The 113167-nt window shown below is 59.2% G+C and carries 106 protein-coding genes, 11 tRNA genes and 1 pseudogene (2 of these 118 only partly in view); 63 read left to right on the top strand and 55 right to left on the bottom strand.

All coding sequences use genetic code 11. The features are described 5' to 3' along the window. The 14 genes from B9Z50_RS08675 to B9Z50_RS08605 form a co-directional block, all read right to left on the bottom strand. Positions 1-581: the 5' portion of a flagellin gene (locus B9Z50_RS08675; protein WP_108363269.1), read on the bottom strand. 256 nt of this gene lie to the left of the window's left edge; only the first 581 of its 837 coding nucleotides appear in the window; the start codon lies at positions 579-581; its stop codon lies off the left edge, out of view. A gap of 172 nt (positions 582-753) precedes the next feature. Further along, positions 754-1128 (bottom strand): flagellar protein FlaG, encoded by a 375-nt coding sequence (locus B9Z50_RS08670; RefSeq protein WP_108363267.1) that lies wholly within the window; start codon positions 1126-1128, stop codon positions 754-756. 275 nt (positions 1129-1403) lie between these two features. Further along, positions 1404-2393, bottom strand: coding sequence for a hypothetical protein (locus tag B9Z50_RS08665; protein WP_108363265.1), 990 nt, complete (start codon positions 2391-2393; stop codon positions 1404-1406). Next, positions 2390-2875: a hypothetical protein gene (locus tag B9Z50_RS17565; RefSeq protein ID WP_158270650.1), complete on the bottom strand. Its 486-nt coding sequence runs from the start codon at positions 2873-2875 to the stop codon at positions 2390-2392. Before B9Z50_RS17565 ends, B9Z50_RS08665 begins: the two co-directional genes overlap by 4 nt. A gap of 19 nt (positions 2876-2894) precedes the next feature. Beyond that, positions 2895-3890 carry a hypothetical protein gene (locus B9Z50_RS08650; protein ID WP_108363259.1) on the bottom strand — a complete coding sequence of 332 codons (996 nt, stop codon included), beginning with the start codon at positions 3888-3890 and terminating at the stop codon, positions 2895-2897. After that, positions 3887-5047: a flagellar biosynthesis protein FlhB gene (gene flhB, locus B9Z50_RS08645; RefSeq protein WP_108363257.1), complete on the bottom strand. Its 1161-nt coding sequence runs from the start codon at positions 5045-5047 to the stop codon at positions 3887-3889. Before flhB ends, B9Z50_RS08650 begins: the two co-directional genes overlap by 4 nt. Continuing rightward, positions 5040-5816 (bottom strand): flagellar biosynthetic protein FliR, encoded by a 777-nt coding sequence (gene fliR, locus B9Z50_RS08640; RefSeq protein ID WP_108363255.1) that lies wholly within the window; start codon positions 5814-5816, stop codon positions 5040-5042. The genes flhB and fliR overlap by 8 nt, the downstream gene beginning before the upstream one ends. Before the next feature lie 19 nt (positions 5817-5835). Then, positions 5836-6105, bottom strand: coding sequence for a flagellar biosynthesis protein FliQ (fliQ, locus tag B9Z50_RS08635; protein ID WP_108363253.1), 270 nt, complete (start codon positions 6103-6105; stop codon positions 5836-5838). A gap of 12 nt (positions 6106-6117) precedes the next feature. Then, positions 6118-6867 carry a flagellar type III secretion system pore protein FliP gene (fliP, locus tag B9Z50_RS08630; protein ID WP_108363251.1) on the bottom strand — a complete coding sequence of 250 codons (750 nt, stop codon included), beginning with the start codon at positions 6865-6867 and terminating at the stop codon, positions 6118-6120. Beyond that, on the bottom strand, positions 6864-7175 hold the full coding sequence (gene fliO / locus B9Z50_RS08625; RefSeq protein WP_108363249.1) for a flagellar biosynthetic protein FliO: 312 nt from the start codon (positions 7173-7175) through the stop codon (positions 6864-6866). Before fliO ends, fliP begins: the two co-directional genes overlap by 4 nt. A 9-nt stretch (positions 7176-7184) precedes the next feature. After that, on the bottom strand, positions 7185-7493 hold the full coding sequence (gene fliN / locus B9Z50_RS08620; RefSeq protein ID WP_108363247.1) for a flagellar motor switch protein FliN: 309 nt from the start codon (positions 7491-7493) through the stop codon (positions 7185-7187). Between the two features lie 21 nt (positions 7494-7514). Beyond that, a complete protein-coding gene (gene fliM, locus B9Z50_RS08615; protein WP_233249812.1) occupies positions 7515-8513 on the bottom strand; it encodes a flagellar motor switch protein FliM in 999 nt (332 codons plus the stop codon). Positions 8514-8534: 21 nt separating this feature from the next. Continuing rightward, entirely contained in the window at positions 8535-9113 is a 579-nt protein-coding gene (fliL, locus tag B9Z50_RS08610) for a flagellar basal body-associated protein FliL (RefSeq protein WP_108363243.1), read from the bottom strand. A 23-nt stretch (positions 9114-9136) separates the two neighbouring features. Continuing rightward, positions 9137-10678 (bottom strand): flagellar hook-length control protein FliK, encoded by a 1542-nt coding sequence (locus B9Z50_RS08605; RefSeq protein WP_108363241.1) that lies wholly within the window; start codon positions 10676-10678, stop codon positions 9137-9139. 245 nt (positions 10679-10923) lie between these two features. Between B9Z50_RS08605 and flhA the strand changes: the two genes are divergently transcribed. The 7 genes from flhA (at position 10924) to fliS (ending at position 17767) form a co-directional block, all read left to right on the top strand. Beyond that, a complete protein-coding gene (flhA, locus tag B9Z50_RS08600; protein ID WP_108363239.1) occupies positions 10924-13041 on the top strand; it encodes a flagellar biosynthesis protein FlhA in 2118 nt (705 codons plus the stop codon). Between the two features lie 6 nt (positions 13042-13047). Next, on the top strand, positions 13048-14550 hold the full coding sequence (locus tag B9Z50_RS08595; protein WP_108363237.1) for a hypothetical protein: 1503 nt from the start codon (positions 13048-13050) through the stop codon (positions 14548-14550). Then, positions 14543-15367: a MinD/ParA family protein gene (locus B9Z50_RS08590; protein WP_108363235.1), complete on the top strand. Its 825-nt coding sequence runs from the start codon at positions 14543-14545 to the stop codon at positions 15365-15367. The genes B9Z50_RS08595 and B9Z50_RS08590 overlap by 8 nt, the downstream gene beginning before the upstream one ends. Positions 15368-15372: 5 nt before the next feature. After that, positions 15373-16083 (top strand): RNA polymerase sigma factor FliA, encoded by a 711-nt coding sequence (gene fliA / locus B9Z50_RS08585; protein ID WP_233249811.1) that lies wholly within the window; start codon positions 15373-15375, stop codon positions 16081-16083. 132 nt (positions 16084-16215) lie between these two features. Further along, the gene (locus B9Z50_RS08580; RefSeq protein ID WP_146183185.1) at positions 16216-16620 is read left to right on the top strand and encodes a hypothetical protein; all 405 of its coding nucleotides are present in this window, start codon (positions 16216-16218) and stop codon (positions 16618-16620) included. Between the two features lie 32 nt (positions 16621-16652). Continuing rightward, complete coding sequence (locus tag B9Z50_RS08575) at positions 16653-17252, top strand: hypothetical protein (RefSeq protein ID WP_108363231.1); 600 nt, start codon at positions 16653-16655, stop codon at positions 17250-17252. A gap of 92 nt (positions 17253-17344) precedes the next feature. Beyond that, a complete protein-coding gene (fliS, locus tag B9Z50_RS08570) occupies positions 17345-17767 on the top strand; it encodes a flagellar export chaperone FliS (protein WP_108363229.1) in 423 nt (140 codons plus the stop codon). Positions 17768-17795: 28 nt separating this feature from the next. Here fliS and B9Z50_RS08565 read toward each other — a convergent pair whose 3' ends face one another. The 4 genes from B9Z50_RS08565 to hemH form a co-directional block, all read right to left on the bottom strand. Then, positions 17796-18743, bottom strand: coding sequence for an ion transporter (locus B9Z50_RS08565; RefSeq protein WP_108363227.1), 948 nt, complete (start codon positions 18741-18743; stop codon positions 17796-17798). Between the two features lie 115 nt (positions 18744-18858). Then, positions 18859-18935: transfer RNA gene (locus tag B9Z50_RS08560), tRNA-Arg, on the bottom strand. A gap of 75 nt (positions 18936-19010) precedes the next feature. Then, a tRNA-Pro gene (locus tag B9Z50_RS08555) sits at positions 19011-19087 on the bottom strand. Between the two features lie 63 nt (positions 19088-19150). Further along, a complete protein-coding gene (hemH, locus tag B9Z50_RS08550) occupies positions 19151-20239 on the bottom strand; it encodes a ferrochelatase (protein ID WP_108363721.1) in 1089 nt (362 codons plus the stop codon). Positions 20240-20258: 19 nt separating this feature from the next. Here hemH and B9Z50_RS08545 point away from each other — a divergent pair, with 19 nt between their 5' ends. Together B9Z50_RS08545 and B9Z50_RS08540 are read left to right on the top strand one after the other, a co-directional pair. Further along, positions 20259-20966: an HAD family hydrolase gene (locus B9Z50_RS08545; RefSeq protein WP_108363225.1), complete on the top strand. Its 708-nt coding sequence runs from the start codon at positions 20259-20261 to the stop codon at positions 20964-20966. Positions 20967-21025: 59 nt separating this feature from the next. After that, complete coding sequence (locus B9Z50_RS08540; protein WP_108363223.1) at positions 21026-21676, top strand: glutathione S-transferase family protein; 651 nt, start codon at positions 21026-21028, stop codon at positions 21674-21676. Between the two features lie 24 nt (positions 21677-21700). Here B9Z50_RS08540 and hpnD read toward each other — a convergent pair whose 3' ends face one another. Together hpnD and B9Z50_RS08530 are read right to left on the bottom strand one after the other, a co-directional pair. Continuing rightward, complete coding sequence (gene hpnD / locus B9Z50_RS08535; protein WP_108363221.1) at positions 21701-22540, bottom strand: presqualene diphosphate synthase HpnD; 840 nt, start codon at positions 22538-22540, stop codon at positions 21701-21703. A 31-nt stretch (positions 22541-22571) separates the two neighbouring features. After that, entirely contained in the window at positions 22572-23648 is a 1077-nt protein-coding gene (locus B9Z50_RS08530; protein ID WP_233249810.1) for a squalene/phytoene synthase family protein, read from the bottom strand. Between the two features lie 85 nt (positions 23649-23733). Here B9Z50_RS08530 and B9Z50_RS08525 point away from each other — a divergent pair, with 85 nt between their 5' ends. The 10 genes from B9Z50_RS08525 to B9Z50_RS08480 all read left to right on the top strand — a co-directional run bounded on the left by B9Z50_RS08525 (position 23734) and on the right by B9Z50_RS08480 (position 34707). After that, entirely contained in the window at positions 23734-24891 is a 1158-nt protein-coding gene (locus B9Z50_RS08525) for an efflux RND transporter periplasmic adaptor subunit (protein WP_108363217.1), read from the top strand. A gap of 4 nt (positions 24892-24895) precedes the next feature. Further along, the gene (locus B9Z50_RS08520; protein ID WP_108363215.1) at positions 24896-28051 is read left to right on the top strand and encodes an efflux RND transporter permease subunit; all 3156 of its coding nucleotides are present in this window, start codon (positions 24896-24898) and stop codon (positions 28049-28051) included. A gap of 117 nt (positions 28052-28168) precedes the next feature. Then, positions 28169-28255 (top strand) — tRNA-Leu (locus B9Z50_RS08515). A 63-nt stretch (positions 28256-28318) separates the two neighbouring features. After that, positions 28319-29632, top strand: coding sequence for a trigger factor (gene tig / locus B9Z50_RS08510; protein WP_108363213.1), 1314 nt, complete (start codon positions 28319-28321; stop codon positions 29630-29632). 123 nt (positions 29633-29755) lie between these two features. Then, positions 29756-30364: an ATP-dependent Clp endopeptidase proteolytic subunit ClpP gene (gene clpP / locus B9Z50_RS08505; RefSeq protein ID WP_108363719.1), complete on the top strand. Its 609-nt coding sequence runs from the start codon at positions 29756-29758 to the stop codon at positions 30362-30364. 107 nt (positions 30365-30471) lie between these two features. Next, entirely contained in the window at positions 30472-31743 is a 1272-nt protein-coding gene (clpX, locus tag B9Z50_RS08500; protein WP_108363211.1) for an ATP-dependent Clp protease ATP-binding subunit ClpX, read from the top strand. A 97-nt stretch (positions 31744-31840) separates the two neighbouring features. Beyond that, on the top strand, positions 31841-34264 hold the full coding sequence (gene lon, locus B9Z50_RS08495) for an endopeptidase La (protein ID WP_108363209.1): 2424 nt from the start codon (positions 31841-31843) through the stop codon (positions 34262-34264). A gap of 99 nt (positions 34265-34363) precedes the next feature. Beyond that, positions 34364-34439 (top strand) — tRNA-Gly (locus B9Z50_RS08490). A 45-nt stretch (positions 34440-34484) separates the two neighbouring features. Beyond that, positions 34485-34560, top strand: a tRNA-Gly gene (locus B9Z50_RS08485). Positions 34561-34633: 73 nt separating this feature from the next. Beyond that, positions 34634-34707, top strand: a tRNA-Cys gene (locus tag B9Z50_RS08480). A 41-nt stretch (positions 34708-34748) separates the two neighbouring features. Here B9Z50_RS08480 and B9Z50_RS08475 read toward each other — a convergent pair. From B9Z50_RS08475 to B9Z50_RS08460, 4 genes are read right to left on the bottom strand one after another with little or no spacing between them, the layout of a single operon-like run. Continuing rightward, on the bottom strand, positions 34749-35030 hold the full coding sequence (locus B9Z50_RS08475; RefSeq protein ID WP_108363207.1) for a cupin domain-containing protein: 282 nt from the start codon (positions 35028-35030) through the stop codon (positions 34749-34751). A gap of 55 nt (positions 35031-35085) precedes the next feature. Continuing rightward, positions 35086-36264 carry a pyridoxal phosphate-dependent aminotransferase gene (locus B9Z50_RS08470; RefSeq protein ID WP_108363205.1) on the bottom strand — a complete coding sequence of 393 codons (1179 nt, stop codon included), beginning with the start codon at positions 36262-36264 and terminating at the stop codon, positions 35086-35088. Positions 36265-36298: 34 nt separating this feature from the next. Continuing rightward, a complete protein-coding gene (locus B9Z50_RS08465; RefSeq protein ID WP_108363717.1) occupies positions 36299-36748 on the bottom strand; it encodes an FKBP-type peptidyl-prolyl cis-trans isomerase in 450 nt (149 codons plus the stop codon). 54 nt (positions 36749-36802) lie between these two features. Then, a complete protein-coding gene (locus tag B9Z50_RS08460) occupies positions 36803-37738 on the bottom strand; it encodes a nitronate monooxygenase family protein (RefSeq protein WP_108363203.1) in 936 nt (311 codons plus the stop codon). A gap of 144 nt (positions 37739-37882) precedes the next feature. On the opposite strand from B9Z50_RS08460, the gene B9Z50_RS08455 reads away from it, so the two are divergent. The 6 genes from B9Z50_RS08455 (at position 37883) to B9Z50_RS08435 (ending at position 41456) form a co-directional block, all read left to right on the top strand. Continuing rightward, positions 37883-38515 carry a glutathione S-transferase family protein gene (locus B9Z50_RS08455; RefSeq protein ID WP_108363715.1) on the top strand — a complete coding sequence of 211 codons (633 nt, stop codon included), beginning with the start codon at positions 37883-37885 and terminating at the stop codon, positions 38513-38515. 176 nt (positions 38516-38691) lie between these two features. Further along, positions 38692-38862, top strand: coding sequence for a hypothetical protein (locus B9Z50_RS17745; RefSeq protein WP_194944765.1), 171 nt, complete (start codon positions 38692-38694; stop codon positions 38860-38862). Between the two features lie 116 nt (positions 38863-38978). Continuing rightward, a complete protein-coding gene (locus B9Z50_RS08450) occupies positions 38979-39371 on the top strand; it encodes an MAPEG family protein (RefSeq protein WP_108363201.1) in 393 nt (130 codons plus the stop codon). A gap of 39 nt (positions 39372-39410) precedes the next feature. Next, a tRNA-Leu gene (locus B9Z50_RS08445) sits at positions 39411-39503 on the top strand. A gap of 18 nt (positions 39504-39521) precedes the next feature. Next, a complete protein-coding gene (locus B9Z50_RS08440; protein ID WP_108363199.1) occupies positions 39522-40148 on the top strand; it encodes a DUF6806 family protein in 627 nt (208 codons plus the stop codon). A gap of 12 nt (positions 40149-40160) precedes the next feature. Then, on the top strand, positions 40161-41456 hold the full coding sequence (locus B9Z50_RS08435) for an MFS transporter (protein WP_108363197.1): 1296 nt from the start codon (positions 40161-40163) through the stop codon (positions 41454-41456). 83 nt (positions 41457-41539) lie between these two features. On the opposite strand, the gene murI is transcribed toward B9Z50_RS08435, so the two are convergent. The 3 genes from murI to B9Z50_RS08420 all read right to left on the bottom strand — a co-directional run bounded on the left by murI (position 41540) and on the right by B9Z50_RS08420 (position 44652). Continuing rightward, positions 41540-42394 (bottom strand): glutamate racemase, encoded by an 855-nt coding sequence (gene murI, locus B9Z50_RS08430; RefSeq protein WP_108363195.1) that lies wholly within the window; start codon positions 42392-42394, stop codon positions 41540-41542. Positions 42395-42470: 76 nt separating this feature from the next. Further along, entirely contained in the window at positions 42471-44024 is a 1554-nt protein-coding gene (locus B9Z50_RS08425; protein ID WP_108363193.1) for a fumarate hydratase, read from the bottom strand. Between the two features lie 22 nt (positions 44025-44046). Then, positions 44047-44652 carry a TIGR00645 family protein gene (locus B9Z50_RS08420; protein ID WP_108363191.1) on the bottom strand — a complete coding sequence of 202 codons (606 nt, stop codon included), beginning with the start codon at positions 44650-44652 and terminating at the stop codon, positions 44047-44049. A gap of 182 nt (positions 44653-44834) precedes the next feature. Here B9Z50_RS08420 and acs point away from each other — a divergent pair, with 182 nt between their 5' ends. The 5 genes and pseudogenes from acs to B9Z50_RS08395 all read left to right on the top strand — a co-directional run bounded on the left by acs (position 44835) and on the right by B9Z50_RS08395 (position 50241). After that, positions 44835-46796: an acetate--CoA ligase gene (gene acs, locus B9Z50_RS08415; RefSeq protein ID WP_108363189.1), complete on the top strand. Its 1962-nt coding sequence runs from the start codon at positions 44835-44837 to the stop codon at positions 46794-46796. 515 nt (positions 46797-47311) lie between these two features. After that, positions 47312-47974 carry a hypothetical protein gene (locus B9Z50_RS08410; protein ID WP_108363187.1) on the top strand — a complete coding sequence of 221 codons (663 nt, stop codon included), beginning with the start codon at positions 47312-47314 and terminating at the stop codon, positions 47972-47974. Next, the gene (locus B9Z50_RS08405; protein WP_108363185.1) at positions 47971-48756 is read left to right on the top strand and encodes a hypothetical protein; all 786 of its coding nucleotides are present in this window, start codon (positions 47971-47973) and stop codon (positions 48754-48756) included. The genes B9Z50_RS08410 and B9Z50_RS08405 overlap by 4 nt, the downstream gene beginning before the upstream one ends. Before the next feature lie 182 nt (positions 48757-48938). Next, a pseudogene (istA, locus tag B9Z50_RS08400) lies at positions 48939-49715 on the top strand (IS21 family transposase); the annotation flags it as partial. Positions 49716-49941: 226 nt separating this feature from the next. After that, the gene (locus tag B9Z50_RS08395; protein ID WP_108363183.1) at positions 49942-50241 is read left to right on the top strand and encodes a hypothetical protein; all 300 of its coding nucleotides are present in this window, start codon (positions 49942-49944) and stop codon (positions 50239-50241) included. A 169-nt stretch (positions 50242-50410) separates the two neighbouring features. Here B9Z50_RS08395 and B9Z50_RS08390 read toward each other — a convergent pair whose 3' ends face one another. Together B9Z50_RS08390 and B9Z50_RS08385 are read right to left on the bottom strand one after the other, a co-directional pair. Further along, complete coding sequence (locus B9Z50_RS08390; protein WP_108363181.1) at positions 50411-51394, bottom strand: tripartite tricarboxylate transporter substrate binding protein; 984 nt, start codon at positions 51392-51394, stop codon at positions 50411-50413. A 110-nt stretch (positions 51395-51504) separates the two neighbouring features. Continuing rightward, complete coding sequence (locus tag B9Z50_RS08385) at positions 51505-53331, bottom strand: gamma-glutamyltransferase family protein (RefSeq protein WP_108363179.1); 1827 nt, start codon at positions 53329-53331, stop codon at positions 51505-51507. Positions 53332-53575: 244 nt separating this feature from the next. Here B9Z50_RS08385 and B9Z50_RS08380 point away from each other — a divergent pair, with 244 nt between their 5' ends. Continuing rightward, positions 53576-53881 carry a HigA family addiction module antitoxin gene (locus B9Z50_RS08380; protein ID WP_108363177.1) on the top strand — a complete coding sequence of 102 codons (306 nt, stop codon included), beginning with the start codon at positions 53576-53578 and terminating at the stop codon, positions 53879-53881. On the opposite strand, the gene B9Z50_RS18160 is transcribed toward B9Z50_RS08380, so the two are convergent. After that, the gene (locus B9Z50_RS18160; RefSeq protein WP_108363175.1) at positions 53770-54270 is read right to left on the bottom strand and encodes a type II toxin-antitoxin system Phd/YefM family antitoxin; all 501 of its coding nucleotides are present in this window, start codon (positions 54268-54270) and stop codon (positions 53770-53772) included. The two genes, B9Z50_RS08380 and B9Z50_RS18160, sit on opposite strands and share 112 nt — an antisense overlap. Positions 54271-54613: 343 nt before the next feature. Then, positions 54614-55303, bottom strand: a complete 690-nt coding sequence (locus tag B9Z50_RS08370; RefSeq protein WP_108363173.1) for a TetR/AcrR family transcriptional regulator — start codon at positions 55301-55303, stop codon at positions 54614-54616. Between the two features lie 83 nt (positions 55304-55386). Here B9Z50_RS08370 and B9Z50_RS08365 point away from each other — a divergent pair, with 83 nt between their 5' ends. After that, positions 55387-56181 (top strand): hypothetical protein, encoded by a 795-nt coding sequence (locus tag B9Z50_RS08365; RefSeq protein WP_108363171.1) that lies wholly within the window; start codon positions 55387-55389, stop codon positions 56179-56181. Positions 56182-56249: 68 nt separating this feature from the next. Here B9Z50_RS08365 and B9Z50_RS08360 read toward each other — a convergent pair whose 3' ends face one another. Then, complete coding sequence (locus B9Z50_RS08360; RefSeq protein ID WP_108363169.1) at positions 56250-57008, bottom strand: 3-hydroxyacyl-CoA dehydrogenase; 759 nt, start codon at positions 57006-57008, stop codon at positions 56250-56252. Between the two features lie 245 nt (positions 57009-57253). Between B9Z50_RS08360 and B9Z50_RS18155 the strand changes: the two genes are divergently transcribed. Then, positions 57254-57487, top strand: coding sequence for a hypothetical protein (locus tag B9Z50_RS18155; protein WP_370463063.1), 234 nt, complete (start codon positions 57254-57256; stop codon positions 57485-57487). After that, positions 57488-58372 (top strand): cyclopropane fatty acyl phospholipid synthase, encoded by an 885-nt coding sequence (gene cfa / locus B9Z50_RS08355; RefSeq protein WP_370463062.1) that lies wholly within the window; start codon positions 57488-57490, stop codon positions 58370-58372. A 77-nt stretch (positions 58373-58449) separates the two neighbouring features. Here cfa and B9Z50_RS08350 read toward each other — a convergent pair whose 3' ends face one another. Beyond that, positions 58450-58578 carry a DUF3149 domain-containing protein gene (locus B9Z50_RS08350; RefSeq protein ID WP_108363167.1) on the bottom strand — a complete coding sequence of 43 codons (129 nt, stop codon included), beginning with the start codon at positions 58576-58578 and terminating at the stop codon, positions 58450-58452. A 136-nt stretch (positions 58579-58714) separates the two neighbouring features. Between B9Z50_RS08350 and B9Z50_RS08345 the strand changes: the two genes are divergently transcribed. The 3 genes from B9Z50_RS08345 to ahpF all read left to right on the top strand — a co-directional run bounded on the left by B9Z50_RS08345 (position 58715) and on the right by ahpF (position 61618). After that, positions 58715-59161: a DUF423 domain-containing protein gene (locus tag B9Z50_RS08345; protein ID WP_158270649.1), complete on the top strand. Its 447-nt coding sequence runs from the start codon at positions 58715-58717 to the stop codon at positions 59159-59161. A 128-nt stretch (positions 59162-59289) separates the two neighbouring features. After that, on the top strand, positions 59290-59856 hold the full coding sequence (ahpC, locus tag B9Z50_RS08340; RefSeq protein WP_108363713.1) for an alkyl hydroperoxide reductase subunit C: 567 nt from the start codon (positions 59290-59292) through the stop codon (positions 59854-59856). Between the two features lie 169 nt (positions 59857-60025). Next, complete coding sequence (gene ahpF, locus B9Z50_RS08335) at positions 60026-61618, top strand: alkyl hydroperoxide reductase subunit F (RefSeq protein ID WP_108363163.1); 1593 nt, start codon at positions 60026-60028, stop codon at positions 61616-61618. Between the two features lie 206 nt (positions 61619-61824). On the opposite strand, the gene B9Z50_RS08330 is transcribed toward ahpF, so the two are convergent. Then, positions 61825-62868 carry an extracellular solute-binding protein gene (locus tag B9Z50_RS08330; RefSeq protein WP_108363161.1) on the bottom strand — a complete coding sequence of 348 codons (1044 nt, stop codon included), beginning with the start codon at positions 62866-62868 and terminating at the stop codon, positions 61825-61827. Positions 62869-63034: 166 nt separating this feature from the next. Between B9Z50_RS08330 and B9Z50_RS08325 the strand changes: the two genes are divergently transcribed. Further along, complete coding sequence (locus B9Z50_RS08325) at positions 63035-63925, top strand: patatin-like phospholipase family protein (RefSeq protein ID WP_108363711.1); 891 nt, start codon at positions 63035-63037, stop codon at positions 63923-63925. 186 nt (positions 63926-64111) lie between these two features. Here the strand turns inward: B9Z50_RS08325 and phaP are convergent, their stop codons facing one another. Further along, the gene (gene phaP / locus B9Z50_RS08320; protein ID WP_108363159.1) at positions 64112-64645 is read right to left on the bottom strand and encodes a phasin family protein; all 534 of its coding nucleotides are present in this window, start codon (positions 64643-64645) and stop codon (positions 64112-64114) included. A gap of 186 nt (positions 64646-64831) precedes the next feature. Here phaP and B9Z50_RS08315 point away from each other — a divergent pair, with 186 nt between their 5' ends. The 11 genes from B9Z50_RS08315 to B9Z50_RS08265 all read left to right on the top strand — a co-directional run bounded on the left by B9Z50_RS08315 (position 64832) and on the right by B9Z50_RS08265 (position 76793). Then, positions 64832-65761, top strand: a complete 930-nt coding sequence (locus B9Z50_RS08315) for a histone deacetylase (RefSeq protein ID WP_108363157.1) — start codon at positions 64832-64834, stop codon at positions 65759-65761. Next, positions 65758-66198, top strand: a complete 441-nt coding sequence (locus tag B9Z50_RS08310) for a thioesterase family protein (RefSeq protein WP_108363155.1) — start codon at positions 65758-65760, stop codon at positions 66196-66198. The genes B9Z50_RS08315 and B9Z50_RS08310 overlap by 4 nt, the downstream gene beginning before the upstream one ends. Beyond that, positions 66195-66932 carry a nitroreductase gene (locus B9Z50_RS08305; RefSeq protein ID WP_108363153.1) on the top strand — a complete coding sequence of 246 codons (738 nt, stop codon included), beginning with the start codon at positions 66195-66197 and terminating at the stop codon, positions 66930-66932. The genes B9Z50_RS08310 and B9Z50_RS08305 overlap by 4 nt, the downstream gene beginning before the upstream one ends. A gap of 25 nt (positions 66933-66957) precedes the next feature. Beyond that, entirely contained in the window at positions 66958-68832 is a 1875-nt protein-coding gene (locus B9Z50_RS08300) for an ABC transporter permease (RefSeq protein ID WP_108363152.1), read from the top strand. Positions 68833-68992: 160 nt separating this feature from the next. Then, entirely contained in the window at positions 68993-69814 is an 822-nt protein-coding gene (locus tag B9Z50_RS08295; protein ID WP_108363709.1) for an ABC transporter ATP-binding protein, read from the top strand. Continuing rightward, positions 69801-70451 (top strand): ABC transporter ATP-binding protein, encoded by a 651-nt coding sequence (locus B9Z50_RS08290; protein WP_108363151.1) that lies wholly within the window; start codon positions 69801-69803, stop codon positions 70449-70451. Before B9Z50_RS08295 ends, B9Z50_RS08290 begins: the two co-directional genes overlap by 14 nt. Positions 70452-70528: 77 nt before the next feature. Continuing rightward, positions 70529-71713, top strand: coding sequence for a nicotinate phosphoribosyltransferase (pncB, locus tag B9Z50_RS08285; protein WP_108363150.1), 1185 nt, complete (start codon positions 70529-70531; stop codon positions 71711-71713). A 52-nt stretch (positions 71714-71765) separates the two neighbouring features. Further along, positions 71766-73187, top strand: a complete 1422-nt coding sequence (locus B9Z50_RS08280; RefSeq protein WP_108363149.1) for a sodium:proton antiporter — start codon at positions 71766-71768, stop codon at positions 73185-73187. A 2-nt stretch (positions 73188-73189) separates the two neighbouring features. Next, the gene (locus B9Z50_RS08275) at positions 73190-74176 is read left to right on the top strand and encodes a D-glycerate dehydrogenase (protein ID WP_108363707.1); all 987 of its coding nucleotides are present in this window, start codon (positions 73190-73192) and stop codon (positions 74174-74176) included. Next, a complete protein-coding gene (gene rmuC, locus B9Z50_RS08270; protein ID WP_108363148.1) occupies positions 74173-75603 on the top strand; it encodes a DNA recombination protein RmuC in 1431 nt (476 codons plus the stop codon). Before B9Z50_RS08275 ends, rmuC begins: the two co-directional genes overlap by 4 nt. Continuing rightward, complete coding sequence (locus tag B9Z50_RS08265; protein ID WP_108363147.1) at positions 75600-76793, top strand: MFS transporter; 1194 nt, start codon at positions 75600-75602, stop codon at positions 76791-76793. The genes rmuC and B9Z50_RS08265 overlap by 4 nt, the downstream gene beginning before the upstream one ends. Here B9Z50_RS08265 and B9Z50_RS08260 read toward each other — a convergent pair. The 4 genes from B9Z50_RS08260 to B9Z50_RS08245 all read right to left on the bottom strand — a co-directional run bounded on the left by B9Z50_RS08260 (position 76775) and on the right by B9Z50_RS08245 (position 79328). Next, positions 76775-77647, bottom strand: a complete 873-nt coding sequence (locus tag B9Z50_RS08260; RefSeq protein WP_108363146.1) for a TIGR00730 family Rossman fold protein — start codon at positions 77645-77647, stop codon at positions 76775-76777. The genes B9Z50_RS08265 and B9Z50_RS08260 overlap by 19 nt on opposite strands. A 125-nt stretch (positions 77648-77772) precedes the next feature. Beyond that, the gene (gene efp / locus B9Z50_RS08255) at positions 77773-78327 is read right to left on the bottom strand and encodes an elongation factor P (RefSeq protein ID WP_062404128.1); all 555 of its coding nucleotides are present in this window, start codon (positions 78325-78327) and stop codon (positions 77773-77775) included. Between the two features lie 96 nt (positions 78328-78423). Continuing rightward, a complete protein-coding gene (locus B9Z50_RS08250; RefSeq protein WP_108363145.1) occupies positions 78424-78858 on the bottom strand; it encodes a DUF6691 family protein in 435 nt (144 codons plus the stop codon). Beyond that, positions 78855-79328: a YeeE/YedE family protein gene (locus B9Z50_RS08245; RefSeq protein WP_108363144.1), complete on the bottom strand. Its 474-nt coding sequence runs from the start codon at positions 79326-79328 to the stop codon at positions 78855-78857. The genes B9Z50_RS08250 and B9Z50_RS08245 overlap by 4 nt, the downstream gene beginning before the upstream one ends. A gap of 444 nt (positions 79329-79772) precedes the next feature. Between B9Z50_RS08245 and B9Z50_RS08240 the strand changes: the two genes are divergently transcribed. Further along, positions 79773-80027 carry a hypothetical protein gene (locus B9Z50_RS08240; protein WP_199221693.1) on the top strand — a complete coding sequence of 85 codons (255 nt, stop codon included), beginning with the start codon at positions 79773-79775 and terminating at the stop codon, positions 80025-80027. Between the two features lie 341 nt (positions 80028-80368). Here B9Z50_RS08240 and earP read toward each other — a convergent pair whose 3' ends face one another. Continuing rightward, positions 80369-81439, bottom strand: a complete 1071-nt coding sequence (gene earP / locus B9Z50_RS08235; RefSeq protein WP_108363703.1) for an elongation factor P maturation arginine rhamnosyltransferase EarP — start codon at positions 81437-81439, stop codon at positions 80369-80371. Positions 81440-81479: 40 nt separating this feature from the next. Between earP and uvrC the strand changes: the two genes are divergently transcribed. From uvrC to B9Z50_RS08195, 8 genes are all read left to right on the top strand, one after another. Further along, positions 81480-83420 carry an excinuclease ABC subunit UvrC gene (uvrC, locus tag B9Z50_RS08230; RefSeq protein WP_108363143.1) on the top strand — a complete coding sequence of 647 codons (1941 nt, stop codon included), beginning with the start codon at positions 81480-81482 and terminating at the stop codon, positions 83418-83420. A gap of 53 nt (positions 83421-83473) precedes the next feature. After that, on the top strand, positions 83474-84043 hold the full coding sequence (gene pgsA, locus B9Z50_RS08225; RefSeq protein ID WP_108363701.1) for a CDP-diacylglycerol--glycerol-3-phosphate 3-phosphatidyltransferase: 570 nt from the start codon (positions 83474-83476) through the stop codon (positions 84041-84043). Then, entirely contained in the window at positions 84040-84948 is a 909-nt protein-coding gene (locus B9Z50_RS08220) for a DMT family transporter (RefSeq protein WP_108363142.1), read from the top strand. Before pgsA ends, B9Z50_RS08220 begins: the two co-directional genes overlap by 4 nt. Positions 84949-85028: 80 nt before the next feature. Next, complete coding sequence (locus B9Z50_RS08215; RefSeq protein ID WP_108363141.1) at positions 85029-86114, top strand: tartrate dehydrogenase; 1086 nt, start codon at positions 85029-85031, stop codon at positions 86112-86114. A gap of 228 nt (positions 86115-86342) precedes the next feature. Next, positions 86343-86615: an HU family DNA-binding protein gene (locus B9Z50_RS08210; RefSeq protein WP_108363140.1), complete on the top strand. Its 273-nt coding sequence runs from the start codon at positions 86343-86345 to the stop codon at positions 86613-86615. A gap of 14 nt (positions 86616-86629) precedes the next feature. Continuing rightward, positions 86630-86705 (top strand) — tRNA-Val (locus tag B9Z50_RS08205). Positions 86706-86766: 61 nt separating this feature from the next. Continuing rightward, on the top strand, positions 86767-88683 hold the full coding sequence (locus B9Z50_RS08200) for a SurA N-terminal domain-containing protein (RefSeq protein WP_108363139.1): 1917 nt from the start codon (positions 86767-86769) through the stop codon (positions 88681-88683). A gap of 56 nt (positions 88684-88739) precedes the next feature. After that, positions 88740-88815: transfer RNA gene (locus tag B9Z50_RS08195), tRNA-His, on the top strand. 117 nt (positions 88816-88932) lie between these two features. On the opposite strand, the gene mfd is transcribed toward B9Z50_RS08195, so the two are convergent. The 4 genes from mfd to B9Z50_RS08175 all read right to left on the bottom strand — a co-directional run bounded on the left by mfd (position 88933) and on the right by B9Z50_RS08175 (position 95440). After that, on the bottom strand, positions 88933-92424 hold the full coding sequence (gene mfd / locus B9Z50_RS08190) for a transcription-repair coupling factor (RefSeq protein WP_108363138.1): 3492 nt from the start codon (positions 92422-92424) through the stop codon (positions 88933-88935). 133 nt (positions 92425-92557) lie between these two features. Continuing rightward, complete coding sequence (locus B9Z50_RS08185) at positions 92558-93883, bottom strand: ATP-binding protein (RefSeq protein ID WP_108363699.1); 1326 nt, start codon at positions 93881-93883, stop codon at positions 92558-92560. Positions 93884-93936: 53 nt separating this feature from the next. After that, entirely contained in the window at positions 93937-94665 is a 729-nt protein-coding gene (gene ompR / locus B9Z50_RS08180; protein ID WP_108363137.1) for a two-component system response regulator OmpR, read from the bottom strand. A gap of 4 nt (positions 94666-94669) precedes the next feature. Then, positions 94670-95440 carry a 3-hydroxybutyrate dehydrogenase gene (locus B9Z50_RS08175; protein WP_108363136.1) on the bottom strand — a complete coding sequence of 257 codons (771 nt, stop codon included), beginning with the start codon at positions 95438-95440 and terminating at the stop codon, positions 94670-94672. A 206-nt stretch (positions 95441-95646) separates the two neighbouring features. Between B9Z50_RS08175 and B9Z50_RS08170 the strand changes: the two genes are divergently transcribed. The 3 genes from B9Z50_RS08170 to B9Z50_RS08160 all read left to right on the top strand — a co-directional run bounded on the left by B9Z50_RS08170 (position 95647) and on the right by B9Z50_RS08160 (position 98965). After that, complete coding sequence (locus B9Z50_RS08170) at positions 95647-96507, top strand: alpha/beta fold hydrolase (protein ID WP_233249825.1); 861 nt, start codon at positions 95647-95649, stop codon at positions 96505-96507. Between the two features lie 40 nt (positions 96508-96547). After that, the gene (locus tag B9Z50_RS08165; RefSeq protein ID WP_108363697.1) at positions 96548-98773 is read left to right on the top strand and encodes a bifunctional (p)ppGpp synthetase/guanosine-3',5'-bis(diphosphate) 3'-pyrophosphohydrolase; all 2226 of its coding nucleotides are present in this window, start codon (positions 96548-96550) and stop codon (positions 98771-98773) included. A gap of 115 nt (positions 98774-98888) precedes the next feature. Further along, positions 98889-98965: transfer RNA gene (locus B9Z50_RS08160), tRNA-Val, on the top strand. Between the two features lie 698 nt (positions 98966-99663). On the opposite strand, the gene B9Z50_RS08155 is transcribed toward B9Z50_RS08160, so the two are convergent. The 11 genes from B9Z50_RS08155 to B9Z50_RS08100 form a co-directional block, all read right to left on the bottom strand. Then, positions 99664-100038, bottom strand: a complete 375-nt coding sequence (locus tag B9Z50_RS08155; RefSeq protein ID WP_108363134.1) for a hypothetical protein — start codon at positions 100036-100038, stop codon at positions 99664-99666. 50 nt (positions 100039-100088) lie between these two features. Continuing rightward, positions 100089-103208, bottom strand: coding sequence for an efflux RND transporter permease subunit (locus B9Z50_RS08150; RefSeq protein WP_108363133.1), 3120 nt, complete (start codon positions 103206-103208; stop codon positions 100089-100091). Between the two features lie 12 nt (positions 103209-103220). Beyond that, the gene (locus B9Z50_RS08145; protein WP_108363132.1) at positions 103221-104351 is read right to left on the bottom strand and encodes an efflux RND transporter periplasmic adaptor subunit; all 1131 of its coding nucleotides are present in this window, start codon (positions 104349-104351) and stop codon (positions 103221-103223) included. 11 nt (positions 104352-104362) lie between these two features. Then, a complete protein-coding gene (locus tag B9Z50_RS08140) occupies positions 104363-104899 on the bottom strand; it encodes a hypothetical protein (protein WP_233249808.1) in 537 nt (178 codons plus the stop codon). A 32-nt stretch (positions 104900-104931) separates the two neighbouring features. Beyond that, entirely contained in the window at positions 104932-106212 is a 1281-nt protein-coding gene (locus tag B9Z50_RS08135; protein ID WP_108363130.1) for a TolC family protein, read from the bottom strand. 152 nt (positions 106213-106364) lie between these two features. Then, complete coding sequence (gene czcI / locus B9Z50_RS08130; protein ID WP_108363129.1) at positions 106365-106718, bottom strand: cation efflux protein, CzcI family; 354 nt, start codon at positions 106716-106718, stop codon at positions 106365-106367. Between the two features lie 317 nt (positions 106719-107035). After that, entirely contained in the window at positions 107036-107386 is a 351-nt protein-coding gene (locus B9Z50_RS08120) for a hypothetical protein (protein WP_108363127.1), read from the bottom strand. Beyond that, positions 107386-110202 (bottom strand): hypothetical protein, encoded by a 2817-nt coding sequence (locus B9Z50_RS08115; protein WP_108363126.1) that lies wholly within the window; start codon positions 110200-110202, stop codon positions 107386-107388. Before B9Z50_RS08115 ends, B9Z50_RS08120 begins: the two co-directional genes overlap by 1 nt. After that, on the bottom strand, positions 110199-110726 hold the full coding sequence (locus tag B9Z50_RS08110) for a hypothetical protein (RefSeq protein ID WP_108363125.1): 528 nt from the start codon (positions 110724-110726) through the stop codon (positions 110199-110201). The genes B9Z50_RS08115 and B9Z50_RS08110 overlap by 4 nt, the downstream gene beginning before the upstream one ends. Then, the gene (locus tag B9Z50_RS08105; RefSeq protein ID WP_108363124.1) at positions 110726-110995 is read right to left on the bottom strand and encodes an AlpA family transcriptional regulator; all 270 of its coding nucleotides are present in this window, start codon (positions 110993-110995) and stop codon (positions 110726-110728) included. The genes B9Z50_RS08110 and B9Z50_RS08105 overlap by 1 nt, the downstream gene beginning before the upstream one ends. Before the next feature lie 226 nt (positions 110996-111221). Next, positions 111222-112340: a site-specific integrase gene (locus tag B9Z50_RS08100; RefSeq protein ID WP_233249807.1), complete on the bottom strand. Its 1119-nt coding sequence runs from the start codon at positions 112338-112340 to the stop codon at positions 111222-111224. Between the two features lie 173 nt (positions 112341-112513). Here B9Z50_RS08100 and B9Z50_RS08095 point away from each other — a divergent pair. Together B9Z50_RS08095 and B9Z50_RS08090 are read left to right on the top strand one after the other, a co-directional pair. Further along, a tRNA-Val gene (locus B9Z50_RS08095) sits at positions 112514-112598 on the top strand. 161 nt (positions 112599-112759) lie between these two features. Beyond that, positions 112760-113167 carry the 5' end (the start) of a methyl-accepting chemotaxis protein gene (locus tag B9Z50_RS08090; protein WP_146183184.1) on the top strand. Its footprint extends 1527 nt past the window's final position, so only the first 408 of its 1935 coding nucleotides appear in the window; it begins with the start codon at positions 112760-112762; its stop codon lies beyond the right edge, outside the window.

The raw sequence follows: 113167 nt of genomic DNA, 5'->3' as shown, positions 1-113167 counted from the left end.
TTGCTTATCGTTGTGCCGGCAAAATCGGCTACTGAACCAGCACTTGCAGCGGTGGCAGCATCAATCACAGCTGTCATTCCACTTAGCGCAGTAATATCGCTAAATGTTACAGTGATGGTCTGACTTGAATTGGCACCCACTTGAAACGCAGCTGAGTTTGCAGAAGCATTAGCCACTTTGGTTGTGTTCCACTCTGTGTTGTTAGATATTCGTTGAATCTCCTTAGCCAGCTGCTGATATTCTGTTTTGATGGCGGTACGATCCTTGGTAGTGTTTGTATCGTTGATCGCTTGGACGCCCAATTCACGCATGCGCTGGAGCATGTTGGTCACCTCGGTGGTCGCGCCTTCTGCAACTTGAATCATCGAGATACCATCGTTAGCGTTGCGCACAGCTTGGTTCAGACCGCGAATTTGAGAAGTCATCTTGTTGCTAATGGCCAAACCTGCAGCATCGTCGGCAGCGCCGTTGATGCGTTTGCCGGTTGACAGCTGTTCCATTACTTTGCTCATGCTGCGGTTGTTCACAGTTGCAGCATTTTGTGCAACGATGGATTTCACGTTGGTGTTGATAACTGACATGGTCTAACTCCTTGAAGAGATTTATTTCAAAAGGTTGGCAGGAACCCGAAGGGAGTAGACCTGCCTGGTTTTCACAGAAAATCTGATTTGAATCTCTGTTACTGGATGATTCGGAAGCTGGGGAAAAAGCTTGAGCGCTGTTTGCAAACTTTTTGCAAGCATCAGCTCTTTTTCAAGACTTTTCATCCTGCATCAGGCCCCTGACGTTGTCCAGGTTCTGGGCCACACGCAAGGCCACTTCGTTGGGGATCTGGCGCACCACATCGCCGTCTTTGTTTTTGACCGTGAGCACGATCTTGTTGGCCACGTCGTCCACGCTGAAGCTCAGGTCGCGGCTGTTGCGCTGCATTTGTTGGTTCAGTTGTTCGCTGGTTTCTTCCATGGCGCGGCGGGTTTCTCGTGGGTCTGGTTTGGCCTCAACCGCTGGCTTGGGTGCTTCCACCGGCTGTGGCTTGGCGACCTCTGCTGCGCGGGTGGGCTGTGCAGCGGCCACGGCGGCAGGTGCCGCTGCCGGTGGCAGCTTGCTGGGGGTGATGTCGTTGCTCATGGTCTTGTCCTTTGACTCTGGCACCCCCGCTGACAGAACTGGCGCATGGCCACTTGATGGGGCCAATATGGGGGTATCGTGATCGTGATTCGGCAGCAGTGGCCGGGACTTGAGCGGTTTTTGCGAAAAAACGGCAAATATTTGCCGGTCGGTGCTCAAGCCTGCGATGGGGCTTGAACACTTGACCTGTTCATTCTTCCGAATGAGGGAGCTTTTTGAGGATTTGAGAGGATGAAAGCGATCAAATAGAGGTCATTGATCGCTTGGCCCTGGCTTTAGCGTGAGGCGGCCGGAGCTGATGGAGTTGGGGTGCCGGCAGGTGTTTCACCTGCGGGCCTAGCCGGATTGCTGCGTGGGAACTGAACCGGGCGATCGCGGCTGGCGTTGGCGCTGGCGTTGTTTTTCTGCAGGGTTTCGAGGTAGCGCTCTTTTTGCAGGGTGACCAGTGCTTCGACATCGCGGTTGAGTTTGTCGACGCCGCCCACAGCGCCTTTGAGCGCTTTGACTTCGTTGCCCAGACTTTGCACCGCACCGGCTTGGCTTTGCAGGCGGCTGTTGATGGCCTGTACCTGCTTGAGCAGGTTGTCACTGGAGGCGGCGACTTGTTTGGCTGTTTCTCCGGGGACGGTCTGGACCATGCTTTCGGATTTCTTCAGGGCGTCGTTGATGCGTGCTTCGAGCAGGCCTTGTGCCTTGACTTGTTCTGTCTGCAAGGCGGACAGGCTTTCGATGCTGCGGTTGACGATGTCCAGCGATTCGAGGCCGGCATTGAGGTCGACCACGCGTTTGCCCACGGCCATCATCATGGTATCGAGTTGGTTGATGCGGCTGTTGATGCGCACGCCCATGACCAGGAAGAAGATGAGGCAAAACAACATCAAGCCGCCTGTGGCGCCGAGCAGGATCAGGGCTTTTTTGTGGCCGACTTCGGTCAGGGCCTTGAATTCGCTGGTGGCTTTGTTCAAGTCGCTGCTGGCAGCGGCAGCGGCTTCGGCCGATTTGCTGGCAATGTCGGCCGAGTCGAGCACGACTTGGGCGAGTGATTGGTATTGATGGTAGGCGCGTTCGTCAACCGCCATGCCCAGGTGGGGGCGTGGTTCGGCTTGGGGTGTTGCTGCGCTGGGGGCCTGTGGTGGACTGGCGGCAGGGGGTGCGCTGACGGCCGGGTTGGCGTTGGCGCTGCTGGTGGCTTGGGCGGTGTTTTCATCGGCCCCGGGGGCGTCGACGAGGATGGGTTCGGTCGGGGTGAAGTCTTTGTCGCTCATGGTCGTTTTCCTCGGGCTGTGGGCGTCTTTTCCAGGCGCTGGAGTTGTTCTGCCAGTTGGGCGTTACGGGCTCTCAGCTGTTCGATCCGGGCTTTGATGGGGTTGTTTTGTTCCCAGATGGGCTCTGTCGGTGCAGAGGCTTGGACTGGGGTGCTGCTTTTGGGGCTTGTGCTGCGCGCTTTGGGCTTGGGCTTGGCGGCTTTGGCCGGTGCAGCTTTGGGCTTGGCGGTTTTGGCGGGGGCTTCTGACTGACGTGTCAGCGTGGCCTTGGCGCGCACGGTTTTGGCCGCTGGGCTGGGGGCCGCAGTGCGTTGGGCTTTAGAGGCCTTGATGGGGGCCACTTTTTGGATATTGGGGGGGGGCTCGCTGGGTTGCTCTGGTGCGCTGGCTTTGGGTGGGCCTTTGCGTTGGGCCACGTTGGAGCCCGCTGGCATGTTGACGGCGTGGGGCTTGTCGCTGCGGATGAGGGTCGATTTTTTCACGGCGTGTTCCTGTGCGGGGTCAGGGTAGCTTGACGGGAGCCACAGGGGAGGGTGGCGAGGCGGGTGGCGAGGCTGGGGCGCTGTCAGAGCCGGGTTGTGGCCATTCAATGGGCAGTGGCTTGGCCGCCAAGCTGGGGTCGTTGGGGGCTTTGCCAATGCCAAAAGCTTCCGGCTGGAGCCACAGCATGGTGGCGGTGGACAGGGTCAGTGCCGCCAGGACCCAGAGCAACAAACGGGTGTGGTTTTTGTCCCATTTGCCCAAGAGCTGGGTGCTTTTGGCGAGGGCTTGCTGGCCCTTTTCGTGAAAGGCTTGTACTTGTTGCTTGACCTGGCTCAGGCGTGGGAGGGGGCGTGGCGTGGCGGGAGCGGGGTCGGCGAAGTGCGCCGCGTCTTGGAGGCTGGGGTGGGGCGTATCTTCGGCCCAAGCTTGTCGGTTGATGCGTTTGAGCAGTTGTTGGACGGGCTGCAGGCGGCCATCGGTGCGGGCGATGTCGAGCGCGGCTTGGGCTTGTTCGGCGTTGGGGGCTTCGATTTCCCAGCGCAGGATTTTGCGGCCGAAGGCGGCGAGGTTGTTGTGGCTGGCGTTGGGGCCTGTCATGAGCAAGATGGCTCGGATGTTGGCCCCGGGGAAGTTCTGGATCAGGCGAGCCAGCAGCTGGATTTCGGCTTCGGGCATGGCTTGGGCGTCGTGCACGATCCAGATTTGCGCACGGCCTGTGCCTGTGGGGGTGCTGGTGGCTTGCTGCACCGATTGGCGGGCCAGGGCTTCGTTGAAGCGGGCGAGCAAGGCGTCGGTGTTGGTGGGGAAGTAGACCTCGATGCTGTGTTCCGGGGCCTCTTGGCGCAGGCGTTTGAGCAGCAGTCCGACGTAGTGGTCGAGCAGGGCTTCGTGCTCGCATTGCAGGCACAGGCTCAGGCCTTCGCGGGCGATGGCGTTGGTGCAGCCGTCAATGCGCATGCGGTCGGCCGAGCGGAAGACGAAGTCGCCGGATGCGGGACTGTGGGTGACGCTCATGCGGTGGCTCCTTGGGCTTGGACTTTCTTACCGTCAGGACTGAACAGCATGCTGGGGGGCACTTTCACTTGAGGCTTTGGGCGAGGCGGGTTCATGGGGGAGGCCGCTTCGAGGCTGAAGACGTAGGCGATGACTTGGGCCACGGCGTGGTAGAGGTCTTCGGGCACTTGGTGTTCGACTTCGGTGGTGAAGTAAATGGCGCGCGCCAGTGGGGCCGCTTCAAAAATATAAATGCCGTGGTTTTTGGCTTCGGCGCGGATGAGGGCGGCCATGTGGTCGGAGCCTTTGGCCACCATGATGGGCGCGCCGTCTCCGGTGGGGTCGTATTCGAGGGCGACGGCGAAGTGTTCGGGGTTGGTGATGACAACGTCGGCGTCTTTGATGCGGTCCATCATGCGCGAGTTGGCCATTTCGCGTTGACGACGGCGGATTTGCGCCTTGACTTCGGGGCTGCCTTCCATTTGTTTGAATTCGTCTTTGACCTCTTGCTTGGTCATGCGCATTTTTTTGGTGAAGTTGTGCTTTTGCCAAGGCACGTCGATCATGGCGATGATGGCCAGGCTGAGCGCGACCCAAAGACCCGATTGCAAGATCATGTTGCCGGCTGCGTTCAGTGCGGGCTCAAGCCCCATTTGGCCGATCTGGACCAGCGAGTCCATGTTGGTCAGCAGTGACCACCACAACACACCTGCGACCAGCATGAATTTGAGAATGGCTTTGCCCAGTTCGACCAGGGCGTGGGTGCCGAAGATGCGTTGGAGGCCACTCATGGGGTTGAGCTTGGAGCCCTTGGGCGCGACGGATTTGAGGGAAAACAGGTAGCCCCCGGTCATGCCGGAGGCAACGATGGCTGCCACCATGGTGAAGGCCACGATGGGCAGCACGAGCACGAAAGCGGCCAGCATTTGCTCGCCAAAGTGGGCGGGCAGCAGCAGGGGTTTTTCGATCAGTTGGCGGTCAAAGACAAAGCCTTGCGCGAACACGGTGGACAAGCGGCTGACGAGCCAGCTGCCCGAGAGCATGAGCACAACGAAAGAGCCGATGACGATGACGGCCGCCGGCAGATCGGTAGAGCGGGCAACTTGACCGTCTTCACGCGCTTTGTTGAGCTTTTGCGCCGTCGGTTCTTCGGTTTTGTCTTGTGCGCTGTCAGACACGGGGCGCTCCTATGACATCACGAACGACGGTAAAGCCTTGGACCCAGAGCCATTCAATGCGCCCGCCGATGCTGTCCAGCGAGATGATCAAGATGATGAGGCCCGCCATGATCATGGCGGGAAAGCCGACGGCAAAGATGTTGAGGCTGGGCGCAGCGCGGGTGACGACGCCCAGGCCCACGTTGATGAAAAGCAAAGACACCATCACGGGCAAGGCCATGAGCACGGCGCCCAAAAACATCATGGAGCTCCACTGCAGCACGCGGCCATAGACGGCTTGGTTGAGGATGTTGGTGCCAATGGGCAGGCTGTTGAAGGATTCCAGAATCAAGCCCAGCAAGATGGCATGGCCCCCGAATCCGACAAAGATGAGGGTGGACATGACGATGAGCAGCTGCGAGATGACGGGCACGTTGCCCATGTTGGGGTCGAGCATGTTGGCCATGGACAGGCCCATGGCGGCAGCGATGCTTTGACCGGCCACGATCACAGCGGCCACAACGACTTGCAAGATCAGGCCCATGGTGGCGCCGATCATGATTTGGTTGAACACTTCGACCAGGCCTTGTGCGGTGGTGGGGTCGATGACGGGCCAGTTGTGAAGGGGGTAGACGAGCCAGGTGAGCACCAGGGCCACCAGAATCCGCATGCGGGTGTTGAAAGCGCTGAGCGAAAAGATGGGCGAGGTGATCATGAGGGCCGAGATGCGCAGCATGGGCCACAGAAAGGTGTAGAACCTTTCGACGACATCGGCGGCCAGGAAGTTCATGAGGTCACCCGCTGGTAGTTCAGACGAACAGTGTCGGGATGCGCTCGAAGATGCTGCGCGTGAAGTCCACCAGGGTGACCAACATCCAGCTGCCAAACAGCAGCAGGGCCAAGGCCATGGCGATCAACTTGGGGATGAAGCTGAGCGTCATTTCGTTGATGGAGGTGGCGGCCTGGATGATGCCGATGAACAGGCCCACGGCCAGCGCAACCAGCAGCAAAGGGGCGCTGACCAGGGCGATGGTCCACAGGGCTTGGCGGCCCAGGTCGATGACGGTGGCGGTGTCCATGGGGCAGTTCCTTTAGGGCATGGCAAAGCTGCCAGCCAGCGAGCCCATGATCAGGCTCCAGCCGTCGACCAATACGAACAGCATGAGCTTGAAAGGCATGGAGATCATCATGGGCGAGAGCATCATCATGCCCATGGACATGAGGACGCTGGCGACGATGAGGTCGATGACCACAAAGGGGATGTAGATCAGAAAGCCGATGGTGAAGGCGCTTTTGAGTTCTGAAGTCAGAAAGGCCGGCACCAAGGTGGTGAAGGGCACGTCTTGCGGGCTGTTGAAGTTGGTGTTGCGGGCGATTTCCATGAACATGGCGATGTCGTCTTCGCGCGTTTGCAAGAGCATGAAGGCGCGGATGGGTTTTTCGGCGGCAGCCAGGGCTTTGTCAAAACTCAGCCCTTGGTTCATGTAGGGCAGCAAGGCGGTTTGATAGACCTCGGTGAGCACGGGTGACATGACAAACAAGGTCAGGAACAGCGACAGGCCGACGATGACCATGTTGGGGGGGGTCTGGCCCGTGCCCAAGGCTTGGCGCAGCAGAGACATGACGATGACAATGCGCACAAAGGCGGTCATCATGAGCAAGAGCGAGGGCAGCACCGACAGCGTGGTCATGAGCGCCAGCAGCTGCAGGGTCAGGCTGTACTGGGTGCCCCGAGCCGTGTTGGTGGCGGTGATGGCGGGCATGTCTTGCGCCTGAACCAGCAGGGGCAAGAGGCTGAGCACAACGGTCAAAATCAGCCCAAGGCTGAGGTGGCGCTTCATGGCGTGTGGGTCGCAGTGGGTTGGGTGGGAGGTGCCGCTTGCGCAGGCCAAGGGGACAGGGCGGTCATTTGATGGGCGGTGACGCCGATCAAGACGTCTTGACCGTCGACCTGGATGAGCACAATTTTTTGTCGTGGGCCGATGGACAGGCTTTCAATCGTTTGCAAGCGCTGGGCGTTCTTGCGCAAGAAGCTGTTGCCGTTTTGCATTTTACGCAGGCCCCACAGCACGGCCAGCAACAAGGCGATGACCAGCGCGAAGCTGAGCACATATTGCAGCCAGTCAGAAAAGCTCCACCCGGTGTTCATGGCGTTTCTTTACAGGTTGTCCAGGCGCTCGGAGGCGGGCACCACGCGGGTCAGGCGAATGCCGTAGCGGTCGTTGACAAGCACAACCTCGCCTTGCGCGACGACGGTGTTGTTGACCAGCAGGTCCAGGGGCTCGCCTGCGATGCGGTCGAGCTCGACCACGCTGCCCTGGGTCAAGCGCATGAGGTCGCGGATTTTGATTTGGGCACGGCCCACTTCAATAGAGAGCGTGACCGGGATGTTTTGCAACACGTCGGTGTGGATTTGCCCTTTGTCGACGGCTTCTGTCGGGGCTTCGTTGGGGGTCAGTTCGCTCATGGGCGCTCCTTGGTGTGGGGGTCAGGTCGGTGCGTTGGGGCTGATGGCGTTGACGATTTTGATCGCCACTTGGCCGCCCATGGCACCAACCTCGACGTCGTAGACCGGCATGTCCTGGACCATGACGCGGGCGAAGTCGGCTTTTTTGAAGGGCAGGATGTCGCCCGGTTGCATGTTTTGGAGCTGTTGCAGGGACACGCTGAGTTTGCCCAGCAGGATTTGCATTTCCAGCTCGGCGTCGTGCACCGCATCGCTCAGTTGTGCGCGCCAGACTTTGTCGGAGTCTTCGTTGCCGTCTCCCGTTTGCACGCGGCTGCGCAGCAAATCACGCACGGGCTTGAGGGCCACGTAGGGGATGACCATGTCGACAAATCCGGAGCCTTGTGAAGTGGCTTCGGATTCGAATCGGCTGAGGATGACTAGGTCGTTTTCGTCAACGATTTGGGCAAACTGGGGGTTGATTTCTGAGCTGATGTGCTCGAAGTCGACCGGGGTGAGCGGTGACCAGGCTTCTTTGAAGGAGCGGAAGAAAACCTGCAGGATGATTTTGATGATGCGGGTTTCGGTGGGCGTGAACAACCTGCCGGGGGGCAGTTGGCCCACGCCGCGGCCAAAACCGCCAAAGAAGCTGTCAAGGGAGCTGAAGACCACGGTGGGCTCGATCACGACCATGGCGTAGCCACGCAGGGGCGTCATGCGCACGATGTTGACCGACAGGGGGGCTTTGAGGTCCTTGAGGTAGTCACCAAACCGGACGATTTGGGTGCGTGTGGGGTTCATGCGCGGACTGGTGCGCAACACTTCGAGCATGCCCAGGCGAAACAGCCGGATGAAGCGCTCGTTGATCATGTCCAGCGAGGCGACGTTGACGCCCAGGCTGCTGTCTTCAGCGGCCAGGTCGTGCTTGCGCACTTGCACGTCCAGGTTGTAACCGGCACTCGCGCTGGCGCTGTCGTCGCTGAAACTGGCGGACAAGGCCGCCAGCTCTTCAGGGGACAAAAGGGATTGGGTATCGGCCATGGTCAAAGGGTCCGTCGGACTTTACTGCACCACAAAGCTGGTGAAATAAACCTCTTCGATACCGCCAAAATCTTCGAATTTTTCAAGCACGGCGTTCAGTTCTAGGCGGATCTTTTCGGCCAAGTTTTTGCGAAAGTCGGGTTGACCCAACTGGTCTTCGGTGGTTTGGCGCATGACGTCGAGCGCGGCTGAGCGCAGCGCGAATTCATGCTTTTTGACGTTTTTAAACACCCGCTCGTCGTAGTGGGTCATGATGGCCACCTGGACTTGAATCACTTTGCGCGAGTTGGTCAAGTTGGCGAGCATGTCTTTTTCGATTTCCAAGTAATGGTTTTCGAAGCGGGTGAGCTCGGGCGTGCCCTTGGTGACTTTTTTGGGGCCTGTATCGCTGGCCGGGTTTTGGGCGCCTGCAGCTTGTTCTTCCAAAGCCTTGAGTTGGGCCTCGGCTGCGGTTTCGTCTTTTTTGTCAAAAAAGCCGGTCACAAAGAGTGTGCCCACCACGGTGCCCACCAGGAGCAAGATGGCCACGACCGCGATCAAGATGATCTTGACAATGGGCGATTTCTTTTTGCCTTCAACTTCTGTGTCTTCTTCTGCCATGGTGTGTCCTCATTGGATTGCTGTCAGACCAGGACGTCCAGACCATCACTGGGGTCTTTGACGCTTGGTGCACGGGGTGTTTCGGCGGTACGTTCCGTGGCTTTGGCCTCTACTTGAGAGGTTTTGCCTTTGGGCGTGCCAGGTGTCGAGTCTCCGCCACTTTGTCCGGTTTGACCGTTACCTACATGGATGTTAGCAACATCCATGCCCATTTGCGACAAGGTTTCCCTGAGTTTGACCATGCCGTCTTGCAACAGATCGCGTGTGGTCGCATTCGGAGCGGTGAAGATGGCATCGAATTCGCCGCTGCGCATCCTCATTTCCACTTCAATGTGACCCAGTGTGGCCGGGCGCAGCTGGAGTTTAAGGTGCCATTGGCCTTTTTCCATTTCGGACAGGATGCGCTGGCCCACGGCTTGGCCCATTTTGTCGGCCAGGTTCTGGATGTTGTCACTGCGGGCCTGGGTGTCGGGCAGGTCTTGGGCGGGGCCTTTGGCGTTGGCCGTGTCGTTGCGGCTGGCGGCCTGCGCGTCCCAGCGGGAGGCAAAGTTGGCGTAAGCCGTGCCATGGGTGCCTGTGCTGCTGGAGCCGCTGACGCCGCCCTCAGTGCCCAGCAATTGCTGCAGCGTCTCGCCGCCCCAGTCTTCACCCAGGTCCAGCTCGCTGGTGCTGATGGTGGCTGGTGTTTGGGCTTTGGCGTTGTCCAGCAGCACGTTGTTCATGACGCCGCGTTGCATCCAGACGGCCGCTGGTGGGGCCATGCGCAGCATTTGGATGGGCAGGGCTTCTTCGGCGATGGCGCTGGCGCTGGTTTGAGGGGCGGCGTCAGTTTCTTCGGCCGTGGCCCAGAGGGCTTGTGCGCCGATCAGGGCGCTGCCCAGTAGGCCCGCAGACCCGTTGGTTGGCCCCGGCAAGGTGATGTTTGGGAGCTGGTTGGTTGGCACTGCTTGGGTTTGTAAGCCGAGCGCGGCTGAATTGAGTATGTTGGTGGTGGTACTGGGCAGGGAGCTGACTGGGGAGCTGACTGGGGAGCTGACTGGGGAGCTGACGGGGGAGCTGGCAAAGGCTGTGGACTTGGCCCCAAAGGCTTCCATCTTGCCCAGGGCTTGCACATCGCCTTCGACTTTGGGCTCGAGTGTGGGTGAGAGCGTTGCACCGCCTGAATGGTTGCCAAAGAGCCAGCTGACGGCCTGCTCGTCGAGACCTTGGGCGCGGGCGAATGCTTCGAGGCTTTGGGTATCTGGGGCTGAGTTGTCTTGGGTGATCACGTTCAGGTGGGGGCCAAGGGTGACAGCTTTGAGGGGCCATGCGGTTGCATCGGTGATGGCGCTGGCGTTGGCCAAGGCGAAAGGGTCGGCAATTCCTTGCCCCATGGTTTCGACGAGGTCTGTTTCTTCTTGGGCTGTTGTGTCGGGCTTGTCGGCCTGCAGTTGAAACATCTCCGACATGAATTGCCCAAAACTTGGGCCATCGAATGGGGGAGGGGCTTCGGATTTGAATTCTGAAGTTCCCATATTGAGGCCTGTATTGGCCGCACTGAGGTTGTCGCTGAGGGTGATGGTCATGGGCTGGGCTTTACAGATGGGGTCTTTTCCAAAAACTGCGCAAAAAATGGTGGCGGTCAATCTTTGCCGTTGAGGGTGTTGTCCACAGAAGTGAGCAATTTGCGCACCAGCTTGCCTGGGTGAAGGCTCAAAGTTGCAGATTTTTGAAGAGGGGGTGTCGGTAGTGTTGGCACACCTATTGCTTTGTGGTGTTGAGAGCCCCATAAAAAACCGATTTTTCCCCATCAAACAGCGGCCTTTTGACTATGACCACCTTGACCCTGTCAACGATCCGACAGAACCTGTCGCGCTACGATCTGGCGGGCTTGGGCATTCCCGCCTTGGTGCTCATCATCATGGCCATGTTGGTGGTGCCCTTGCCAGCGCTGCTGCTGGACATTTTGTTCACCTTCAACATCGTGATTGGCTTGGTGATCATCATGATCGCCATCGGGACCCGTAAGCCGCTGGAGTTTTCTTCTTTCCCATCTGTGCTCTTGTTTGCCACGATGCTGCGTCTGGCCTTGAACGTGGCTTCGACCCGTGTGGTGTTGGTCAATGGTCATGAAGGCCCGGAGGCGGCCGGCAAGGTGATTGCCGCTTTTGGCGAGTTCGTGATCGGTGGTAACTACGTGGTGGGTTTCATCATCTTTGTGATTTTGATGATCGTGAACTTTTTTGTGGTGACCAAGGGTGCTGGACGCGTTTCTGAGGTCAATGCCCGTTTCACCTTGGATGCGATGCCGGGCAAGCAGATGTCGATCGATGCCGACTTGAACGCCGGCGTGATTGACCAGGAAACCGCCAAGAAGCGCCGCGAAGAGCTGGCTCAGGAGTCTGACTTTTTCGGCTCGATGGACGGTGCCTCCAAGTTTGTCAGTGGCGATGCCTTGGCGGGTTTGCTGATTTTGATCATCAACATTGTGGGTGGCTTGGCCATCGGTATTGGCCAGCACGACTTGTCGGCGGGTGAGGCGAGCCGCATTTACGTGCTGTTGACCATTGGTGACGGCCTGGTGGCTCAGATCCCCTCTTTGTTCTTGTCGCTGGCCACCGCCATCATCGTGACCCGCGTGACCACTTCCGAGTCGATGACCGAGCAGGCCACCAGCCAATTGGCGAACGTGCCAGCTTTGTTTATTGCCGCCGGCATCCTGACCATTTTGGGTCTGGTGCCCGGCATGCCGCACATGGTGTTCCTGACCTTGGCTGCTGCCACGGCGGGTATCGCCTTCATGGTCATGCGCAAAGAAATGGTGCTCGAGCAAAAGGCGGCAGCGCCTGCAGCCCCGGTCAGTGATGCCCCTAAAGAGCTGGACTGGGATGATGTCGAGCAGGTGGACCTGATTGGCTTGGAAATTGGTTATGGCTTGATTCCATTGGTCAACCAAGAGTCGGGTGGTCAGCTGATGACCCGGGTCAAAGGTGTGCGCAAGAAGTTGTCGGCCGAGCTGGGCTTTTTGGTGCAGCCGGTGCGCATCCGTGATGCCCTGAATCTGGAGCCTGACGCTTACCATATTGTTTTGAATGGTGTGGTGCGTGGACGAGGCGAAGTCAAGGTAGGCCGTGAGTTGGCCATTAACCCTGGCAAGGTGTACGGAAAAGTCGAAGGCCAGCCCACCAAGGAGCCTGCTTTTGGTCTGGAAGCCGTCTGGATCGAGCCGGCCTGGCGTGACCAGGCCCGCGCTCTGGGCTACACGGTGGTGGACCCGAGCACGGCGATTGCCACCCACATGAACAAGGTGTTGCGTGACAGTGCCCATGAATTGCTGAGCCACGACGAAGCCCAAAAACTGCTGGACAAGCTGGCTGCCAAGTCGCCCAAGTTGGTCGAAGAGTTGGTGCCTGGCAAGCTGTCTTTGGGCGTGGTGACCCGCACGTTGCAAAACTTGCTGCAGGAGTCTGTGCCGATTCGCGACATGCGCACCGTGGTCGAGGCTTTGACCGAGGTCAGTGGCCGCACGCAAGACCCTGACCAGTTGGCTCAATTGGTGCGCCCCAAGCTGGGCCGCATGATCGTGCAGGGCTTGCTGGAAAACCGCGAGACCTTGTCGGTGATGACGCTGGACCCCCATCTGGAGCAACTGCTGCACAACGTGCTGCAACAAAACAATGGTTCGCCCGGCATGGTGCTGGAGCCCAGCCTGGCCGAAAGCCTGTTTGCCGCGCTGCGCGAAAGTGCCCGCAACACCGAAGAACAAGGCTTTGCCGCTGTGCTGGTGGTTTCTCCTGCGATTCGCCCCTGGATGTCCAAGGCCGTGCGCTTCCGCGTGAGCGACTTGACCGTGCTGTCCTACAGCGAGATTCCGGATGACCAACCGGTCAAGGTGATCCACACCGTGCAAGCCGACCCCCGCAATAACCCCTCTGTTACCAAGGCCTGATAGATCATGGAACTCAAACGCATTCTCGCCCGCGACAGTCGTGCTGCCAATGAAAAAGCCATTCAGTTGTATGGCAAAGATGTGCTGATCATCTCCAGCCAGCGCTTGGACAACCAAATTGAGCTGATTGTGGCCGTGGACCTGGACGCTGCACCCAAGGCCGAGGTGGCAGCGCCTGTCCAGGCGGCCGAGAGCCGTGAAGAAGCTGCGGCGTTTGTGCCGTTTTCAAAGTTGTTCCAAAGCGCCAGTGCTTTTGCACCTTTGCCACCCGATGAGTCTTTGCCTCAAGTGGCATTGCCGGTCGATGTGGCCGTGGCTGCGCCCGCGGCTGTGGCATCAGCCCCGGCAGTGCACCAGGAAGCGCAAGCCCTGCAGCAGCATGAAGGCCAGCGCAGCCAGGAAATCGTGGAAATGCTCCGCCTTGAAATGGCGGCGCTGCGCAAGGAGTTCAGCTTGTCGCGTCAGATGATGCCTTGGCAAGACGGGCTGCGTTTGTCTCCAGCGATCCAGCAGCTGTCGATGGCCATGAGCGAGGTGGGCATGCCAGCGGGTCTGCGCGCTTTGTTGACCGACAGCATCCAGGCGTTAGAGAGCGTTGAAGAAGCCTGGCCCGTGATGGAGAGTTTGCTGGTCGGGGCGTTGAACCGTCCGGCCATGGCACCGCCCGAGTCGGGTGTGCATGCGCTGTGTGGTCCGTCGGGTTCGGGCAAGACCTCCATGGTGGGACGTCTGGCTTATGCTGCAGCCCAAGTCCACGGGGTTGAAAACCAGGCCATGGTTAGTTTTGCCGATCAGCGCCCAGGTGCATGGGCCCAGATGCAGTTGCTGGCCGCACAGTCGGGGGTGGCGTGTTTCCGAGCCGCCAATTCAGACATGTTGCTCACCTTGTTGCAGGAGTTGGAGGGCAAAACGGTCTGGATCGACACCTGTGGGACCGATTTTTCAGCCCAAGCCGAGCTGCTGCAAGCTGAGCACCCGAAAGTCTTGCGCCATGCGGTGTTACCGGTTGATGCTACAGTGACCAGCGTGCAAAAAATACTCCAAAATTCTGCTTTGAACTGGTCTTCCTTGATGCTGAGCAAGGTGGATGAAGCCGCATACCCTTGGGCGCTGATCAAGGGTTTGAGTGAGCAGTCTTTGGGTGTCTCCTGCATGGCTGGTGCCAGCCGCATCGATCAGGTGGCGCTGCCTTTTGATGCGCAGAGTTTGGTGCAACTGGCCATGGCGCCCTTGATGCAGCACTTGCCCCAAGCGGCCATTTTGAAGACGGCAGCGCCGGTCCTTTCGGCGTCAGCCGAGTTGCCCAGTGCGCCGGTTCGCGCCCCTCGCTCCCCCAAGCCCAAGCTTGCACAGGCTGTCAAACCTGAGCGCAAGACAGTGGTACAGCCTCGCAACATTAACTTGGATGACGATATCTTGATCCCCACTTTGATGGGTGCCGTGCCCATGAAATCCTCCCGCAGAAAGTCTCCCAATGCTTCTGCTGCCTTGAAAGTTGCGCATGGATAAGCCCGTTTTTCCTCAGGTGATCGGCGTGGCCAGCGGCAAGGGTGGCGCTGGTAAAACCACCGTGTCCATCAACCTGGCGGTGGCCTTGGCCGCTCGTGGCCACAAGGTGATGCTGCTCGATGCCGACCTGGGCATGGCCAACGCCCAAATTGCCTTGGGTGCACATGCGCCTTTTAATATCAGCCACGTGCTCAATGGCGAGAAAACGCTGGACGAGGTCATGGTGACCACCAAGCAGGGCATTCGCTTGGTGCCAGGGGCTTCGGGTTTGCGTGACATTGCTGCGCTCGACACCCAGCAAATTGCCAGCATGATCCGAGCCTTTGATGCCTTGCAAGAGCCGGTGGACTATTTGGTGGTGGATGTGGCGGCGGGCATTGCCCCCGCCGTGCTCGATTTCATGGCCGCTTGCCAGCGCCGATTTGTGGTGGTCTGCGACCAGCCTTCGTCCATTGCCGATGCGTATGGCCTGATCAAGGTCATGGCCACTGAGCAATCTCTGGATGAGATTTACCTGATTCCCAACATGGTGGGCAATGCCCATGAGGGGCGGCAATTGCACCGCCGCCTCAACGATGTGTGCAACCGATTCCTGGGGGTTTCGCTCCGGTTTTTGCAGTCCATCGAGGCCGATGAGTTGGTCCTGCAATCTTTGCGCAAGTACCAGTCGGTGCTGGAGTTTGCCCCCGGCAGCGCTGCCGCCCGTGATTTTCGGGCCTTGGCCGATGCCATCGATCACCTGCCGCCCTTGGATGGACCGTCGGGACGTATGCAGTTTTTCGCAGAGCGCATGCTCCGCGCATCTTCGGTAAGGTGATCGCCGTGGCCAGCACCATTTCCCTCTATGAACAGGTGGACAACCGCCACGAGTCGCTGATCCTCGCTCACATGCCGATGGTCAAGCGCGTAGCCATTCACCTGAAAGCCCGTGTTCCACCTTTCATGGAACTCGACGAGCTGATCCAGGTGGGCATGGTCGGGCTGATCGAGGCGGCGCGCTCTTTTGACCCGACCAAAGGGTTCGAATTTGAGCACTTTGCCTTGAGTCGTGTGCGCGGCGCCATCCTCGACGAGGTGCGCAGGCAGTCCTTTTTGCCACGCTCGGCCGTGGCGTTCAACAAAAGTGAAAACGAGGCGGTGCACGTGTTGGCAGCCGAGTTGGGCCGGTCGCCGACGCAGTCCGAGTTGGCCTTGTTCATGGGCAAAGAGCTTGACGAGTTCCAACGTGAGCGCGGTCAGGCCAAGCGTTTTGAAACCTTTTCCATGGAAGTGGTCAACGACGAGGTCATGAGCATGCCTGGTGACAGTGCCATGCAGCCCGAGGTCATGGTGGAGGAGGCCGAGTTCATGGACGCGGTCGTTCAGGCCATCGACGACTTGCCCGAGCGCGAGAAACTGGTCATGAACCTTTACTACGTGGAAGAACTCAACCTCAAGGAAATTGGCGAAGTGCTGGGTGTCAGCGAATCAAGGGTGAGTCAGATTTTGTCCTCTGTTGTTAAAAAGTTGCGTCTTACACTGCAAGTTGGGTGATGAAATGGTAAAATTGAAAAATACATGTTTTCCATCTTTTCACCCAAAAATCCTGACGATGAAATGAAAAAGGCGCAAGCGCTTTTTGACAAAGTCACTTCGACCAAGTCAGATTCGCGCGAGGCTAGGAGCATGCGCATCCGCATGGGATTGCTGTGCCGGGCTCATCTGGACAAGTCATTCGTGACGGGTGCAGAGCAAACGGCATCCTGGCAGGAGCTGGCCGCTTTGGCCATCGCCAACGGAAAAGAGAAGCCGCCACTTCCGGAGCCCTCTGTTTTCCAGAAGGTCAAGGCGGGCGAGAACGAAATCTATGTGTATTTGCCCGAAGAGTATGCCTTTGAGGCCTACCAACTGGGTGGGCGCTATCAACGTGCCGAAATTCCGGCACCTCAGGCCATCGAAACGATGCAGGGTCTGGCCAACCAAATTTGCCTTTACGAACTGAGATTGACAGAGCCTTTTCAGGTTTTACAGTTTTTGCGCGACGAATTGGCTCAATCACCAGATAATCAAAGCACCTCAGGCGCTTCTTGAGGTCTTTGACACTCTGATCCGAATTGGGCTCTATGGAACCTTTTGTTTTGGCCTTCATCGCCATCGGCTTGTTGGTGGTTCTGGTTTTCATCATTTATCTGGTGGACCGGGTCAACGCCATCGAAAAGGAAACCCGGCAATTTGCCCAGTCGTTGCATGACACGAAAGAGCCTGTCTCTGTGGGCCCATTTGCGGGTTTGTCTTCCAAAAAGCTTTGGGATGCCATGACCGGTCGCGTACCTGAGGGGATGGACCCTTCGTTGTTGATGGAGGTGCGTGAGCGGTACGAGATGGTGCTGCACAAGCACATCGAATCGATTTTCCAGGAGGCAGTCAAAGACGGTCAGCGGGGCCTGAACGGCGAGCCTAAAAACACCAAACTGATCACGACTTTACGCGGCCCTGTGGAGTCTTGGTTGCCTTCGGCCCAGGTCAATACCCTCTATAAATGTGGTGTGGACAGTACCCAGTTGCCTGCCGATCAGCTCGATGCGGTGCGCGCAGCCTTGGATGAGGTCGGCCAAACGCTCTACAGCAAAGCTTTATTGACTTTGGCACAGCCCTTGTCGGTGAACCTGCTGCCCAGGCCTGTGGCCGATGTGCCGGCTTTGGTGCCGCCTTCGGCCACTTGAGTTTTTTGTTTCAGTTTGCACCTTGGGGGCTCAAGTTTTCCGGAGCCTTTCCGATACTCTTTGTACAAGCAGTTGATAAAGGGTTTTCTACCATGCGTGCATATTCAAGAGCGGCTCAAAGCTACGGTTCGGTTCAAGTGGTCACTGGCGTGGCCACAGCGGACAATGTCCAGCTGATCCAGATGCTGTTTGACGGTCTGACCGAAAGCTTGGCATCTGCCAAGGGCCACATTCAGAACAACGCCATCGAGGAAAAGTCCAAAGCGCTGTCACGTGCTGGTCGCATCGTGGTCGGTTTGCAGGGTGCCCTGGATTTTGAGCGCGGTGGTGAGTTGGCTCAAAACCTCAATGAGCTGTATGCCTATGTGACGCGTCGCCTGTTTCACGTCAACGCCTACAACGACCTGGCGGTGTTGGAAGAAGTGCAAAGCCTGATCAAAGACATTGCCGAAGCCTGGAAGACCTTGCCCAGTTTGCTGGGTCAGACCCAACCGGCCATGCGTTACGCCAACTGATGGGTTTTGCCCCTGGTCAGCAGCCCCTTTAAGGGGCTGTTTTGTTATGTGCGTCCGTCGGGGGGACTTTGTTTTCCATTTCGACGTTGGCCAAAATGCTCTGCGCTTGGTTGTCGCTCAGGTTGAAGGCCTTTTTCATTTGTTCCAGACGAGCGATTTCGTCTTCGTGCAATTCGCCGTCTTTCAGAGCCTGGCGCAACTCCGCTTCAAAAATGGCACGCCGCCTGGCCAACTGGTTGGCAAAGGCATTGGCCACGATGCCGGTGAGCAAGGCCACGGTGCAAACGCCCATGAAAGCCGTCATGACCGCGATCATCTGACCCACCCAGGTCACGGGCGATACATCGCCGTAGCCGACGGTGGTCAAGGTGATGGCGGCCCAGTACAGGCTTTGCGGAATGGAGCCAAATTTGTCGGGTTGAGCGCTGTGCTCGGCAAAATACATGAGCGAGCCAAACAGCAGCAAAACGATCAGCAACAGGTAAAGCGCCGCGATGAAGGAGCGTTTTTCGCCCTCGATGGCGTGGATCAGGTCTTCGATGGCGCTGCTGTAGTGTGACAGCTTGAACACCCGCACCAGGCGTACGATGCGCAGCACCCGCAGATCGAGCCCGGGCAAAAGGACTTGCAGGTAAAAAGGCGCGATGGCGGCCAGATCGACCAGGCCATAAAAACTCGTGATGTAGGCTTTGCGTCCACGCCACGCGCCGCCAGCAGTGACCTTGTACCGAGCGCCATGGGCCCAGGTGCGGGCCAAGTATTCGATCGAAAAAATGGCCACCGACACCCACTCGAACCACTGTAAAGCGGTGCCAAACCGGCTTGCCATGGCGGGCACCGATTCCATCACCACGGCAATGATGTTGGCCAGGACCAGTGAGGTGATGAACAGCTGGCTGAAACGGCTCCAGTGGTCATCGGCATGGTTACCTTCCAGAATCTCCAGGTAGCGGGTTTGCAGGGATTTCTTGTGCATGCGTGATTTTGGTGTTTTTTGCAATATAGACCAAAACCAGGGCTTAGCAATGGACCGGCTCAACAACGCAGTTGGGGTCGGCCGCCTTCAAGCAGAGCGCGCGTAGCAGGGGAAGTGGTCTGCCCGACAGGGATCGAACCTGTGACCCACAGCTTAGAAGGCTGTTGCTCTATCCAACTGAGCTACGGGCAGAATAAACAACAAAGGCCCTAAACGGGCCTTTTTGTTGGATTCAGTTGTCAATGCGCTGGTTGGGCATCGTAGAAATGGTCGGAGCGGCGGGATTCGAACTCGCGACCCTCTGCTCCCAAAGCAGATGCGCTACCAGGCTGCGCTACGCTCCGACTGATCGGTATTCTAACCCCCAAATGAGGGGGTATCCGGGATGGTGGGCAAAAAAACTCTGTTTAGTTTTTTGAGCCATGTGCCAATGCGCGTTCGCGGCTGGCAGCCAGCGCTTTGGCGTCAGGCGCTGACAAGTCCCAGGCCTGCATGTGGTCCAAGCTGATGTCGGTCACGGCTTCGATCCACTGGGCGTTTTTGTTCAGGCAGGGGATGTAGCTGAAGCTTTCGCCGCCGGCGTGCAAAAACGCTTCTTGTGCTTCTTGCTGGATTTCTTCCAATGTTTCCAGGCAATCGCTTGTAAAACCCGGGCAGATCACGTCGACTTTTTTCACGCCTTGCCCGGCCATGGCCACCAAGGTGGGTTCAGTGTAGGGCTCCAGCCACTTGGCTTTGCCAAAGCGCGACTGGAAGGTGAGTTTGTACTGGTCTTTGGTCAGGCCCAGCGCTTCGGCCAGCAAGCGGCCTGTTTTCATGCACTCGCAGTGGTAGGGGTCACCCAGCTGCAAGGTGCGTTCGGGCACGCCGTGAAAGCTCATGACCAGTTGCTCGGCCTGGCCGTTGACCGCCCAATGTTCACGCACGGTTTGGGCCAAGGCGGCGATGTATCGCGGGTCGTCGTGGTAGTGGTTGACAAAGCGCATCTCGGGGATGAGCCGCGTTTTGAGGCCCCAGCGGTAGACCGCGTCAAACACGCTGGCCGTGGTGGTTCCGCTGTACTGCGGGTAGGCTGGCAAGATGAGCACGCGCTGCACGCCTTCGGCTTTCAAGGCGTCGAGCTGCGCCGGGATCGATGGCTGGCCGTAGCGCATGGCGTAGCGCACGGCCACGTGGTGGCCACGCTCTTGCAAAGCGGTGCCCAGCGACTGGGCTTGTTGTTCGGTGAAGGCTTTGAGGGGCGAGCCTTGCTCGGTCCAGATGCTGGCGTATTTGGCGGCCGATTTGGCCGGGCGTACACGCAAGATGATGCCGTGCAGGATCAGCCACCAGATGGGTTTGGGGATCTCGACCACGCGGCTGTCGCCCAGAAACTCGGCCAGGTACTTGCGCAGGGCTGGGGCGGTGGGGGCGCTGGGCGTGCCCAGGTTGCAATACAAGACAGCCGTTTTGGCGGCCTGACCATGCTGGAAGGAGGGTTCTTTTTGAAATGCCATGCGGTATTCTCCCACCACCATGATTGACATTTCCCGAATCAAAGCCATTACCCTCGATCTGGACGACACATTGTGGCCCGTTTGGCCCACGATTGGCCGGGCCGAGGTGGTTTTACAGACTTGGCTGAACACCCACGCCCCCGGCGCCGCCGCGCTGTCGGCCGACGCCGAGCTCAAAAAAGCCATCCGCGCCGAGATCAACGCCCGCCACGCCGACCGGGCGCATGATTTGTCGTTTTTGCGCCGGGAATCGATCCGCGCCTTGCTGCATCAAGCCGGGGAGCCCGTGCACCTGGCCGAGGCGGCTTTTGAGGTGTTTTTTGCCGAGCGCCAACGGGTCGATTTGTTTGACGATGCGCTGCCTGCGCTGGCATTTTGGAGCCAGCGCATGCCGGTGGTGGCGCTGTCCAACGGCAACGCCGACGTGCACCGCGTGGGCATTGGCCAGCACTTTCACGCCAGCGTGAGTGCCCAGTCGCTGGGCGTGGCCAAGCCGGACTTGCGCATTTTTGAGGCGGGCGCCGCAGCGGCGGGTGTGCAGCCGCATGAGGTGCTGCACATTGGCGACGACGCGCACGCCGACTGCGTGGGCGCACTGGCCGCTGGCATGCAAGTGGCTTGGCTCAACCGCGAAGGCCACGACTGGACCCATGGCGACATGCGTCCCCACTTAGAGGTGAGGGACTTGCACGCGCTGTGCGCCAGCTGGCCTGATTACCAGCGTTAGGACAGGCCTTCACGGTCTGAAAACACTCTTTTCGTGAATCGACACTTGAGGTGACCCCCATGACTTTGAAAATTTACGGCATCAGCGCATCCCGCGCCGCGCGACCCTTGTGGGCCGCACTCGAATTGGGCGTGCCCTTTGAGCACATCGACATGAACTACAAAGCAGGCGCGACACGTACGCCCGAGTTTTTGGCGCTCAACCCCAATGGCCATGTTCCGGTGGTGGTGGACGATCGGCCCGAAGGCACGGTTACCGTGTGGGAAAGCATGGCCTGCGCGCTCTACATTGCGCGCGTGCACGGCCATGCCGATGGCCAGTCGATCACCCCCGCCTCGCCCCGCGAAGAAGCCGAAGCCCTGCGCTGGAGCTTCTGGACGGTGACCGAGCTTGAAAAAGACGCGCTCACGGTGCTCATGCACCGCATGGCCATGCCCGCCGACCAGCGCAAGCCCGAGCTGGCCGAGCAAGCCGAAAACCGCTTGAAAGTGCCACTGGCCGTGCTGGAGGCGCATCTGCAAGCCCAGCACGTCCAAGGCCAGGCGCATTTGGCGGCCGATCGTTTCACCGTGGCCGATGTGTGTGTGGCCAGCGTGGCCAACTGGATTCGCCCGGCCCCGGGTTTGCTGGCGCAATACCCGGCGGTGTCCGCCTGGTTGCAGGCCTGCATGGCGCGCGAGGGGCAAAAGCAAGTGCGGGCGCTGCCTTAAGCCCAGAGCCTGCTGGCTGGAGGTTCAGAACCGCCCCAGCGCCTGCATCTTCCACGCCAACCACAACTTGCGCAGCGGCGTGAGGGCGATGCGCTGGTGCAGCACCTCAAAGCCCGAGGCTTCGATTTCGCGCAGCAAGGTGCGGTAGATGCTGGCCATCATGAGGCCGGGTTTTTGGGCGCGGCGGTCGGCGGCGGGCAGCAGGTCCAGCGCTTCGTCGTACAGCGCGTGGGCGCGCTCGGTCTGGAATTTCATCAGTGCGGTGAAGCGGTCTGAATAGTCGCGCTGGATCAGCTCATTGGCTTTGACGCCAAAGCGTTGCTGCTCGTCCAGCGGCAAATAGATGCGCCCGCGCATGGCGTCTTCGCCCACGTCGCGGATGATGTTGGTCATTTGAAAGGCCAGGCCCAGCTTGTGCGCATAGGCAGTAGTGGCCTCGTCGGTCTGGCCAAAGATGCGGGCGGCGACTTCGCCCACCACGCCGGCCACCAGGTGGCAGTATTTCGTCAGGCCTGCAAAGTCCAGATACCGTGTCTGGTTCAAGTCCATCTGGCAGCCTTCGATCACGGCCATGAGGTGGCGGCTTTCGATGCCGAAAGTGGGGGCCAAGGGCATGAGGGCGTGCATGACGGGGTGGCTGGGCTGGCCTGCGTAGGCTTGCATCACTTCTTTTTGCCACCAGGCGAGTTTGGTCGCGGCCACACCGGGGTCTTTGATTTCGTCGACCACGTCGTCCACTTCGCGGCAAAAGGCATAAAAGGCGGTGATGGCCGCACGCCGCTCAGGGGGCAAAAACAAAAAGGCGTAATAGAAACTGCTGCCCGAGGCGGCGGCTTTTTGCTGGACGTAGTCTTGCGGGCTCATGGGCTGGGATTCTCGCATTCAAAGCGCCAGATCACGGCAGGGGCTCGCCAGACAGTTTGCGAAATTCTTTTTGCAAAACGGCCGCAGACCCCAGTCCCAAGGCGATGCGCCACAGCAGGGCGCGCACTTCGTGGCGCGGCATTTTGACGCGCTGGTTCAGGGCCGCAGGCCCGGCTTGGCGCAGTAGCGCCACGGTGCGCGCACCAATCAATGCCGGCAGGGCGCTGGCCAGCCGCAAGCGCAGGGGCTTGAGGGCCAGGGCGTAGCGCATGCCATCGGCCAGTTGCGCATGGGTGTGGTCCAGCCACTGGCTGTACAGCGGGGACAAGGCGAGCAGGGTGTCTGTATTGGGGGTTTGAGCCGCTTGCGCCAGCTTGGCCGGGGTCAGGCTCGCGTGCGTCAGGGTGTCCACAGGCCAATAACAACGACCGCCAGCCAGGTCTGCCCCCGCGTCGCGGATGATGTTCAGGCGCTGCAGGCCCATGCCGTACTGCCGACCAATGCGCATCATCTCGGCTTGCGGCAGCAGGCTGTAGCCGGGCAGGTGGCGGCCGCACAGCTCTGTCCAGAACTCGCCCACACAACCGGCCACCAGCCAGGTGTAGTCGGCCAGTTCGGCTTCGGTTTGCAAAGCGTGCAGGCCTGGGCCAAAGCGGGCCATGTCCAAGTGTTGGCCCCGGGTGATGTGGCCCAGCACCTGGCGCACGCTGGACAGGTCGGCGGGGTGCAGGGTGTGCAAAAGCGGCAGGCATTGGGGCAGGGCCTGCATCAGGGCGCGTTCGTGCGGGTCGGTTTGTTGCGTGGCAAATGCCTGAGTCAGGCGCTGGAGTTCTGGGTCTTCTGAGGCCGAGGTGCTCCGGGCGGCGATCGCCTGCGTCATGCGGTCCAGCAACACCTGGCGTTGGTCCAGGGGCAGGGCGGTGGTGTCGGCCACGGTGTCGGTGGCGCGGGCCAGCAGGTAGCCGATGGCCACCGGGGCCTGCAAGGCTTTGGGCAACAGGCGGATGGACAGATCGAACGAGCGTGACACATGGCGCAGCAGCCGACGCTGGGCCGCACTCATGCCCGGGCTCGGTGGGGTTGGCTGAAATGGGGGGGGTGTGATCATGGTCAATCCCTATTGTCGCTTGACAGATGGGGGGGCTTTGAATAGATTACTAACCAGTCAGTCATTATTATTTTCTGGATTTCCCATGCCCTCTTTGATGCCACTCGCCGCTCGGCGGGTTTTTTGTTTGTGCGCGCTTGGCGCTTTGGTGACTACTTTGGTGGCATGTTCTAAGGCCGAAGCACCCCAAGAGCCCTTGCGCGCGGTCAAGTTGCTCACAGTGGCGGGCAGTGATCTGAACCTGGGCGGCGAGTACTCCGCCGAGGTGCGCGCGCGGGTGGAGTCGCGCTTGGGCTTTCGGGTGGGGGGCAAGCTGGTGCAACGGCCTGCCGAGGCGGGTCAACGCGTCGCCGCTGGCCAGTTGCTGGCGCTGGTGGATGCGCAAGACTTTCAGTTGGCCGCGCAAGCCGCCCAGGCCCAGGTGAGTGCCGCTCAAAGTCAACGCGATCTGGCGGCGGCTGAATTCAAGCGTTTTGAGGCGCTGAAGGCACAAAACTTCATCAGCGGTGCCGAGTTGGAGCGGCGCGAGGCCAGTCTCAAGGCGGCCGATGCGGCCCTGAACCAAGCCAAAGCGCAGGCCCAGGCGCAGGGCAACCAGGCGGGCTATGCCCGTTTAACAGCCAGCCATGCGGGCGTGATCACCGCTGTGGAGGCCGAAGTGGGGCAGGTCGTGTCGGCAGGGCAGCCTGTGGTGCGGCTGGCCCACGACGGCCCGCGTGACGCGGTGTTTGCCGTGTCCGAGTCGGCCATCATGGCGATCCGGGTGGGTCAGAGCATGCAGGCCACGGTGCTGAGCACCGGACAGATGGTGCAGGGCACGGTGCGCGAAATGGCGGCCAGTGCCGATCCGGTCACGCGCACTTATGCGGTCAAGCTGGCGCTGGCCCCTACCGTGGGTGGCGCCTTGCCTTTGGGGGCCACTATGAATGTGCGCGCACCCGGCTTGTCTGGTGCGGTGGCCTCGGTCATCAAATTGCCAACCAGCGCTTTGCGCCAAGAGGGGCAGGGCACAGCAGTTTGGGTGCTGGACGAAGCCACCATGACGGTCAACAGCCAAGCGGTCGAGTTGGGCCCGGTCGATGGCAACGAGGTGGTGGTCACCTCCGGTCTCAAGCCCGGACAAAAAGTGGTCAGCGCCGGGGTCCATGTGTTGTCGCCCGGTCAGAAAGTGACGGTGTACGGCGCTGCGCCAGCATCCGCTTCAGCGCCTGTGCCGGCTTCTTCGGCTTCTGCCCCACGGTGATCGCATGCGAAGTACCGACAACACCCGATTCAACCTCTCCCGCTGGGCGCTCGAGCACCCGGCCCTGACGCGCTACCTGATGGTGGTGCTGATGGTGCTGGGCATGGCGTCTTACTTTCAGCTGGGGCAGGACGAAGACCCGCCCTTCACCTTCCGCGCCATGGTGGTGCGGGCCTATTGGCCAGGAGCCACGGCCGAGCAAGTGGCCCAGCAAGTGACCGACAAGATCGAGCGCACGCTGCAAGAGGTGCCGTTTGCCGACAAGATCCGCAGCTATTCCAAGCCGGGTGAGGCGCAGATCATTTTTCAGATCAAGGACAACTCGGACCCGGCAGACGTGCCGAACATTTGGTACACCGTGCGCAAAAAAATCGGTGACATGCGCGGCACCTTGCCGCCAGGGGTGATAGGGCCGTTTTTCAACGACGAGTTTGGTGATGTGTATGGCGTGATCTACGCGCTGGGCGGGCAGGGCTTTAGCTCGGCCGAAGTCAAAGCGCAAGCCGACAGCTTGCGCCAGCAGTTGTTGCGCGTGCCCGATGTGGCCAAAGTGGAGTTGTTTGGCGTGCAAGACGAGAAGGTTTTTGTGGAGGTTTCACAAAAACGGCTCTCGCAAATGGGCCTGGACATGGCCTCGGTTGTGGCCCAGTTGAACCAGCAAAACGCGGTGGAGTCGGCCGGCAGCATCCAGTCGCCCGCCGATGTGGTGCAGGTGCGCGTGGGCGGACAGTTCCAGAGTCTGGACGATTTGAGGGCTTTGCCGATTCGCGGCGCGTCGGGCGCGCAAATTCGCCTGTCCGACATCGCCACCGTGAGCCGCGGCTATGCCGATCCGGCCAGTGTGAAAGTGCGCCACGACGGCCAGGAGGTGATTGGTCTGGGTGTGTCCATGGCCAAAGGTGGCGACATCATTGCCTTGGGCAAGTCCTTGCGTGCGGTGATAGCCGCCGCAGAGACCGGTTTGCCTGCAGGCATGGCGTTGATGCAGGTGCAAGACCAGCCCAGCGCGGTCTCGAGTTCCGTGAACGAGTTCATCAAGGTGTTGATTGAGGCCGTGGTGATTGTGTTGGCGGTGAGCTTTTTGGCGTTGGGTCTGCACAAACGGCCGGGCATCAACCCGCTTTGGCGTCGCTGGACGCTGGACATCCGCCCCGGTTTGGTGGTGGGCATCACGATTCCGCTGGTGCTGGCGGTGACCTTTTTGGCCATGTATTACTTGGGCATCGGCCTGCACAAGATTTCGCTGGGCTCGCTCATCATCGCTTTGGGCTTGCTGGTGGACGACGCCATCATCGCGGTAGAGATGATGGTGCGCAAAATGGAAGAGGGCTACGACAAAGTGCGTGCAGCCACCTTCACCTATGAGCTCACGGCCATGCCCATGCTCACGGGTACCTTGATCACGGCGGCGGGTTTCTTGCCGATTGGCATGGCCAAGTCGATGACGGGTGAGTACACCTTTGCGATTTTTGCGGTCACAGTGGTCGCGCTTTTGGTCAGTTGGGTGGCTTCCGTTTACTTTGTGCCTTACTTGGGCACTTTGCTGCTCAAGCCCCCTGCGCATGCGGTGGCGGCCGAACAGCTCGATTCGCCGCAGATGTATGACACACCGTTTTACCGTCACTTTCGCGCTTGGGTGACCTGGTGCGTCACGCACCGCTGGAAGACGATAGGCATCACCATCACTTTGTTTGCGCTGGGCATGGTGGGCATGGGCAAGGTGCAGCAGCAGTTCTTCCCAGATTCTTCCCGTCCAGAAATCATGGTGGACTTGTGGCTGCCTGAGGGTTCGCCCGTGAAGGCCAGTGAGGACATCACGCGCCGTGTGGAGCAGCGCCTGGCCCAGGAAGAGGGCGTCAAGTCGGTCACCGCCTGGGTAGGCTCGGGTGTGCCGCGTTTTTACCTGCCCCTGGATCAGGTTTTTCCGCAGACGAACGTGTCGCAGCTGATCGTCCAGCCGACCGACTTGAAAACCCGTGAAGTCTTGCGGGCCAAGTTGCCTGTCATGCTGGCGCAGGAGTTTCCTGAAGTGCGCGGGCGTGTGAAATTGCTGCCCAATGGTCCGCCAGTGCCTTACCCGGTTCAATTCCGGGTGGTGGGGCCGGACCCCCAGGTTCTGCGCACCAAGGCCGACGAGATCAAGGCCCAGATGCGCCAGAACCCCAACACGCGTGGCGTGAACGACAACTGGAACGAATCGGTCAAGTCGGTGCGACTGGAAGTGGACCAAGCCAAAGCACGCGCCCTGGGCGTGAGCAGCCAGTCCATCGCGCAGGCTTCGCGAACCTTGCTGACGGGCAGTACGGTGGGTCAGTACCAAGAAGGCGACAAACTGATCGAGATCGTGCTGCGCCAGCCATTGGCCGAACGTGATGCCTTGTCGGACCTGGGTCAGGCTTATGTGCCCACGGCTTCGGGTCGTTTCATTCCATTGCTTCAGATTGCCACGCCAGTGCTGGCGTGGGAGCCGGGCGTGATGTGGCGCGAGGGAAGGCAGTTTGCCATCACCGTGCAGGCCGACATTGCCGAGGGCCTGCAAGGCGCCACAGTCACTGCGCAGTTGCTGCCGGACTTGAAAAAGACCGAGGCCACTTGGCAAGGCCAGGGTCTGAACGGTTACCGCATTGAGGTGGCGGGCGCGGTGGAAGAAAGCGCCAAGGGTTCGGCGTCCATCGCGGCCGGTGTGCCGGTCATGCTGTTCATCACCTTCACACTGCTGATGCTGCAGTTGCAAAGCTTCAGCCGCGCGATGTTGGTGTTTTTGACCGGCCCCCTGGGCATGGCCGGTGTGGCGGGGGCATTGCTCGTGCTGGACCGGCCCTTTGGGTTTGTGGCGCTGCTGGGCGTGATTGCGCTGATGGGCATGATCCAGCGCAACTCGGTCATCTTGATCGATCAAATTGAGCAAGACCGGGCCGCAGGCATGGCCCCGTGGCAGGCGATTGTGGAGTCGGCGGTGCGGCGTTTGCGGCCGATTGTCTTGACAGCAGCAGCGGCCGTGCTGGCCATGATTCCGCTGTCGCGCAGCATTTTTTGGGGGCCGATGGCGGTGGCCATCATGGGCGGCCTGATTGTGGCCACGGCCTTGACGCTGCTGGCGCTGCCGGCCATGTACGCAGCCTGGTTCAGAATTGAGCGCCCAAATCAAGCCCGTGCCTGAAATTACCCAATTGAACCGGCTAAAATAGAAAGTTGACCGATTTCAACCGGGCGGTCAGGTGCGTCAGGGGGGCTTTAGGGCCGTTCGGCGGGCCTGTCGCCCTTTTTGTTTGGACCTGCGCGGGTGGCGAAATTGGTAGACGCACCAGGTTTAGGTCCTGACGGTGGCAACACTGTGCGGGTTCGAGTCCCGCCCCGCGCACCAACCGACTTGTGGCCAAGGGGCAACCCTGCGGCCTGAGAGACATTCAATTAACCGAGAACGACGATGACTGTGACTGTTGAAACCCTTGAAAAGCTGGAACGCAAGATCACCCTGACTGTGCCTGTGACGGCCATCCAGTCCGAAGTGGACGCACGCCTGAAGAAAATGGCCCGCACGGTCAAGATGGACGGCTTCCGTCCCGGCAAAGTGCCCATGAACGTGGTCGCCCAGCGCTATGGTTACTCGGTTCAGTACGAAGTCCTGAACGACAAGGTGGGCGAGGCTTTTGCCGTGGCCGCCAACGAAGCCCAAGTGCGCGTGGCCGGTCAGCCCCGCATCTCTGAAAAAGAAGGCGCGCCCGAGGGCGAGCTGAACTTCGAAGCCATTTTCGAGGTCTACCCTGAAGTCAAGCTCGGCAACTTGGCCGACACCGAGGTCGAAAAACTGACTGCTGAAGTCTCTGACGCCGCCATCGACAAGACCGTGGACATCCTGCGCAAGCAGCGCCGCACCTTTGCCCAGCGCGCACAAGACGCTGCTGCGCAAGACGGCGACCGCGCCACCATCGACTTTGAAGGCAAGATTGACGGTGAAGTGTTCTCCGGCGGCAAAGCCGACGATTTCCAGTTCATCTTGGGCGACGGCCAGATGCTCAAGGAGTTTGAAGATGCCGTGCGCGGCATGAAGTCTGGCGAAAGCAAGACCTTCCCCTTGGCTTTCCCGGCCGATTACCACGGTCAAGACGTCGCGGGCAAAACCGCTGACTTCATGGTCACCGTCAAGAAAATCGAAGCCGCGAACCTGCCCGAAGTCAACGAAGCGCTGGCCAAGTCCTTGGGCATCGCCGACGCCACCGTTGAAGGCCTGCGCGCTGACATCCGTAAAAACCTCGAGCGCGAAGTGAAATTCCGCTTGCTGGCCCGCAACAAACAAGCCGCCATGGACGCCTTGGTCGCCAAGGCCGAGTTGGACCTGCCCCAGTCGATCGTGCAAAACGAAATCGAGCGCCTGAAAGAAGGTGCCCGTGCCGACCTCAAGCAGCGCGGCATCAAGGACGCCGACAAGGCCCCGATTCCTGACGACATCTTCCGCCCCCAAGCCGAGCAGCGCGTGCGCTTGGGCCTGGTGGTGGCCGAAGTTGTGCGTGGCAACACTTTGCACGCCAAGGCCGAGCAGATCCAGGCCCACATCCAAGAGTTGGCCGCCAGCTACGAGCGTCCCGATGACGTGGTGCGTTGGTACAACAGCGACAACCAGCGCATGGCCGAAGTCGAGGCTGTGGTGATTGAGAGCAACGTGTCCGACTTCGTTTTGGCCCAAGCCAAAGTGGTCGAAAAAGCCATCTCGTTTGAAGAGCTGATGGGTCAACAGGCCTGATCGGTTTTTTGATTCCTTTGAGAATGGGGCTTGTGCCGGACTTGTGGTTCGGCTGACAAGCCCCATCTCTTTGGTGGGCTTGAGAACTCGGGTTAAAGTCCCATTCATATTTTTGGAGAAATGATGAGCGCACTGGACATCACAAGCTTGGGCATGGTCCCCATGGTCATCGAGCAGTCGGGCCGCGGCGAACGTGCCTATGACATCTATTCGCGTTTGCTCAAGGAGCGCGTGATCTTTTTGGTGGGCGAGGTCAACGACCACATGGCCAACCTGATCGTGGCCCAGTTGCTGTTTTTGGAGAGCGAAAACCCTGAAAAGGACATCTCGCTGTACATCAACTCCCCCGGCGGCTCGGTCAGTGCTGGCATGGCGATTTACGACACCATGAACTTCATCAAGCCCGATGTGTCCACCCTGTGCAACGGCATGGCCGCCAGCATGGGTGCGTTTTTGCTGTCTTCTGGTGCCAAGGGCAAGCGTTTTTCGCTGCCCAACTCCAAGATCATGATTCACCAGCCTTTGGGCGGTGCGCGTGGTCAGGCCACCGAAATCGAGATCGCGGCCCGCGAGATCGTCAAGACGCGTGCGCACCTGAACCGCATCCTGTCCGAGAACACTGGCCAGCCACTTGAAAAGATCGAACTCGACACCGAGCGTGACTATTACTTGTCGGCCACCGAGTCCAAAGACTACGGTTTGATCGACGAAGTGATCTCCAAACGCGCTTGAGGGTGGCCGGGCTTTCCGGCACTCTGTCTGACGGCGTTACATCCAAGGGGTGAACGCCGTTTTTCTTTCGTTATCATTGACGAATTCTGGATACCGAGGCGACATTTATGGCCGATAAAAAAGGCTCAAGCACTGAGAAAAACCTGTTCTGCTCCTTTTGCGGCAAGAGTCAGCACGAGGTCAAAAAGCTGATCGCAGGTCCATCGGTCTTCATTTGCGATGAGTGCATCGATTTGTGCAACGACATCGTGCGCGATGAACTGGCCTCCACCACCACCACCGTGGGTGAGGGTGCCAAAGAGGGCCTGCCCACGCCACTGGACATCAAGACCAACCTGGACAACTATGTGATTGGCCAGGAGAAAGCCAAGCGCAGTTTGGCGGTGGCGGTGTACAACCACTACAAGCGCCTCAAGCACAAAGAAGGGGCCAAGAAAGACGACGTCGAGCTGGCCAAGAGCAACATCTTGTTGATCGGCCCCACAGGCTCAGGCAAAACCTTGTTGGCCCAGACCATGGCCCGCATGCTGGATGTGCCCTTTGTCATGGCCGACGCCACCACCTTGACCGAAGCCGGTTATGTGGGCGAGGACGTTGAGAACATCGTGGCCAAGCTGCTGCAGACCTGCAATTACGACGTGGAGCGCGCGCAGCGCGGCATCGTTTACATCGACGAAATCGACAAGATCACCCGCAAGTCGGACAACCCCTCCATCACCCGTGACGTGTCGGGCGAGGGCGTGCAGCAGGCCTTGCTCAAGTTGGTCGAGGGCACCATGGCCAGCGTGCCTCCTCAGGGCGGGCGCAAGCACCCCAACCAAGACTTTTTGCAGATTGACACCACCAACATCCTCTTCATTTGTGGCGGCGCGTTCGCGGGCCTGGAAAAGGTCATCGAAAACCGCACCGAATCCGGTGGCATCGGTTTTGCTGCCACGGTCAAGAGCAAGAAGCAGCGCTCGCTCACCGACGTGTTCAACGAAGTGGAGCCCGAAGACTTGATCAAGTTCGGCTTGATCCCTGAGTTGGTGGGCCGTTTGCCGGTGGTGGCCACCTTGGCCGAGTTGAGCGAAGAAGCGCTGGTGCAAATTCTGACCGAGCCGAAAAACGCGGTGGTCAAACAGTTCACCAAACTGTTGGCCATGGAAGGCGTCGAGCTCGAAGTGCGTCCCAATGCGCTGACCGCCATGGCCCGCAAAGCTTTGGCCCGCAAAACAGGTGCTCGGGGTTTGCGCTCCATCATGGAACAGGCCCTGATTGACACCATGTTTGAATTGCCCAACCAGGCGAACGTCGAAAAAGTGGTGGTGGATGAATCTGTCATCGACGACAACAAACCGCCTTTGCTGGTTTACCGAGAGTCGGCCAAACAGGCCTGAACCACATTGCCGCACCCCATGAATACCCCTTTGCGTCTGTGGGTTGAAATTGCAGGTGCAGCATCCATGTGCTTTGAATTGACCTGAGGGACACAACATGTCTGGACATACACCTTTGCCGCCCACCCTGATTGAACTGCCCATGTTGCCGCTGCGCGACGTGGTGGTGTTCCCTCACATGGTGATTCCGCTGTTTGTGGGTCGTCCCAAAAGCATCAAGGCACTTGAGTCGGCCATGGCCGCTGAGCGTCGCATCATGCTGGTGGCCCAAAAGACAGCTGCCAAGGACGAGCCGGGCGTCGAAGACATGTTCGACGTGGGTTGTGTGTCCACCATTTTGCAAATGCTCAAGCTGCCCGACGGCACGGTGAAGGTGTTGGTTGAAGGCCAGCAACGTGCCTTGGTCAAGTCCATCGTGGACGGCGAAGCCCACTTTGTGGCCGCCGTCACCCCGGTGGACCCCGTTTCTGAGCAGTCCGATGACAGCAGCGAAATCGAGGCCCTGCGCCGCGCGGTGATGCAGCAGTTTGACCAATACGTCAAACTCAACAAGAAGATTCCACCCGAAATCCTGACGTCGATCTCCAGCATCGATGATCCCGGTCGCCTGGCCGACACGATCGCAGCCCACCTGCCGCTCAAGCTAGAAAACAAGCAACAGGTGCTGGATCTGGCCAACATCAAGTCGCGCCTTGAAAACCTGTTTGCCCAACTCGAGCACGAGGTCGACATCCTGAATGTGGACAAGCGCATCCGTGGCCGTGTCAAGCGCCAGATGGAAAAGAACCAGCGTGACTTCTACCTGAACGAGCAGGTCAAGGCCATCCAGAAAGAACTGGGCGATGGCGAAGAAGGCGCGGACATCGAGGAAATCGAAAAGAAGATCAAGGCCGCCAAGATGTCGGCCGAGGCCCGCAAAAAGGCCGAAGGCGAGTTGAAAAAGCTCAAACTCATGTCGCCCATGTCGGCAGAAGCCTCTGTGGTGAGAAATTACCTGGACGTGCTGATTGGCCTGCCTTGGGGCAAAAAGACCAAACTCAAGCACGATTTGGCCAACGCCGAAGATGTGCTCAACCACGACCACTTCGGCCTGGACAAGGTCAAAGACCGCATTCTGGAATACCTCGCGGTGCAGCAGCGCGTGGACAAGGTCAAGGCCCCCATCCTGTGTCTGGTCGGCCCACCCGGTGTGGGCAAGACATCGCTGGGTCAGTCGATTGCCAAAGCCACGGGTCGTAAATACGTGCGCATGGCCTTGGGCGGTATGCGTGACGAGGCTGAAATTCGCGGGCACCGCCGAACCTATATTGGCGCCTTGCCCGGCAAGGTGCTGCAAAACTTGAACAAAGTGGGCACCAAAAACCCGCTTTTCTTGCTCGACGAGATAGACAAGCTGGGAACTGATTTCCGAGGTGACCCATCGAGTGCCTTGCTGGAGGTGTTGGACCCTGAGCAAAACCATACCTTTGGTGACCACTACGTTGAGGTCGACTTTGACCTGAGCGATGTGATGTTCGTGGCCACATCCAACTCGATGAACATTCCCTCGGCCCTGTTGGACCGGATGGAAGTGATCCGTTTGTCTGGCTACACCGAAGACGAAAAAACCAGCATCGCCATGAAGTATTTGCTGCCCAAGCAAATGACCAATAACGGCGTGAAGGATTCGGAGCTGCAAGTGACCGAAGAGGCCGTGCGCGATGTGGTGCGTTATTACACCCGCGAAGCTGGTGTGCGGTCGTTGGAACGCGAGTTGGGCAAGATCTGCCGCAAGGTGGTCAAGGCTTTGTTGCTCAAACAAATGAAGCCACAGGTGGTGGTCAATGAGGACAACCTGAATGACTTTTTGGGTGTGCGCAAGTACACCTATGGCCGTGCTGAGCAAAAGAACCAGGTGGGTCAGGTGGTTGGATTGGCCTGGACCGAAGTGGGCGGCGATTTGCTGACCATCGAAGCAGCACTGATGCCCGGCAAAGGCGTGATCACCCGCACCGGCTCGCTGGGCGATGTGATGAAGGAATCTGTGGAGGCCGCCCGCACTGTGGTGCGCAGCCGCTCGCGCCTCTTGGGCATCAAGGACGAAGTCTTTGAAAAGAAAGACCTGCACATCCACGTGCCCGACGGTGCCACGCCCAAGGATGGCCCCAGCGCAGGTGCTGCGATGACTACGGCCATGGTGTCTGCCATGACGGGTATTCCGGTGCGCGCCGATGTGGCCATGACGGGTGAAATCACTCTGCGCGGTGAAGTCACCGCCATCGGCGGTCTGAAGGAAAAGTTGCTGGCCGCATTGCGCGGTGGCATCAAGACGGTGCTGATTCCCGAGGACAACGTCAAAGACCTGCAAGACATTCCGGGCAATGTCAAAAACGGCCTGGAAATTGTGCCCGTCAAGTGGATCGACCAGGTGCTGGAGGTGGCTTTGGAAGCCAAGCCAACGCCCTTGAGCGATGAAGAGGTGGCTGCAGCTGCCTTGACCGCAGTGCCTGCAACGGCCAAAGCCGAGGCGGTGAAACATTGATGCAAAATTTTCAGGTTGACCTCTAAGTCAGCCTGAAATTGAATTACAATTTGACCATTGCAACGAACAAGTCATACAATGCCAAGTTCATTGAAATACGCGGGAATAGCTCAGTTGGTAGAGCGCAACCTTGCCAAGGTTGAGGTCGCGAGTTCGAGCCTCGTTTCCCGCTCCAAATTTCCGAAAGAAGTGCCAACATCTTTCGTTCAGTTCTCATTTTGCGGGAATAGCTCAGTTGGTAGAGCGCAACCTTGCCAAGGTTGAGGTCGCGAGTTCGAGCCTCGTTTCCCGCTCCAGACATTTGAAAGAAAACCCTTCTTTCAGCGAATTGTTCATCTGATGATGCACATGTTCGTCAACCCAGGTTATGGCGCGATAGCAAAGCGGTTATGCAACGGATTGCAAATCCGTCGAGCCCAGTTCGACTCTGGGTCGCGCCTCCAAACAAAAATACCCCCGCGCTCAAAAGCCCGGGGGTATTTTTTTAATTGGCCCTGGCCACCCACACGGTGGCGCCTTCTGGCCCGTACAGCTCGGCATGGGGCACATTGCGGGCCAGGCGAAAGAAGTCACCCGTGCGCAGGTGTTTCACCTCTTCGCCCAAAGTCAGCCAGTACTCCCCACGCGCCACATAGGCGCTGACATCAAAAGGGTGGGTGTGCGTGTCGAGCTTCAGTCCTGCATCCCATTCGCGCACGAGGATTTCATCAAAGCCCTCGTCCATGGATTGGGCGGTGAAACTTTCGAGCGTGGGCGTGGTGGTCATGGCTGGGCCTTGGGTCAAGTCAGAATGCAGGGCTTGGATGGGTTCGATGGTCAGTTCAGGCTTTGTACCAGTCCTTCACGGCTGCCACATAGCGCGCTACACCTTCGGCCACGGTGGCGGCGTCCAGCGCGCCATAGGACAGGCGCTGGTAATTGGCACTGGCCGTGTCGCTCAGGCCAAAGGCAAAGCCGGGCAGGGTGGCCACCCGGTGTTTTTCGGTCATGGCACGGTTGAAGGCCATGGGGTCCGACACACCGGGCAATTTCATCAACACATAAAAAGCGCCTTGGGTGTGCGGAAACTCGACCAGATCGCCCAGGCCTTGCAGCGCCTGGTTGACCTGTGCCCGCACTTGCGCCAGGGCCTGGACTTTGGGTTGAACCCATTCGCGTCCCAGCTGCAGGGCTTGCAGCGCCAGCAATTGAGAGGCCACGGGGGCACAGATCAGGTTGGTGTCTTGCACCTTGTTCATGGCCCCAAACAGGTCGGCCGGGAACACCACATAACCCACGCGCCAGCTGGCCATGCCAAAGTTTTTGGACATGGAATAAAAAGACAAGGTGTGGTTTTGTGCGCCCGGAATCGATGCCGGCGAGAAGTGCCGGGCCCCGTCGTAGGTGAAGTATTCGTAGGCCTCGTCGCTGAAGTGGTAAATGCCTGCACGGGCACACAAGGCGTTCACTGCCCGCAGGCTGTCTTCGCTGTACACGGCCCCTGTGGGGTTGTTGGGCGAGACGGTGACGATGGCGCGGGTGCGGGGGGTGATGGCCGCGGCCAGCGCATCGACATCCAGGCTCCAGTCACTGTGGGTGGGCACGGGCACAGGAATGCAGCCGCACATGCGAATCGCCATTTCCTGGTTGAAGTAAAACGGCATGGGCAAGATGAATTCGTCGCCCGGATCGGCCACAGCCAGCACGCAGTTGAGAAAGGCCATGTTGCTGCCCGCCGTGACCATCACGATCGACTCTGTGCCGCAATGGATGTGGTTGTCATCTGCCAGTTTTTGCCGAAAGCGGTCCACCAAGGGGGCGATGCCGCCCACGGCTTGGTATTTGTTCAGCTGGGCATCGGCCATGAGTTTGGGTAACTCGGCCACGGCTTGCGCTGGCGGGCCGTAGTTCACGACGCCCTGACCCAGAGAGATGGTGCCGGGGTTCTCGCGAACCAGCTTGGCGATGGTGGGGATGATGGGACTGTCCACCGCATCCATGCGGGCAGATTGGCGCTTCATGGGGGGCTCCGTAGCTGGGGGCTTGAACAGTCGATCACTTGCCGTTGATGGCCAGCAACTCAACTTCGAACAGCAAAGTGGCTTTGGGTGGAATCACGCCACCCGCGCCACGGTCGCCATAAGCGGTGGCTGGCGGGCAAGTGAGCTTGGCCTTGCCGCCCACCTTCATCAGCTGCACGCCCTCTGTCCAGCAGGGGATGACGCGGCTCAAGGGGAATTCGATGGCTTCGTTGCGTTTGTAGGAGCTGTCGAACTCTTTGCCATCGGGCAAGGTGCCCCGGTAATGGACCTTGACTTTGTCCGAAGCCTTGGGGCTGGCACCAGTGCCGTCTTTGAGGGAGCGGTAAACCATGCCCGAGGCCGTGACTTGCGCGCCTGGCTCCTGGGCCGCAGCGGCCGTGACGGTGTTTTGGGCTCGGGCAGGTGTTGCGGCCAGCAAGCACAGTAACAAGGCGGCTGTGCTGAGATTCAAAGGTGTTTTCATGGGCTGATTTTTGTGCAAAAGGGGGTGCAGGGGCTTCACGTTGGGGACAAGCCATTATCCAAAATTGGCGTTCTGTGCCAGTTGGCCCAAGCGGGTGCTGATGCGGTAGAACTCGGCCACGGTTTGGTCGATGATCTGTCCGGCCGTCAAGACTTCGTGGACCAAACCGGCAGATTGACCTGCCAAGGCGGGCGCGGCGTTCATGTTGCCTCCGAAATATACGTCCTGAATGCCTCGGAATGCATCGGGCCCCATCAGGCCCGCCTCGTGCAGGCTTTGGGTGAATGGGGCTTTGAGCGCGCGGATGCAAGGTGAGGACTTGGTGTTGAGCATGTAAGTGCCGGTGGTGGGCGCGTCCACAATGGCCTGTTTGTAATGGGTGTGCACCGGGCTTTCGGCGCAGGCCACAAACCGTGTCCCCATCTGAACCGCTTCGGCGCCCAAGGCAAAAGCCGCCGCCATGCCGCGCCCGTCGACGATGCCGCCTGCAGCGATCAAGGGTAAATCTGTTTTTTCTCGGATGGCCTGCAGCAGCACCAGGGTGCTGACTTCTTCCGGGTTCTTGAAACCACCGCCCTCCGAGCCCTCCACCACCAGGCCATCGACACCGGCATCTGCACATTTGAGGGCGGCGTCCAGCGTGGGCACGGCGTGGTAAACCGCGATGCCCGCCGCCTTCAGGGGCGCGACAAATTTGGCCGGGCTGCCCGCCGAGGTGGTGACAAATCGGATGCCCGAGTCGCAGACGTATCGCAGCATGGCATCGTCTTTCAAAAAACGGATGGGCAAATTCACACCAAAAGGCAGGCCCGAGGCCAACATGGCTGCGATTTCACGTTGGCAGTTTTCGGTCTCGCCCGACGAGGTCTCGATGATGCCCAGTCCGCCTGCACGCGAGACGGCCATCGCCAAAGGGCTGCGAGCGATCCAGCCCATGGGGGCTTGCAAGATGGGGTAGCGGGCTCCGGTGTGGGCCAAAACGCGGTTCATGGTGGGGCCTTGTGGGGTAAATGAAGCATCTTACGTGTCGTCCACCGCCAAGGCAGTCGCACACTGGTCGCCAAACTAAGGCCAGCAGCGGTGTCAAGCGTGTGATGTTGCTTAAACTCGCGAATCCAACAGGAGATGCACATCATGGCTTTGACGCTTTTTGCTTTTGACACCCCCAACGCACGCAAGATCACCGTGGCGCTGGAGGAAATGGGTTTGCCCTATGCGGTGCAGGTGGTGGACATCAACCTCAAAGAGCAATTCGATCCAGCTTTTTTGAAAATCAGTCCGAACAACAAGATCCCGGCTTTGGTCGATACCGATGGGCCCGATGGGCAGACGCAAACGGTGTTCGAGTCCGGTGCCATCCTGATTTATCTGGCCGAAAAAACAGGAAAATTCCTGCCCGCCCGGGGCGCTGGCCGGGTGGCTGCGCTGGAGTGGCTGATGTTTCAGGTGGGCGGATTTGGCCCCGCCCCAGGCCAGGTGCACCACTACGCGGCCTTGAGCCACGAGGCCGACAAACGCTACGGTTTTGAGCGCTTCATGGCCGAGACCTTGCGCCTGTATGGCGTGATGGACCGGCGCCTGGCCGAGCACGCGCATTTCGCTGGGGACTTGTCGATTGCCGACTTTGCCATTTTGGGCTGGGTCTGGCGGCATCCGCGCCATCAAGTGGATTTGCAGCAGTTTCCCCATGTGCAGCGCTGGTACAACGCCATGATGGCCCGGCCAGCGGTGCAAAAAGGCTTTGCTGTGGCGCTGCGCCGGGACTGATTGGGCCCGTCTCTGGAGCCCGAACAGATGCAACACAAGGCGCGCCAAAACGCCAGGGGCAGGGCATTGAAAGTGGTCAAGTTCTCCGAAAACCTATCGTCTTGCAGGACTCAAGGCCCGAACAGGGCCTTTCTTGTGGCTTAATATCGTTTTGCATTTTTTATCCGGAGCCACAGATGGGCAACAAAATCGTCACCGAAGCAGATCGTAAATTCACCCCCCCACTGCCCGCATTGCCAGGCGTGACCCTGCGCACAGGCGGCCGTGGCCAGCGCGTGAGCTTGGAGCGCGGTGTTGCGACTCGCAGCAAGAAAAACCCTGGCAAGCGCTCCAAAAAGGGCGGTTGAACCCGGTGCGCCCGGCCATGGCCGGGCCAGTGCCGAGCCACTGATGAACTCAGTGGCTTTTTTTTTCGATTTTTGTGGGGCCTGTCCAACGTGGGCCGCTGATCCAGGAGGTCTGAATGTTGATTTCTTATGGCGCCGTGTTGGTTGCGGGCATCATGCCCGTGGTGTGTGCGGGCATCGCCAAGTCGGGCTTTAAGGGCTACGACAACAGCGACCCCCGTGCCTGGTTGGCCAGCCAAACCGGGTTCCGTGCACGGGCCAATGCCGCGCAGGACAATTGCTTTGAGGCTTTTCCCTTTTTTGCGGTGGGCGTCATTTTGGCCTTGCTCACCGGCGTCGACCCGGCCACTGTGGATGCGCTGGCCTTGTTTTTCATTGCAGCGCGGGTGGCCTATGTTTTTTTCTACGTCACCAACAAAGCCAAGTGGCGCACCATGGTCTGGTCGGCGGCTTACCTCACGGTGGTGGCCCTGTTTGCGCTGGCCATGCTGAATTTGCAGATCCATTGAAGCAGAAACAGTGCTTTATCAAGGCACAATAAGCGCTCTGCCCCGGTGGTGAAACTGGTAGACACACCGGACTTAAAATCCGTTGCTTCGTTCATAGCGGGCGTACCGGTTCGATTCCGGTTCGGGGCACCATTTCAGGAATACATCATCATGAACCACGACAACGCACCGCTTGAGATTCACGTGCATGGTGATGTGCCGATCAAACCCGGCACCGACATCAAGGCGATTCAGGAAGCGCTCAAACCCCTTTGGCATTACGCAGGGGCGCGTTCTTTGCATGAAGGCGCTGTGAGCCTTTACGAAGAGGAGCCGGGTATCCGTTTTGACACCAGTACCCAACGCCTGAACATGTGCTGGACCGTGCGCGGCGACGAGGATTTCCGCATGGTCATGGACGACCTGTGCATGAACCTCAATGATCTGTCTTCTGCAGGCACTCAGATCGAGGTGACCTTTTACGACACCGAGTTTGACGACGAGGACGAGGCCCGTGGCGGTGAGTCGCGCGACGATTTCGTGATGTTGTTTGTGGGGCCTGATCCAGGCGCCATCATGCAGGCCCAGCGCGATTTGCTGGTGCACGATGTGGTCAACATGATGGAGCGCCACTTTGATGGGGCGGAGCTGTCGGGCGTGGTGACTGAGATCGACAAGCTGTTCAGCCAGCGCTTTGACAGCTTGGTGAGCTCTTTGGACATTGGCAAACCGCCACGCGGCCCAGGTGGCGGTAATGGCCACGGCGGCGGCGGTCGCCGCCCGCGTCATCTGCACTGATCGGCCCACCGCATGAACGCCCAAGGCATTCGTTTGGCGCTCAATCCGGGTGTGCGTTTACGCGAGGTCTTTGGCTGGGCGATGTACGACTTCGCCAACTCGGGTTATTCCACGGTGGTCATCACGGCGGTGTTTGCTGCCTATTTTGTCGGTGGTGTGGCCGACGGGGCCGATTGGGCCACCTTGGCCTGGACATCGGGGCTGAGCCTGTCCTATTTGATTGTGATGCTGACCATGCCGGGGCTGGGTGCCTGGGCCGACCGGGTGGCGGGCAAAAAACGCATGCTCATGTGGGTCACGCTCGGGTGCGTGATCAGCACGGCGGCCTTGTCGCTGGTGGGGCCGGGCCAGGTGGCACTGGGCTTGTTCATCCTGGTGCTGTCCAACACTTTCTTTTCGTATGGCGAGTCGCTCACGGCCTCGTTTTTGCCAGAGCTGGCCAGGCCTGAGGCCATGGGCCGCGTCAGCGGCTGGGGTTGGTCGCTGGGTTACATCGGGGGCATGCTGACCTTGGGCGTTTGCTTGGCCTATGTGTTGGCTGCGCAGGCGCGTGGTGAGTCGGGCAGCCAGTTCGTGCCGGTGACCATGTGGATCACAGCGGCCGTTTATGGCGCTGCGGCTTTGGTGACCTTTGCCCTGCTGCGCGAGCACTCACCGCCGCAACCGAATGCGCCGGTGGTCACCGTGGTGCAAAGTCTGCGAGGCTTGCGCCAGACCTTGCGCGAGGCGATGCCATACCCAGACTTCACCCGTTTGCTCGCGTGTGCGGTGGCCTACCAAGGCGGGGTGGCAGTGGCGATCACCTTGGCGGCCATTTATGCCGAGCAGGTCATTGGCTTTCAGCCGCAAGAGACCATGGTGCTTATCTTTGTGCTCAACATCGCCGCTTTTGCTGGGGCCTTGCTGCTGGGGCATGTACAAGACCGCATTGGGCACAAGCTGACGCTGGCGTTGACCCTGGTGGGTTGGGTGGCGACGTGCTTTATTGCGGCGCTGTCCACCGACAAGGCCATGTTCTGGTGGGCGGCGGCCATTGCCGGTTTTTGCATGGGCTCGAGCCAGTCTTCCGGTCGGGCCATGGCGGGTTTGATGGTGCCGCCGCAGCGGCTGGGCCAGTTTTTTGGTCTGTGGACCTTCGCCATCCGTCTGGCCAGTATTTTGGGACCCCTGACCTACGGTCTGATCACTTGGCTGAGTGATGGTAACCAGCGCTTGGCGATTGGCTCGACCTCTTTGTTGTTTGTGCTGGGCCTGGTGTTGTTGATGCCTGTGAACGTGGAGCGTGGCCGTTTGGCGGCGCAATCCTGAGGGTTCAGGGGTCATTGACGCTTAGGCGTGTGCCTCGTGGGCGATGGGCGTGGCACACGCCCTGGGGTGGCCCATCGCGAGCTTCAGCCTAACGAGGCAGGAACAGTCTCACAGACCTCGGGGTGCAAGCCCAGCCAGCGCTGGGCCGCGGCTTGCAAGCCTTGCAAGTCGCCCGTGGTCAACAAGCGCATGGGCTGCGCAGTCATGTCTGTCATTTCAGGTTTGAGCAATACAGCCGCCGCCAGCAAGCGGTGCGTTTGACGCGCCACGGGTTCACCCGTCGATACCAGTTGCACATGGGGCCCCAACAACTGGCGCAAATCGTTTTCAACGAACACATAGTGGGTGCAACCCAGCACCAAGGTGTCGATGTCGCCCGTTGCGCAGCCAAAGCGCCCCATGGCCTGGATGTAGGTCTGCAGCAAGTGCGCGATTTGCGCTTGCGCAGCCTCGGCTTGATCGGGCAGGGTGCTTTGTTCGATGGCCAGGGCCAGGCCGTTGCAAGCCTGCACCTCAAAATGTGCCTCGGTTTGCACGCTGGCCAAGAGGCGGGCGAATTTGTCACTGGCCACCGTGCCCCGGGTGGCCATCACCCCGATGCGCCGGGTACGACTCAGAGCCAAGGCCGGTTTGAGCGCGGGCTCCAGCCCGACCAGCGGCAGTGCAGGGTGCCGTGCACGCAACTCATGAATGGCCGCTGCGGTGGCGGTGTTGCAGGCCACGACCAGGGCTTTGATGTGGTGCTGCCCCAGCAGGTAATCGGCAATCGCGTGGGTACGCTCGCGGATGAAGGCTTCGCTTTTTTCGCCATAGGGCGCGTGGGCGTTGTCGGCCAGGTACACAAAGCGCTCGTGCGGCAGCTCTTTTTGCAAGGCCTGCAGCACGCTCAGGCCACCAATGCCGCTGTCAAAGACCCCGATGGGCATCGAGGCGTTCATCGGGCAGATGGTTGCATCACAGTGAGCCATGGATCGCTTCGTGCCTTGCGATGGCGGCTTGGCCCGCATTGACGGTTTAACCGGCGTTGACGCCAATGCCCTTGAACTCGCCAGTGGCGATGCGCTTTTGCCACTCGGCGGGGCCGGTGGTGTGGGCGCTGGTGCCACCCGCGTCCACCGCCACCGTGACGGGCATGTCCACCACGTCGAATTCGTAAATGGCTTCCATGCCCATGTCGGCAAAGCCCACCACTTGGGCGTGTTTGATGGCCTTGGACACGAGATAAGCCGCGCCGCCCACGGCCATCAGGTAAGCGCTCTTGTGCTTTTTGATGGCTTCAATGGCGACCGGGCCGCGCTCGGCCTTGCCGATCATGGCGATCAGGCCGGTTTGGGCCAGCATCATTTCGGTGAAGCCGTCCATGCGGGTGGCGGTGGTGGGGCCGGCGGGGCCCACGGCCTCGTCACCGACGGGGTCCACCGGGCCGACGTAGTAAATGACGCGGTTGGTGAAGTCCACGGGCAGCTTCTCGCCTTTGGCCAACATGTCCTGGATGCGCTTGTGCGCGGCGTCGCGGCCCGTCAGCATCTTGCCGTTGAGCAAGAGCGTTTGGCCGGGTTTCCAAGCGGCGACTTGCTCAGGTGTCAGGGTGTTCAGGTCCACACGCTGGCTCTTTTCGGTGTCGGCCGTCCAGCCCACGTTGGGCCACAGGTCCAGCGAAGGCGCTTCCAAATACGTGGGGCCAGAGCCGTCGAGCACGAAGTGAGCGTGCCGCGTGGCGGCGCAGTTGGGGATCATGGCCACGGGCTTGGAGGCCGCGTGCGTGGGGTACATCTTGATCTTGATGTCCAGCACGGTGGTCAGACCGCCCAGGCCTTGCGCGCCAATGCCCAAGGCGTTGACCTTGTGGTAGAGCTCCAGGCGCATCTCTTCGACCTGGTCGAGCTTCTCGCCTTGGCTGGATTTTTCGAGCAACTGGTACATGTCCAGGTCGTCCATCAGGCTTTCTTTGGCCAAGAGCACGGCTTTTTCGGCGGTGCCGCCAATGCCGATGCCCAGCATGCCGGGTGGGCACCAGCCCGCGCCCATGGTGGGCACGGTTTTGAGCACCCAGTCGACGATGCTGTCGCCGGGGTTGAGCATGATCATCTTGGACTTGTTCTCGCTGCCGCCGCCTTTGGCCGCCACGGTCACATCCACTTTGTTGCCGGGCACGATCTTGGTGAAGATCACGGCGGGGGTGTTGTCCTTGGTGTTCTTGCGGTTGAAGTGTGGGTCAGAGACCACGGAGGCGCGCAGCATGTTGTCCGACTGGTTGTAGCCACGGCGCACACCTTCGTTGATGGCGTCTTCCAGGCTGCCGGTGAAACCGTCAAATTTCACGTCCATGCCAACTTCCAGAAAGACGTTGACGATGCCGGTGTCTTGGCACAGCGGACGGTGGCCGATGGCGCTCATCTTGCTGTTGGTCAGGATCTGCGCAATCGCGTCCTTGGCGGCTGGGCTTTGCTCGCGGGCGTAGGCGCTGGCCAGGTGCGAGATGAAGTCGGCCGGGTGGTAGTAGCTGATGTACTGCAGTGCGGCGGCGACGGATTCGATCAGGTCGTCTTGTTGGATCAGGGTGGTCATGGTCGGGGACTCCGTTGGTGGATCAGTGGTGGGCGCTGTCTTGGGTGTGCGACATCAGGCGGTCGGCCAAAGCGATGGCCAGAGCGCTGAACAGGAAGGTGATGTGGATCACGGTTTGCCAAATCAGGACTTTTTCGTCGTAGTTGGCTGCGTTGATGAAGGTCTTGAGCAGGTGGATCGAGCTGATGCCGATGATGGCCGTGGCCAGTTTGACCTTGAGCACCGAGGCGTTGACATGGCTGAGCCACTCGGGTTGATCGGGGTGCTCTTCCAAATTCATGCGCGAGACAAAAGTCTCGTAGCCACCCACGATCACCATGATCAGCAGGTTGGAGATCATGACCACATCGATCAGACCCAACACCACCAGCATGATGATGGCTTCGTTCAGTGATGTGATGGCCACATCGGACTTGTAGCCGATGCTGGTGATCAGGGCTTGCAAGGCGGTCTGGCTGCCGAAGACGGCCTCGAGCAAGTGCACCAACTCGACCCAGAAATGGAAGACGTAAACGACTTGTGCAGCGATCAGGCCCAGATACAGGGGCAATTGCAACCAACGGCTGGCAAAAATGAAATTGGGCAAGGGACGCAAAGTGGTCTTTCGGCGAGGTGGGGGAGAGGTCATGTTGGATCCTTGGGCAGACGGTGCTTCGGGCAAACCCGGATTTTAGGGGGTGCGAGACACGGTGCCGGACACGTTTTGCAGGAAGGCCGTGCAAGACTGGCGTCAGTCAGTGGTTTGTAAGAGCGAAAGCCGACATTTGCACCAGTTTCAAAAATTGTCATGTCATTGAGGAGACAAATCTGATGAGTTCCACCCTTTATCAACCCAGCGCCGACTTCGTGAAAAACGCCCATGTGTCCGGCATGGCAGCGTACGAAGCGCTGTGCAAGGAAGCCGAAACCGATTACGAAGGCTATTGGGCCCGCTTGGCCAAAGAGCTGATCACTTGGAAAACTCCCTTCACCAAGGTGCTGGACGAGTCCAACGCGCCTTTCTTCAAGTGGTTTGAAGACGGCACCCTGAACGCCTCTTACAACTGCTTGGACCGCAACGTCGAAAAAGGCTTGGGCGACAAAACCGCCATCATCTTCGAAGCCGACGGCGGCGAAGTGACCAAAGTCACTTACAGCCAACTGCTGGCCAAGACCTGCCAATACGCCAACGCCTTGAAGAGCCTGGGCATCAAAAAGGGTGACCGCGTGGTCATCTACATCTCCATGTCCATCGAAGGTGTGGCCGCCATGCAGGCTTGCGCCCGTATCGGCGCCACGCACTCGGTCGTGTTCGGAGGTTTCTCGGCCCAGTCGCTGCGTGACCGCATCGAAGACACAGGTGCTGTCGCCGTCATCACCGCCGACAACCAAGTGCGCGGTGGCAAGCTGCTGCCCCTCAAAGCCATCGTGGACGACGCCATCAATTTGGGCGGTTGTGGCTCCATCCAAAATGTCTTGGTCGTCAAGCGCTCGGGCGCGGACATCGCCATGACCGCTGGCCGCGACCAGTGGATGGCCGACTTGGCCGACACACAAGCCACCACCTGCGAGCCTGAGTGGGTCAGTGCCGAGCACCCCCTGTTCTTGCTCTACACCTCAGGCTCCACTGGCAAACCCAAAGGCGTTCAGCACAGCACCGGCGGCTATTTGCTGCACGCCGCACTGACCACCAAGTGGACCTTCGACCTGAAGGCCGACGATGTGTTCTGGTGCACGGCCGACATCGGCTGGGTCACCGGCCACACCTACATCACCTACGGCCCTCTGGCCCTGGGCGGCACCGAGATCGTGTTCGAGGGCGTGCCCACCTACCCCGACGCAGGCCGCTTCTGGAAGATGATCCAAGACCACAAGGTCTCGATCTTCTACACCGCGCCCACCGCCATTCGCTCGCTCATCAAAGCCGCCGAAGCCAACGACGCCGTGCACCCCAAGAGCTACAACTTGAGCAGCCTGCGCTTGCTGGGCTCGGTCGGCGAGCCGATCAACCCCGCCGCTTGGGAGTGGTACCACCAGCACGTCGGTGGCGGCAATTGCCCCATCGTCGACACCTTCTGGCAGACCGAAACCGGTGGCCACATGATCACGCCGCTGCCTGGTGCCACACCCATGGTGCCCGGTTCTTGCACACTGCCTTTCCCCGGCATCCAGTTCGCGGTTGTTGACGAAGTGGGCAACGATATCCCCTGGGGCACAGGCGGCATCCTTGTGTGCAAGAAGCCTTGGCCGTCCATGATCCGCACCATCTGGGGTGACAACGAGCGTTTCAAGAAGTCTTATTACCCTGAAGACTTCAAGGGCAAGTACTACCTGGCGGGTGACGGCGCGATCCGCGACGAGAAGACCGGTTACTTCACCATCACAGGCCGCATCGACGACGTGTTGAACGTCTCGGGTCACCGCATGGGCACCATGGAAATCGAATCGGCTTTGGTCAGTTGCACCGAGTTGGTCGCCGAGGCCGCCGTGGTGGGCCGTCCTGACGACACCACCGGTGAGGCCATTTGCGCCTTCGTGGTGCTCAAGCGCTCGCTGCCCAACACCGACGAAGGCAAAGCCATCGCCAAGCAGTTGCGCGACCACATCGCCAAAGAAATTGGCCCGATCGCCAAGCCCAAAGACATTCGCTTTGGCGAAAACTTGCCCAAGACCCGTTCGGGCAAGATCATGCGCCGCTTGCTGCGTTCCTTGGCCAAAGGCGAAGAAATCACACAAGACATCTCCACCTTGGAAAACCCGGCCATTCTGGGTCAGCTGGGTCAGGCTTACTGATTTTTGGATCAGCCGGCACGGTCCGGCACCACTTCCCCTGCGCAATGCAGGGGCCATGCCAGTCAGCCACGCGCCGACTGGCATTTTTTTTGGCCATCAGCCAGGCCCTCGAGCGTGCGCAAGGCCTACACACGCGGGGCCTGCCTTCCTGAAGGCGAGACTGCCTCGTGGTGTCTCTTTCTGATTCCTTCGTCCTTTTTTGCCCGTGCGGGTGTGGTCGCTCTGACCATTCAGGCCGAGTCCAGTGTGCCCGGTTGGCCTCATGCCAGCGCTTGTGAATGTCCCCAGAGAGAGGGCTTTGCAGTGGTATGTTTGGTTATTTAATGAATATTAAAGTACTAATTGTAACAATTGTTGGTTGTTAACCGTTAGATTTGTCAATGTCTTATTAAATAGTTAAAATTGAAAAATAAACGCGACCCTAAATACATTAATTGATTACCCAATTGGGGTACTCCTATGGTCGTTTGTTGATGAAAAGTGGCCTTGTCTGGGCCCAAAACACAAAGGTTGTAATGAAACTGGGTAAAGGGGTGCCGTCTGTTTGGCCGGGCTATGTGGCCGCAGTCGCAAGCTTGGTGCTGAGCTTGCTGCTGTTGCTGGCTATCTTGGTCTTTGCCATGACGCAAATTGAAAATTTGGTGGCTCGCTACGAGCAACAGCTTTTGCGCGCCAGTTTGGAGCAAGAGGTGGACGCCAGCAAAAAGGATGAGCTCAGAGCGCCCACACCCACTGTGCCTGCGCCTGCGCCTGCGCCGGTGTTACCCAAGCCCACGGCTGAAAAGCCGCAGGCCAAGGACAGGGTTGAGGCCAAAACATCCAAAACCGATGCAACGCTGCCCGATCAAATTCGCTTGATCTTTGAGGCGGGTGTGGGTGACTTGTCGCCAGAAGCGGCGCAAGAGTTGGCCACGTTGATGGCGCGCTTGAAATCGGACAAGCCGCTGTATTGGGTCATTCAAGCCTCCACCGTTGCTGCCGACCCGGTCATGGAAAAAACAAGTTACCGCTTGATCATGAAGGTCAACCAACTGTTGCGTCAGCAAGGCGTGGATGAAAAACGCATCCAAGTGAGACTGCAAAAGTCCAATGTACCGCCCAGGGGATACGCAGACGGAGAAATCGTGGTCACGCTCGAGTGGCACCAGCGCGAACCCCAGTTCAAAGGGCAGCCATGAGTTCAGCCCTGAAAGAAGAGACCAACTATTGGCCGGGCTATGTCGATGCCCTGATCAATGTTTTGCTCAATTTGTTGTTTCTGGTGGGCATTTTCACCGTGGGTCTGGTCACCCTGAATTCGCAGGCCTTGATCTTGCAAAAGGCCGCAGCCCAATTGCAGGTCACAGAAATGCTGGAGGGCAGCAGTGGACAGCAGCGGCAAGACAAGGCGCAGCAAATTTTGTTGGACATGACGCCCAAGACCAGCCCCTCACCCAAACCGGAATCAGGCACCCAGACGCCAGCTGGCCCAGCCAGCGAATTGCCAGAGCCAGACCTGCGTCTTGAGCCAGCGCCGATGCCGCCTCGTGTTGCGGAAATCCGCATCAAGCGCCCCCAGGTTGTGGCTGCATCGCAGCCCGAGCGCGCGCTCCCAGCCGCTTCACCCGAGGCTGAGGGCGCAGCGACAACGCAGCAACGGCTGAATCTGGCGCTGGGCGGGACGGTGGTGACGCAGTTTGCCTTTGGCATCAATGAATATGACTTGCCACCCAACGCAGCCGTATTGCCTGCTTGGCCATGGCCGCAAGGGGTGAGCTATCAGCTCATCGCCCTGGCCGAGTCGGGCAACCAGCGCTTGTCCAGAGAAGCGTTTTTCAGAGTGATGTCGGTGCGTACAGCGCTGTCCCAAAAAATGCCGCAGTTGGGGCCATTGCAAGTGCGCATCCTGCCCCCGCCGCCTGACATGACCGCCCAAGACGAGTGGATGAGAACCGTATTTTTAGTGGCCAAACCTCAATAACGACCCCCAATGAATCAGTGGAATGTGAACATGAAAAAGCAAGACAAGATGAACCAATTGACAGCGGGCTGTTGTTTTATTTTGAAAACTGAGCCACTCTGATAAACATTCACGAGCAAGTTTGAGCCACGTTCCACATATCCTGCTAATTATTTGGGCAGGGGTGTGCAGGAGTGATAAACGTGGGAACACTTAGCAAATTACGTCGGCTGGTACTACGCGAAGGGGTATCAGTTCGAGAAGCCGCCCAAAGGTTAGGCATTGCCCGTAACACCGCTTCACGTTGGCTAGCGTTAGTTGACGTGACAGAGCCTCGCTACCCCAAAAGGGTCCCTGCGAAGTCGATTTTGGAGCCCTTTAAAGAGCAAATGATCTTGTGGCTCAAGGCCGATATGCATCGAGGCAAACGAGACCGTCGGACAACGAAAGAGATCTTTGAAGGTATTCGTGAGCTCGGCTATGGGGGCAGTCGAGGACCTGTCTACGAGTACTGCAAGTATTGGCGAGAGCAGCAGAAGACTGCTCCACGACATGCTGGTTTTGTTCCGCTGAGCTTTGAGCTTGGCGAGGCTTTTCAATTTGATTGGAGCTGTGAATACGCTGTCGTGGAGGGTCAACGAAGACGTTTGGAAGTCGCTCATATCAAGTTGGCTTCCAGCAGAGCTTTCCTGATGGTTGCCTATTACGCTCAGTCACACGAGATGTTGTTTGATGCTCATCGTCGAGCCTTTGAAGTCTTCGGTGGAGTGCCCAAGCGAGGAATCTACGACAACATGAAGACTGCCATTGATAAGGTGGGGACTGGAAAGCAACGAAGCATCAATGCTCGCTTTGAAGCCATGACAGGTCATTACCTGTTCGAGCCTGAGTTCTGTAATCGGGCGGCAGGCTGGGAGAAGGGCATTGTTGAAAAAAACGTTCAAGATCGACGGCGAGGAATATGGCGAGACGCAGGCGAGTGTTGAAACAGGCAATCAAAGTTGGCGATTCAGGAGCTCTACCGCTAAGGTTAAAGGAGCTAAGACAAGTAGAACAAAGCAATCGAAAGGAGACGAGGAAACAGCTTTATCACCAGACTTATCCACAATCTTGAAATAAAACATCAATAACCAAGTGGCTCATATTTGAACGTGAAGTCTGGCTCTGTTTGGTAAGTGAATCAACACCCTGCGCGATCTGCTGCACATGCCCGATGCGGTGAACACCAGCGTGACTACTTACAACGAATCCAAAATGCTGTTGGTGACGGGCAGTTCGGGGGACAAACTCGAGGTCAACTCGGACGCCGCTTGGACCTCCATATCCCTGAGCGCCACGGACCAAAGTGCTCTGGCAGCAGCGGGTTACCAGTTTGAAGCGGGACGCAGTTACAGCGTCCTGTTCGACTCCAGTCTGTCCATCGGTCATGCCTTAATTTATGACAGCGCTATTGCTCTATCAGTGGTATCCAGTAACGGAGTGGATGGTGCCTTCGTGTACTACTAGGCGGTTTGACGGTATAAGCCCGAAATCGCTGGCCATCCAGCGTTTGGGCTGGCTTTGCGCGGCGGCCATCTGTCGTGATGAAAAAACCCCCACCTGCAGTGCGGGTGGGGGTGAGGTGGGGTGGATGACCTGAAGGGTCCGTTAAATAGGACCCGTTTGGGTGGTTGTCTCAGGTTTTCATGGCCAAGCCCAGCCGCTCGATGGTGGCTTTCTCCGATTGGAAGGTGTCGCGGATGAACTTGGTGTACTCCTCGGTGCCCATGTAAATCACCGATTGGTCGTATTTGTCGAAACTGGCCATGACGGCGGGGTCTGTCAGGGTTTGCTTGAAAGCGTCGTGCAGTTTCTTGACCACGGCCGGGTCCATGCCCTTGGGGCCGCCGATGCCAAAGGGCGAGTCGGAGACGGTGTCGTAACCCAGCTCGTTGAGTGTGGGCACGTTGGGCCAGCGCTTGGTGCGTTTGCTGCCGTAGGTGGCCAGCAGGCGCAGGGTGCCAGCGTCGACATGGGGGCCCCAGCCGGTGGCGTCGCTGTGCGACATGACATGGCCGCCCAACAGCGCTTGTACGCCATCGGCGCTGCCTTTGAAGGGCACATGGGTCACGTCGATTTTGGCTTTGCTGGCAAATTCGGCAAACGCCAGGTGGGGCGTGGTGCCGTTGCCCGTGGAGCCGTAGGTGAACTTGCCGGGGTTGGCTTTGGCAAAGTCCACCAGGTCCTTGATGGTTTTGATGGGGGAGTCGGCCCGCACCACCACCCCGAAGGTGTAGCCGGTCAGGCAGGCGATGTAGGTGAAGTCTTTGAGCGGATCAAACTGCATTTTCATCATGTGTGGCAAGCGTGCCACGCCGATGGTGATTTGCGACAGGGTGTAGCCGTCTGGCTGGGCACGCAGCAGCTCGTTGGGCCCCAACATGCCGCTGGCGCCAGGTTTGTTCTCTACCACCACGGTGCCGCCCAGCGCCTTGCTGGCGCTCTCGGCCAGAGCGCGCATGACGGCGTCGGTGGAGCCGCCGGCAGGCCAGGGGCAAATCAGTTTGATGGGCTTGGCCGGAAAGGCCTGTGCTTGCGCCAAAGTGGGGAAGGCCACCGTGACAGCGGCGGCTGCGGATGCCTGGACAAATGTGCGTCGTGACGTGCCTTGGGTTTTCAATCGGGTCTCCTGTTGGAATGGGGTGTGAACATTCCAATAGAAGCGGCGCCAGCTGGCAAGAGGGCAAACCTGAGGCGAACCCCAAGCGTGGTCGCTTTCGTGACTGAGGCTCAGTCGCCCAGCACCACGCCCTCGCGCCGGGGATCGGCCCCGCCAAACCAGCCTCTGGGGGTGCGCTCGATGGCCTGCAGGCCGCTGGTCATGTCGATCTCGCGCACCTCGTGGCCACGCGCCTTGAGTGCGTCCAGGGTGCTGGTGTCAAAGCGCTTGGCTTCGAGCAAAGTGGGGCCGCCCAGCGAGCCGAAGTTGGGCAGGTCGATCGCTTGCTGCGCGTTCAGGCCCCAGTGCAGCGTGCCCGTGAGCAGCTTGGCGGTGTAGTGGATGATGAGTGCGCCGCCAGGGCTGCCGCCGCTCATGAGCAACTGGCCTGTGGCCTTGTCAAACACCAATGTGGGCGACATGGACGAGCGCGGGCGTTTGCCAGGCTCGACCCGGTTGGCGATGGGGCGGCCCTGCGCGTCGGCAGGGGCCAGGCTGAAATCGGTCAACTCGTTGTTGAGCAAAAAGCCGCCGGTGCGAGTCGGGTCGGTGGTGACCATGCGCCGCGAGCCAAAGGCGGCTTCGATGGTGGTGGTCATGGCCACGGCGTGGCCTTGTGCATCGACCACACTGATGTGGCTGGTGCCGTATTCAGTTTGAGTGGGCATGGGTGCAAAGCTGGTGGTGTGGCCACCGGGCTGGCCTGCGGGGGCCGCTTTCATGGCCTGGGTACCGATGAGCTGGCTGCGTTTTTGCAAATAGTCGGGTGCCAGCAGGCTGCGCCAGTTGCCTGCGGGGGCGCTCACAAATTCAGGGTCGGCCACAAATTGCGCCCGGTCGGCAAAGGCCAGGCGCGAGGCTTCGGTGTAGCGGTGCAAATAGTCGGGTGTGGGTCGGCCGCTTGCCATCTCGGGGCCTTGCGCCTGGGTTTGGCCCAGCATGCCCAAGATCTGGCCGATGGCGATCTGGCCCGAGGAGGGTGCGGGGAAGCCGCAGATGCGGTACTCCCGCGATGCGGCGGTGTGGTCAAAGCACAGGGCTTCGCGCATGCGGGGCTGGTAGTGGGCCAGGTCTTGCAGGCTCAGGGTGCCGGGGCGCGGTGCTTGCGCTGTGCGTGCCACCATGGCCTGGGCCACCGGCCCTTCGTGCAGGGCGCGGCTGCCCTCGGCGGCGATGCGGCGCAGCACATGGGCATATTCAGGGTTGCGCAGCACATGGCCCACGGGCCAGGCTTGGCCTTGGGCGTTGTAGAAAAAGCGCAGGGCCAATGGGTCTTTTTTGAGGTGCGGGTCGGCTTGCAGCAGGGCGTGCAAACGGGGGCTGACCCGAAAGCCTTGCTCGGCCAGCGTGATGGCGGGGGTCAACAGCTGCGTCCAAGGCAGGCGGCCGTGTTGGCGGTGCGCCACCTCCAACATGCGCACCACGCCCGGCACGCCCACCGAGTGGCCGCTGAGCACCGCATCCGCAAAAGGCAGCGGTTTGCCCTGGTCCATGAACATGTCGCCCCGAGCGCCAGCCGGTGCGGTTTCTCGCCCGTCATGCGCGGTGACTTTTTGGCCATCAAAGTGCAACAAAAACGCGCCGCCGCCAATGCCGCTGGACTGCGGCTCTACCAAGCCCAACACCATTTGCACCGCAATGGCAGCATCGAGCGCCGAGCCGCCTGCGCGAAGCACTTGGTGCCCTGCATCGGTGGCCAGCGGATTGGCCGCCGCCACCGCCTGGCGCGAGTAGGCCCAGCCGGGTTTGGCGTTGTTGCCACTGGCCGCCTCGGGTTGGATGGCCAGATCGGGCACGCTGTAGCGAAGGGTGTTGTCCGGGGGCTGTGTGGTGGGCCCAGACGAGCAGGCGCTGAGCAGCGCCAGCACCATCAGGCTCAAAGGCAAATGTGTGTTCATGTGTTGTTCCTGTTGAGAGGATGCTAGCGGCAATGCAGGTCAGCACCCAGTGAATGCGCGACAGGGTGGGTGTGAAGGTTTTGGGGCAGGCTTGGTGTGCTGCAGACCTTGAGCGCCAACACAGGCCGGATGTGTTGGGTGGCCAAGCTTGGCCCGCGCTCAAACCAAGATCATTGCATCAGCTCCCTCGTGCTGGCCAGTTATCAATCTGATAAATTGATTGACCACTACTGAAAGGCGCGTCATGAAGATGCACAACCCGGCCCACCCCGGTGAAATTCTGGCGGGGTGGTTAGAGGATTTAAAGACCAGCGTGACGGCTTTTGCAGGCCATTTGGGCATCAGCCGCGTGATGCTTTCGCGTGTTCTGAATGGCCATGCGGCCGTGTCGGCCGACATGGACTTGAGGCTTTCAGAGGCCTTGGGCACGAGCCCGGGTTATTGGCTGGCTTTGCAGGCCCAAAGCGATTTGTGGAAAGCCACAGAGCGGGCCAAAGAGCGCCCGCCCATTGGGCGCATGCCCTTGCCGCAGGGCTTGGCAGCCGATTGATGCGCAGTGGACAGAAATCTTGATTGACCTCTTGCCGGACGGTTTGGCCAAAACGAGTGGTGACGTAGCGCTGAATCTCCCGAAAGTCTGGCTTGGCTGCATCCAGAATTTGGATGCGCCGTGTCATGGCTGTTGATCCATCTCGGCAAAAAGGCGTCCATGTCGCTCACGCGTCCTTGTGCCAGTTCTTTTTGGCCCATGGACACCAACTTGAGCAGCGCAAACGTTTCTTGCTGTCTTTCATACTCGGCAATGTCCATGACCACCATCTTGGCCTCTCCGTTTTGGGTGATGATGAGGGGCTCCGGGTTGGTGGCGAAGTCTTTCACAATCTCGGCGGCATGGCTCTTGAGGTAAGAGATGGGCTTGATTTGCGTGGACAGGCTCATGGTGGCAACCGGTGGTTTGAATGGGGCTGAAAATAGCCCAAATTTGTTTTGTTCAAAAGCGGCGTGAACTTTGCAGCGCTGCTTTCAGTTGCGGCAACAGCCGTTGGGCCTCTCGCTCGCCCGATTGCCTGGCCATCCGGAAAAATGCAGGTGTAGGCCGGGTGGCAAAACCCATGTCCGGGTGGATCACAAAATCGGCGTGTTGCAGTTCCGGGTCGATGCGCGCGCGTCTGCGGGCTTCGCGCTTCAGGCGAGCATCGGATGCGCCCTCTGGGGCGCTGTGTCCTACAACCGTGTCGCCACGGCGATGAATTGGCGTGGCATGTGCTAGCGGCGGTGTGGTTCAGTTTTCATGCTTTTTTGGGGCGGGTGCGGAGGGGGCCGGGCTGGCCTGGGTTGGTGCTTGCGTGGGACCTAGGGTCAGGGCGGTGTGCATCATGCCCATCAAATAGGGTTCGGCTTGCGCAGGCACGCCGGGCGTGAGTACCAGGTGCTGCATGACGTTGGCCTGCTGGATGCTGGCCATGCCGTGCAGGGCCGACCAAATGAAGAGGGCTTGCAGCTCCGCTTGGGCCAACAGGGCCAGCATGTCGCTTTGTGGGGCGCTGGCGCGTTGTTGTAAATGCTGCAGCAACTGGTTTCTCAACAAGTCAAAAGCATGCACCGCATGGCGCACCAGTTCGGGATGGGCCGCAGGTTCAGGCCAAGGGGTGCCAAACATCAAGCGGTATTCAAGGGGGTGTTCAGCGGCGTAGCGCATGTAGGCCTCGCCCATGCCCAACAGCGCATCCGAGGTATGCGCTTGGGACGCTTGGTCCAAATGGTTGGCGAAATCCTCAAAACAGCGCTGCATGATGGCCGCGAGCAAGTGGTCCCGGCTGGGGTAGTGCCGGTAGGGGGCTTGGTGCGATACCCCGAGTTTTCGGGCGACATCGCGCAGGCTCAGGCCCTCAATGCCTTGTTCAGCGATCACTTCGCGGGCCGCTTGGATGCAGGCTTCTTTCAGGTCCAGCTCGTGAATGGTTTTGACCATATTGCTTTTGTCGGGGGGGGGTATGTTGACAGTGTCAACAGTTTAAGTGACACTTGTTGACGGTGTCAACTTTTGGGGTGGTCATGTCATTTTTAGAGGCGGTGCAGGGCTTGGCCGATTCGACTTTGGGCTGGGCGGGACTGAGCGCAGCGCAAAAAATCTTGTGCGTTTATGGTTTGCTGATGGCTGCTTTGCTGTTGCCCACTTATGTGCTGTCTTGGTTCGACTTGCGTGTTCTGCGCGAGGTGGGCATCTGGGCCAAGCCCATGAAGTTCATGGCGGGCACGGCGCTGTTTGCCTTGACCACGGTTTGGTTGACCTTGCTGGTGCCGGGCAAAGTGGGTCAAGGCCAAAGTTTTCAGTGGATTGCGGCATTGATCATCGTCACCTCGTTGTTTGAGGTTCTCTACATCACTTACCAAGCGGCCAGGGGCGAGGGGTCGCACTACAACACAACAGACGCTGTTCGTGCCGTGATGTTCGGCCTGATGGCGCTGGCAGCGGTGGGCTTGGTGGCCTCACAAGCTTGGCTGGCGTGGGTGATCTGGACGGAGGTGGGGGAGACGGTGCTCACGCCCACCACTTGGGCTGTACTCTTGGGCTTGGCCCTGACTTTTGTGCTGTCTACGGTCAGCGGCTTCATGTTGGGGGGCAAACAGCCGCCAGCGGGCGTGGGCTGGCCAGTGGTGGGCTGGCACACCTGGCAAGACCTGCGGCCAGCGCACTTTTTGGCGGTGCATGCGCAGCAATTCATACCGTTGGCGGGTTTGTTGGCCGAGCGGCTGCTGGGTCAGGCCGCTGTGCCTGGGGTGATCGCCTTCACGCTCAGTTATCTGGCCGCATGGGGGGCGCTGAGTGTGATGGGCATGTCGGGCTGAGCCCCAGGGCATCGGATTGACCCATGGGAAAGCGCCTGGCTTGACCCATGGGCAGGTGATGTTTCAGCTCACTTTGGTGCCAAGCGGATCGCGCCGTCGAGACGAATCACTTCGCCGTTGAGCATGTCGTTTTCGATGATGTGTTTGGCCAGCTTGGCATAGTCTTGTGGGGTGCCCAAGCGGCTGGGGAAGGGCACGCCTGCGGCCAGCGCGTCTTGCACTTCTTGCGGCATGCCAAACAGCATGGGGGTGCCGAAGATGCCGGGGGCAATGGTCATGTTGCGGATGCCGTTGCGGGCCAGGTCGCGTGCAATGGGCAGTGTCATGCCAACCACGCCGCCTTTGGATGCGGCGTAAGCGGCTTGGCCGATCTGGCCGTCATAGGCCGCTACGCTGGCGGTGCTGATGAGCACGCCGCGCTCGCCTGTGGCTTCGGGCTCGTTTTTGCACATGGCTTCAGAAACCAAGCGGATCATGTTGAAGGTGCCGACCAGGTTGACCATGATGGTCTTGGTGTAGACGGCCAAGTTGTGTGCGCCGTTTTTACCCACGGTTTTTTCGGCGGGGGCAATGCCTGCGCAGTTGACCAAACCAACGAGTTTGCCCATCGACACAGCTTGGGCCACCACGGCCTGGCCATCGGCTTCGTTGCTCACGTCGCATTTGACAAACGCGCCGCCCAGTTCTTTGGCAATCGCTTCGCCTTTTTCGGCTTGCATGTCGGCGATCACGACCTTGCCGCCGTTGGCCGCCAGCATGCGCGCTGTGCCTTCGCCCAAACCCGATGCGCCGCCGGTGACGATGAAAACTTTGCCTTGAATGTCCATGTTTTGCTCCTGTGTGTGGTTGACGTTACGTCAACGTCAATTATGCCCTTTGGCCATGTGCGGCCAAGCCGCCGCAGGTCCTCCAAAGGGGCTTCGCTGGGTGGTCAAGCCATGGCTGGCCCATGGCTTACCGCAAACACGGTAAGCAGTTACCGGTTTGTTTGGATGTGCAGAGGGCCTCGGTTTTTCTAGCATGAACAAGGTCACGGGTGCATCGCCCGTTTGGCACTGGACAGGGGAACCGCATGGCTTCAGAGCTCTCATGGGACACGAAGGAAACGGCTTGGGTGCGCACCGACGACAACTGGCGTCGGGCCTGCGCCTTGTTGGCCACGGCCGGTATCCGGGTTGGAGGCGGCAGGCCTTGGGACATGCGGGTGCACCATCCAGACACCTTTGACCGCATCCTGACGCGGGGCAGTCTGGGTTTGGGCGAGAGTTACATGGACGGCTGGTGGGATTGCGACCAGGTGGACTAGTTGATCACCCGCATCTTGCGGGCGCGGCTGGACGAGCAGGTGGGACGGGCCGGGTGGCTGTGGGCATCTCTCAAGGCGCGACTGACCAATTTGCAGTCGCCACAGCGGGCCTGGCAAGTGGGTGAGGTGCATTACGACCTGGGCAACGATTTGTACGAAGCCATGCTGGACCCGTCCATGGCCTACAGCTGTGGCTACTGGCCCGAGTCCCAAACGCTGGCGCAAGCGCAAGAGGCCAAGCTGGATCTGATTTGCCAAAAGCTGCAACTGCAACCGGGCATGACGCTGCTGGACATCGGTTGCAGCTGGGGCAGCTTGATGCTGTTTGCGGCTCGGCATTACCGGGTGCAGTGCCTGGGGCTCACGGTGTCCAAAGCGCAAGCCCAGCTGGGGGCAGACAAGGCGCGGGATTGGCCTGTGCGATTTGAGCTGGCCGACTACCGCCAGTTCAACCCCGATGGCCACCAGCGCTTTGACCGCATCGCCTCGGTCGGCATGTTCGAGCATGTGGGCCACAAAAACTACCGCGCGTTCTTCGACATGGCCCGGCGTTGCTTGCGGGACGACGGCTTGTTATTGCTGCACACCATCGGCAAGAACCGGGCAGGGGCGGCGATCGATCCATGGATCGAAAAATACATTTTTCCGAATGGATCGTTGCCATCGGCCTCGGAGATCGCGCTCTACAGCGAGGACCACTTTGTCATGGAGGATTGGCACAACTTGGGTGAGGACTACGACAAGACCCTGATGGCCTGGCACGAGCGCTTTGAGGCGGCCTGGCCTGCGCTGAAAGACCGCTACGGTGAGCGCTTTTGCCGCATGTGGCGCTATTACCTGCTGTGCTGCGCGGGCACTTTCAGGGCCCTCGACAACCAGTTGTAGCAGGTGGTGCTGTCACCCAGTGGTCAGGCGGGGGGCTACCGCAGGCCGCTGCTGTGAGGGGCCGGCAGCGCATGGCCTTATTCGTTGTGGTTCATTTTGTGGAGGAACATGCGCAAGAAGAAAGCACCCATCAGCAGCATGAACACGATCACCGCCAGACTCATGAGGCCGTAATCGGTGGAAAACAAATCGATGAGCATTTTCATGGGGTTTCCTTTTGTTGGCTTTGACGGTTTTACTGTGCGCCTCGCCGAGAAAGTAGTCACTGATGAAAATCAAAGCATTGGCACAAAGTCGTGCTCCAATGCGCGACTTCCATTGATCGCCTTGTGCCCATCCCCCATGTCCAGCTCTTCGTCTGCTCCTGCGTCCTTTTCCCCGCCCGAAGTCTGGCCCTTGTCGGCCCGATGGTTTCTGGTGCTGGGGGCCATCAGCGCCTGCACGAGCGTGGTGTTCAGTGCTGCTTTTGCGCATTTACCGGTGTTTGCCGGGGGCGTGCCCACGGCGGTGCAAACCGCTTTGAGTCAGCAGCAATTCCATTCGCTGGGTTTGTTGTTCACCGGGCTGGCGTTGCGTGTTTGCGGGGCTACGCGTTGGTTGCAGGCGGCTGGCTGGCTCATGCTGGTCGGTTTGCTTTTGTTCAGCTTCAATCTCTATGCCCGCCACGTGCTTGCTTGGGACGCCTTGCGCGCTTTGGTGCCTTGGGGCGGCATGGCCTGGATCGTGGCCTGGCTGGCTTTGGCTGTTGGATGCTGGCGGGCTGGCAGGGGTTTCAAGTTCAAGAACTGACTTGAAAGGTTTTTTCTATCGGGTCAATAGCAACTACTCATGAGTGGAAACCCTAGGTTGATTTATCATTGCTACCAATGAGTTTTCTCATTTGATAGTTTTTTTAAAACCAACCCAAGGAAATGACCATGTCCTCTTTGATCAATACCCAAGTCCAGCCTTTCAAGACCCAGGCCTTCCACAACGGCAAGTTCGTGCAAGTGTCCAACGAAACCCTCAAGGGTGAGTGGTCTGTTCTGATCTTTATGCCCGCAGCCTTCACTTTCAACTGCCCCACAGAAATCGAAGACGCTGCTGACAACTACGCCGCTTTCCAGTCCGCTGGTGCCGAGGTCTACATCGTGACCACCGACACCCACTTCTCGCACAAAGTGTGGCACGAGACTTCGCCTGCCGTGGGCAAGGCCAAGTTCCCCTTGGTTGGCGACCCTACACACGCCCTGACACGCGCTTTTGGCGTGCACATTGAAGAAGAAGGCCTGGCATTGCGCGGCACCTTCATCATCAACCCCGAAGGCATGATCAAGACCGCCGAAGTGCACTCCAACGAGATCGCACGCGACGTGTCCGAGACCCTGCGCAAGCTCAAAGCCGCTCAGTACACCGCCGCCAACCCCGGTCAAGTGTGCCCCGCCAAGTGGAAAGAAGGCGCCAAGACTTTGGCTCCTTCCATTGACCTGGTCGGCAAGATCTAAAGCCGTACCGTCATCGCGAGCCTCGCGTGGCGATCCGTGGATTGCTACACGTTGTTCGCCATGACAGGCTGATGCCCTGCCCCGCAGGGCTTTGAGTTCAGCACATGCCGGCCACAAGTTGGCGTGTGCTGCGCTCAAAGACTTTCCCCCCTCGAAACCGGAGAACACCATGCTCGACGACACCCTCAAAGCCCAATTGCAGCAGTACCTGGCTTTGCTGCGCCAGCCGATTCGTTTGATCGCTTCGCTCGACGACAGCGAGACCGGCGTGGAGATGAAGGCTTTGCTCGAAACCATCGAGGGGCTGTCTGAAAAAGTGAGCCTGGACACGTCTGGCGACGATGCCCGCAAGCCCTCGTTTGTGGTGGCCCGCGAAGGCCAAAGCACAGGCGTGCGCTTTGCCGGTCTGCCCTTGGGGCACGAATTCACTTCTTTGGTGTTGGCCTTGCTCTGGACCGGTGGACACCCCCCGAAGGTCGAGCAAGAGGTGATCGACAGCATCAAGGCGCTGGACGGTGACTTCAATTTCGAGGTCTACATGTCGCTGAGCTGCCACAACTGCCCTGACGTGGTGCAGGCGTTGTCGCTGATTGCGATCGTCAACCCCAAGGTGAAGACGGTGGTGATTGAAGGCGGTGCCTTCCAGGCCGAAGTGGCGGCGCGCGACATCATGGCCGTGCCCATGGTGTTCTTGAACGGTTTGGTGTTTGGCTCTGGCCGCATGACCGTCGAAGAAATCGTGGCCAAGCTCGACACCAACGCTGGTGAGCGGGACGCAGCCAAGCTGAGCGCCAAAGACCCGTTTGACATGTTGGTGGTGGGCGGTGGCCCGGCCGGTGCAGCAGCTGCCGTGTATGCGGCCCGCAAAGGCATCCGTGTGGGTGTGGCCGCTGAGCGTTTTGGCGGTCAGACCAACGACACCATGGCCATCGAGAACTACATTTCGGTGCTGGAAACTGACGGCCCCAAGTTTGCCGCCGCCTTGGAAGCGCAGGTGCGCCACTACGAAGTGGACATCATGAATTTGCAGCGCGCCGACAAAATCATCCCCGCCAGCCAGCCCGGCGGCCTGATTGAAGTGCAAATGGCCAACGGTGCCAGCCTCAAAGCCCGTTCGGTCATCCTGTCTACAGGTGCCCGCTGGCGCAATGTGAACGTGCCCGGCGAAGCCGAGTACAAAAACAAGGGCGTGGCCTACTGCCCACACTGCGACGGCCCCTTGTTCAAGGGCAAGCGCACGGCTGTGATTGGCGGTGGTAACTCCGGCATCGAAGCGGCGATTGACTTGGCAGGCATCGTGGCCCACGTCACGGTGTTCGAATTTGCCGACCAACTCAAGGCCGATGCGGTCTTGGTGAGCAAGCTCAAGAGTCTGCCCAACGTCACGATCCACACCCACGCTCAGACGACCGAAATCACGGGCGTGGACGGCAAGGTCAACGGCATCCGCTACAAAGACCGCACCACCGGCGACGACCACTGGGTCGAGCTCGAAGGCGTGTTTGTGCAAATCGGCTTGGTGCCCAACACCGAATTCCTCAAAGGCACTTTGGAGCTGAGCAAATTTGGCGAGATCGTGGTGGACGCCAAGGGCCACACCAATGTGCCCGGTGTGTTTGCAGCCGGTGACTGCACCACCGTGCCTTACAAGCAGATCGTGATCGCTGCAGGCGAGGGCGCCAAAGCCGCCTTGAGCGCCTTTGACCACCTGATCCGCATGCCCGCTGTGCCCGAGACCTTAGACGTTGTTGAGGTCGTCTGATACGCATCCCTGATGTGCCCGCACAAAGGCGTGGCGCATCGGGTGGTCCCCCAGCCCAAACAGCCCCTTGCTTGCTTGCAATCAAGGGGCTTTTTGTGGCCCACGGTCAGTCAAGCTGGAGTGCATGGGCCTCATGACCCCGGGTTACGCGCGCGATGGTTGTCGCTGCGTAACCTTGGCTCTTGAGGCAGCGCTCGGGCGTGGCTTTACTTGAAACCCACCCGGTCCAGCATTTGCTGCACCTTGATCTGGTTCATGCCCACGGCGCTGATCGGGAGCAATTCGCTCTTGAAGCTGCCGCCAGTCATGGCTTTGAGGGCCGGGTTGTCAAAGCTCACGCCTTTGGCCGCTGGCCACTCGTTGTTGCCGTTGGCAAAGTGGTTTTGTGCTGCCGGGCTGGCCAGGTATTCGAGGAACTTGATGGCGTTGTTGGTGTTTTTGGCATGCCGTGCGACTGCGCCACCGGCCACGTTGACGTGTGTGCCCCAGCTGCTCTGGTTGGGAAAGACCACTCCGATTTTTTCGGTCACGGCTTTGTCGGCCGGGTTGCTTGACCGCATCATGCGGGCCAGGTAGTAGGTGTTGGTGACGGCGACGCCGCATTCGCCCGAGGCCACGCCCTTGATCTGGTCGGTGTCACCGCCCTTGGGGCTGCGGGCCATGTTGTCCACCAAGCCTTTGAGCCAAGCTTCGGTTTTTTGAGGACCCAGGTGCTCGGTCATGGCGCCAAACAGGCTCAGGTTGTAGGGGTGTGAGCCGCTGCGGATGCACAAACTGCCCTTGAACTCGGCATCGGCCAGCTTCTCGTAGCTGTCTACGTCTGTTTTGCTGAACTTGAGCTTGTCGTACACGATCACACGCGCCCGGGTGGACAGGCCAAACCAAGCGGTGCCACCGTTGTCGGCGGGCTTGGCGCGCAAGTTGGCCGGAATGGCTTCTTCAAGTTTGGCCGATTTGATGGGCAGGAAAAGGCCATCGACCTCGGCGCGCCACAGGCGGGCGGCGTCCACCAGCAAAATCACATCGGCGGGGGAGGCTGCGCCCTCTGCCTTGAGTCGGGCGAGAATACCGGCATCGTCGGCGTCCACACGGTTGATTTTGATGCCGGTGGCCTTGGTGAAGTCGCTGTACATGACCTCATCGGTCGGGTAGTGGCGGGCAGAGTAAATGTTCAGCACTTTGTCCTGCGCCATAGCCGATGCGGTGCTCAGGAGGCAGGCGATGCTCAAAAGGGATTGGGTCAATGTCATGGTTTGTTTTGGACAGAGTGGTTCGATGTCGCAAGTCTATATCAAATGCGAATCATTATCAATAAGATTTGGAGAGTAAATGGAAAAAGTGTCAGGGATTGTTCATGGACCGAAGTTGCAAGCATCCGCTGAAGGCGCGCTGAGCGCTTGGATCGGTCGAGCAGGCATGCATTTGGGCGTTGTGCTGACAGCGGTCCTGTTAACGGCCTGCGGCAGCTTGCAGACCACCAAGCCGCAAGAGCCCAGTTCGACGCCCACGGCCGAGCGGCGTGAGGTGCGGTTGGGGCTGGCGCTGGGCGGTGGCGCAGCGCGCGGTTTTGCGCATGTGGGCGTGATCCAGGTGCTGGAGGAGGCGGGGCTCAGGCCCAGCCATGTGGCGGGCACCTCGGCGGGCAGTTTGGTGGCGGCCTTGTACGCCAGTGGCAAAAACCCGGCGGAGTTGGTGCGCGTGGCCGAATCCATGCAAGAAGCCGAGATCACCGACTGGATGCTGCCCATTTTGAACCGGGGGGCTTTGCGTGGCGAGGCCTTGGCCAAGTACGTGAACACCCAGGTTGGCGGTAAGACCCTGGAACAAATGCAAATTCCACTGGGTGTGGTGGCCACCGATCTGGCCAGCGGCCAGGCCATCACTTTCAGGCGCGGCAACACGGGCGCAGCCGTGCGGGCCTCGAGTGCGGTGCCTGCGGTGTTTCAGCCGGTGCGGCTGGGCGACCGTGAGTACGTGGATGGGGGGCTGGTATCACCTGTGCCAGTGCGCCAGACGCGTGAGATGGGGGCCAACTTTGTGATTGCGGTGGACATCTCGAGTGACCCGGAAGGCAATCCGTATGGCGACACCTTCCAGATCCTGATGCAGACCTTTGCCATCATGGGCAAAAGCATCAACACATTGGCACTCAAAGAGGCCGACTTGGTGATCCGGCCCGCTTTGTCAGGCGTCAAAAGCGCAGATTTCAGCGCCCGTTTGCGTGCCATTGAAGCCGGGCGGGTGGCGATGCGAGCAGCTTTGCCCGCGTTGAAAGCGCGTTTGGCCCAGTTTGAAGAGGGGCGTTGATGTGAAATGTCCCCGTAGCAAGTTGGGGTGAGCCAAGCACAGCGATCTGCGTGCGCAACCAAAAAAAAGGCCGATCTTGCGATCAGCCCTGGAAGGGATCCCTGTTTCCCTGATGAAATTCAAAGAGATCCGAGGAGACAACTTGCAAAAAAGCGGCAGATCCTTGCAAAACCTGCCGGTTAAAAATCACTTCTTCTTGGCAGCCTTAGGTGCGGCGGTTTGGGTCACGGCAGCCAGGTTGGTCTCAGCCAGATCGGTGGCTTGCTTGACGGCTTTTTGCACCGATTCGAAAGCGTTGTTGGCGGCGGTCACGGCACCCTTCATCATGGCCACGGCTTGCTCGGAGCCTGCTGGGGCGTTTTGAGCGGCGCTGTCCACCAAAGTGGCGAACTGCTTTTGTGCAGCGGCACTTTGGGCTTCGAAGGCTTTGGTGAATTCGCTGCTGGTGCCCGAAGCGATGTCGTACAGGTGGCGGCTGTAAGCGGCGGTTTTCTCAGCCAAAGGCTGGAACAGGTTGGCTTGCATGGCCAGCAGTTCTTGGGCGTCTTTCACGCTCAGAGCGGCTTGGGTGTTGTTGGCCGACTCGTCCAGGGCGGCTTTGGCCACGCTCAGGTTCAGTTCAACCATTTTTTCCACGCCTTCGAAGGCTTTGGCGGTCAGGCCAAAAAGGGTTTCCACATTGGCTTTTTGCGAGGCAACGATTTGTTCGGGTGTCATCATGAGGGGCTCCAGATAAAGGTTTGATTTCAAGAAGACTGCGCCGTAACTGGCTTGGGCCGTACAACTTTGTTGCAGTGCAGCATGGGTTGAATTTTAGGGTTTCTACTGAGCATTGCAAGGGGATGGGCCCACACGTGGCTCAGTTTAGAGAGGGTTTTCTAGAATCGCCTTGCTCAGAATCAAACCATGCACGCTTACTACGCCGACCACTTTGTCTTGCCCCTGCCTGAAGGCCACCGCTTTCCGATGCGCAAATACAGCCGCTTGCGCGATCGCCTGACGCAAGAGCTGCCGGCTGTTGTCATGCGCGAGGCCCCGGCTGCGAGCGACGGTGAGCTGGCGCTGGTGCACACGCCCGCCTACATCCAGGGGGTGGCCACCGGTGGCCTTGAGCCCGCCTTGCAGCGCGAGATTGGCTTTCCTTGGAGCCCCGCCATGGCCGAGCGGGCGCGCCGCTCGGTCGGGGCTACGGTCGCGGCCGCCCGCGATGCCTTGGCGCAAGGTGTGGCGGGCAACCTGGCCGGCGGCACGCACCACGCCTATGCGCACAAGGGCGGGGGCTTTTGTGTGTTCAACGACATTGCCGTGACGGCTCGCTTGATGCAGGCTGAGGCCTGGCGGCACCACCGCCAGCAGATGAAGGTGGCGGTGATCGATCTGGACGTGCACCAGGGCAATGGCACGGCGCATGTGTTTGCCAACGACCCCAGCGTGTTCACCCTGTCGCTGCACGGCGAAAAGAACTTTCCTTTCCGCAAGGAGCCGAGCGATCTGGACGTGGGCCTGCCGGACGGCTGTACCGACGAGCCTTATTTGGAGGCCTTGCACCAGGCCCTGCAAACCCTGCAAGACCGTTTTGATCCGCAGCTGGTCATTTACCTGGCCGGAGCCGATCCGCACGAGGGCGATCGGTTGGGCCGCCTCAAATTGACGATGGATGGCATGCAAGCCCGCGACCGGGTGGTGATGGACTGGGCCTGGCAACGCAGGCTGCCTGTGGTGTTGTGCATGGGCGGGGGTTACGGCCACGACATCGAGACCACGGTGCAGGTGCAAATGCAGACCTGGGATGTGGCTTTGGGCTATTGGCAACGCTGGCACAATCTCGGGCGATGAACACGCCCACCAAACCCCAAGCCGACGCTCGCAGCAGCTATAGGGCATTTCGCCCCATCAGCACCCGCTGGATGGACAACGACGTCTACGGCCATGTGAACAATGTGGTGTATTACAGCTGGTTCGACACCGCTGTGAACGCCACCCTGATCGAGCAGGGCGTGCTCGACATCCACGCGGGCAGCACCATCGGCCTGGTGGTGGAAACCCAGTGTTTTTACTTCGCGCCCCTGGCCTTTCCTCAAACCATTGACGCAGGCATCCGCGTGGCCAAGCTGGGCACGTCCAGCGTGCTATACGAGGTGGGTCTGTTTGCGCAAGGTGATGAACTGACCGCCGCCCGAGGCCACTTTGTGCATGTGTACGTGGACCGCGAGACCCGCCGCCCTGTGCCCCTGCCCGCCGCACTCAAAGCATTTTTGGAGACATTGACATGAGCATTTCCCCCATCGGACCCCAGGTCAGCACCCGCGTGAACGACCCCGCGAGCGTGGACGCGGCCATCTTGAGCCGCTTTTCTGCCCGTGCCTACCTGCCCCAAGCGGTGGAGCTCAGCGTGTTGCAAGAGGTGCTGAGCGTTGCGGCACGCTCGCCCAGCGGCACCAACACCCAGCCTTGGAAGGTCTATGTGCTGCAAGGCGCCAAGCGCGATGAGCTGGTGGCCAAGACCTGCGCCGCGCACGACGCCATCAGCGCCAACCCTGCATTGGCCCCTGAATACGCCGAGGCCTACGACTATTACCCTGAAAAATGGGTCAGCCCCTACATCGACCGCCGCCGCGAGTGCGGTTTTGGCCTGTATGGCGTGCTGGGCATTAGCAAGGGTGACAAAGCCATGATGCACGCGCAGCACCAGAAAAACTTTCGGTTTTTTGACGCGCCAGTGGGCCTGATCTTCACCATCGACAAGGTGATGGGCCGGGGCAGTTTGCTCGATTACGGCATGTTCTTGCAGAGCATCATGGTGGCCGCCCGCTCGCGGGGCCTGCACACCTGCCCGCAAGCGGCCTGGAACGGTTTTTCCAAAATCATCTTGCCGCTGGTCGGTGCGGGTGACAACGAGATGGTGGTCTGCGGCATGTCGCTGGGCTATGCCGACGAGTCGGCGCTGGTTAACACCTTCCAGACCACTCGCGTGCCTGCCCAAGACTTCACCCACTGGGTGGATTGACACTTTTTAAAGACAAGGGCCTGGTTTGGGATTCGAAGTACTGGCGCTGCAACTGCTCAATGGCCTGAGCCACGCCACCACCTTGTTCTTGATGGCCTCTGGCCTGACGCTGATTTTTGGCGTGACCCGGATCGTCAATTTTGCGCACGGCAGCTTCTTCATGCTGGGCGCTTTATGGTCGGCGCATGCGGTGACGAACTGGTGGCCCGACATGGCGGATACCGCTTGGGGTTATGGCGCGGTCATTTTGATGGGCGCCTGTGTGGCTGCCATTTTGGGGGCCGTGACCGAAGTCACACTGCTCAGGCGCATGCGCCACGCCCCTCAGCTCTACCAACTGGTGGCCACCTTTGGCTTGACGCTGGCGCTGCACGACGCGATGCGTTGGTTCTTTGGCCCGGAGGAGGTGTTCGCGCCACGCTTTCCGGGCCTCAAAGGCGCGATCGAGCTGGGCGAGTCGTTTTTCCCGACCTGGCAATTGTTCACTTTGGCGCTGGGCCCCTTGGTCTGGCTGGGCCTGCACCTCTTGCTCACGCGCACGCTGTGGGGCCATCGCGTGAAAGCCGCCACCCAAGACCGCGAGATGTTGGGCGCGCTGGGTGTGAACCCCGCGCCGCTCATGCTGGGCGTGGTGATGCTGGGCTGCGGCTTGGCGGGCTTGGCCGGGGCGCTGCAATTGCCGCGCGAGCCGGCGCACTTGCAAATGGATGTGAACGTGGTGGTTGAGACCTTTGTGGTCGTGGTCACAGGGGGCTTGGGCAGCATTGGCGGGGCTTTTGTGGCGGCGGTGCTGATTGGCGTGATCCACGCTTTGGGTCTGAGCTTTTTCCCGCAAGCGACTTTGGTGTTGGTGTTTTTGACCATGGCCGTGGTGCTGGTTTGGCGGCCGCAGGGCCTGGCCGGATCGGCCGCGCATGCCGAGCAACGCGAAAGCGTGCCGGTGTTTGCGCTGTGGCCTGTGGCTCTTTGGGGCCGGGCGCTGTTTGTCGCGATCTTTGTCGGCCTCACGCTGCTGGCCTGGGGGCAGGGCGATTACGGCCGCAGCCTGGCCGAAGACGTGATGGTGATGATGCTGTTTGGCCTGAGCCTGCAGTGGATGATGGCTTTGGGCGGCTTGGTCAGTTTTGGCCATGCGGCGTTTTTTGCGCTGGGGGCCTATGGCGCCGCGCTGTCGCATCTGCACTGGGGTGCGGATTTGCCGGCCGCTTTGGCCGCGGGCATGGCGCTGGCGCTGGCCGTGGCTTTGGCCTTTGGCGCTTTGGTGGTGCGCAGCAGTGGGGTGTACCTGGCCATGCTGTCGCTGGCGCTGGCGCAAATGATTTGGGCGGGGGCCACACAGTGGGTGGGGCTTACCGGGGGCGACAACGGCCTGATTGGCCTGCGTTTGATCGCACCCGAGTCGCGTGCCCTGTGGGACGCGGCGCTGTGCGTCTTCATGCTCGTGGCTTTGGCGGGTATGGCCCGCGTGGCCCGCTCCAGTCGGGGCGCGGCTTTGCAGGCTGTGCGGGACGCGCCGCTGCGTGCTGCGGCCAGTGGTTTGCCTGTCCAGGCTCTGCGCTACCAGGTGTTTGTGGCCAGCGCCACCTTGGCGGGCCTCGCCGGCGGTTTGTGGGCTGCCTTCAAAGGGGCCGTGTTTCCATCGGTCGCTTCGGTTGCCATGTCGGTTGATGCGCTGCTGGTGATTTTGCTGGGAGGCGTGCATCAGCTTTGGGGCTCGGCTGTGGGCAGTGCACTCTTGGTTTGGGGCGGGGCCGAGTTGGGGCAAGGCCTGGATTATTGGCGCGGCGTGTTGGGTCTGGTGATCATGTTGGTCATGGTGCTGGCCCCCAGTGGCGTATTGGGTGGTGTGCAGTCCTTGTGGGCAGATCGGCGTTTGGGTCGCAAGGGGGTATTGGCATGATGCGCGCCTCCTTCAGCCCAAAATGGATCGCTTCGTGCCTCGCGATGACACGTCCCCCGTCATGGCGAGCGAAGCGCGGCAATCCATGGGTCGCATCTTGCCTCGCGATGACGCGTGACATGTCATGGCGAGCGAAGCGCGGCAATCCAAGGGGGTGCGCATGAGCCTTTCAACAGTTTTGCAGGTCAAGGGCCTGTCCAAACACTTTGGTGGTGTGCGGGCGTTGGACGGTGTGGACTTCTCTGTGCCCGCAGGCCAGTGCGTGGCCCTGATCGGCCCCAACGGCGCGGGCAAGTCGACCTGTTTTGCTTGCCTGGCTGGCCAGCAGGTGCCCACCGTGGGTGAGGTGCTGTGGCAAGGCCAGTCTTTGTTGGCCAAACCGCCTGCCGAGCGCCAGCGCTTGGGCGTGGCCCGCACTTTTCAGGTGGCGCAAACCTTTGAGGCGCTCACCGTGTTGCAAAACATCCAGCTGGTGCTGCGCGGTGCCCAGTCACTGACCTGGTGGGACCGTCTGGACCGCCGCCAGCCCGAGCGGGCGCTGCGACTGGCCGCGCAAGCGGGCTTGCAAGCCCAGGCCCACGCCACCGTGGCCGATTTGCCTTATGGCGCAAAAAAGCGCTTGGAGCTGGCCATGGCGCTGGCGGGCTTGCCCGAGCTTGAGTCCGGCGCTGTGGCCCATCAAGTTCCCCATGCGGCGCCATCTTTGCTGCTGCTGGACGAGCCTGCAGCAGGGCTGGCTCTGGCCGAGCGGGCCGACATGATGGCGCTGGTGCGCCAGGTGGCCTCGCAAGGCGTGACGGTGCTCTACACCGAACACAACATGGACGCCGTGTTTGGCGTGGCCGACCGGGTGCTGGTGCTGATGCAAGGCCGATTGGTGGCCGACGGCCTGCCCGACGTGGTGGCGCAAGATCCGCAGGTGCGCGAGCGCTACTTGGGACTCGACTTTGACATGAAAGGCCTGCGCGATGCTCAAGGTTGAAAGCCTGAACGCCTGGTATGGCCAAGCCCAAGCCTTGTTCGACGTGAGTTTGTCGGTGGGCGAGGGCGAGTTGGTCGTGATTCAGGGCCTGAACGGCGCGGGTAAATCGACCTTGCTGCAAAGCCTGATCGGCATCGGCCCCCGTGCGCAAGGCCGCATCACCTGGCAAAACGAGTCCATCCAAACTTGGCCTGCACACCGCCGCGCCCAGGCAGGCTTGGGGTTCGTCGCCGAAGACCGTCGCTTGTTCACCGGCTTGTCGGTGAAAGAAAACCTCTGGATCGCCGCACCCTCGGGCTCAAGCGCTCAAGCCACGCCTGCACAGCGCTTTGAGCGCGTGATGGCTTTGTTTCCACAGTTGCAAACCATGCTGCACCGCCCGGCCAGCCAGATGAGCGGCGGCGAGCAACAAATGCTGGCGCTGGCCCGCACCCTGATGACCGGCCCGCGCCTGCTGCTGTTGGACGAGCCTTGTGAGGGCATCGCCCCAGTGCTGGTGGCGGCCATGCGAGACGCCTTGCTGCAACTGGCCCGCGAAGGTGTGGCCATGCTGGTGGCCGAGCAAAACAACATCCTGGCCCGGCACGCGCAGCGGGTGCTGGTGCTGACCAGCGGGCGCATGGACTCGGGAGCATGAGCCTGCCTTGACGGGGTGGGCCATCCCTTACACTGCCTTGCAACAACGAGCGGCCCCAGCCGCCAGAGACAAAAACCATGATCATCACCAGCCTGCTCGACACCGACCTGTACAAATTCACCATGATGCAGGTCGTGCTGCACCAGTTTCCGGGGGCGCAGGTCGAGTACAAGTTCAAGTGCCGCAACCCGGGCGTGCCTTTGGCGCCGTTTGTTGAAGAGATTCGCCGGGAAATCCGTTCCCTGTGCAGCCTGAACTTCAAAGAGGCTGAGCTGCAGTACCTGCGATCGCTGCGTTTCATCAAGAGCGACTTTGTCGACTTTCTGGGCTTGTTCAGGCTCAATGAAAAGTCCGTCATGGTCACGGCGCTGCCCTCCGGTGAGATCGATATCACCATCCAGGGGCCTTGGCTGCACACGATTTTGTTCGAGATCCCGGTGCTGGCCATCGTCAACGAGGTGTACTTCCGAAATACCCAAAAAGTGCCCGACCTGATGGAGGGCCGCCGTCGCCTGGACACCAAAATCGCGCAGCTGCAGGCCCCAGGCCTTGAAACCCTCAAGATCGCCGACTACGGCACGCGCCGCCGTTTTTCCCGCGCCTGGCACGAAGAGGTGCTGCGCGTGCTGTCCGCCCGTCTGGGCACTGGCCCGAGCGGCCAGTTTGCAGGCACCAGTAATGTGTACTACGCCTATTTGCTGGGCCTGACGCCCTTGGGCACCATGGCGCACGAGTATTTGCAGGCCTGCCAGGCCTTGGGTCCGCGTTTGCGCGACAGCCAGGTGTTTGCCTTTGAGTCTTGGGCCAAGGAGTACCGGGGCGACCTGGGCATTGCGCTGAGCGATGTGTATGGTTTCAACGCATTTTTGCGCGACTTTGACCTGTATTTCTGCAAACTGTTTGACGGTGCCCGCCACGATAGCGGTGACCCGTTCAGCTGGGGCGAGCGCATGATCGCGCACTACCAACACAACCGGGTCGACCCGAAAACCAAGACGCTGATTTTCAGTGACGGCCTGACCATTCCGCGCACCATTGAGCTATACCAACAGTTCCACGACCGCTGCCAGCTGGCCTTTGGCGTGGGCACCAACCTCACAAACGACTTGGGTTACGAGCCGCTGCAAATCGTCATCAAAATGACCCGTTGCAATGGCCAGCCCGTGGCCAAGTTGTCCGACACACCGGGCAAGGGCATGTGTGACGACGAAAAATACCTGGCTTACTTGCGCCAGGTTTTTGAAGTCTCACCGGGCACCTGAATCGGGAACTTTCACCGTTAATATCAGTTTCATTCATTTGGAGATTTGCACCATGAAGCTTTTGGGGACACGATGGACCGCTTGGCTGGCTTTACCAGTATTGCTGGCCATGTCAGGCGGGGTTTGGGCCGCCGATTTCGATGGCGCTCAGCTGTCTGTCTTGTGGGGGGTGCCTTTTGCAGGCATTTTGTTGTCGATCGCCTTGATGCCCTTGCTGGTGCCGCACTTTTGGCACCACCATTACGGTAAAGTGGCCGCCGCTTGGGGCTTGGCGTTTTTGCTGCCATTTGCTGTCATCTTTGGACCGGCAGCAGCAGGGGCGAACACAGTTCACGCCCTGTTTGCCGAATACATTCCCTTCATCATCTTGCTCACCGCCTTGTTCACCGTGTCGGGTGGCATTTTCATCCGAGGTAATTTGCACGGCAGCCCTGGCTTGAATACCGCCATTTTGGCAATTGGTGCGGTGTTGGCCAGTTTCATGGGCACCACCGGTGCCTCCATGTTGCTGATTCGCCCCTTGATCCGGGCCAACGACAACCGCAAGCATGTGGCCCATGTGGTGGTGTTTTTCATCTTCATTGTCTCCAACGCAGGCGGCTCCTTGACGCCTTTGGGCGATCCGCCTTTGTTTTTGGGCTTCTTGAAGGGCGTTGACTTCTTCTGGACGATCAAAACCATCTTCCCTGAGACCTTGTTCCTCGTGGGCAGTTTGCTGGCCATCTTTTTTGTTCTCGATTCTTGGTACTGCCATCGCCGTGAAGAGGTCTTGCCTCAAGACCCGACCCCCGACTCCAAAGCCATTGGTTTTGACGGGGCCATCAACTTCTGGCTGCTCGGCGCCGTGGTCGCCTTGGTGTTGATGAGCGGATTCTGGAAATCACCGGTGTCTTTCAATATCTACGGCACCGAAGTTGGCTTGCCTGGCGTTTTGCGTGATCTGGGTCTGATTGCCTTGACGTTCTTGTCGCTCAAAATCACCCCCTTTAAGGTGCACGAGGACAACCAATTCGGTTGGGCCCCCATGGCCGAAGTGGCCAAATTGTTCGCGGGCATTTTCTTGACCATCATCCCGGTCATTGCCATGCTCAAGGCGGGAGCTAATGGGCCTTTTGGGGCGGTGGTCGCCGCGGTGACTCAGCCCGATGGCAGCCCCAATGTGATGATGTACTTCTGGATCACAGGCTTGCTCAGTTCCTTCTTGGACAATGCGCCCACTTATTTGGTCTTCTTTAACACCGCTGGAGGTGACCCGCAGGTTCTGATGACCACACTGGCCCCGACGCTGGCCGCCATTTCTGCCGGTGCCGTGTTCATGGGCGCCAACACCTACATCGGTAATGCGCCCAACCTGATGGTCAAAGCCATCGCCGAAGACCGTGGCGTGAAAATGCCCAGCTTCTTTGGTTACATGTTGTGGTCTGGCGCTGTCCTGATTCCGTTGTTCGTGGTCATGAGTTTCATCTGGTTCTAATGATGTCCAAACCTTCCATTTTGGTGGCCCGCGCCATCTTCCCTGAGGTCCTGCAGTCTTTGGCGCAGGTGTTTGAAGTTGAGAGCAACCAGGCCGACGAGGTCTGGTCTGGCGAAGAGCTGACCCGCCGCATGCAAGGCAAAGTGGGTGCACTGACCACCGGCAGCGAGCGCATCGACGCTGCGCTGCTGCAGGCCAACCCGCAGCTGCGCATCGTGGCCAACATGGCCGTGGGCTTCAACAACTTCGATGTGCCCGCCATGACCGCTGCTGGGGTAGTGGCCAGCAATACGCCCGATGTGCTGACCGAAACCACGGCCGACTTTGGGTTTGCCCTGCTTATGGCCACAGCCCGCCGAGTGACCGAGAGCGAGCACTATTTGCGCGCCGGTTTGTGGAAAAAGTGGAGCTACGACATGTTTGCCGGAGCCGAGGTGCATGGCACCACCATCGGCATCATCGGTATGGGGCGCATCGGCCAGGGCATTGCCCGCCGCGCAGCCCATGGCTTTGGCATGAACGTCATTTATCACAACCGCAGCCGCCTGAGCGCCGAGCTGGAAGCCGAGTGCAAAGCCAGTTATGTCTCCAAGCAAGAATTGCTGAAAACGGCTGACCATGTGATGCTGGTCGTGCCCTACAGCGCCGAGTCACACCACACCATTGGCGCGGCCGAACTGGCACAGATGAAGCCCACGGCCACCTTGGTCAACATCGCACGCGGCGGCATTGTGGACGACGCGGCGCTGGCCAAAGCTTTGGCTGCAGGCCAAATTGCCGCAGCCGGTCTGGATGTGTTCGAGGGCGAGCCTGCACTGAACCCTGATTTGCTGACCGTGCCCAACGTGGTGCTCACGCCGCACATTGCCAGCAGCACCGTCAAGACCCGCATGGCCATGGCGCAGCTGGCGGCCGACAACCTGGTGGCTTATTTGACGGGGGGCCAAGCCCTGACACCGCTCAACGCACTGCCAGGCGCCGCTGCATGAGTGAATGGGCCCTGCTGGTCTTGGGCGGGCTGAACCTGCTGCTCTTGGTCTGGTTGCTGCTGCGCGGCGGCAACTCGGCCAGTGCGCAGGCTGAGCAGATTGCGCAATTGTTGGCCGAGCAAAGTGCTGTGCAAATGGCCGAAAAAATGGCCGAACAAGCCGCCTGGCAACACCAGCAGTTCACAGCTGTTCAGACCCAAAGCGAGCGTTTGGAGCGCGAGCTGCGCTCCGAGATCGCCCAGTCCGGCGTACAAGGCCGGCAAGAGGCCATGCAAACCCTCACGCTGTTCCAGCAATCGCTGCTGCAGCAAAGCGCCGAAGCAACCCGCACGCAAAATCAGCAAATTGATGCACTGGCCCAGCAATTGGCCTTGCTGCAAAAAAGCCTGACCGACAGCCTGGCCCAGCAGGTCAATGCGCTGTCGGAGGCAAACGCCCGCCGCCTGACCGAGATGCGCGGCACCATGGAAACCCAGCTGTCGCAGCTGCAGCAAAGCAATGCCGCCAAGCTGGACGAAATGCGCCAGACCGTCGACGAAAAACTCCAGGCCACCTTGCAAGCCCGCTTGGGCGAGAGCTTCAAACAAGTGGCCGAGCGCCTGGAGCAGGTGCACAAGGGGCTGGGCGAGATGAACACTTTGGCGCAAGGCGTGGGGGACCTCAAGCACCTGCTGACCAACGTGAAAACGCGCGGCATGTTTGGCGAGGCCCAGCTGGCCTCATTGCTCGAGCAAGTCCTCACGCCTGAGCAGTACGCGGTGCAAGTGGCCACGCGCCCCGGCGACAAAAACCGGGTGGACTTTGCGATTCGCCTGCCTGGTCGATCCGACAGCGGCCAGCCCGTGTGGCTGCCGATTGATGCCAAGTTTCCCAACGAAGACTACGAGCGCCTGCTCGAAGCCCAAGGCCGCGCTGACCCGGTGCAAGCCGAGCTGTGCGCCAAGGCGCTGGAGACGCGCATCAAACTCGAAGCCAAGTCGATTGCCGAAAAGTACCTGGAGCCGCCGCACACCACCGACTTTGCGGTCATGTTCTTGCCCACCGAAGGCCTGTACGCCGAAGTGCTGCGCCGCCCCGGTTTGATGGAAACTCTGCAGCGTGAGCACCGCGTGACGCTGGCGGGCCCGACCAACCTGATGGCCATGCTCAACGCCTTGCAAATGGGCTTTCGAACCTTGGCGCTGGAAAAACGCTCCAGCGAAGTCTGGCAAGTGCTGGGCGCGGTCAAGACCGAGTTTGGCAAGTTTGGTGACGTGCTGGACAAAGTGCGCAACCAGACCCAAACCGTGCTCAACACGCTCGACCAAGCCCAGACCCGCAGCAACGTGATGAACCGGGCCTTGCGCCAGGTCGATGCCTTGCCCGAGTCTCAAGCGCAAGCCCTGTTGCCAGGCGCTGCTGAAGGACGGCAAGAAGGTGCGGTGTGAATCCTGATCTGGCCCGCCTGATCGCAGGCCAGATGTTCTTGCATGCCTGCATGGCAGGCGCGCGAATGGCCACCCCATTGCTGGCCTTGCAGCAAGGCTTCAGCGCCGTGGCGGTGGGGGCCTTGTTGGCTTTGTTTGCCTTGGCCCCCATGTTTTTGGCCCTGCCGGCTGGCCGCTACAGCGACCGCAAGGGCTTGCAAAAAATCATGCGCATCAGCGTGGTGATGTCCGCTTCGGGTGTGTTGCTGTCGGCGCTTTGGCCGATTTTTCCGGTCATGTGTGTCAGCGCTTTGGCCGCAGGCGGCGCCACCGGCATGGCCGTGATCGCTTTGCAACGCCATGTGGGCCGCATGGCCAAAAACCCGGCCGAGCTCAAAGTGGCCTTCAGTTGGTTGTCTTTGGGACCTGCGGTGTCCAACTTTGTTGGCCCGGTCTTGGCAGGCTTGTTGATCGATTTTTCTGGGCCCGAAGCGGGCCATGTGTCGGGCTACCAGTGGGCCTTTTTCTTGCTGGCGGTTTTCCCGCTGTTCACCTGGTTTTGGGTGCTCAAGGTACCCGAGTTACCCCTGTCGCCGGATTTGCCCAACGCCCACCCCCGGCGGGCGCTGGATTTGCTGGCCGAGCCCATGATGCGGCGTTTGTTGGGCGTGAATTGGCTGCTGTCTTCGTGCTGGGATGTGCACACCTTTGTGGTGCCGGTGCTCGGTCATGAGCGGGGTTACAGCGCCTCGGTGGTGGGGTCTATCCTGGGCGCTTTCGCCTTGGCAGCAGCTTTCATTCGTGTGTGTTTGCCCTTCATTGCGCGGCACGTCAAAGAGCACCAAATCATCACCAGTGCCATGGTGTGCACGGCTTTGTTGTTTGCAATTTACCCGCTCATGCCCAGTGCCGCGGCCATGGGCGTGTGCTCGGTGTTGCTGGGCCTTGTGCTGGGCACGGTGCAGCCCATGATCATGAGCACCTTGCACCAAATCACCCCGCCGCACAGGCAAGGCGAGGCGCTGGGCCTGCGCCTGATGAGCATCAACGCGTCGAGTGTGCTGATGCCTATGCTTTTTGGCTCACTGGGTGCCGTGGTGGGCGTTGCACCCTTGTTTTGGGTGGTGGGCGCTGCGGTGGGCTCAGGGGCCCGGGGCGCTTGGCATTTGCGACCGTCGCCAGTCCCCAAGGATCACGACACTTTGAGTTGATAAAAATCGCAAATGGCTTGCCAGGCCGCCTCGGGTGTGTCGACGTAGTGAAATAAGTCCAAGTCTTGCGCTGAAATCGTGCCCTCTTCGATCAGCATGTCCATGTTGATCAGCCCTTTCCAAAATGCAGTACCAAACAGCAAGATCGGCACAGGCCGGGCTTTGCGCGTTTGCACCAGCGTCATGACCTCGAACAACTCGTCGAGCGTGCCAAAGCCACCGGGAAACGCTACCAAGGCCTTGGCCCGCATCATGAAGTGCATTTTGCGCAGCGCAAAATAATGGAACTTGAAGCTCAGCTCGGGCGTGACATAAGGGTTGGGGTGTTGCTCGTGGGGCAGGGCGATGTTGAGTGCCACCGAGGGGGCGCCGGCCTCTTGTGCGCCCCGGTTGGCCGCTTCCATGATGCCGGGGCCGCCGCCTGTGCAGATGAAAAGCTTTTCGTCGTTGGGCAGGCAAGAGCAAGCCTTGGACACCATTTGCGCAAAGACGCGGGCGTTTTCGTAATGCTCGGCGTTGCGCACCATCGCCTGGGCTTTGGACAGCTCCTGTGCATGGCCGCTTTGCTGCGCTGCCTCAAGTTGGGCTTGGGCGGTGGCCCGGTCCACAAAGCGGGCGCTGCCAAAGACGACCACCGTGTGTTCAATACCGGCTTCTGCTTGGGCCAGATCGGGCTTGAGCATTTCCAGCTGAAAGCGGATGCCCCGGGTTTCGCGGCGCAACAAAAATTCGGGATCGGCAAAGGCCAGACGATGAGCCTCGGGCTCCAGCCAGTCACTCAGCTTGGCTTCGGCTTGCAAGTCGGCCCAAGCATGCGGAAGAGAAGGGTCTTTCAGGTTTTGAGTGCTTTGCATAGAGCCGATTGTGCACCGGCCGCAAGACACGCCATGAGACACGCCACAAGACACGCCACATGACACGCCATCGACCATGAAAAAAGCCCCTTGCGGGGCTTTCATCAGGGGGCTTGATCGGAAGATCAGACGCGCTTGCGGTATTCGCCGGTGCGGGTGTCGATCTCGATCTTGTCGCCTTGGCTCACGAACAAAGGCACAGGCACTTCCATGCCGGTGGCGATCTTTGCGGGCTTGAGCACTTTGCCCGAGGTGTCGCCTTTGACGGCGGGCTCTGTCCAGGTGATCTCGCGCACCACGCTGGTGGGCAATTCCACAGAGATGGCTTTCTCGTTGTAGAACACCACTTCGAGTTCCATGCCGTCTTCGAGGTAGTTCAAAGCGTCGCCCATGTTGGTGGCTTCGACTTCGTACTGGTTGAAATCGGTGTCCATGCAGACGTACATGGGGTCAGCGAAGTAAGAGTAGGTGCACTCTTTTTTGTCCAGGATGACCTGGTCCATCTTGTCGTCGGCGCGGAACACGACTTCGGTGCCGAAGTTGGCGATCAAGCTTTTGAGCTTCATGCGCACAGTGGAAGAGCCGCGGCCACCGCGTTGGTATTCGGTGCGCAGGACGACCATGGGGTCTTTGCCGTGCATGATGACGTTGCCGACGCGGATTTCTTGAGCGGTTTTCATAGGAATTGAGTCTGAAATGAAAGGGGGTGGCTTGAAGCCAAGCCCATTATTCTAACCTGTGGGGCCGGCTATCGGGCAGAGGTCCCTTGCGGGTGCTCAGTTTCGCGCAGTCAGGCCGTGGGCCAGTCCGCCCAGCACAATGCCGCCCAAGGCCCACAGGATGTCGGTGTTGCCTGTGCCCAAAGCCGCAATGGCCGGGCCGGGGCACACCCCGCTCAAACCCCAGCCGATGCCAAAAATGGCAGAGCCGATCACGGTTTGGCGGTCCCAGCTGGCCGGTTGTGTGAGGAACTCACCACCCAGCAAAGGGCGAGACAGCCAGCGCGGAAAACCTTTGTACGCCAGCATGGCCAAGCCCGCTGCGCCGCCCATGACCAGCATCAGGCCCCAGTCTTGAAAGCGCAAAAAGCTCAAAACCACGTCGGGCTGCACCATGGTGGCCAGAGACAGGCCAAAGCCAAACAAGGCCCCGGCGATCAGGGTGACCAGCGCTTTGGGCAGGGACAGTGTGTGAGGATTCAGATTGTTCATGCGAGGCTCCAAGCCATCAGGTTGGCGGTCATGAAAGCGGTGGCCATGAAGGTCAGCACCGCGCCCAGCGAAGGCAGCTGCAACGAGCCCAAGCCGCAAATGCCGTGACCGGATGTGCAGCCATTGCCCAAACGCGCACCGTAACCGACCAAAAAGCCGCCCACCAGCAGCTGCCAGGCGGGCACGCTGGTGTGCTGCGCCTCGCCACCCGCCAGCGTGAACCGCCAAACCAGCGCCCCCAGCACCACGCCCAGCGCGTAAACCAGCCGCCAGTTGCGGGTGCTGACAAAGCGCTCTTGCTGAAAAAACGCCCGTTTGGACACGAACGACCAACTGCTGGAAAAGACGGAACTCATGCCGCCGACCCAGCCGTTGAATAAATACAGCAGCGCCACGCCAGCGCCAATGGTGAGGCCGCCCAGCAGGTAGTGCTGCCAGCCGAGGGGGAAGAGGGTGTCAATCAGAGTCATGGGTCGGGATTATCGGGCACGCGGATCGGGTCAATTTTGCGGACATCCAGCTTGAAGGCTATGGGTTCAGGGTTGCTCTCAATTTTTTTATCTTGCTAGGAAGTGATCTTTGGAAATGTAGCTAATAAGGTTATAGTTTGGCTCCGCAACGACCGACGAAGATCAGCGGATGGCCAACAAGGTGCGCTGGGTTTTATGGTGCATTACACCTGTACAAAAATTCAGGCATGGGGGTCGAAGGCGATGTCTGATACGGTTTGCAACGCATTCATCAAAAGGACTTTTCGACTCGGTCCGGATGTATCAATCGGGTTTTGCGGGCTACATTGCGTTAGGCTTCATAGGAAAAACCGCGCGACATTAAAGAGGAGAATCGCCATTTTTACCAAAATCTCAATTGCACGAATTAGCACAGGAACCATTTACAAGCTATGGTTCATTGGCTTGTCCGCATCACTGCTGCCATTCGGAATGATGACTGGCGTACTAGCGATGTTTGGCTACAACACAGTTACATGGAACGGTCAGCCAGTGCATGGGCTCACAGGGCTCATTGGTGGGCCACTCATTGGTGTCCTTGTTGCTGTGTTCTTCACAGTATTTTTGGGTTCAGCTGCGGCATTCGGGCTATGGCTCTTCTCAAAATACAAACCCATCTCCATAGCCGTGAAGGGCAATTTTGAGGCCTTGAAAAATTGACGTCCAACACATCATTCCACCGGCCAACCTTCGGTGGAAGCTGAATTCAAACGTTATGTCGTTTGCGAAGCGTGCTGCGGTGGAAATTTTTTCCGGGGTTACTTAACTTTTAAAGAATCGGCTTGAGCTGTGGTGGCTATGGCTTGCACTTTTGCTACTGGCTCTCGGCTTTACAGTTTATTGGTCGCACCTCGGAAGGGCTCAGATTCCAGTGCCAGATGCCAACGTCGAGGTGCAAAAGAACCATTTGCCTAATGCATAGTTTCAGCAGCCCATGTCACACCATTGTCTAACGAAATCCGGGGCTATTCGCGCCCTGATATTTGACTCCGTTTTTGTTGTCAAGCCATGAACTTGATCAGTTGCGTGACCAAATCAGTTTGCCCAGAAAGTTGATGGCGCTTGGTTTGGGTGCTCTGTCTCCAAATCTGTAGCGTTTCGGCATTGAGCGCAGGCCATTCACCCGCTTCCACTCCATTCCAAACCCGATGCGCCTTGCGCAAACTCTCCGGCGCTTGCATCCATTCCAAAAACGCCTCCAGCTTGTCGTGGTGGGCGTTGTCGTCTTGTGGGTAAATGTGCCAGATGAAGGGCTGGCCTGCCCATAGCGCCCGCACCAGCGAGTCTTCGCCACGCACAAAATTCAAGTCGCAGGCCCAGAGCATTTCGTCGAAGCCGTTTTGGTCGGTGTAGGGCAGGGCGCTCCAGTACGGGTGTTCAGCCATGCCCGCCAGTGCTTTCTGCACCGCCGCCAGCGGGCGGCCGGGGGTGACGAGCAGGTGGTGGGGTGTGTCCACAAGTTGGGCCAGCAGTTGGGGGAGGGCAGCGGGTTCGTAGCAGAACAGGCTGATCAGCAGGCCCTCCGCAGCTAGGTTGGGGGCGTGTTGTTGGCGCCAGGCAGCGCGGTCAAAGTTTTGCTGGCGCTCCAGCAAGTCGGATTCGCGCAGCAGGCCGCCCGTGTCCTCTGTGAAGCCGGGGTAAAAGAAGGTCTTGGTCCAGCCCTTGGCCGGGCCGCTCATGATGGGTGAGGGCAGCTGGTGCATGCGGGGCACCCAGTCTTCGGCGCTCAGGTATTCGAGGTTGATCCATTTGGGTGGTTGCGCTCGGGTGGCTACGCCGTGCGCCACAAAGGCTTCAGGGATGTCGCAGCCAAAGGCTTCGACCCAGACATCCGCCGGGGGCAGCGTTTGCAGGGTGCTGGTTTGGCTGGCATCTGCCCACGGCCGCACTTCAATGCCAGGCTCTTGGTGGGCGGTGGGGGCCATCCAGGCCAGGGCCGATGCGTCGTCCACCCAAAGGCGCACGCGCTGGCCCGCGTCGCGCAACTGGCGCGTCAGCCGCCAGCACACGCCCAGGTCGCCGTGGTTGTCGATGACGGTGCAGAAGATGTCCCAGAGTTGGCCAGTTTGCATGCGGCGATTGTCGCTGGAGATTTCACAGACAATAGCCGCCATGTCGAACACCCATGATGAAGCCCTGCTCGCGCAAGTTGCCGCACTGCCCGCCTTGCCGGGGGTGTACCGCTACTTTGATGCGCAGGAGCAGCTGCTGTATGTGGGCAAGGCGCTGAACCTCAAGCGCCGGGTGTCGAGTTACTTCCAGAAGGACCACGGCGGCACCCGCATTGGCCACATGGTCAGCAAGATCACGCGCATGGAGACCACCGTGGTGCGCTCCGAGGCCGAGGCGCTGCTGCTTGAAAACAACCTCATCAAGACGCTGCACCCGCGCTTCAACATCCTGTTTCGGGACGACAAGAGTTACCCCTACCTCAAGCTCACGGGCAATGGCCGCGTGGCGCTGCCCGCGGTGGTCAAGACGCCCGAGGCGCAGCATTACCCGCGTGTGGCCTATTACCGGGGAGCGGTGGAAAAGAAGCACCGTTACTTCGGGCCGTTCCCCAGCGCGTGGGCGGTCAAGGAGTCGATTCAGCTGATCCAGAAGGTGTTCAGGCTGCGCACCTGCGAGGACACGGTGTTTGCTAACCGCACCCGGCCTTGCCTGCTGTTTCAGATCAAGCGTTGCTCGGGCCCGTGTGTGAACCTGATCAGCCCCGATGACTACAAAGCCGATGTGCAGCATGCCGAGCAGTTTTTGCGTGGCGAGACCCAGGCGCTGATGCGCGAGATGGAAGCGCGGATGATGCAGCATGCCGACAAGCTCGAATTCGAGTTGGCGGCCGAGGTGCGCAACCAGCTGACGGCGCTGTCGCGGGTCTTGCACCAGCAGTCGGTGGATACGGCGGTCGACACCGATGCCGACATTTTGGTGGCCAAAGTGCAGGGCGGCCGTGCCTGTGTGAACCTGGCCATGGTGCGCGGGGGACGGCACCTGGGCGACCGGCCTTACTTTCCGGTGCATGTGCAGGACGCGCAGGACCTGTTGGGCCTGGAGGAGGGCGAAGGGGAAGTTGTCATACAGCGCCCGATCGAGGTGCAGGTGCTCGAAGCCTTTTTGGCGCAGCACTACATTGGCGTGCCCGTGCCGCCGCTGCTGATCCTGAGCGCGGCGGTCGACAAAGCGTTGATTACGGCTTTGTCAGCGCAGTCGGGCGTGAAGATCAGCACGGTGACGAATCCGCGCGAGCACCGCCGTGTGTGGCTGGAGATGGCCGAGAAAAACGCCGAGCTGCAACTGGCCCGCTTGCTGGCCGAAGAAGGATCCCAGCAGGCCCGCACCCGGGCATTGGCCGAGGCGCTGGACTTGGCTCCGGATGATTTGGACCAGCTGCACATCGAGTGTTTCGACATCTCGCACACGGCGGGCGAAAACACGCAGGCGTCTTGTGTGGTGTTTCGCCAGCACAAGATGCAAAGCGGCGACTACCGCCGCTACAACATCGAAGGCATCACCCCGGGCGACGATTACGCGGCCATGCGCCAGGTGCTGATGCGCCGCTATGGCAAGTTGGCCGAGGCCTTGCGATCGGGCGAAGGCACAGCCCGCCTGCCGGACTTGGTGCTGATCGACGGCGGCAAAGGCCAGGTCAGTATGGCGCGTGAGGTGTTCACCGACTTGGGGCTGGACCTCTCGCGCATCGTGGGTGTGGAAAAAGGCGAGGGCCGCAAGGTAGGCCTGGAAGAGCTGGTGTTTGCCGATGGCCGCGAGAAGGTCTATTTGGGCAAGGACTCGGCCGCACTCATGCTGGTGGCGCAAATCCGCGACGAAGCGCACCGCTTTGCCATCACCGGCATGCGGGCCCAGCGGGCCAAGGTGCGCATGGGCGGCAGCAAGATCGAAGAAATCCCCGGCATCGGGCCGCGCAAACGCGCCAAGCTGCTTCAGCGCTTTGGCGGGGTGCGGGGTGTTGAAAGCGCCAGCGTGGAGGACTTGCTGGGCGTGGAAGGCATCTCGCGGGAGCTGGCCGAGACCATTTACAACGCCTTGCACTGAGGTCGCAGCCGCCTGTCATCAGGCTGTTGGCTGAGCGTGCCACAATGATCACCATGTTTTTCACCATTCCCACCATCATGACCTGGACGCGCATCGTCGCGATCCCTTTGATCATTGGCGTGTACTACCTCGACAGTTTGACGATCGAGACGAAAAACTTGATCGCGACGGTGCTGTTTGTGTTGTTCGCTTTCACTGATTGGCTGGACGGTTTTCTGGCCCGCAAGCTCAACCAGACCTCGGCCTTCGGGGCCTTTTTAGACCCGGTGGCCGACAAGTTTTTAGTTTGTGCCGCCTTGTTGATGCTGGTGCAGATGGACCGGGTGAATGTGCTGGTGGCGCTCATCATCATTGGTCGCGAGATCGCCATTTCGTCCCTGCGCGAGTGGATGGCCCAGATCGGGGCGAGCAAAAGCGTGGCCGTGCACATGGTGGGCAAGCTCAAGACCACGGTGCAAATGGTGGCGATTCCTTTCTTGCTCTACAACGGCACCTTGTTCGGTGTGATCGACACCCGAGTTTGGGGCGCTCTGTTGATCGTGGTGGCCGCCGTTTTGACGGTTTGGTCCATGGTGTACTACATGCAAAAGGCCTTGCCAGAGATTCGAGCCCGCGTGAGATGAGCGGGGGCCGTTCGTCTGACGCCTGGTTGAGGGCGATCCCCGCCGTGTTCGTGTTGATCTGGAGCACCGGCTTCATCGTCGCCCGCTTCGGTATGCCCCATGCCCCGCCTTTGTCTTTTTTGGCGCTGCGCTACGCCTTGTCCATCGCTTGCTTTTTGGCCTGGATCGCGTGGGCCAAGGTGGCTTGGCCCCAAAGCCGCGCGCAATGGCTGCACTTGTCGGTAACGGGTATCTTGATGCACGCGGGCTATCTGGGCGGCGTGTGGGTGGCGGTCAAGGCCGGCATGGGCTCGGGCTTGTCGTCCTTGATTGTGGGGTTCCAGCCAGTGTTGACGGCCATTTGGTTGGCCTACAGTTTGCGCGGCAGCGATCAGCCCGGCGTTTCGCGAAGGCAGTGGCTGGGCCTGTTGCTGGGTTTTGTGGGGCTGCTCATGGTGGTTTGGCGCAAGTTGACGCTGGGCTCACCCCTCGATCAGGTCACGTCTGCCAACATGGCCTTTGCCCTGGCCGCTTTACTCAGCATCACTGTGGGCACGCTTTACCAAAAGCGCTTTGTCCAAGCCTGTGATGTGCGCTCGGCCAACACGGTTCAGTTGCTGGCCGCTTTGTTGGTCACTTTGCCTTTTGCACTGATGGAAACCGAGGCCATGCGCTGGAACGGTGAGTTGATAGGGGCCATGACCTGGTCGGTGTTGGGTTTGACCTTGGGCGGCAGTTCGCTCCTCTACATGTTGATCCAGCGTGGGGCCGCAGCCTCGGTCACCAGTCTCATGTATTTGGTTCCACCTAGCACGGCCATGATGGCCTGGTTGCTGTTCGGCGAAACCATCACATGGGCCACTCTTTTGGGCACCGCCTTGACGGCTTGGGGGGTGAGTTGGGTGGTGCGACCGTCCCGCAGGTGAAAACGATGGGTCGGCTTTGTTGCTAAGCTCTCGATTTTTTAAGTTCTGTCCATTTTTTCCAGATTCAGAAAGTACGCTTTATGAGCAAGCACCGCATCGCAGTCATTGCCGGAGATGGCATTGGCAAAGAAGTCATGCCCGAAGGCCTGCGCGTGATGGACGCCGCAGCCCGCAAATTTGGCATTGATCTGCAGTTTGACCATTTCGATTTTTCCAGCTGGGATTACTTTGAAAAGCACGGCCAGATGCTCCCCGACAACTGGAAAGACCAGATCGGTGGCCACGACGCTTTGTATTTTGGTGCGGTGGGTTGGCCCGGAAAAATCGCCGACCACGTCTCGCTGTGGGGCTCGCTGTTGTTGTTCCGCCGTGAGTTTGACCAGTACATCAACCTCCGCCCAGCGCGCTTGATGCCCGGCATCATCGCCCCTGTGGTGCGCCGCGATGGCAGCCCGCGTATGCCGGGCGAAATCGACATGTACATCGTGCGTGAAAACACCGAGGGCGAGTACTCGGCCGTGGGTGGCCGCATGTTCCCGGGCACCGAGCGCGAGATCGTGATGCAAGAGACCATCATGAGTCGCATTGGGGTGGACCGGGTGCTGAAGTTTGCGTTTGAGTTGGCGCAGTCGCGCCCCAAAAAGCACCTTACCAGCGCCACCAAGTCCAATGGCATCGCCATCACCATGCCCTACTGGGATGAGCGTGTGGCCGAAATGGCCAAAGGCTACCCGGGCATCAATGTGGACAAATTCCACATCGATATCCTCACGGCCCATTTTGTCCAACGCCCCGACTTTTTTGATGTGGTGGTGGCCAGCAATTTGTTTGGCGACATCCTGAGTGATCTGGGGCCGGCCTGCACGGGCACCATTGGGATTGCGCCCAGCGCCAACCTCAACCCTGATCGCAAGTTCCCGTCCTTGTTTGAGCCTGTGCACGGCTCGGCGCCAGATATCGCAGGTCAAGGCATTGCCAACCCGATTGGCCAGATTTGGTGCGGCGCCATGATGCTCGAATTTTTGGGCCACAAGGACGCACACGATGCGGTGTTGGGTGCCATCGAAAAGGTGCTGGCCGCTGGTGCCGATGCGCCGCGTACGCCCGATTTGGGCGGCAAGGCCACAACAGCAGATGTGGGCCGTGCAATTGCACAAGCGCTTTGAGCTGAACCATGAAAAAAACTCTGCCAGCCCCTGAGAAGTACTACTTTCAAGGCTAGAATCCAACGCCAATCGGGCCAAGCCTGAATGCGATTGACAGGCCCACAAGGACTGGTTTTAATCACCTCAGGCATAGAATGCCTGAATCAATTTCATCAACATGCCCACGCTGTTGATTCCGATCTCAGACCAATCGTCGGTCCTTCCGGCACTAACACCCAGAGGTTTTTTGTGAACAAAACAGAATTGATCGAACACATTGCCAAGCACGCCGACCTGTCTAAGGCCGCTGCTGGTCGCGCCCTCGAAGCCACCATTGGCGCTGTGCGCACCACCTTGAAAAAAGGCGGCACAGTTTCATTGGTGGGTTTTGGTACATTTGCCGTTGGCAAACGTGCTGCCCGCACAGGTCGCAATCCCCGCACGGGCGCTGCGATTAAAATCAAGAAAGCCAATGTGCCAAAGTTCCGTCCAGGCAAAGGTCTGAAAGACGCTTTGAACTGAAAGCACTTGTGAGAGGGCGCTTAGCTCAGTTGGTAGAGCGGCTCCTTTACACGGAGTAGGTCGGCGGTTCGAGACCGTCAGCGCCCACCACCTCTCAAACAAAGGCGAACCCCAGGTTCGCCTTTTTTATTGATAAACCGAGACTTACGACATGTTTGACACCATCCGCAACAATTCCAAGATCCTGATGGGCTTGCTGGTTTTGCTGATCATCCCATCTTTCGTGTTGTTTGGCGTCGATGGTTACAACAACATGGGCGATCGCGGTGCTGTGGTTGCCAAAGTCGGCGATTTGGAAATCACCCAGCAAGAGTGGGATGCGATGCACCAACAAGAAGTGGACCGTATCCGTGCTTCTGCCCCCAACCTGGACGCCAAGTTGCTGGGCTCGGAAGAGGCCCGTTACGCCAGTCTTGAGCGCATGGTCAATGACCGTTTGATCGCTGTGGCGGCTGAAAAGCAGCTGCTGGTGACCAGCGACCAGCGCTTGGCCAACTACTTGCAGCAAGACCCCTCGATCGCCAGTCTGCGCGGCCCGGACGGCAAACTGGACATGGACCGTTACCGTCAATTGGCAGCCAGCCAAGGCATGACGCCTGAAATGTTCGAAGCGCGTGTGCGCCGCGACCTGTCCAATCAGCAGGTGCTTTCCACCTTGCAGGCCTCTGCTGTGGCTTCGCAGCGTCAAACTTACACCGCTTTGCAAGCCTATTTGCAACGACGCGAAATTCAGGTCCAGCGCTTTGAGCCTGCTGCTTTTGCGGCCAAGGTCCAGGTGACTGATGCTGATTTGGAAAAGTTCTACCAGGCCCAGTCCGAACGTTTCCGTTCGCCAGAGTCTGCTGACGTGGAATACCTGGTCCTTGATGCGGCCGCTTTGGCCAAAAATATCCAATTGCCCGAGCAGGACGTGAAAACCTATTACGAGCAAAATCTGCAGCGCCTGTCTGGCCAAGAGCAACGCCGGGCTCGCCACATCTTGATCAATGCGGCCAAGGATGCGCCTGCAGCAGACCGTGAAAAAGCCCGAGCCAAAGCCGAAGCCTTGCTGGCTGATGTGCGCAAAGATCCCAAGTCTTTTGCCGAGTTGGCCCGCAAGAACTCGGACGACCCAGGCTCGGCCGCCAATGGTGGCGATTTGGACTTCTTCGCCAAAGGAGCCATGGTCAAGTCATTTGAAGACGCCACATTTGCCCTGAAAAAAGGCGACATCAGCGCGGTGGTGGAGTCTGAATTCGGCTTCCATATCATCCAGCTGACCGACATCAAGGCCCCTGCAGCGCCCAGCTTTGAGTCGATGCGGCCCCAACTTGAAGCCGACTTGCGCGAGCAACAAGCCAAGCGACAGTTTGCTGAATTGGCGGAGACCTTCAGCAACAGCGTGTACGAGCAGGCCGACACCTTCAAGCCCGTGGCAGACAAACTCAAACTCAGCATCCTGCAAGCTCAAGGCTTGAGCCGTATCCCCACGGCTGCAAAGACTGGCGTGATGGCCAACCCCAAAGTCTTGGAAGCCTTGTTCGCCGAAGAGTCGATCAGCAAGCGCCGCAACACGGCCGCCATTGAGTTGGGCAACAACACCCTGGTTTCTGCACGCATCGTCAACTACCGCGCAGCGGCCGTGCGGCCCTTTGGTGATGTCAAAGAGGCCGTGCGCACTCAATACATACTGGAGCAATCACAAGCCTTGGCCAAGGCTGAAGGCGAGGCCCGTCTGAGCGCATGGAAAGCCCAGCCTGCTCAAGCCCAAGTGGGCAATGCGCTGGTGGTCTCGCGTGACCAAACACAGGGCCAGCCCCAGGCTTTGGTCGACGCGGCGCTTCGTGCTGACCCTTCAGCCATGCCCGCTCTTGTTGGGGTGGATTTGGGTGCACAAGGCTATGCCCTGGTGCGCGTGAACAAGCTGGTGTCGCGTGAAGAGTCCAATGCGCAGCAACAAGCCCAAAGCCGTGAGCAATTTGCTCGCTTGCTCGGCAACGCGGAAGCGGGTGCCTATCTGGCCCACTTGCGCTCGCAATTCAAGGTGGAAATCCTGGTCAATAAACCCAAGGCCAAAACGGCTTCATAATTCTGCGCAAGCGCTGGTTTTTGACCCTAACTTCGGGTTATAATTTTGGCTTCGCGGTGGCTGTAGCTCAGTTGGTAGAGTCCAGGATTGTGATTCCTGTTGTCGTGGGTTCGAGCCCCATCAGCCACCCCAAAATCACGCAAAAGCCCAGCCTTCATCGGCTGGGCTTTTTGCTTTGTGGCGTCGCCCCTGAGGCTGTTTCAGCAAGAGGACCGTTGCTTGGGCGGCCCTCCACTGGCACCTCTTGCTTTAAGGCGCCACCTCCACCTTCGGTGTCCCCAAACTCCTGAGCACATCACGCACCATCTGCGCCCGTGCCTTGGGGTCGGGCAGTTCGCGTTCGATGCGAATTTTGTCGTTGCCCGCCAGCTTGATGTGTTTGTTCTTTTGGATCAGGCCGATGATGGCCATGGGGTCCACGGGTGGGTTGGGTTTGAAGGTGATCTGGATGACACCCGGGGCGGCATCGACCTTGATGACGCCATAGGGCTGGGTCAGCACGCGCAGGCGGTGCACGTCCACCAGGGTTTGCGCTTGTGGGGGCAATTTGCCAAAGCGATCTACCAGCTCTTCGAGCAAGGCGTCGATCTGGTCGCTGGTTTTGGCGGTGGCCAGCTTTTTGTAAAAGCTCAGGCGCAGGTGCACGTCGCCGCAGTAGTCGTTGGGCAGCAGGGCCGGGGCGTGCAGGTTGATGTCGGTGGTGACCGACAGGGGGCTGAGTAAATCGGGCTCTTTGCCCGCTTTCAAGCTGCGCACCGCCTCGGACAGCATTTCGTTGTAGAGCTGAAAACCCACTTCGAGCATGTTGCCGCTCTGGTTTTCGCCCAGCACCTCGCCCGCGCCGCGAATCTCCAGGTCGTGCATGGCCAAATAAAAACCGCTGCCCAACTCTTCCATTTGCTGGATCGCGTCGAGGCGCTGCGCCGCTTGTTTGGTCAGGCCTTCGATCTCGGGCACCATCAAATACGCATAGGCTTGGTGGTGCGAGCGGCCCACGCGCCCGCGCAGCTGGTGCAGCTGGGCCAGGCCGAATTTGTCGGCGCGAGAGATCACGATGGTGTTGGCCGTGGGCACGTCGATGCCGGTCTCGATGATGGTCGAGCACAGCAAGATGTTGTAGCGCTGGGCCACAAAGTCGCGCATCACGCGCTCGAGCTCGCGCTCGGGCATCTGGCCGTGGGCCACGGCAATGCGGGCTTCGGGCAGGATTTCTTCGAGCTTTTGCTTGCGGTTCTCTATGGTCTCGACCTCGTTGTGCAAAAAGTAGCACTGCCCGCCGCGTTTGAGTTCGCGCAGCACCGCCTCGCGGATCACGCCCGTGCCCTCGTTGCGCACAAAGGTCTTGATGGCCAAGCGGCGTTGCGGCGCAGTCGCAATCACGCTCAAATCGCGCAAGCCCTCCAGCGCCATGCCCATGGTGCGGGGGATGGGGGTGGCGGTCAGCGTGAGCACATCGACCTCGGCCCGCAGCCCTTTCATGGCCTCTTTATGGCGCACACCAAAGCGGTGTTCCTCATCGATGATGAGCAGGCCCAGGTCGTGGAACTTGGTGGATTCGCTCAGCAACTTGTGTGTGCCCACCACGATGTCCACCGTGCCGTCGGCAATGCCTTTGAGCGCGGCAGTGACTTCTTTGCCCGAGCGAAAGCGCGAGACTTCAGCCACTTTGACGGGCCATTTGGCAAAGCGGTCTTTGAGGGTTTGGTAGTGCTGCTCGGCCAGCAGCGTGGTGGGGGCCAGCAGTGCGACCTGTTTGCCGCCGGTCACGGCTACAAAGGCGGCACGCAGGGCCACCTCGGTCTTGCCAAAACCCACATCGCCACAGACCAAGCGGTCCATCGGGCGAGGGCTGATCATGTCTTGAATGACGCAGTGGATGGCGGCCTTTTGGTCGGCGGTTTCTTCAAAGCCAAAGTCGTTGGCAAAGGTCTCGTAGTCTTGCGGGCTGTAGCGGAAAGGGTGGCCCTCGCGTGCAGCGCGGCGGGCGTAGATGTTGAGCAACTCGGCTGCGGCGTCGCGCACCTGCTCGGCGGCGCGGCGTTTGGCTTTTTCCCATTGGCCCGAGCCCAGTTTGTGCAGGGGCGCTTCGTCGGCGCTCACGCCCGTGTAGCGGCCAATCAGCTGCAGCTGGCTCACGGGCACATAGAGCGTGGCCTTGTCGGCGTATTCGAGGTGCAAAAACTCTTGCAGCGCTGGCGTGCCGTCTTCGTTTTTCTGGCCCATGTCCATGTTGACCAGACCCCGGTAGCGGCCAATGCCGTGGGCACTGTGCACCACCGGGTCGCCCACGTTCAGCTCGCTCAGGTCTTTGATCAGCGCTTCCACATCGCTGACTTGTTCCTGCTTTTTGCGGCGGCGCGTGACGGACCCGGCTGCAAAGAGTTCGGTCTCGGTGACCAGGTCGATGTTGTGCTCGAACCAATGGAAGCCGCTGACCAGTGCAGCGGTGGCCATGCCGATTTTTTCGTTGCTGGTCAAAAAGTCTTCGAGGCTGTCAAAGACGGGTGGCGTGAGGCCGCTGGAGCGCACGAAGTCGAGCAGGCTTTCGCGTCGGCCATCGCTCTCGGCCAAGATCAGCACGCGGCTGGCGCTGCTGCGGATGTGCGCTTGCAAGCGCGACAGCGGGTCTTCGGCACCGCGTACCACCGTCAGCTCAGGCAAGGGCTGGGCGAGGGTGTTGTCGGTCACGTCTTGCGTGCCTGGGCGCAAAGCCAATTGGGCATGGCCGTTGGTCAGTGTGTAGAACTGTTCGGCACTCAAAAACAGCGCATCGGGCGGCAGCACGGGCCGCTCGGGGTCGCCCTGCACCAGCCGAAAGCGGTCGCGGGTGTCTTGCCAAAAGCGCTGGAAGGCGGGTTCTAGATCGCCGTGCAGCACCACGGTGGCGGCATCGGCCTGGCCAGCTCCCAGGTAATCAAACACCGTGGCGGTTTCTTCAAAAAACAGGGGCAGGTAGTACTCGATGCCCGCCGTGGCCACGCCGTTGCCCATGTCTTTGTAGATGCGGCTCTTGGTCGGGTCGCCTTCGAGCAGCTCGCGCCAGCGGCTGCGAAAGCGCGCACGGGCCGCCTCGTCCATCGGGAACTCGCGCCCGGGCAAAAGGCGAACCTCGGGCACGGGGTAGAGGCTGCGCTGGCTGTCGGGGTCGAAGGTGCGGATGCTGTCGATCTCGTCGTCAAACAGGTCCACCCGGTAAGGCACCAGCGAGCCCATGGGGAAAAGGTCGATCAAGCCGCCCCGCACCGCGTATTCGCCGGGGCTGACCACTTGGCTCACATGCGAGTAACCCGCCAGTGTGAGCTGGGCTTTGAGTTGGGCTTCGTCGAGCTTTTGCTTGACCTTGAATTCGAAGGTGTAGCCCGCCAAAAAGGACGGTGGCGCCAAGCGGTACAGCGCGGTGGTCGCAGGCACCAGCACCACGTCGGCGCTTTCGGCGTGGTTGCGCTGCTTGATGCGCCACAAAGTGGCCAAGCGCTCGCTGATCAGGTCCTGGTGCGGCGAGAAGGTGTCGTACGGCAGGGTTTCCCAGTCAGGGAACATCACGCAGCGCAGATCCGGGGCAAAAAACACCAGCTCGTCCATGAGGCGCTGGGCGTCGGCCGCGTCACTGGTGACGATGGCCGTGAGCTTGCCCGCTTTTTTCTCGCGCAGGGCCAGTTGGGCCAGCAGCACGGCATCGGCCGATCCAACAGGGCGGGGCAGGGTGAAACGTTTGCCGGTGATGAGGCTGGGGAGTTGCATGGTGGCGATGGGCGATAAAAATGCAAAACACCCCCCGCCAAGAAGGAGGGGGGTGTCAAAGTGAATGGGTCAGATTGTAGGTTGTGGGCAGAAAACTTGCCTCAAAGCTTCAATGACTGCAAGGGGTCTGTTGTCATTCGCTTTCGGCTTGCTTGAACTTCATCAAGGCCATCAAGCCGCCAGCGCTGTTGTTGAATACCGAAAACGTGCCGCCCATGCGTTGCACCGAGCGCTCAACGATGGCAAGACCCAAGCCAGAACCGGTGGCCGCTGTACGGGCTGCATCACCTCTGAAAAAAGGTTGGGTCAGGTTCTTCAGCGTTTCATCTGACACGCCAGGGCCTTGATCGCGCACGCGCAGCAGCACCCAACCGTCGTGCACGCGGGCCACGATTTCAACTCGGGTGATGCCGTCCGCGGGGCTTTGGCCGTAGCGGCGCGCGTTTTCCAGCAGGTTGGACAACACACGTCCGAGCTCCACCGTTTCAGCTTGCACCTGCAGGTCTTCTCTCACATCCACTGTGATTCTCAGGCGCGCGTTGTTGCGCCATGGTGTGATGCAGCGGCTGATGACGCCTGACAAGAGGACGGGTCCAAGGTCGCTGGATTCAGGGCGCGCGTAATCTAAAAACTTGTCAATGATCTCATCGAGTTGCTCAATATCAGCCACCATCAACTCGCGGGTTTGCAGGTCGCTGACACTCAACTCCGTCTCCAAACGCAAGCGTGCCAATGGCGTTCGCAAGTCGTGGGAAATCCCGGCCAGCATCAAAGCACGTTCGGCTTCGATCTTGGCCAGGCGCTCGGCCATGCGGTTAAAACCGATGTTGACCTCTCGGATCTCGCTGGTTGCGGCCGCCTCGTCCAGAGGAGAGCCATGAAACTGCCCCTCACGCACCAAGCTGGCTGCATGAGACAGCCTCTTGAGTGGGCGATTGATCAGGCCTGCCATGATGGCCGCCCCCACCAGGGAAAGCGCTGTCGTGAAGCTCAACCACATCAGCCAAGCGCTGCCCCCCAAGGGCTTGAGTCGCGAGGGGTCCATTTGAAGCCAGTAGCTGTCGCGTTCGATGGCAAAACCAATCCACAGCCCCTCTTGCTCGTTGACGCTGGAGGCCACAACGGTGCCAGGCCCCAGTCGCTTGACCATCTCATCCACCAGTCGGCTGTCCAAGCTCGAATCGGTGAATGGGACGCTGCGGTCCGTGGGCTCGCGAAGCTGGATGCTGACATCTTCTTCGTCGGCCAACATTTTGATCAGGGACAAGCGCGCGATTTCGTCACTGTTTTTCAGAGCGGTTTTGGTCAGGTTGACCACAGTGGCGATTTGATGGGCATTGCGCAGGATGCGTGGTTCGTATTCCTGGGTTCTGAACATTTGCAGCCAAGCCACGCTGCTGAAAAAAATCAGCAAGGCCAGCAAAATGAAGGTTCGCCAAAAAAGGCTGACCTTGAGCATGGGGCCAGCGGTTGGCCCGGGCGTCACCTCATCTGGGGCAATCTGCACGGGTTTCACGCTTGTCCATCGGGCACAAACACGTAACCCACACCCCAAACGGTCTGGATGATTTTGGGCGATGCCGGGTCGACTTCGATCATTTTGCGCAGACGGGAGATCTGCACATCCAGACTGCGGTCAAAGGGCTCAAACTCCCGCCCGCGCGCCAATTGGGCCAGCTTGTCACGGGTCAGGGATTGCCGCGGGTGTCTGGCCAAGGCCTTGAGCATGGCAAATTCGCCGGTGGTCAGCGCCATGTCCACGCCGTCCTTGCTCAGCGACCGGGCCCCCAAGTCAAGCTTGAAGTGGCCGAAAATGATGACCTCTTCTTCTGCCGAGGGTGAGCCGGGCAGCTCTGTGGCAGGTCTGCGGCGCAGCACTGCATGGATGCGGGCCAGCAGCTCTCGGGGGTTAAAGGGCTTGCCCAGGTAGTCGTCGGCCCCGATCTCCAGGCCATTGATGCGGTCCACATCCTCGCCTTTGGCGGTCAACATGATGACCGGCGTGTTCACACCGTTGGCGCGCAGACGCCTGCAAATGCTCAGGCCGTCTTCGCCGGGCAGCATCAGGTCGAGCACGATCAAGTCGATCGTCTCGCGTTGCATGATGCGGTCAAGGGCGCGGCCGTCTTCGGCCAACAACACGTCAAAGCCTTCTTGTGACAGAAAGCGGCGCAACAAGTCGCGGATGCGGGTGTCGTCGTCAACAATGACGATCTTGTCCAAGCGTGCAGAGTTACTCATCGTTTTACTGGGCGGTCCAGCCGCCGTCCATGTTCCAGGCCACACCGCGCACGTTGTTTCCTGCGGCCGAGCAGAAGAACACCGCCAGCTCGCCCAGTTCTTCGGGCGTGGTGAACTGCATGGAGGGCTCTTTCTCTTGCAGCAGCTGTTTTTTGGCTTCTTCGTTCGACAAACCCATGGCCGCGGCCTTGGCGTCCACCTGTTTTTGCACCAGAGGCGTCAAAACCCAGCCGGGGCAAATGGCGTTGCAGGTCACGCCTGTGGTGGCGTTTTCGAGCGCGGTGACCTTGGTCAGGCCAACCACACCGTGCTTGGCGGCTACGTAAGCCGACTTTTCGGCCGAACCGACCAGGCCGTGGATGGATGCGAGATTGATGATGCGGCCCCAGTTGGCCGCTTTCATGGCAGGCAGGGCCAGTCGTGTGGCGTGGAAGGCGCTGCTCAAGTTGATGGCGATGATGGCGTCCCAGCGCTCGACAGGAAAGTCTTCGATCTTGGCCACATGCTGGATGCCGGCGTTGTTGACCAAAATGTCGACGCGTCCAAAGGTGTCCGCTGCAAAGGCCATCATGGCTTCAATCTCGGAGGCTTTGCTCATGTCGGCGCCGTGGTAGGCCACTTTCACGCCCAGTGCAGCAATCTCGGCCTTGGGGCCTTCGGCATCGCCAAAACCGTTCAGCACAATGTTGGCGCCTTGCTTGGCCAAAGACTTGGCAATGCCCAATCCGATGCCGCTCGTTGAGCCAGTGACCAGTGCTGTTTTACCTTGCAACATGTTTTCCACTCCGAAAGATGAATTAGGATGTTCAAAAGTCCATTATCGCGCCGCTCAAGCCCGGTTTAATGGGCAAGTCCTCCAGATTGTTTTCGATTTTCATCACCTTGACCCCTACCTTGAACCCCACCCCGGCCTCGAACACCTGCGCCCCATCCCCCCAACTCGAATGGGTCACTTGCCCTCATCCCGAGGGCCAGCACCGCATGGCCTATTGGCGCTGGGGCGATGCAGGTGCCCGCCGTGTGGTGGTGTGTGTGCACGGCTTGACCCGACAGGGCCGCGACTTTGACCGTTTAGCCCAGGCTCTGCTGGCGCAAAGCCCCGAGCCATTGCAAATCATCTGCCCCGATGTGGCCGGTCGCGGTCGAAGCGAATGGCTGAGCGAGCCCACCCTGTACCAAATTCCGCAGTACGCGGGTGACATGCTGGCGATGTTGGCCCAGATTCAGCTGCAATTGGGGGCAGACAAGCCCCTGCAAACGCTCGACTGGGTGGGCACCAGCATGGGCGGCTTGATTGGCATGGTGCTGGCAGGGCAGCCCAGCTTGCCTTTGCCTTGCCCGATTCGTCGCTTGGTGCTCAATGACGTGGGCCCGGCCATCACTTGGTCTTCGGTGCAGCGCATGCAAGTTTATGTGGGTCAATACGGTCAATACCGCGATCTGGATGAAGCCGCCGCCGCTTTATGGGAGCTGTCTCAAGGTTTTGGCCCGGTTTTGCCAGAGGTTTGGCGCGAGATGTCGTTGCACATGACCCGCGCCGCCGCCGATGGCCAACTGACGCTGCATTACGACCCGGCCATTGGGGTGCCCGTGCGGGCCTTGACCGCCGAAGCAGCTGCCTCTGGAGAAGCCATGTTGTGGGCCTTGTACGACCAAATTCAGGCACAAACACTGTTGATTCGGGGTCAAGATTCAGACTTGCTGACGCCCGAAACTGCTGCCCAGATGACTCAGCGTGGCCCCCTTGCGAAGCTGGATACCTGGCCTGGATGTGGCCACGCGCCCACCTTGACGGGAGACGATCAGATCGCGGTTTTGACGCATTTTTTGTTGGGTGACTAGGGTTATGGTCAGCCCTACCTCCAGCCACTCGGCCAGCCCCATGTCCACGACGGGCCGCTTGCACGCGCCTCATTTGCCGCCCGTCGTGCTGGCCACAGCGCAAGGGTCAGATCAGACCGAAACCCTGGCCAAAGCCCGTGTTTTTGCCGAGCCACTGATTGCCGGAGAAACGCTGGACACCGGTGAAAACATCTTGGCGCATGCCGATGCCGTGGCCGAAATTTTGGCGGGTATTGGGGGTTCTGTGGCCATGCAGGCGGCCTGTTACCTGGTGTATGCCTGTCCGCACCTGAACAAACCCGAAGAGGTGATGGCCAAGGCCTTTGGCCCGCAGTTGGCGCAACTGGCCATTCAAACCAATCAGCTGGTTCATGTTCAGCGCCTCTCGCGTGCGGCCGCGTCGAGCACGCTTGGGCCTGATAACACGCCCTTGAGTCCCCGCATCCAGACCGAAAACGTGCGCAAGATGCTGCTGGCATTCAGCCGCGATTTGCGTGTGGTCATGCTGCGCTTGGCCTCACGTTTGCAAACCCTGCGCCATTTTGCTGCCACCAAACTGCCAGTGCCCCCGGCGCTGGCCAGCGAGTCGCTGCAGGTGTTTGCGCCCTTGGCCAACCGTTTGGGCATTTGGCAGATCAAATGGGAGATGGAGGACCTGTCATTCCGTTTTCTGGAGCCCGTGATCTACAAGGACATTGCTCGGCTGCTGGATGAAAAACGCACCGAGCGCGAGCGTTACATGGTGGCCCTGCGAGAGCGCTTGCAGCAGGCCTTGGCCTCTCAGGGCATTGCGGCTTCGGTCGAGGGTCGGCCCAAACACATCTACAGCATCGTGCGCAAAATGCGCGGCAAGTCCTTGCCCTTTGAGCGTGTGTTCGACATCCGTGCGCTTCGCGTGGTGGTGCCTAGCGTGGCCGATTGTTACCACGCGCTCAGCTGGGTGCACGAGCACTTTGTGCCGATTGCCGAGGAGTTTGACGACTACATCGCCAAGCCCAAAGCCAACGGCTACCAGTCGCTGCACACCGTGGTGCGCGATGCCGACGGCGGCCCGATCGAGGTGCAAATCCGCACCCAAGCCATGCACGACCATGCCGAGCACGGCGTAGCCGCCCACTGGGCTTACAAAGAAGCGGGCACCAAAGGCTATGCAGGGGTGTCGGCCACCAGCGAATACGACACCAAAATCGCTGTGTTGCGACAACTGTTGGCCTGGGAGCGCGACCTGTCTGGCGCAGCTCAAGCCAGTGCACCAGGCAGCAGTCTGTTCGACGACCGTATTTACGTGCTGACACCCGATGCGGCAGTGGTTGAGCTGCCGCAAGGCGCCACGCCCATCGACTTTGCTTACACCGTGCATACCAACTTGGGTCACCGTTGCCGGGGGGCCAAGGTGGATGGGGCCATGGTGCCGCTGAACACCCAGTTGGCCAACGGTCAGACGGTGGAGATCACCGCCATCAAGGAGGGCGGCCCCTCGCGCGACTGGCTCAATCCTGAGTTGGGCTTTTTGGCCAGCCCTCGGGCCAGAGCCAAGGTGAGGGCCTGGTTCAACGCGCAAGTCAGTGCCGAGACCATCGCCCGCGGGCGCGAATTGGTCGAGAAATTTTTGCAACGGCTGGGTCGCACGGCCATTCGACTGGAAGAACTGGCCAACCAGCTGGGCTTCAAGTCAGCCGATGGCCTCTTTGAGGTGGTGGGCAAGGATGAGTATTCGCTGCGCAATATCGAGGTTTTGCTTAACCCGCCAGAGGCTGCACCACAAGCCGACGAGGTCCTGCACAAGAAGTTCAAAGAAGCCGTGCCTCGCAAGACACCCAATGGTGTGCTTGTCGTCGGTGTGGATTCTTTGCTCACGCAGCTCTCGCGTTGCTGCAAACCTGCGCCGCCCGATGCGATCAGTGGATTTGTCACCCGCGGCAAAGGCGTGAGCATCCACCGCCAAGACTGCAGCAACTTCCGCGAGCTGGCTTTGCGCCACGGCGAACGCGTGATCGAGGTGCGCTGGGGCGAGCACAAAGGGGCCGCTGCTTCGGTGTATCCGGTGGACGTGGCGGTGGAGGCCTTTGACCGCCAAGGCCTGCTGCGCGACATCTCAGAAGTGTTTGCCAAAGAAAAGATGAATGTGATCGGGGTGCAAACCCAATCGGTGAAAGGCACTGCTTGGATGACCTTCACGGTGGAGATTGGCGATGCGGTCAGCCTGAGCAAGGTGCTGGGCACGGTGCGCAGCGTCAAAGGGGTGCGTGCGGCCAGACGGCGCTGAGGTTCATGCTTGATGAGGCTTCAGGCAGATGCCCATGCCGCCAGGGTAGAAGTCGAGAACTTGTTGCGCAAGGGGCAAAAATCGCGATTTTTATGGCTATAATTCAAGGCTTAGCAGGCGCGTAGCTCAGTTGGTTAGAGCACCACCTTGACATGGTGGGGGTCGCTAGTTCGAATCTAGTCGCGCCTACCAGATTTGGTAGGAAAAACAAGCACTTGGCAGCAATGCCCGGTGCTTTTTTTTCGTCAGTGCGGATAAAGTGCGGATAACCACCATCGGAAGTTAGTAAGCCCGCGAACGAGGTAATGGGTCTATGTAGAGCAATTTTTTGAACTCACTTGTGGTCACTTGATCACTACCTAAGTGCGATCCTCAGCTCAAGAGTACGGTGATAGTAGGCGCCCAGTTGCTGCCTGATAGTAGGGCGTCAGAGGTGATAGTAGAAGCCGTGTGGCAAGTGATAGTAGCTGCCGCTGATAGTAGGCCTGCATGAGAGTAGTGGGTGATAGTAGCTGCTACCCACCCCCTACAGGACCCCCAAGCCCGGGGGGGTGGGGGGATAGCTTCATGGTGGGTCCTCACAGCAAAGGTCAATTTTTTAGCTTGAATAAGCTGCAGAGAAGTTGATTGGGAACGCGGCAGTCTGACTTATTGTTTTTGAGCATTTTATTTTTACAATCACACCAGGCAGTGCCAAAGATTTGGCGGTCGGCTTGTGGTTAGTGGCTGTCGTTTGTATTTTTACCCTTGAAGTCCTGTTCAGGCTGGAAGCAGACCTTGCAAAAATTCTGCCGACTGGCCGTAGCCGACCCACAGCAGTCATTGGATTCATCAAATCCAACGACAACTGAAGAGAAAGATAGGTTGAGTGGAGTGTTAACGCTGACGAATTACTTGATGACGAATCTGGCCGTCGCCTGCTTTGCACCGAAGGAAATAACGGCCACAACTTTCGTGCCGGCCGTCACTTTGTAGGTTCCAGTCGCTTCCAGTTTGTCTCCGCTTGGCTTGAGTTCAACCTCTTGTTTTTCACTGCCTGTCAGCAAGGTCAATTTAGCTGTGGATTTGGACACATCCACCGCTTTGCCATGGTCACGCACATAAAGGCGAAGCGCTGTGACACTGGCCACCAACTCATAGTCAACATCCTTGACGGTGGCTAAAACGCCACCGTGCATGGGTTTGTGGGTGGCATCGCCGGGTCCGGCCCAAGCCATGTTGCCAAGCACTAAAGAAGCGGTGATTAAAAGCGTTTGCAATTTCATGAGATGTCCTTTTAAAGTTTGAGATTGAAGTTGAAAAAACGGGTGAACGGTCAGAACGCTTCAGCGTCTTTGTCCTGCAAAAGCGCCTCGGCGGGCTTGCGGCCAAAGAGCCAAAACATGGCAGGCGTCAGAAAGGTGTCGAGCAGCGTCGAGCTGATCAAGCCCGAGAAAATCACCACGGCGACCGGGTGCAAAATTTCGGTGCCGGGGCGTTCGGCCTCGAAGAGCAATGGTGCCAATGCGAAGGCAGTCACCAAGGCCGTCATCAACACCGGGCTCAAACGTTCCATCGAACCGCGCAAGATCATGGGCTTGGTGAAGGACTCTCCCTCAAAGCGCATCAGGTTGATGTAATGACTGACCTTCAAAATGCCGTTGCGCACCGAAATGCCCGCCAGCGTAATGAAGCCGACCAGGGCGGCCACCGACAAGGGCTGACCTGACAGCCAAAGACCCAACACGGCACCCACGAGCGCCAAGGGAATGTTCACCATGATCAAGGCCGACAAAACGGCGGACTTGTAGCGGCTGTAAAGCACCACAAACATCAACACCACAGAGACCACCGAGAGCAAAGAGATCAGGCGCGAGGCTTCTTCTTGCGCCTGAAACTGTCCTCCAAGGGTGATGAAGTAGCCCTCTGGCAATCGAGAATCCGCCGTCACTTTGCGTATGTCGGCCACGACTTCTGACAATGGGCGGCCCGAAGCGTTGGCAGAAATCACGATACGCCGCTTGCCGTTGTCCCGACTGATTTGGTTGGGACCATCGGCGTCTTCAATCGTTGCGATTTTGGACAGCGGAATTCTGCCCGAGGGTGTTTCGATCAACACCTGGCCCAGGCCTTCCAGCGATCGTGCGGATTCTGGTAAACGCACAACCAGCGCAAAGCGGCGACCTCCCTCCATGATTTGCGTGACACGTTCACCTTCCACCAGGGTCTGCAGTGTGGCAAGCACTTGCGCGCCAGACAGGCCGTATTGCGCCGCTGCCGCATAGTCCAACCGTACCTTGATTTGGGGCGCAAGAACTTGTTTTTCGATTTGCAGGTCGGCTATGCCCTCGATGCCTGACAGCCGTGAGCGCAGCGCATCGGCTTGCCCGCGCAGCACGTCCAGGTCTTCGCCAAAGATCTTGATGGCGATTTGTGAGCGCACCCCAGACAGCATGTGGTCGATGCGGTGTGAGATGGGTTGCCCCACCTCAATCGAAGCAGGCAGGTTGACCAAGCGCGCACGGATGTCGGCACGGACCTCATCCATTGAGCGCGTCAACTCGCCTGAGGGTTTGATGCCCACGTCCAATTCGCTGACATGAACGCCTTCGGCATGCTCATCCAATTCAGCACGTCCGCTGCGTCTGCCCACATGCAGCACTTCGGGCACCTGCTTGACCAGCACTTCGGCCTGGCGCGCCAGGTCAGAGGACTCGGTCAAGGTCACGCCCGGGTTCAGCCGTATGCCCACCAGTAAGGTGCCTTCATTGAAAGGAGGCAAGAAGGTGGTCGGAAAAAACGGAACAGCCGCCGCTGCAAACACTACCGTTACACATGCACTGGTTATCGCCACGCGTGGCTTGTCCAGCACTTTTTGCAAACTGCCTTTGTAGCCTTGCTTGAGCCATGCCAGCACTTTGGTGTCGCCATGGTCCAGGTTTTTCATGCCCGGCAAGAGGTAGTAGCTCAGCACCGGCGTCATCGTTACCGACACCAACAAAGAGGCCAGTGTCGAGATGATGAAGGCAATGCCCAGCGGCACAAACAACTTGCCTTCCAGGCCCGGCAAAGCAAAAAGCGGAAGGAAGACCAGCACGATGATCACCGTCGCATAGAGGATCGCCGAGCGGACTTCCATGGACGCCTTGGCCACGAGCGCGAGCAGCGACAGGCGCTGGCTTGGGTCCTTGGCACGGTCTTCTTTCATGCGCCGCAAGATGTTTTCCACATCCACCACGGCATCGTCCACCAGTCCGCCAATGGCAATCGCCAGCCCCCCCAGCGTCATGGTGTTGATCGACAAGCCAAAATACTTGAACACCAGTGCCGTGATGAAGATGGACACTGGGATGGCGGTGAGCGCAATGATGGTGGGGCGAACCGTGCCCAGGAAGAAGAACAGGATCGCGGCCACAAACAGCGAGGCGCCGATGAGTTTGCCTTGCAGCGTCGAGATCGAGGCCTCGATGAAGCTGGCCTGCCGGAAGGTCACACGGGGTGCCTCCATCCCCTCAGGAAGGGATGCCTTGAGATCCGTAATCGCTTCTTCAATCGACTGTGTCAAACGGGTCGTGTCAGCGGTGGGTTGCTTTTGAACGCCCAGAATCACGGCGGGCTTGCCTTCAAAGCCGGCATCCCCGCGTTTGATGGCGGCGGCAAACGTGACCTCAGCGATCTGCCGCAACAAGATGGGCTGGCCGTTCTTGGCGGTGATGGCCAAATTGCGCAAGTCCTCCAGGCGGGAGGTACGGCCCAGATGTCGAATCAGGTACTCGCGCCCGTTGAGCTCTAAAAAACCACCCGAGGTGTTGGCCGAAAACCCGCGCAACGCTGACTCCAACTGGTCCAAGGAGATACCTAAGTCCGACATGCGCGCTGTATTGGGCTGCACCTGAAACTGGCGCACTTCGCCGCCAATGGGGATGATCTGTGCGACGCCGGGGATGGACAGGAGTCGAGGCCGGAGCACCCAGTCGGCGTACTCACGCACGGCCATAGGGGAGATCTTCTGCGGATCGACAGGAATAGCGATCTGCATGATCTCACCCATGATGGAGCTGATCGGCCCCATCCGTGGAATTACCCCGGCAGCCAAACCTTCTTCCATGGACGAGAGACGTTCAGACACCAGTTGGCGTGCCCGAAAAATCTCTGTGTCCCAGTTGAAGGTGACATACAAAAAGGACAGGCCAGCAGAGGAAGTAGAACGAACCGATTCGACCCCAGGCAAGCCATTCATGGCCGTCTCCAGAGGAAAGGTAATCAGTTGCTCGACCTCTTCGGGCGCCATGCCACCCGCCTCGGTCATGATCGTCACAGTAGGTTTGTTGAGGTCGGGAAAGACATCGACTGGCGTTCGAGACAATGTGAATGCCCCGTAAGCCATCAATACGGCACCCGCTATCAACACCAGAAGCCGGTTGGTCAGGCTATTTTCGAGAAGCCACTTGAACATATCGTGACCCCTTTACCGGACTTGATTGACGAGCGTGGCACCTTGGGTCGCCACACGATCGCCAGACTTCAAGCCCGAGATCACCGTGACGCGCGCTCCATCCAGGGGCTCGAACGTCACCGTGCGGGGTTCAAACTGCTCAGCTGCAGACTTGACCCACACAACGTTCTGATTAGCAGCGTTTTTCATCAGTGCCGACTGGGGGACCGCAATACCCTGTGTCTTTTGCTTGGACTGCACATAGACTTTGACGGGCTGTCCAACGGCCAGACCTAGTAGTTCCGGGCTTTGCACTTGGAAGTTCAGCGGCAGCGCTTGCTCGCGCAAACTGCGCGCTGCACCCATGAAAATCAGCGGCGTGAGCTGGTCGCCGACAGCCAGTGAGGCACTGCCGATGTTGTTGGTCAGTGCGCTATCAAAAGCCAAGGCTTCGATGCGCAGTCGCCTAGGGTCGACAATTTCGAAAATTAATTCACGCGTGTCCACCACTTGACCTGCCACGACATGCGCCGAGGCAATCACGCCAGAAACGGGCGCGACCAGTGCTTCCTTGCTGCTGAGGCCGCCACCGACGGCCGACATGCGTTCGGTCAGGCTGAGCACGTCGCTCTCTGCGGCTTCCACTTCCTTGCGCGGCACCGTGTCCGATAACTCGCGCAAACGTGCCAAACGCTTTTCAGCAAGCGCTTTAGCCGCGCGAAATTCGGCCAATTGAGTCAACTGGCTGGCCCGCTCCAGGGGGGCGAACGCAGGGACGACGTAGGCCAAGACCTGTCCCTTCTTGACGGTTTGCCCTGCGTTGGGCAGGCCATTAGGGCCGGGTTCTATGCGTCCAGCGTTGATGGGCTGGACTTTGCCCCCAGCGTTGGGGTCCATCAGTACCTGACCATTGAGTTCAAAGGCGCGTGGCAGCTCAGCGGTTTCCACCACCATCGTGCGCACATTCAGTTGGCGTTGGGCTGGTTTGGGCAGAAACACGCTGCCATCGGCCATGCGCTGTGGACCATTGGCATTGGCCGTCGCAGGCGCAGCGCCGTGGTCATGGCCTTCGCCCGCGTACGTAGGCAGTGCAGCACCTGCAAGGGTCAAAGCAGTGGCCAGTGCCATCCAGTGGCGTTTTTTTGAAGTGTTGATTGTTTTCATGCTGAGGCTCCTTAGGCCGTACGAGCTTGTTGACGAAAGCGAACGATCGCGCCTAATGCCATCAGGGCCAATAACCCCCCGCCGATCCACAGGGCGATGCCTTTCCAAGAAGAACCACTGACAGGTTCATCTTCGTCCTCGTGCAAATCGAGTTCGCCAGTCAGCAGGTCGTTCAGCTCACCGGCCTGAATGGTTGCGGTGATGGCAATGACGCCAGGTTTGAGCGTGTCCCTGAGGATGACTTCGTATTCACCTACGCCGTGTTTTTCGGCTTTGTATTTGCCGCCTTGGATATCGATGTCAATTTGGGCGTCATTGACCGGACTGTTGTCTGTAAAACGGTCCAGGTAAATCGTCAGCTGCTTGCCATTGACAATGCCGACCATTTCCAGATCCTCTGAAACCGCGACGAAACGCGGCAGTGCTGTTCCCTGGGTTTTTGGCGCAGCTTCCGCGTGATCGTGACCCTCACCGGCAATGGCCATAGGACTGAGTAATGTGAATATCAGCGCCATAAAGGTGGCGGCTGTTGAATGAATGATCTTCATGGTGTTCCTTGAGTTTTTGAGGGGTGTCAGCATCACTGAGGCAGCAGGCCCAAGGACTGCCGCAATGCCGAAATGGCGGAGGCCAGGTCAATTCGGCTTCGAGCGGCTTGTCTCGCGGCCTCTGCAGCCTCTGCTTCAATGCGCAAGCGGGTGGGCAGATCCGACTCGCCCAGCCTGAACGACTTGTCAAAAAAGCTGCGGGACTCGTTGGCCAGCTGGGCTCGTCGCTGCGCAGCATAAAGTTGAGTGCGTGCGGCCTCCAGACGAGCTGCAGCGCCTTGTTTGTCGGCTTGAATGCGCGCCTGCTCGAGGACCAGTTGTGACTGCACTTCTATCGCTTCGGCTTGTGCAGTCGCAAGACGGGCGTCATGCCTAGGGCCAGCACCCAAGGGCACGCGAATGCCAATCAGCACAGTCTGGCCATAGCGTTCTCCAAATGCCCCACGGCCGCGCGCTGTGGCCACCGTGAGTTCCGGGTTGGATCGCCTCTGGGCGCTGATCAGCTGAGCCGTCCGCTCGGCCATCGTGATGCGATCCTCCAGTTCAGCCAACAAGGGATGCCCCACTGACGCACCCGTATGTGGGGTCGAATCTGGCGTTGGCTCCACCGCCGCGTTGACTTTCAAGTCTGCCGGAGCCGTCCTGCCTGTCAGCGCCATCACTTGTGCCAAGGCTGCGGCAGATGCAGCTTGAGCTTGGGCGGCATGCGCTTGGGCCGCAGCGACAGCGCCTTCGGCTTGATGCTGGTCGGACTTTGCCAGATCACCCGCGTTGGTCCGTTTGGCAACATCAGCGGCGAGGCGTTGTGCATTGGCCAGTTGTTCGCTCGCCAGTTCAGCATCGACGCGAGCTCGCAACCAGCCCCACCAAGCATCCCTGACGGAAGAGGCGAGCCGCAGTTGTGAGGCGAGCAGCTTGCGCTCAACCAACGAGATTTCAGCTTGCGCCAGATCGGTACTGGCCGTGCGTTGTCCGGGTAGCCAGATGGGAACGGCGATACCCACCTCAGCTTCCCGCGCACCGCTGTTGCCTGTCATCCGGTCTGATCGCTGACTTATCTCCAGCGAGGGCGGCTCGGGGGACAGCATCGACGCGGCTTTGGCCTGGGCCTGGGCGGCATCGCGACGCGATTGAAGCGCGTGCGCCTCGGGTTGCCTTTGCCACGCCGTTTCGAAAACATCTTTCAAGGACACCGATCCACTCAACGCAGCGGCGGATGTGCCTTGTGCTTGGGCCGTCAGCACCAAGCCACTCAGGGTCATGACCGACAGCGCGATTCGAATCGGTGCCGATCTTTTTTTGTACAAACTCATAGCTCATCTCCAATGGTGAAAACATCCAAGGAGATCAGCGAGCAGCGACAACACGTCGCTAGGCGATGACGCACAACGCGCAAAGCGTCATGTGCATCCGCACACAGGGGATTCGAAAAGAGGGAAAGGTAAAGAAACCCGAGGCTCGCCGATCAGGCAAGCACGGGCCATTGAGGCCGTTCAGGGCGTTCTCTTGACAGAAGAGAAACAATGACCTGAAGGTGAAGTGGATGATTGTCAGAGACCGCTACTGTGGTCATGTTCAGATCGCTGACCGGGGTAGCTGCACAGCCCAAATGACAGGCGGCACAGTCGTGATCCATGCATACCGATTGGGCTGTGTTTTTACCGGACTCTTGGGTGTCAGCAGCCGCATGGTCGTGGCTGTGATGACCTTGGTGCTTAGCTGTAACAGTGGTTTCGTGCTCGCAATAGCCTGCCATGGCTGCCCAGCTGAACTGCAAGGGCAACAACACCAGCAAGAAAATCGCCAAATACTTTTTCATGGGTATAAATTGTAGTGGCTTAAATTTACAAGTTCACTGAATGTGCATTTGTCCTCGTAGAGGTTGAGGTCAATGGTGAGCATTTCAGATGCTTTAAAGCAAAGCAATTTCACGTTGATTTCATACGCCTGGTCGTTATTCTTAAATTGAAAACGCTTGGCGAACGACAGCTCATGGCCGATAGCAGACAACGAGCCCACTTAGTCCGATGACCGCAACCGCTGCAATGCAGACATCCATCCCAGCTCAACGTTTGTCCACTTTGGGTCGCCCTCTGCCAGTCAACTTTTACTCAATCGTTGAGTTGCCTTTAGCGCCTATTTTTCAACGTCGGACTGGTACCACAAAGCGCAGAAACTCTGACCACCATCAGACCAGTTCCGGCGGCGCTCGTAGCCCAGCCGTCTTAGCGCTATACCCAGCTCGCCTGGATGGCATTTCCCGCGCCACTTGCCTGCCAACATGGTTCGGAGTGCAGGTAGTGAGAGGCCTTGGCTCTTGATCTCTGCGGGGATGTTTGCCAGCAGCTTGGCAAGGCGATCCTCTAGCGGTGTGAGTCGCTCGGTCCACTCAGCTGTTGCTTTGGCATCAGCAATATTGGCTGTTTTTGTTTGTGCCTCAGTGATTTCATCGCAGCGGGCACGAATGGTTTCCAAATACGTAGCCATCAACTCCCTCCTGTGGTGATTCCAGCGGTGGTGGAGCGTCTGGTTTCTACGCATAGTGGTTGTGGTGGGTTTGGTGGGTTTGTTTCTTCTCCAGTAGGAAATAAAATCTTATCAGTGGGTGCAATATCGGCTGTCTGCGTGGAAATCAACCCACCAAACCCACCAAACCCACCATAAACACCAACTTCGATTGCCTCATCTGCGGCGGCAGGCGAGCCCGCTACTTGCCAGTAGGACGTATTTGAACGGCCAGTTAGCATTTCGATTCGCATGCCGTTCACTGCGACCCCACGTTTTTTCCGCAAATATTGCGCCAGAACCTTTGCACTGGGCATGCCGCGGCGGTCAAGCGCCACATCATGGATGGATGCATTCATGTGGATTGAGAGGCAAACAGTTTTGGCTTCTACAGCAGTATTCCCGAATGCTTTGTACCAGTCATGCAGAAGCTCCCCCAAAGTTGCAGTCTCGGAATCTTGTGTGGCGGCAACCCTAAGCTGTTGAATTGGATCTGTGAGGCCAGCAACACCTTGCTGTCCGAGCCAGATTACGCATTGGCGCACCAGGTCATTCCAATCTTCGAAACTAGCAAGTCGCCCTCGCACCACGCGTGGCATGCCCGCTCGGACAAAGCTCAAAAGTAGGCTCAAGGCTGCTGCTACGAGTTCTTGGCGGTTCTCGCGTACGTACTGAACGGGGTCAAGCGCAAAATTACGCTGCCATACCGCTGCTGCATCCATTCGCGGGTCAATGCGTACGATCAGAATTCGACGGACTAGATCCCCGAGGGGATTGAGGTTGTTTCCCGTCAAGATAGTCAGTAGACGGTTGGTTGCTGTCATGAGAGCGTTTCCACCCAGAACACGGTCGTTCCATTGCGGAGTGGTCAATAAACCGGCTAAGGTCGGTGACTGGATATTGCCTTCGACGTTGTCCAGCAAGAGCACTTGCTTTGCACCTATGAGGTTTGACGTGATCTTTTTTCGAAGTTCCTCCTCATCACTCACTGCTGGCGTTACTTCGCTTTGGCCGCACGCCAAAATAGACAGGCATTCTGCAAGCTTTGTCTTTCCAGCTCCGGCCACAGGTGCATCAAAGCCAATGGCTGGCGCGGTTGGCAGGGTGGGGCGGCACACTGCAGTGAGTAAACCCGCGACCATCGCTGAGCGAGACGCTCCGTTTTCGTATGGGAAGTCCTTGAATGGCAGCCACAGCTGCTCAAACGCATCGCTCAGCTCAGAGGGGGAAAGCGCTGAGATCTCTGGCCAAGGATCTACGCCAGATGCCAGCAGCAAAAGCTTGCTTTTTTCGTCATACCCGGGCTGATTGATCAATCGACCGTCAGGAGCCATGGTAGGTGCAGTAAGCACGCCATGAAGCTCGGCAAGTAATTTGTGCCCAGAGCTTGCGAGAGTCATGTTGGCAACACTATCAGGCAAATCCACAATAGCATGGTCGTCGGCGCTTTTGGGTTTACGGAGCTCAAACCAGGTGCCTGCGATTTGCTTGATGGCACTCGCGTTGAGAGGCCTGGCTCCACCGGTGCTCAGAATCTCGCACGCACTGCTAGCACGGTTGTACACCCGGCCAGATCCGGCAAGTAGGATGGCGAGCTCATCTGCGCATTCTGCGCTACGCCCTGGGCGTATCAAAAGTGTTGGCTTATACGTTCGCAGCATGTACCGCACGCCCCCGTGTGCGTGGCTGTATATGAATGGAAGGTAGCCATTGACCAGACTGATATATCCCACGCGTGGGTCGTTCCGGTAAGTCGGATCTAGTGGATCCGCGCATCGAGTGCCGTGGTGAGCCTGCGGATTTTCAAGCAACTCACGAACCGTTACCTGTTTGCCCGTAGCAAGGTGGATTACAAAATCCGGCCCAAGTTCTGACTTTTCGAGTGCCAGTTCGATAGCTTTTTTTACGGTGGTGGCATCCCCCCCATGCGCAACCATCTCAATGGTTCGTTTCGAGACATATGCATCCTTCGCCGCCGCGGCCGCAGCGGACTTCGCTGCCCGTTCAGTTTGTTTCTTCCGGCCTATCAGCTCGCGCTGGCTGTGGGACAGTAGCGGCAGACCTGCAGAATCAACCATCCGCTCATATCCCTGGCTAAATTCTGTGGCCAGCTTGTGCTGCGCCAGCGGAGGGGTACATATGGCACCACCAACAAAGTCAAGGTGCTCAGGGGTCCACACTGCCGTGTCGACCAAATTCCGCTCCAGCAGGCTCCCAGAGGCGGAAACCTTGTAATGCCCGAATCCGGATAACCACAAATGGTCGTCGATGTGCTTTCCAACTTCAGGAATGCATTTGGCGTTTGCTACGACCACGTACGCACGGCGGTTTAAGAGTCCTTGGACTTCTGCACCAGTTTCGCGGTTGTAGATCATGCTGGAGCTGGATGGCCTCAGCAGAATGTCGACGTTTTGCAGGCACTGGACGTTGTCTCGCAGGAGTTGAACGAAATCGAGGATTGGGCGCCCACTGTCGTCGTCGATCATCAAAATTCCAGGCCCGCTGGGCCACTCGAAATGTTTTCGGTCTCGGGGAATTGCCCCGACAGAACTGCCTGCGCGAGCCTGCGTGGTTATCTTCCCAATCGACGGTCCGGGGGTGCCGTAGGTGAAGGCCTGGTTTGTTGTCGCATTGTCGAGATGAACAGCAAACTCGTGCAGATCATTAACATCTTGCACAGCGAATTCACCGTCAAAGAGCGCGGCTGCGGCAACCTTTTGCATCTCGCCGGACTCATCAAGGAAGACCCGCTTTGACAGGGCTTGCATGCTCGTAATGGTCGTGAACTTAATGCTCATAAGCCGCTCCCCATGGAAGCCGAGTTGCCTTTCGTAACGGAAAGCTCACTCGCCAGGATCTCAGCAAGGCAGCACTCTCGCACGTGCTCATGCACCGCGGCTGCTCGCTTTGTTGCGTACCAGAAATCCTTAGAGTCGATTCCTGGGGCAAATGCAATGACGATACGGGTGAAGGGTTGATTGGACGCACGGCCGATTTCGACCATGGTGCCATGGCAATCAATTGCGGTGATGTAGGCGAACACCAGGTCAGCTTTTTGCAGAGCGGCGTCGTTCAGACGAATGATGTCAGCTGGGCTGTAGATGATTTCTTCTGTACATGTCCCTGTACCAGCGCCTACGCCGTGTGTGCTGGGACCGTGCAGGCAGCCGTGATCGCAGGATTGAAAAAATGGCCCCGCGTATGTGAAGTCCCGAGTTGCAATGGAGCCAAGCGACCAGGAATGCCCGCGGAGTCCGGGCATGAGTTTGTGTCGCCAGTCGTTTTTCCCGATTTTGCCCGCGAGGTAAATTGTGATGCTCATCACAGGCCCCCTTCTGTGCGGGCTGCGATCAGTCGAGCTCGGTACTCAAGTACCTCCGACTTGACCCATGCCACTCGTTTGGCCGTCACTTTGACAGGCTGGGGCGCTTCGCCGCTACGAACCTTTTCGTACCAGGTTGTTTTTCCAAATCCGAAACCTGGCAGGAATTCATCCAGGTTAGCTAGAGTTAGGTTGTCAGGGGCAAATCTGCTGGAGACGTGTTCGCTCAGCGCTTCATGGCCGTGAACAGTTGGGCGGGAATAACTCATGGTCTGATCCTCACAAAAAGTGTGATGAACAGACCTCGCATCGAACGATATGGCCGCAGCGCTACTGCGTGGCTCGGGCGTATGGTGTGGCCGTTAGAAAATTCTGCCGCGGCTTTTACCGATGTTCTCCTTCAATGCTCATCAAAGGTACAGCTCGGCAAACCGCGAACGGCGGCAACATTATAGGGCGGCGATTTTGCTATTGGCAAGGCCTTTTGAAATTTTTTTATAGCGCGAGCGCTTCTAGGGCAGGCATTGCGATTTCAGACCGCAGATGCCCATAGTGTGCTTCGATCATGCGGACCGAAGTCCCTGAAAGCTGCGCAACTGTAAGCAGGTCAAGTCCGCTGTGCACCAGGTCGGTGATAACAGAGTGACGCAGCGTGTATGCCGTTACTTCCGCCTGCAGCGCCGCAGCTCTGACGGCTTCTTTGATCGGACCCTTCCAGGAGTCTTTGTCCCAGGCCGCCCCGTCGGCTCGGGAAAATATACTTGCGTTGGCGATCTTTCCCTCGCACAAACCAGACAGTAAGGCAGCGGCTTGCGGGGGTATCTTGATTTTTCGCTGTCCGGTTTTGTCGATGCGGATCGTCAGCTGTGAGAGCCGGGCATCAAAATCTTTGACATGCAGACTTGCAAGTGCGCCTGGGCGTAGAGGTAGCACCGCAAGACCGTGCAGAAACGCTTTGATGTTGCCCGCGGCTGCCGCAATAAGTTCCGCGCGCTGGGTTTTGTCCAGGTACAAGTTTCGCCGCTGGTCTGCTGATTTTACAGGCGCCAGTTTTCCCTTCCAGGCGAAGTCGCTCGTAACCCAACCATCTTTAAATGCCAGATTCAGCGCTGCGCGAAAAGGGGTCATATCCCGGTTCAGAGTGCTTGCGGTTCTTTTTTTTGGTGTATTCGAATCGTTCTGTTCAGACTTGCTTTGGCGCGATCGCCCTCGGCGACCTTGAGTTACCGGGAGTTCAGTAAGGCGCTTGCGCCAATCACCAATGATCGCGGGGGTAAGCTTTGAGAGCTCGGTTTCGGCGAACCTTTCGATGTTGAGGACGTACCCGTCAAAACGCTTTTGAATGTCTTTGGCAGTAGAGTCGCCTTTGGTGGTTTTAATGTGGGAAACGTAGTTTTCACAGGCGTTTCGAACTGTTTTCGCCGCGGAGATACCGCCTTTGCCAATATGGGCAAACCATGCTTCAGCATCGCGTTTTGCAGCGTCAAATTTTTGGTTGTTGGCGAGATGTGCGAACGAGCCCAGGGAGTGGTGTGATTTCTTGTTGGTGCCCGGCTCGATGTATCTGGCCCACCACACCCCCACCGACTGGTTTGTTAGTTTGCGGTAGCCCAAGTGGCAGCCCTGCGCAAGTTTGTGCCAATAAGGTTCGTGCCGAGGTTTAAGTGCTGCTCGGGCGCTTACGGTCGAAATACTGTGTGTGGCCATAGGTGCGGATAAAGTGCGGATAAATATGGCGAAATTTTACGAACAATGACGAACAAATAATAGGGGTCTACACTGCGTAAATGTGTTCGTGGTAGTTCGGGATAGTTCAATAATCCCACCTTGACATGGTGGGGGTCGCTAGTTCGAATCTAGTCGCGCCTACCAAATTTGGTAGAAAAATAAGCACTTAGCGGAAACGCTAGGTGCTTTTTTATTGCTTGTATGATCCCAAACTGTTTTCAAAACTGATCAAACCATCAGAGTCGTTTTTCTGCTGGAAGGGAATTGTTGTGCTGTCCTCGATCCGACAACGGTGGTTACTTTTGGTGGCCGCTTTATGCACCTTGTTGGTGTTGCCATTTGCTGGGGCCGTTTACCGGCTGTACCCACTCGACAATCCAGTGCCGGTGACCCTTTGGGGCTTGCTGGTGATTTGCGGGTTGGCATCCGCCGCTTTGGCCTGGTTCATTTGGCGCCCCGTGGGGGCTGCTTTCCAACAACTCGAAGAATTGGCCCGGCAGCCTGATGCTTCTGTGCTGGTTTGGCCTGCCAGTGGTTTGGCTGAAGTGGATGCCCTGGGTCAGTTACTGGTGCGTTCGGCGCAGCAGCGACAACAAGTTTTGAATCAACTCACGCAAGTCATGCAGGGGCTGGCTCAAGGGCAGCTGCACCCTAGCGCATTGGACTCTGGACACAACGAGGCCCAGCAATTGGTGGCCGCAGCGCGTGCGGGC

This window comes from Limnohabitans sp. Bal53 (assembly GCF_003063355.1).
In the GTDB taxonomy this organism is placed as follows: Bacteria; Pseudomonadota; Gammaproteobacteria; order Burkholderiales; family Burkholderiaceae_C; genus Limnohabitans_A.
Note: the sequence above shows the minus strand (reverse complement) of the source record. Positions and strands in the feature narration are given on the sequence as shown.

Coding starts and splice junctions, on each gene's coding strand:
- B9Z50_RS08200 (WP_108363139.1), top strand. CDS start 86,767: ATGTTTGACACCATCCGCAACAATTCCAAGATCCTGATGGGCTTGCTG.
- B9Z50_RS08360 (WP_108363169.1), bottom strand. CDS start 57,008: ATGGACATTCAAGGCAAAGTTTTCATCGTCACCGGCGGCGCATCGGGT.
- B9Z50_RS17745 (WP_194944765.1), top strand. CDS start 38,692: ATGGGCAACAAAATCGTCACCGAAGCAGATCGTAAATTCACCCCCCCA.
- B9Z50_RS08605 (WP_108363241.1), bottom strand. CDS start 10,678: ATGACCATCACCCTCAGCGACAACCTCAGTGCGGCCAATACAGGCCTC.
- lon (WP_108363209.1), top strand. CDS start 31,841: ATGTCTGGACATACACCTTTGCCGCCCACCCTGATTGAACTGCCCATG.
- B9Z50_RS08465 (WP_108363717.1), bottom strand. CDS start 36,748: ATGAAAACACCTTTGAATCTCAGCACAGCCGCCTTGTTACTGTGCTTG.
- B9Z50_RS08310 (WP_108363155.1), top strand. CDS start 65,758: ATGAACACGCCCACCAAACCCCAAGCCGACGCTCGCAGCAGCTATAGG.
- B9Z50_RS08665 (WP_108363265.1), bottom strand. CDS start 2,393: ATGAGCGACAAAGACTTCACCCCGACCGAACCCATCCTCGTCGACGCC.
- B9Z50_RS08565 (WP_108363227.1), bottom strand. CDS start 18,743: ATGCACAAGAAATCCCTGCAAACCCGCTACCTGGAGATTCTGGAAGGT.
- B9Z50_RS08305 (WP_108363153.1), top strand. CDS start 66,195: ATGAGCATTTCCCCCATCGGACCCCAGGTCAGCACCCGCGTGAACGAC.
- ahpC (WP_108363713.1), top strand. CDS start 59,290: ATGTCCTCTTTGATCAATACCCAAGTCCAGCCTTTCAAGACCCAGGCC.
- B9Z50_RS08425 (WP_108363193.1), bottom strand. CDS start 44,024: ATGACCACCCTGATCCAACAAGACGACCTGATCGAATCCGTCGCCGCC.
- B9Z50_RS08260 (WP_108363146.1), bottom strand. CDS start 77,647: ATGCAAAGCACTCAAAACCTGAAAGACCCTTCTCTTCCGCATGCTTGG.
- B9Z50_RS08380 (WP_108363177.1), top strand. CDS start 53,576: ATGAAGATGCACAACCCGGCCCACCCCGGTGAAATTCTGGCGGGGTGG.
- B9Z50_RS08540 (WP_108363223.1), top strand. CDS start 21,026: ATGACTTTGAAAATTTACGGCATCAGCGCATCCCGCGCCGCGCGACCC.
- B9Z50_RS08155 (WP_108363134.1), bottom strand. CDS start 100,038: ATGAAATTGCAAACGCTTTTAATCACCGCTTCTTTAGTGCTTGGCAAC.
- fliN (WP_108363247.1), bottom strand. CDS start 7,493: ATGAGCGAACTGACCCCCAACGAAGCCCCGACAGAAGCCGTCGACAAA.
- murI (WP_108363195.1), bottom strand. CDS start 42,394: ATGAACGCCTCGATGCCCATCGGGGTCTTTGACAGCGGCATTGGTGGC.
- B9Z50_RS08105 (WP_108363124.1), bottom strand. CDS start 110,995: ATGAGTTATTCCCGCCCAACTGTTCACGGCCATGAAGCGCTGAGCGAA.
- B9Z50_RS08140 (WP_233249808.1), bottom strand. CDS start 104,899: ATGAAGATCATTCATTCAACAGCCGCCACCTTTATGGCGCTGATATTC.
- B9Z50_RS08280 (WP_108363149.1), top strand. CDS start 71,766: ATGAAGCTTTTGGGGACACGATGGACCGCTTGGCTGGCTTTACCAGTA.
- B9Z50_RS18155 (WP_370463063.1), top strand. CDS start 57,254: ATGGCTTCAGAGCTCTCATGGGACACGAAGGAAACGGCTTGGGTGCGC.
- fliM (WP_233249812.1), bottom strand. CDS start 8,513: ATGGCCGATACCCAATCCCTTTTGTCCCCTGAAGAGCTGGCGGCCTTG.
- B9Z50_RS08220 (WP_108363142.1), top strand. CDS start 84,040: ATGAGCGGGGGCCGTTCGTCTGACGCCTGGTTGAGGGCGATCCCCGCC.
- B9Z50_RS08145 (WP_108363132.1), bottom strand. CDS start 104,351: ATGAAAACAATCAACACTTCAAAAAAACGCCACTGGATGGCACTGGCC.
- fliO (WP_108363249.1), bottom strand. CDS start 7,175: ATGAACACCGGGTGGAGCTTTTCTGACTGGCTGCAATATGTGCTCAGC.
- B9Z50_RS08590 (WP_108363235.1), top strand. CDS start 14,543: ATGGATAAGCCCGTTTTTCCTCAGGTGATCGGCGTGGCCAGCGGCAAG.
- B9Z50_RS08370 (WP_108363173.1), bottom strand. CDS start 55,303: ATGGTCAAAACCATTCACGAGCTGGACCTGAAAGAAGCCTGCATCCAA.
- B9Z50_RS08385 (WP_108363179.1), bottom strand. CDS start 53,331: ATGAACACACATTTGCCTTTGAGCCTGATGGTGCTGGCGCTGCTCAGC.
- hemH (WP_108363721.1), bottom strand. CDS start 20,239: ATGGCATTTCAAAAAGAACCCTCCTTCCAGCATGGTCAGGCCGCCAAA.
- B9Z50_RS08170 (WP_233249825.1), top strand. CDS start 95,647: ATGGCCTATTGGCGCTGGGGCGATGCAGGTGCCCGCCGTGTGGTGGTG.
- B9Z50_RS08290 (WP_108363151.1), top strand. CDS start 69,801: ATGCTCAAGGTTGAAAGCCTGAACGCCTGGTATGGCCAAGCCCAAGCC.
- B9Z50_RS08435 (WP_108363197.1), top strand. CDS start 40,161: ATGAACGCCCAAGGCATTCGTTTGGCGCTCAATCCGGGTGTGCGTTTA.
- B9Z50_RS08275 (WP_108363707.1), top strand. CDS start 73,190: ATGTCCAAACCTTCCATTTTGGTGGCCCGCGCCATCTTCCCTGAGGTC.
- fliL (WP_108363243.1), bottom strand. CDS start 9,113: ATGGCAGAAGAAGACACAGAAGTTGAAGGCAAAAAGAAATCGCCCATT.
- mfd (WP_108363138.1), bottom strand. CDS start 92,424: ATGCAACTCCCCAGCCTCATCACCGGCAAACGTTTCACCCTGCCCCGC.
- flhA (WP_108363239.1), top strand. CDS start 10,924: ATGACCACCTTGACCCTGTCAACGATCCGACAGAACCTGTCGCGCTAC.
- B9Z50_RS08520 (WP_108363215.1), top strand. CDS start 24,896: ATGCGAAGTACCGACAACACCCGATTCAACCTCTCCCGCTGGGCGCTC.
- B9Z50_RS08115 (WP_108363126.1), bottom strand. CDS start 110,202: ATGAGCATTAAGTTCACGACCATTACGAGCATGCAAGCCCTGTCAAAG.
- B9Z50_RS08250 (WP_108363145.1), bottom strand. CDS start 78,858: ATGAACAATCTGAATCCTCACACACTGTCCCTGCCCAAAGCGCTGGTC.
- B9Z50_RS08525 (WP_108363217.1), top strand. CDS start 23,734: ATGCCCTCTTTGATGCCACTCGCCGCTCGGCGGGTTTTTTGTTTGTGC.
- ompR (WP_108363137.1), bottom strand. CDS start 94,665: ATGAGTAACTCTGCACGCTTGGACAAGATCGTCATTGTTGACGACGAC.
- fliP (WP_108363251.1), bottom strand. CDS start 6,867: ATGAAGCGCCACCTCAGCCTTGGGCTGATTTTGACCGTTGTGCTCAGC.
- B9Z50_RS08405 (WP_108363185.1), top strand. CDS start 47,971: ATGAGTTCAGCCCTGAAAGAAGAGACCAACTATTGGCCGGGCTATGTC.
- pncB (WP_108363150.1), top strand. CDS start 70,529: ATGATCATCACCAGCCTGCTCGACACCGACCTGTACAAATTCACCATG.
- B9Z50_RS18160 (WP_108363175.1), bottom strand. CDS start 54,270: ATGAGCCTGTCCACGCAAATCAAGCCCATCTCTTACCTCAAGAGCCAT.
- B9Z50_RS08345 (WP_158270649.1), top strand. CDS start 58,715: ATGTCCAGCTCTTCGTCTGCTCCTGCGTCCTTTTCCCCGCCCGAAGTC.
- B9Z50_RS08595 (WP_108363237.1), top strand. CDS start 13,048: ATGGAACTCAAACGCATTCTCGCCCGCGACAGTCGTGCTGCCAATGAA.
- B9Z50_RS08470 (WP_108363205.1), bottom strand. CDS start 36,264: ATGAAGCGCCAATCTGCCCGCATGGATGCGGTGGACAGTCCCATCATC.
- B9Z50_RS08165 (WP_108363697.1), top strand. CDS start 96,548: ATGTCCACGACGGGCCGCTTGCACGCGCCTCATTTGCCGCCCGTCGTG.
- B9Z50_RS08455 (WP_108363715.1), top strand. CDS start 37,883: ATGGCTTTGACGCTTTTTGCTTTTGACACCCCCAACGCACGCAAGATC.
- B9Z50_RS08110 (WP_108363125.1), bottom strand. CDS start 110,726: ATGAGCATCACAATTTACCTCGCGGGCAAAATCGGGAAAAACGACTGG.
- B9Z50_RS08545 (WP_108363225.1), top strand. CDS start 20,259: ATGATTGACATTTCCCGAATCAAAGCCATTACCCTCGATCTGGACGAC.
- ahpF (WP_108363163.1), top strand. CDS start 60,026: ATGCTCGACGACACCCTCAAAGCCCAATTGCAGCAGTACCTGGCTTTG.
- B9Z50_RS08150 (WP_108363133.1), bottom strand. CDS start 103,208: ATGTTCAAGTGGCTTCTCGAAAATAGCCTGACCAACCGGCTTCTGGTG.
- earP (WP_108363703.1), bottom strand. CDS start 81,439: ATGCAAACTGGCCAACTCTGGGACATCTTCTGCACCGTCATCGACAAC.
- B9Z50_RS08460 (WP_108363203.1), bottom strand. CDS start 37,738: ATGAACCGCGTTTTGGCCCACACCGGAGCCCGCTACCCCATCTTGCAA.
- acs (WP_108363189.1), top strand. CDS start 44,835: ATGAGTTCCACCCTTTATCAACCCAGCGCCGACTTCGTGAAAAACGCC.
- uvrC (WP_108363143.1), top strand. CDS start 81,480: ATGTCGAACACCCATGATGAAGCCCTGCTCGCGCAAGTTGCCGCACTG.
- B9Z50_RS08295 (WP_108363709.1), top strand. CDS start 68,993: ATGAGCCTTTCAACAGTTTTGCAGGTCAAGGGCCTGTCCAAACACTTT.
- B9Z50_RS08325 (WP_108363711.1), top strand. CDS start 63,035: ATGCATTTGGGCGTTGTGCTGACAGCGGTCCTGTTAACGGCCTGCGGC.
- B9Z50_RS08395 (WP_108363183.1), top strand. CDS start 49,942: ATGCCCGATGCGGTGAACACCAGCGTGACTACTTACAACGAATCCAAA.
- B9Z50_RS08350 (WP_108363167.1), bottom strand. CDS start 58,578: ATGAAAATGCTCATCGATTTGTTTTCCACCGATTACGGCCTCATGAGT.
- B9Z50_RS08185 (WP_108363699.1), bottom strand. CDS start 93,883: ATGCTCAAGGTCAGCCTTTTTTGGCGAACCTTCATTTTGCTGGCCTTG.
- B9Z50_RS08420 (WP_108363191.1), bottom strand. CDS start 44,652: ATGACCTCTCCCCCACCTCGCCGAAAGACCACTTTGCGTCCCTTGCCC.
- B9Z50_RS08530 (WP_233249810.1), bottom strand. CDS start 23,648: ATGATCACACCCCCCCCATTTCAGCCAACCCCACCGAGCCCGGGCATG.
- czcI (WP_108363129.1), bottom strand. CDS start 106,718: ATGAAAAAGTATTTGGCGATTTTCTTGCTGGTGTTGTTGCCCTTGCAG.
- B9Z50_RS08580 (WP_146183185.1), top strand. CDS start 16,216: ATGCGCATCCGCATGGGATTGCTGTGCCGGGCTCATCTGGACAAGTCA.
- clpP (WP_108363719.1), top strand. CDS start 29,756: ATGAGCGCACTGGACATCACAAGCTTGGGCATGGTCCCCATGGTCATC.
- B9Z50_RS08315 (WP_108363157.1), top strand. CDS start 64,832: ATGCACGCTTACTACGCCGACCACTTTGTCTTGCCCCTGCCTGAAGGC.
- B9Z50_RS08670 (WP_108363267.1), bottom strand. CDS start 1,128: ATGAGCAACGACATCACCCCCAGCAAGCTGCCACCGGCAGCGGCACCT.
- B9Z50_RS08475 (WP_108363207.1), bottom strand. CDS start 35,030: ATGACCACCACGCCCACGCTCGAAAGTTTCACCGCCCAATCCATGGAC.
- tig (WP_108363213.1), top strand. CDS start 28,319: ATGACTGTGACTGTTGAAACCCTTGAAAAGCTGGAACGCAAGATCACC.
- B9Z50_RS08450 (WP_108363201.1), top strand. CDS start 38,979: ATGTTGATTTCTTATGGCGCCGTGTTGGTTGCGGGCATCATGCCCGTG.
- hpnD (WP_108363221.1), bottom strand. CDS start 22,540: ATGAGCCCGCAAGACTACGTCCAGCAAAAAGCCGCCGCCTCGGGCAGC.
- B9Z50_RS08330 (WP_108363161.1), bottom strand. CDS start 62,868: ATGACATTGACCCAATCCCTTTTGAGCATCGCCTGCCTCCTGAGCACC.
- B9Z50_RS08365 (WP_108363171.1), top strand. CDS start 55,387: ATGTCATTTTTAGAGGCGGTGCAGGGCTTGGCCGATTCGACTTTGGGC.
- efp (WP_062404128.1), bottom strand. CDS start 78,327: ATGAAAACCGCTCAAGAAATCCGCGTCGGCAACGTCATCATGCACGGC.
- pgsA (WP_108363701.1), top strand. CDS start 83,474: ATGTTTTTCACCATTCCCACCATCATGACCTGGACGCGCATCGTCGCG.
- fliR (WP_108363255.1), bottom strand. CDS start 5,816: ATGAACTTCCTGGCCGCCGATGTCGTCGAAAGGTTCTACACCTTTCTG.
- B9Z50_RS08440 (WP_108363199.1), top strand. CDS start 39,522: ATGAACCACGACAACGCACCGCTTGAGATTCACGTGCATGGTGATGTG.
- B9Z50_RS08410 (WP_108363187.1), top strand. CDS start 47,312: ATGAAACTGGGTAAAGGGGTGCCGTCTGTTTGGCCGGGCTATGTGGCC.
- clpX (WP_108363211.1), top strand. CDS start 30,472: ATGGCCGATAAAAAAGGCTCAAGCACTGAGAAAAACCTGTTCTGCTCC.
- B9Z50_RS08215 (WP_108363141.1), top strand. CDS start 85,029: ATGAGCAAGCACCGCATCGCAGTCATTGCCGGAGATGGCATTGGCAAA.
- B9Z50_RS08575 (WP_108363231.1), top strand. CDS start 16,653: ATGGAACCTTTTGTTTTGGCCTTCATCGCCATCGGCTTGTTGGTGGTT.
- B9Z50_RS08135 (WP_108363130.1), bottom strand. CDS start 106,212: ATGAGTTTGTACAAAAAAAGATCGGCACCGATTCGAATCGCGCTGTCG.
- B9Z50_RS08120 (WP_108363127.1), bottom strand. CDS start 107,386: ATGGCTACGTATTTGGAAACCATTCGTGCCCGCTGCGATGAAATCACT.
- B9Z50_RS08650 (WP_108363259.1), bottom strand. CDS start 3,890: ATGAGCGTCACCCACAGTCCCGCATCCGGCGACTTCGTCTTCCGCTCG.
- fliQ (WP_108363253.1), bottom strand. CDS start 6,105: ATGGACACCGCCACCGTCATCGACCTGGGCCGCCAAGCCCTGTGGACC.
- fliS (WP_108363229.1), top strand. CDS start 17,345: ATGCGTGCATATTCAAGAGCGGCTCAAAGCTACGGTTCGGTTCAAGTG.
- phaP (WP_108363159.1), bottom strand. CDS start 64,645: ATGATGACACCCGAACAAATCGTTGCCTCGCAAAAAGCCAATGTGGAA.
- B9Z50_RS08175 (WP_108363136.1), bottom strand. CDS start 95,440: ATGTTGCAAGGTAAAACAGCACTGGTCACTGGCTCAACGAGCGGCATC.
- rmuC (WP_108363148.1), top strand. CDS start 74,173: ATGAGTGAATGGGCCCTGCTGGTCTTGGGCGGGCTGAACCTGCTGCTC.
- B9Z50_RS08245 (WP_108363144.1), bottom strand. CDS start 79,328: ATGACTCTGATTGACACCCTCTTCCCCCTCGGCTGGCAGCACTACCTG.